Annotated in this window: 96 protein-coding genes, 2 pseudogenes and 1 riboswitch (2 of these 99 running past the window's edge); of the genes and pseudogenes, 52 read left to right on the top strand and 46 right to left on the bottom strand. The window is 64.4% G+C overall.

Annotation, left to right across the window (positions count from 1 at the left end; genetic code table 11):
- On the top strand, positions 1–1,073 hold the 3' portion of the coding sequence (gene argE, locus CAF70_RS06570; RefSeq protein ID WP_085623386.1) for an acetylornithine deacetylase. Its footprint begins 88 nt before the window's first position; only the last 1,073 of its 1,161 coding nucleotides appear in the window; its start codon lies off the left edge, out of view; the stop codon is at positions 1,071–1,073.
- Between the two features lie 105 nt (positions 1,074–1,178).
- Here argE and CAF70_RS06575 read toward each other — a convergent pair whose 3' ends face one another.
- The 3 genes from CAF70_RS06575 to CAF70_RS06585 all read right to left on the bottom strand — a co-directional run bounded on the left by CAF70_RS06575 (position 1,179) and on the right by CAF70_RS06585 (position 5,549).
- Positions 1,179–2,447: a carbohydrate porin gene (locus CAF70_RS06575; RefSeq protein ID WP_085623384.1), complete on the bottom strand. Its 1,269-nt coding sequence runs from the start codon at positions 2,445–2,447 to the stop codon at positions 1,179–1,181.
- Positions 2,448–2,574: 127 nt separating this feature from the next.
- Entirely contained in the window at positions 2,575–4,992 is a 2,418-nt protein-coding gene (locus CAF70_RS06580; RefSeq protein WP_085623382.1) for a glucose/quinate/shikimate family membrane-bound PQQ-dependent dehydrogenase, read from the bottom strand.
- Positions 4,993–5,198: 206 nt separating this feature from the next.
- Positions 5,199–5,549: a cupin gene (locus CAF70_RS06585; protein ID WP_085623380.1), complete on the bottom strand. Its 351-nt coding sequence runs from the start codon at positions 5,547–5,549 to the stop codon at positions 5,199–5,201.
- 117 nt (positions 5,550–5,666) lie between these two features.
- Between CAF70_RS06585 and CAF70_RS06590 the strand changes: the two genes are divergently transcribed.
- Together CAF70_RS06590 and CAF70_RS06595 are read left to right on the top strand one after the other, a co-directional pair.
- The gene (locus tag CAF70_RS06590) at positions 5,667–6,572 is read left to right on the top strand and encodes a LysR family transcriptional regulator (protein WP_085623378.1); all 906 of its coding nucleotides are present in this window, start codon (positions 5,667–5,669) and stop codon (positions 6,570–6,572) included.
- A 105-nt stretch (positions 6,573–6,677) separates the two neighbouring features.
- A complete protein-coding gene (locus tag CAF70_RS06595; protein ID WP_085623377.1) occupies positions 6,678–7,877 on the top strand; it encodes an MFS transporter in 1,200 nt (399 codons plus the stop codon).
- Between the two features lie 170 nt (positions 7,878–8,047).
- Here CAF70_RS06595 and CAF70_RS06600 read toward each other — a convergent pair whose 3' ends face one another.
- Complete coding sequence (locus CAF70_RS06600) at positions 8,048–8,659, bottom strand: LysE family translocator (protein WP_085623375.1); 612 nt, start codon at positions 8,657–8,659, stop codon at positions 8,048–8,050.
- A 105-nt stretch (positions 8,660–8,764) separates the two neighbouring features.
- On the opposite strand from CAF70_RS06600, the gene CAF70_RS06605 reads away from it, so the two are divergent.
- Positions 8,765–9,736 (top strand): GlxA family transcriptional regulator, encoded by a 972-nt coding sequence (locus CAF70_RS06605; RefSeq protein WP_085623373.1) that lies wholly within the window; start codon positions 8,765–8,767, stop codon positions 9,734–9,736.
- 155 nt (positions 9,737–9,891) lie between these two features.
- On the opposite strand, the gene CAF70_RS06610 is transcribed toward CAF70_RS06605, so the two are convergent.
- From CAF70_RS06610 to CAF70_RS28090, 8 genes and pseudogenes are all read right to left on the bottom strand, one after another.
- A complete protein-coding gene (locus tag CAF70_RS06610) occupies positions 9,892–10,743 on the bottom strand; it encodes a CAP domain-containing protein (RefSeq protein WP_085623371.1) in 852 nt (283 codons plus the stop codon).
- A 220-nt stretch (positions 10,744–10,963) separates the two neighbouring features.
- Positions 10,964–11,575: a cell wall hydrolase gene (locus CAF70_RS06615; RefSeq protein WP_085623369.1), complete on the bottom strand. Its 612-nt coding sequence runs from the start codon at positions 11,573–11,575 to the stop codon at positions 10,964–10,966.
- 35 nt (positions 11,576–11,610) lie between these two features.
- The gene (locus CAF70_RS06620; RefSeq protein WP_085623367.1) at positions 11,611–12,528 is read right to left on the bottom strand and encodes an AEC family transporter; all 918 of its coding nucleotides are present in this window, start codon (positions 12,526–12,528) and stop codon (positions 11,611–11,613) included.
- 132 nt (positions 12,529–12,660) lie between these two features.
- Positions 12,661–13,524 (bottom strand): LysR family transcriptional regulator, encoded by an 864-nt coding sequence (locus CAF70_RS06625; RefSeq protein WP_085623365.1) that lies wholly within the window; start codon positions 13,522–13,524, stop codon positions 12,661–12,663.
- Positions 13,525–13,683: 159 nt separating this feature from the next.
- Positions 13,684–14,532 carry a proline/glycine betaine ABC transporter permease gene (locus CAF70_RS06630; protein WP_085623363.1) on the bottom strand — a complete coding sequence of 283 codons (849 nt, stop codon included), beginning with the start codon at positions 14,530–14,532 and terminating at the stop codon, positions 13,684–13,686.
- Positions 14,529–15,545 carry an ABC transporter substrate-binding protein gene (locus tag CAF70_RS06635; RefSeq protein ID WP_085623361.1) on the bottom strand — a complete coding sequence of 339 codons (1,017 nt, stop codon included), beginning with the start codon at positions 15,543–15,545 and terminating at the stop codon, positions 14,529–14,531. Before CAF70_RS06635 ends, CAF70_RS06630 begins: the two co-directional genes overlap by 4 nt.
- A gap of 105 nt (positions 15,546–15,650) precedes the next feature.
- Positions 15,651–16,406: a methyl-accepting chemotaxis protein gene (locus CAF70_RS28085; RefSeq protein WP_370290277.1), complete on the bottom strand. Its 756-nt coding sequence runs from the start codon at positions 16,404–16,406 to the stop codon at positions 15,651–15,653.
- A gap of 102 nt (positions 16,407–16,508) precedes the next feature.
- Positions 16,509–17,795, bottom strand: a pseudogene (locus CAF70_RS28090) (HAMP domain-containing protein); the annotation flags it as partial.
- A 197-nt stretch (positions 17,796–17,992) separates the two neighbouring features.
- Here CAF70_RS28090 and CAF70_RS06645 point away from each other — a divergent pair.
- Positions 17,993–19,312, top strand: a complete 1,320-nt coding sequence (locus tag CAF70_RS06645) for a Na+/H+ antiporter family protein (RefSeq protein WP_085623357.1) — start codon at positions 17,993–17,995, stop codon at positions 19,310–19,312.
- Positions 19,313–19,325: 13 nt separating this feature from the next.
- Here CAF70_RS06645 and CAF70_RS06650 read toward each other — a convergent pair whose 3' ends face one another.
- The 3 genes from CAF70_RS06650 to CAF70_RS06660 all read right to left on the bottom strand — a co-directional run bounded on the left by CAF70_RS06650 (position 19,326) and on the right by CAF70_RS06660 (position 24,140).
- A complete protein-coding gene (locus tag CAF70_RS06650; protein ID WP_085623355.1) occupies positions 19,326–20,333 on the bottom strand; it encodes a FecR family protein in 1,008 nt (335 codons plus the stop codon).
- A gap of 279 nt (positions 20,334–20,612) precedes the next feature.
- Complete coding sequence (locus tag CAF70_RS06655) at positions 20,613–22,382, bottom strand: acyl-CoA dehydrogenase C-terminal domain-containing protein (RefSeq protein ID WP_085623353.1); 1,770 nt, start codon at positions 22,380–22,382, stop codon at positions 20,613–20,615.
- A 135-nt stretch (positions 22,383–22,517) separates the two neighbouring features.
- Positions 22,518–24,140 carry an acyl-CoA synthetase gene (locus tag CAF70_RS06660; protein ID WP_085623351.1) on the bottom strand — a complete coding sequence of 541 codons (1,623 nt, stop codon included), beginning with the start codon at positions 24,138–24,140 and terminating at the stop codon, positions 22,518–22,520.
- Positions 24,141–24,335: 195 nt separating this feature from the next.
- On the opposite strand from CAF70_RS06660, the gene CAF70_RS06665 reads away from it, so the two are divergent.
- From CAF70_RS06665 to CAF70_RS06685, 5 genes are all read left to right on the top strand, one after another.
- Positions 24,336–25,742: a sensor histidine kinase gene (locus tag CAF70_RS06665; RefSeq protein WP_085623349.1), complete on the top strand. Its 1,407-nt coding sequence runs from the start codon at positions 24,336–24,338 to the stop codon at positions 25,740–25,742.
- Positions 25,743–25,751: 9 nt separating this feature from the next.
- Entirely contained in the window at positions 25,752–26,387 is a 636-nt protein-coding gene (locus CAF70_RS06670) for a response regulator transcription factor (protein ID WP_085623348.1), read from the top strand.
- 203 nt (positions 26,388–26,590) lie between these two features.
- On the top strand, positions 26,591–27,064 hold the full coding sequence (locus CAF70_RS06675; protein WP_085623346.1) for a MarR family winged helix-turn-helix transcriptional regulator: 474 nt from the start codon (positions 26,591–26,593) through the stop codon (positions 27,062–27,064).
- A 30-nt stretch (positions 27,065–27,094) separates the two neighbouring features.
- Positions 27,095–28,288, top strand: coding sequence for an HlyD family efflux transporter periplasmic adaptor subunit (locus CAF70_RS06680; RefSeq protein WP_085623344.1), 1,194 nt, complete (start codon positions 27,095–27,097; stop codon positions 28,286–28,288).
- Positions 28,285–29,820, top strand: coding sequence for a DHA2 family efflux MFS transporter permease subunit (locus CAF70_RS06685; protein ID WP_085623342.1), 1,536 nt, complete (start codon positions 28,285–28,287; stop codon positions 29,818–29,820). Before CAF70_RS06680 ends, CAF70_RS06685 begins: the two co-directional genes overlap by 4 nt.
- A gap of 49 nt (positions 29,821–29,869) precedes the next feature.
- Here the strand turns inward: CAF70_RS06685 and CAF70_RS06690 are convergent, their stop codons facing one another.
- Together CAF70_RS06690 and rsxC are read right to left on the bottom strand one after the other, a co-directional pair.
- Positions 29,870–30,817 carry an RnfABCDGE type electron transport complex subunit D gene (locus tag CAF70_RS06690; RefSeq protein ID WP_085623340.1) on the bottom strand — a complete coding sequence of 316 codons (948 nt, stop codon included), beginning with the start codon at positions 30,815–30,817 and terminating at the stop codon, positions 29,870–29,872.
- Positions 30,814–32,214 carry an electron transport complex subunit RsxC gene (gene rsxC / locus CAF70_RS06695; RefSeq protein WP_085623338.1) on the bottom strand — a complete coding sequence of 467 codons (1,401 nt, stop codon included), beginning with the start codon at positions 32,212–32,214 and terminating at the stop codon, positions 30,814–30,816. The genes CAF70_RS06690 and rsxC overlap by 4 nt, the downstream gene beginning before the upstream one ends.
- Positions 32,215–32,465: 251 nt before the next feature.
- On the opposite strand from rsxC, the gene CAF70_RS06700 reads away from it, so the two are divergent.
- Together CAF70_RS06700 and CAF70_RS06705 are read left to right on the top strand one after the other, a co-directional pair.
- Positions 32,466–33,482 (top strand): FAD:protein FMN transferase, encoded by a 1,017-nt coding sequence (locus CAF70_RS06700; protein ID WP_085623336.1) that lies wholly within the window; start codon positions 32,466–32,468, stop codon positions 33,480–33,482.
- 75 nt (positions 33,483–33,557) lie between these two features.
- Positions 33,558–34,304 carry an SDR family oxidoreductase gene (locus tag CAF70_RS06705; protein ID WP_085623334.1) on the top strand — a complete coding sequence of 249 codons (747 nt, stop codon included), beginning with the start codon at positions 33,558–33,560 and terminating at the stop codon, positions 34,302–34,304.
- Between the two features lie 9 nt (positions 34,305–34,313).
- Here the strand turns inward: CAF70_RS06705 and CAF70_RS06710 are convergent, their stop codons facing one another.
- The 5 genes from CAF70_RS06710 to CAF70_RS06730 all read right to left on the bottom strand — a co-directional run bounded on the left by CAF70_RS06710 (position 34,314) and on the right by CAF70_RS06730 (position 41,009).
- Positions 34,314–36,008: a response regulator gene (locus CAF70_RS06710; protein WP_085623332.1), complete on the bottom strand. Its 1,695-nt coding sequence runs from the start codon at positions 36,006–36,008 to the stop codon at positions 34,314–34,316.
- A 63-nt stretch (positions 36,009–36,071) separates the two neighbouring features.
- On the bottom strand, positions 36,072–37,727 hold the full coding sequence (locus CAF70_RS06715; RefSeq protein ID WP_085623330.1) for a PAS domain-containing sensor histidine kinase: 1,656 nt from the start codon (positions 37,725–37,727) through the stop codon (positions 36,072–36,074).
- A 57-nt stretch (positions 37,728–37,784) separates the two neighbouring features.
- On the bottom strand, positions 37,785–39,194 hold the full coding sequence (mapR, locus tag CAF70_RS06720) for a GntR family transcriptional regulator MpaR (protein WP_085623328.1): 1,410 nt from the start codon (positions 39,192–39,194) through the stop codon (positions 37,785–37,787).
- Positions 39,195–39,244: 50 nt separating this feature from the next.
- On the bottom strand, positions 39,245–40,648 hold the full coding sequence (ccoG, locus tag CAF70_RS06725; protein ID WP_085623326.1) for a cytochrome c oxidase accessory protein CcoG: 1,404 nt from the start codon (positions 40,646–40,648) through the stop codon (positions 39,245–39,247).
- A gap of 121 nt (positions 40,649–40,769) precedes the next feature.
- The gene (locus CAF70_RS06730) at positions 40,770–41,009 is read right to left on the bottom strand and encodes a DUF3203 family protein (protein ID WP_085623324.1); all 240 of its coding nucleotides are present in this window, start codon (positions 41,007–41,009) and stop codon (positions 40,770–40,772) included.
- Positions 41,010–41,260: 251 nt separating this feature from the next.
- Here CAF70_RS06730 and CAF70_RS06735 point away from each other — a divergent pair, with 251 nt between their 5' ends.
- On the top strand, positions 41,261–41,779 hold the full coding sequence (locus CAF70_RS06735) for an MgtC/SapB family protein (protein ID WP_085623322.1): 519 nt from the start codon (positions 41,261–41,263) through the stop codon (positions 41,777–41,779).
- Positions 41,780–42,308: 529 nt separating this feature from the next.
- Here the strand turns inward: CAF70_RS06735 and CAF70_RS06740 are convergent.
- The 3 genes from CAF70_RS06740 to CAF70_RS06750 all read right to left on the bottom strand — a co-directional run bounded on the left by CAF70_RS06740 (position 42,309) and on the right by CAF70_RS06750 (position 44,689).
- Entirely contained in the window at positions 42,309–43,208 is a 900-nt protein-coding gene (locus tag CAF70_RS06740) for a hydroxymethylglutaryl-CoA lyase (protein ID WP_085623320.1), read from the bottom strand.
- Between the two features lie 19 nt (positions 43,209–43,227).
- Positions 43,228–43,626, bottom strand: a complete 399-nt coding sequence (locus tag CAF70_RS06745) for a MerR family DNA-binding transcriptional regulator (protein ID WP_013972930.1) — start codon at positions 43,624–43,626, stop codon at positions 43,228–43,230.
- Between the two features lie 184 nt (positions 43,627–43,810).
- Positions 43,811–44,689, bottom strand: coding sequence for a helix-turn-helix domain-containing protein (locus CAF70_RS06750; protein ID WP_085623318.1), 879 nt, complete (start codon positions 44,687–44,689; stop codon positions 43,811–43,813).
- Positions 44,690–44,861: 172 nt separating this feature from the next.
- On the opposite strand from CAF70_RS06750, the gene pobA reads away from it, so the two are divergent.
- Entirely contained in the window at positions 44,862–46,049 is a 1,188-nt protein-coding gene (pobA, locus tag CAF70_RS06755; RefSeq protein ID WP_085623316.1) for a 4-hydroxybenzoate 3-monooxygenase, read from the top strand.
- Between the two features lie 135 nt (positions 46,050–46,184).
- On the opposite strand, the gene CAF70_RS06760 is transcribed toward pobA, so the two are convergent.
- The gene (locus tag CAF70_RS06760) at positions 46,185–46,370 is read right to left on the bottom strand and encodes a hypothetical protein (protein WP_256573276.1); all 186 of its coding nucleotides are present in this window, start codon (positions 46,368–46,370) and stop codon (positions 46,185–46,187) included.
- 118 nt (positions 46,371–46,488) lie between these two features.
- Between CAF70_RS06760 and ggt the strand changes: the two genes are divergently transcribed.
- From ggt to CAF70_RS26405, 3 genes are all read left to right on the top strand, one after another.
- Complete coding sequence (gene ggt / locus CAF70_RS06765; RefSeq protein WP_085623314.1) at positions 46,489–48,279, top strand: gamma-glutamyltransferase; 1,791 nt, start codon at positions 46,489–46,491, stop codon at positions 48,277–48,279.
- Positions 48,280–48,349: 70 nt separating this feature from the next.
- A complete protein-coding gene (locus CAF70_RS06770) occupies positions 48,350–49,231 on the top strand; it encodes a LysR substrate-binding domain-containing protein (RefSeq protein WP_085623312.1) in 882 nt (293 codons plus the stop codon).
- 272 nt (positions 49,232–49,503) lie between these two features.
- Positions 49,504–49,701 carry a hypothetical protein gene (locus CAF70_RS26405; protein WP_143491559.1) on the top strand — a complete coding sequence of 66 codons (198 nt, stop codon included), beginning with the start codon at positions 49,504–49,506 and terminating at the stop codon, positions 49,699–49,701.
- 30 nt (positions 49,702–49,731) lie between these two features.
- Here CAF70_RS26405 and CAF70_RS06775 read toward each other — a convergent pair whose 3' ends face one another.
- The 4 genes from CAF70_RS06775 to CAF70_RS06790 form a co-directional block, all read right to left on the bottom strand.
- Positions 49,732–50,331 carry an START domain-containing protein gene (locus CAF70_RS06775; protein ID WP_085623310.1) on the bottom strand — a complete coding sequence of 200 codons (600 nt, stop codon included), beginning with the start codon at positions 50,329–50,331 and terminating at the stop codon, positions 49,732–49,734.
- Positions 50,332–50,419: 88 nt separating this feature from the next.
- Positions 50,420–51,256 carry a bifunctional allantoicase/(S)-ureidoglycine aminohydrolase gene (locus CAF70_RS06780; RefSeq protein WP_013972924.1) on the bottom strand — a complete coding sequence of 279 codons (837 nt, stop codon included), beginning with the start codon at positions 51,254–51,256 and terminating at the stop codon, positions 50,420–50,422.
- Between the two features lie 106 nt (positions 51,257–51,362).
- Complete coding sequence (locus tag CAF70_RS06785; protein WP_085623308.1) at positions 51,363–52,754, bottom strand: LLM class flavin-dependent oxidoreductase; 1,392 nt, start codon at positions 52,752–52,754, stop codon at positions 51,363–51,365.
- A gap of 13 nt (positions 52,755–52,767) precedes the next feature.
- Positions 52,768–53,748 (bottom strand): aliphatic sulfonate ABC transporter substrate-binding protein, encoded by a 981-nt coding sequence (locus CAF70_RS06790; protein WP_085623306.1) that lies wholly within the window; start codon positions 53,746–53,748, stop codon positions 52,768–52,770.
- Between the two features lie 237 nt (positions 53,749–53,985).
- Here CAF70_RS06790 and CAF70_RS06795 point away from each other — a divergent pair, with 237 nt between their 5' ends.
- Positions 53,986–54,669 carry a TetR/AcrR family transcriptional regulator gene (locus CAF70_RS06795; RefSeq protein WP_085623304.1) on the top strand — a complete coding sequence of 228 codons (684 nt, stop codon included), beginning with the start codon at positions 53,986–53,988 and terminating at the stop codon, positions 54,667–54,669.
- A gap of 148 nt (positions 54,670–54,817) precedes the next feature.
- Here CAF70_RS06795 and CAF70_RS06800 read toward each other — a convergent pair whose 3' ends face one another.
- Positions 54,818–55,825 (bottom strand): GlxA family transcriptional regulator, encoded by a 1,008-nt coding sequence (locus tag CAF70_RS06800; protein ID WP_085623685.1) that lies wholly within the window; start codon positions 55,823–55,825, stop codon positions 54,818–54,820.
- A 161-nt stretch (positions 55,826–55,986) separates the two neighbouring features.
- On the opposite strand from CAF70_RS06800, the gene CAF70_RS06805 reads away from it, so the two are divergent.
- Together CAF70_RS06805 and CAF70_RS06810 are read left to right on the top strand one after the other, a co-directional pair.
- Positions 55,987–56,457: an FAD/FMN-containing dehydrogenase gene (locus CAF70_RS06805; protein ID WP_085623302.1), complete on the top strand. Its 471-nt coding sequence runs from the start codon at positions 55,987–55,989 to the stop codon at positions 56,455–56,457.
- 107 nt (positions 56,458–56,564) lie between these two features.
- On the top strand, positions 56,565–56,777 hold the full coding sequence (locus CAF70_RS06810; RefSeq protein WP_085623300.1) for a PLDc N-terminal domain-containing protein: 213 nt from the start codon (positions 56,565–56,567) through the stop codon (positions 56,775–56,777).
- Positions 56,778–56,819: 42 nt separating this feature from the next.
- On the opposite strand, the gene CAF70_RS06815 is transcribed toward CAF70_RS06810, so the two are convergent.
- Positions 56,820–57,140 (bottom strand): hypothetical protein, encoded by a 321-nt coding sequence (locus CAF70_RS06815; RefSeq protein WP_085623298.1) that lies wholly within the window; start codon positions 57,138–57,140, stop codon positions 56,820–56,822.
- Between the two features lie 221 nt (positions 57,141–57,361).
- Between CAF70_RS06815 and CAF70_RS06820 the strand changes: the two genes are divergently transcribed.
- Together CAF70_RS06820 and CAF70_RS06825 are read left to right on the top strand one after the other, a co-directional pair.
- Entirely contained in the window at positions 57,362–57,772 is a 411-nt protein-coding gene (locus tag CAF70_RS06820) for a RidA family protein (RefSeq protein WP_085623296.1), read from the top strand.
- Positions 57,773–57,878: 106 nt separating this feature from the next.
- Entirely contained in the window at positions 57,879–58,751 is an 873-nt protein-coding gene (locus CAF70_RS06825; protein WP_085623294.1) for a DMT family transporter, read from the top strand.
- A 99-nt stretch (positions 58,752–58,850) separates the two neighbouring features.
- Here the strand turns inward: CAF70_RS06825 and CAF70_RS06830 are convergent, their stop codons facing one another.
- The gene (locus CAF70_RS06830) at positions 58,851–59,102 is read right to left on the bottom strand and encodes a hypothetical protein (protein WP_085623292.1); all 252 of its coding nucleotides are present in this window, start codon (positions 59,100–59,102) and stop codon (positions 58,851–58,853) included.
- Between the two features lie 130 nt (positions 59,103–59,232).
- Between CAF70_RS06830 and CAF70_RS06835 the strand changes: the two genes are divergently transcribed.
- Positions 59,233–59,892 carry a VIT1/CCC1 transporter family protein gene (locus tag CAF70_RS06835; RefSeq protein ID WP_085623290.1) on the top strand — a complete coding sequence of 220 codons (660 nt, stop codon included), beginning with the start codon at positions 59,233–59,235 and terminating at the stop codon, positions 59,890–59,892.
- Positions 59,893–59,903: 11 nt separating this feature from the next.
- Here the strand turns inward: CAF70_RS06835 and CAF70_RS06840 are convergent, their stop codons facing one another.
- The gene (locus tag CAF70_RS06840) at positions 59,904–60,149 is read right to left on the bottom strand and encodes a hypothetical protein (protein WP_085623288.1); all 246 of its coding nucleotides are present in this window, start codon (positions 60,147–60,149) and stop codon (positions 59,904–59,906) included.
- A 291-nt stretch (positions 60,150–60,440) separates the two neighbouring features.
- Between CAF70_RS06840 and CAF70_RS06845 the strand changes: the two genes are divergently transcribed.
- Positions 60,441–61,904 carry a DUF3300 domain-containing protein gene (locus CAF70_RS06845; RefSeq protein ID WP_085623286.1) on the top strand — a complete coding sequence of 488 codons (1,464 nt, stop codon included), beginning with the start codon at positions 60,441–60,443 and terminating at the stop codon, positions 61,902–61,904.
- Positions 61,901–62,788 (top strand): DUF2950 domain-containing protein, encoded by an 888-nt coding sequence (locus tag CAF70_RS06850; RefSeq protein ID WP_085623284.1) that lies wholly within the window; start codon positions 61,901–61,903, stop codon positions 62,786–62,788. The genes CAF70_RS06845 and CAF70_RS06850 overlap by 4 nt, the downstream gene beginning before the upstream one ends.
- A gap of 29 nt (positions 62,789–62,817) precedes the next feature.
- Here the strand turns inward: CAF70_RS06850 and CAF70_RS06855 are convergent, their stop codons facing one another.
- A complete protein-coding gene (locus tag CAF70_RS06855) occupies positions 62,818–63,672 on the bottom strand; it encodes a LysR family transcriptional regulator (RefSeq protein ID WP_085623282.1) in 855 nt (284 codons plus the stop codon).
- 92 nt (positions 63,673–63,764) lie between these two features.
- On the opposite strand from CAF70_RS06855, the gene CAF70_RS06860 reads away from it, so the two are divergent.
- A complete protein-coding gene (locus CAF70_RS06860) occupies positions 63,765–64,199 on the top strand; it encodes a multidrug/biocide efflux PACE transporter (protein WP_085623280.1) in 435 nt (144 codons plus the stop codon).
- A 231-nt stretch (positions 64,200–64,430) separates the two neighbouring features.
- On the opposite strand, the gene CAF70_RS06870 is transcribed toward CAF70_RS06860, so the two are convergent.
- The 3 genes from CAF70_RS06870 to CAF70_RS06880 all read right to left on the bottom strand — a co-directional run bounded on the left by CAF70_RS06870 (position 64,431) and on the right by CAF70_RS06880 (position 67,729).
- Positions 64,431–65,450, bottom strand: a complete 1,020-nt coding sequence (locus CAF70_RS06870) for a branched-chain amino acid aminotransferase (RefSeq protein WP_013972500.1) — start codon at positions 65,448–65,450, stop codon at positions 64,431–64,433.
- Between the two features lie 136 nt (positions 65,451–65,586).
- On the bottom strand, positions 65,587–67,164 hold the full coding sequence (locus CAF70_RS06875) for an ATP-binding cassette domain-containing protein (protein ID WP_085623278.1): 1,578 nt from the start codon (positions 67,162–67,164) through the stop codon (positions 65,587–65,589).
- Between the two features lie 205 nt (positions 67,165–67,369).
- Entirely contained in the window at positions 67,370–67,729 is a 360-nt protein-coding gene (locus tag CAF70_RS06880; RefSeq protein ID WP_085623276.1) for a hypothetical protein, read from the bottom strand.
- A 98-nt stretch (positions 67,730–67,827) separates the two neighbouring features.
- A riboswitch (cobalamin riboswitch) is annotated at positions 67,828–68,041 on the top strand.
- 99 nt (positions 68,042–68,140) lie between these two features.
- Between CAF70_RS06880 and cobW the strand changes: the two genes are divergently transcribed.
- The 4 genes from cobW to CAF70_RS06900 all read left to right on the top strand — a co-directional run bounded on the left by cobW (position 68,141) and on the right by CAF70_RS06900 (position 74,656).
- Entirely contained in the window at positions 68,141–69,208 is a 1,068-nt protein-coding gene (gene cobW / locus CAF70_RS06885) for a cobalamin biosynthesis protein CobW (protein ID WP_085623274.1), read from the top strand.
- A gap of 3 nt (positions 69,209–69,211) precedes the next feature.
- A complete protein-coding gene (cobN, locus tag CAF70_RS06890) occupies positions 69,212–72,973 on the top strand; it encodes a cobaltochelatase subunit CobN (RefSeq protein WP_085623272.1) in 3,762 nt (1,253 codons plus the stop codon).
- A gap of 1 nt (position 72,974) precedes the next feature.
- Entirely contained in the window at positions 72,975–73,988 is a 1,014-nt protein-coding gene (locus tag CAF70_RS06895; protein ID WP_085623270.1) for an ATP-binding protein, read from the top strand.
- Positions 73,989–74,089: 101 nt separating this feature from the next.
- Entirely contained in the window at positions 74,090–74,656 is a 567-nt protein-coding gene (locus tag CAF70_RS06900; RefSeq protein WP_085623683.1) for a VWA domain-containing protein, read from the top strand.
- A 107-nt stretch (positions 74,657–74,763) separates the two neighbouring features.
- On the opposite strand, the gene CAF70_RS06905 is transcribed toward CAF70_RS06900, so the two are convergent.
- Positions 74,764–75,030 (bottom strand): hypothetical protein, encoded by a 267-nt coding sequence (locus CAF70_RS06905; RefSeq protein WP_013972506.1) that lies wholly within the window; start codon positions 75,028–75,030, stop codon positions 74,764–74,766.
- A 342-nt stretch (positions 75,031–75,372) separates the two neighbouring features.
- Between CAF70_RS06905 and CAF70_RS06910 the strand changes: the two genes are divergently transcribed.
- Positions 75,373–76,698, top strand: coding sequence for a sigma-54 dependent transcriptional regulator (locus CAF70_RS06910; protein WP_085623268.1), 1,326 nt, complete (start codon positions 75,373–75,375; stop codon positions 76,696–76,698).
- 109 nt (positions 76,699–76,807) lie between these two features.
- On the opposite strand, the gene CAF70_RS06915 is transcribed toward CAF70_RS06910, so the two are convergent.
- Together CAF70_RS06915 and CAF70_RS06920 are read right to left on the bottom strand one after the other, a co-directional pair.
- Positions 76,808–78,808, bottom strand: coding sequence for a U32 family peptidase (locus CAF70_RS06915; protein WP_085623266.1), 2,001 nt, complete (start codon positions 78,806–78,808; stop codon positions 76,808–76,810).
- Positions 78,809–79,206: 398 nt separating this feature from the next.
- Entirely contained in the window at positions 79,207–79,587 is a 381-nt protein-coding gene (locus CAF70_RS06920; RefSeq protein ID WP_085623264.1) for a RidA family protein, read from the bottom strand.
- A gap of 137 nt (positions 79,588–79,724) precedes the next feature.
- Between CAF70_RS06920 and CAF70_RS06925 the strand changes: the two genes are divergently transcribed.
- Positions 79,725–80,417 carry a tRNA (adenine(22)-N(1))-methyltransferase TrmK gene (locus tag CAF70_RS06925; protein WP_085623262.1) on the top strand — a complete coding sequence of 231 codons (693 nt, stop codon included), beginning with the start codon at positions 79,725–79,727 and terminating at the stop codon, positions 80,415–80,417.
- Between the two features lies 1 nt (position 80,418).
- Here the strand turns inward: CAF70_RS06925 and CAF70_RS06930 are convergent, their stop codons facing one another.
- Complete coding sequence (locus CAF70_RS06930; RefSeq protein ID WP_085623260.1) at positions 80,419–80,682, bottom strand: DUF2790 domain-containing protein; 264 nt, start codon at positions 80,680–80,682, stop codon at positions 80,419–80,421.
- Between the two features lie 125 nt (positions 80,683–80,807).
- Here CAF70_RS06930 and CAF70_RS06935 point away from each other — a divergent pair, with 125 nt between their 5' ends.
- Positions 80,808–81,740 (top strand): LysR family transcriptional regulator, encoded by a 933-nt coding sequence (locus CAF70_RS06935; protein ID WP_085623258.1) that lies wholly within the window; start codon positions 80,808–80,810, stop codon positions 81,738–81,740.
- Positions 81,741–81,905: 165 nt separating this feature from the next.
- Here CAF70_RS06935 and CAF70_RS06940 read toward each other — a convergent pair whose 3' ends face one another.
- Both CAF70_RS06940 and CAF70_RS06945 read right to left on the bottom strand, forming a co-directional pair.
- On the bottom strand, positions 81,906–83,057 hold the full coding sequence (locus CAF70_RS06940; RefSeq protein WP_085623256.1) for an acyl-CoA dehydrogenase family protein: 1,152 nt from the start codon (positions 83,055–83,057) through the stop codon (positions 81,906–81,908).
- A 16-nt stretch (positions 83,058–83,073) separates the two neighbouring features.
- Positions 83,074–84,144, bottom strand: coding sequence for an enoyl-CoA hydratase/isomerase family protein (locus CAF70_RS06945; protein WP_085623254.1), 1,071 nt, complete (start codon positions 84,142–84,144; stop codon positions 83,074–83,076).
- Between the two features lie 364 nt (positions 84,145–84,508).
- Between CAF70_RS06945 and mdcA the strand changes: the two genes are divergently transcribed.
- The 9 genes from mdcA (at position 84,509) to madM (ending at position 91,972) form a co-directional block, all read left to right on the top strand.
- Positions 84,509–86,170, top strand: coding sequence for a malonate decarboxylase subunit alpha (gene mdcA, locus CAF70_RS06950; RefSeq protein WP_085623252.1), 1,662 nt, complete (start codon positions 84,509–84,511; stop codon positions 86,168–86,170).
- A gap of 104 nt (positions 86,171–86,274) precedes the next feature.
- Entirely contained in the window at positions 86,275–87,126 is an 852-nt protein-coding gene (locus CAF70_RS06955) for a triphosphoribosyl-dephospho-CoA synthase (RefSeq protein WP_256573275.1), read from the top strand.
- A 1-nt stretch (position 87,127) separates the two neighbouring features.
- Entirely contained in the window at positions 87,128–87,427 is a 300-nt protein-coding gene (locus CAF70_RS06960) for a malonate decarboxylase subunit delta (protein WP_085623248.1), read from the top strand.
- A complete protein-coding gene (locus tag CAF70_RS06965; protein ID WP_085623246.1) occupies positions 87,420–88,268 on the top strand; it encodes a biotin-independent malonate decarboxylase subunit beta in 849 nt (282 codons plus the stop codon). The genes CAF70_RS06960 and CAF70_RS06965 overlap by 8 nt, the downstream gene beginning before the upstream one ends.
- Complete coding sequence (gene mdcE, locus CAF70_RS06970; protein WP_085623244.1) at positions 88,265–89,056, top strand: biotin-independent malonate decarboxylase subunit gamma; 792 nt, start codon at positions 88,265–88,267, stop codon at positions 89,054–89,056. Before CAF70_RS06965 ends, mdcE begins: the two co-directional genes overlap by 4 nt.
- A gap of 1 nt (position 89,057) precedes the next feature.
- Positions 89,058–89,672, top strand: coding sequence for a malonate decarboxylase holo-ACP synthase (locus tag CAF70_RS06975; protein WP_085623242.1), 615 nt, complete (start codon positions 89,058–89,060; stop codon positions 89,670–89,672).
- Positions 89,669–90,589: a malonate decarboxylase subunit epsilon gene (gene mdcH, locus CAF70_RS06980; RefSeq protein ID WP_085623240.1), complete on the top strand. Its 921-nt coding sequence runs from the start codon at positions 89,669–89,671 to the stop codon at positions 90,587–90,589. The genes CAF70_RS06975 and mdcH overlap by 4 nt, the downstream gene beginning before the upstream one ends.
- Before the next feature lie 193 nt (positions 90,590–90,782).
- Positions 90,783–91,205 (top strand): malonate transporter subunit MadL, encoded by a 423-nt coding sequence (gene madL, locus CAF70_RS06985; protein WP_085623238.1) that lies wholly within the window; start codon positions 90,783–90,785, stop codon positions 91,203–91,205.
- Between the two features lie 2 nt (positions 91,206–91,207).
- The gene (madM, locus tag CAF70_RS06990) at positions 91,208–91,972 is read left to right on the top strand and encodes a malonate transporter subunit MadM (RefSeq protein WP_085623237.1); all 765 of its coding nucleotides are present in this window, start codon (positions 91,208–91,210) and stop codon (positions 91,970–91,972) included.
- Between the two features lie 227 nt (positions 91,973–92,199).
- On the opposite strand, the pseudogene CAF70_RS06995 reads toward madM, so the two are convergent.
- Together CAF70_RS06995 and CAF70_RS07005 are read right to left on the bottom strand one after the other, a co-directional pair.
- A pseudogene (locus CAF70_RS06995) lies at positions 92,200–92,470 on the bottom strand (DUF3077 domain-containing protein).
- A gap of 788 nt (positions 92,471–93,258) precedes the next feature.
- Positions 93,259–97,839: an RHS repeat-associated core domain-containing protein gene (locus CAF70_RS07005; RefSeq protein ID WP_085623233.1), complete on the bottom strand. Its 4,581-nt coding sequence runs from the start codon at positions 97,837–97,839 to the stop codon at positions 93,259–93,261.
- A gap of 737 nt (positions 97,840–98,576) precedes the next feature.
- Here CAF70_RS07005 and mnxG point away from each other — a divergent pair.
- The 10 genes from mnxG to CAF70_RS07055 all read left to right on the top strand — a co-directional run.
- Complete coding sequence (mnxG, locus tag CAF70_RS07010; RefSeq protein WP_085623231.1) at positions 98,577–104,423, top strand: manganese-oxidizing multicopper oxidase MnxG; 5,847 nt, start codon at positions 98,577–98,579, stop codon at positions 104,421–104,423.
- 20 nt (positions 104,424–104,443) lie between these two features.
- Positions 104,444–106,420: a YncE family protein gene (locus CAF70_RS07015; RefSeq protein ID WP_085623229.1), complete on the top strand. Its 1,977-nt coding sequence runs from the start codon at positions 104,444–104,446 to the stop codon at positions 106,418–106,420.
- Positions 106,417–107,073 (top strand): SCO family protein, encoded by a 657-nt coding sequence (locus CAF70_RS07020; protein ID WP_085623227.1) that lies wholly within the window; start codon positions 106,417–106,419, stop codon positions 107,071–107,073. Before CAF70_RS07015 ends, CAF70_RS07020 begins: the two co-directional genes overlap by 4 nt.
- Complete coding sequence (locus CAF70_RS07025) at positions 107,070–107,735, top strand: SCO family protein (protein WP_085623225.1); 666 nt, start codon at positions 107,070–107,072, stop codon at positions 107,733–107,735. Before CAF70_RS07020 ends, CAF70_RS07025 begins: the two co-directional genes overlap by 4 nt.
- A 152-nt stretch (positions 107,736–107,887) precedes the next feature.
- Positions 107,888–109,408 carry an ABC transporter substrate-binding protein gene (locus tag CAF70_RS07030; RefSeq protein WP_143491558.1) on the top strand — a complete coding sequence of 507 codons (1,521 nt, stop codon included), beginning with the start codon at positions 107,888–107,890 and terminating at the stop codon, positions 109,406–109,408.
- 12 nt (positions 109,409–109,420) lie between these two features.
- Complete coding sequence (locus CAF70_RS07035) at positions 109,421–110,059, top strand: SurA N-terminal domain-containing protein (protein ID WP_085623223.1); 639 nt, start codon at positions 109,421–109,423, stop codon at positions 110,057–110,059.
- Positions 110,060–110,307: 248 nt separating this feature from the next.
- Positions 110,308–110,841, top strand: coding sequence for a response regulator (locus CAF70_RS07040; protein WP_178076362.1), 534 nt, complete (start codon positions 110,308–110,310; stop codon positions 110,839–110,841).
- 60 nt (positions 110,842–110,901) lie between these two features.
- Positions 110,902–112,698: a GspE/PulE family protein gene (locus CAF70_RS07045; protein WP_256573274.1), complete on the top strand. Its 1,797-nt coding sequence runs from the start codon at positions 110,902–110,904 to the stop codon at positions 112,696–112,698.
- Positions 112,652–113,473, top strand: coding sequence for a hypothetical protein (locus tag CAF70_RS07050; RefSeq protein WP_371915942.1), 822 nt, complete (start codon positions 112,652–112,654; stop codon positions 113,471–113,473). Before CAF70_RS07045 ends, CAF70_RS07050 begins: the two co-directional genes overlap by 47 nt.
- A gap of 1 nt (position 113,474) precedes the next feature.
- Positions 113,475–113,834: the 5' portion of a PilN domain-containing protein gene (locus CAF70_RS07055; protein ID WP_085623218.1), read on the top strand. The gene runs 183 nt beyond the window's last position; 360 of the gene's 543 nt are visible here — the first part of the coding sequence; its start codon is at positions 113,475–113,477; its stop codon lies off the right edge, out of view.

Raw genomic sequence — 113,834 nt, forward strand, 5'->3', positions numbered from 1 at the left:
TCATCCGCGACTACCTGGCCGAGCTGGGGGTGCAAAGCGAACTGTTCCATAACCCGGAAGGCACCAAGGCCAATCTGTTCGCCACCATCGGCCCTCGGGACGTTGGCGGCGTGGTGCTGTCCGGGCATACCGATGTGGTGCCGGTGGACGGCCAGGCCTGGACAGTCGAGCCGTTTGCCCTGAGTGAACACGACGGGCGCCTGTATGGCCGTGGCACGGCCGACATGAAGGGCTTCATCGCTTCGGTACTGGCGGCTGTGCCCGCGTTTCTTGCCCAGCCGTTGCGCCTGCCGGTGCACCTGGCGTTCTCCTATGACGAAGAAGTCGGCTGCCTGGGGGTGCGCTCGATGCTGGCCGCACTGGAGCTGCGTGCGCACAAGCCACGGCTGTGCCTGATTGGCGAACCCACCGAACTCAAGCCGGTGCTGGGGCACAAGGGCAAGCTGGCGATGCGTTGCCAGGTGCAAGGCGCGGCCTGCCACTCGGCGTATGCGCCGTACGGGGTGAATGCCATCGAATATGCGGCGAAGCTGATCGGCAAGCTGGGTCATATCGGTGATGCCCTGGCATTGCCGGCGCATCACGACGAGCGCTTCGACCCGCCGTTCTCCACTGTGCAGACCGGTGTGATCAAAGGGGGCAGGGCGCTGAACATCGTGCCGGCGGAGTGCGAATTCGATTTCGAAGTACGGGCCTTGCCGGGGTTCGAGGCGCAGGCAGTGGCCGATCAGTTGCAGACCTACGCCGAGGCCGAATTGCTGCCGCGGATGCGTAAGGTCAATGCGGCCAGCGCCATTCGCCTGCAGCCGTTGAGCGCTTACCCGGGGCTGGCCACGCCAGCGGATAGCGAGGCGGCTGGCCTGGTGGCGTTGCTCAGTGGCTCGGATCAGTTCGGTACGGTGGCGTTTGGTACCGAAGGCGGGCTATTCGACCAGGCGGGGATCCCGACTGTGGTATGTGGGCCAGGGAGCATGGACCAGGGGCACAAGCCGGATGAGTTTGTCAGTGTCGAGCAATTGCGGGGGTGTGATGCCATGTTGCTGAGGCTGGTGGATTACCTCAGGCAGGATTGATTGCGCTGGCCTCTTCGCGGGCACGCCCGCTCCCACAGGTATATCACCGGCTTTGTGGGAGCGGGCATGCCCGCGAAGGGCTGCAAGGCAGCCCCAATCAAGGTTTCAGAAGGTAGCCTTGACCTGCAGGCCCACCACCAACGCGTTATCGATGTCTTTCCCGGAGAACGCACCCGGTTCGATGATGTACTGCACATCCGGGCGCAGGTTCAGCCACGGCGTGGCCTGGTAGCCATAGCTCAGCTCGATCAACTGCTCGGCGCTGTCGATGTCGGGGAACGGCTGCCCGGCGTTGAGCGCGGCATCTTCCTGCACGTCGCGGCTGCGTGGGTTGGGCACGGCACGGCCATAGCCCAGCGCCACGGTATCCTTCGGGCGGTTTGCGAACGGCTTGTACAGCACCATGCCCGCGCCATACCACCTGGTGAACGGCGAAGCGGCCTTGCTCGACGCCGAATACTGGCCGAAGGCATGCAGGCTGCGGCCCGGCGAACCTTGGTCGTTCCACACGGCCTGGTCGACCAGCAGGTAGTGGCCGCCACGGCCGGAAACTTCCTCGTCGCTGCCGATGCGTTTCACGTCGGAGCTGTCGTAGTAGTAACCCAGTTTGTACTCGCCCGGCAGCTCGCCCTGCAGCTTGTACACCAGCTCCACGGGTACCACGGTGCCGGTGGTGTGCTTGGGGCCCAGGTGCCAGGCGCGGCTGGAGTTGCCATTGCTCTGCGGGTCGACGTTGAACGCCGCCACTCGTAGTTGCCAGGACGGAGACAGGTCGTATTTCACCCGCACGCCAAGGTGGGCATTGGGGTAATTGGTCCAGCCACTGCCGCCAGACATGTTCAGCGGGTGACCGCAGAAGCCGGCGTTCATGAAGTTGCACAGGATGCCACTGTCCAGGCCGCCGAGGTCGTTGCCCATGGCCATGTAGCCGAGCTTGACGTTGAGTGCCGGGGTGAACAGGGTACGCTCGTAGCTCAGCTCGGTCAGGCGGGTATACAGGCCGCCGAAGTTTTCCTGGATCGGCAGGCGGTTGCCCACCAGGTCTTCCGAGGCGCTGTTGCCGCGGCGGTCGTTGATGGTCAGCTGGACCTTGCCACCATTGTCCAGGCCATACAGTTTCGACAGGTCGAACTGCACGCCCAGTTTCAGGTTTTGCGAGTAGCGCGCCGAGCGGTGCAGGCCACCGTGGGCGTTGTAGGCGGTTTCGCCGCTGTAGTCGCCGGTGAACCTGACGCCGTCTTCTTCCAGTTGGTGACGCAGGCCGCCCCAGTCACCGGTCAGGGTGCTGCGGGTCATCAAGCTGTCGTCGGCCAGGGCGGTGCTGCTGGCCAGGGCCAGCAGCAGGGTGGGGGTGATGCGAATTGCGGATGGCATTGCTGAATCTCGTATTCTTTTCGGGGCCTGTTCGCGGGCACGCCCGCTCCCACAGGATTGTCACTGCCCTTGAGAAGGGTGCGATCCATGTGGGAGCGGGCGTGCCCGCGAAGCAGGCGACGCGGTATTACGGCAGAGCGTAAGAAATCACGTAGTCGCCACGGTCAGTCGACTGGCGCGCGCCGCCAGCCGTGATCACCACGTATTGCTTGCCGGTCTTCGGCGAGACGTAGGTCATCGGGCCACCCTGGCTGCCCACTGGCAGGCGAGCCTTCCAGATTTCGTTGCCGTTGCTGCTGTCGTAGGCGCGCAGGTAGAAGTCCTGGGTGCCGGCGATGAACACCAGGCCACCCTGGGTCGACAGGGTGCCGCCGAGGGTCGGCAGGCCGATCTTGATCGGCAGGTGCATGCGGATGCCGAGCGGGCCTGTGTCCTCTACGGTACCCACCGGTACCTGCCATGCCACCTGGCGGGTCTTCATGTCGATGGCGGTCAGGGTGCCGAATGGCGGTGCCTGGCACGGAATGCCGGCTACCGACAGGAAGCGGTTCTTGTTCACCGCATAAGGGGTGCCCTTGAGCGGTACTGCGCCCATGCCGGTGTTCAGCGCTTCGCCACCGGAAGCGGCATTACCCTTGTTCTGCGACGGGATCATCTGGATCCAAAGGCCCAGGCGCATGTCGTTGACGAAGATGAAACCATGTACCGGGTCGGTGGAAATGCTGCCCCAGTTCATGCCACCCAGCGAACCCGGGAAGCTCAGCGACAGGTCGGTGCCCGGCGCGGTGTACAGGCCGTCGTAGCGCATTTTCTTGAAGTCGATGCGGCACAGCAGCTGGTCGTAAGGGGTTGCGCCCCACATGTCCGATTCGGTCAGGGTCTGCGCGCCGATCTGCGGCATGCCCACTGACTTCGGCTGGGTTGGCGAGTACGGCTCGTTAGGGATGTTGCTTGGCTTGACCGGTACTTCGTCGACCTGGGTCAGCGGCTTGCCGGTGGCGCGGTCGAGCACGTAGATCTGCCCGGCCTTGGTGCCGATTACCACTGCAGGTACCGACTGGCCGTCGTCCTTGGTGAAATCGATCAGGCTCGGCTGCATCGGCAGGTCGAAGTCCCACAGGTCGTTGTGCACGGTCTGGAACACCCACTTCTGGTTGCCGGTGGTGGCGTCCAGGGCCAGCACCGAAGCGCCGTAGGTATGGTCCAGCTTGCTGCGTTCGACACCGTAGATGTCGGTGGACGACGAGCCCATCGGCAGGAACACGGTGTTCATTGCCGGGTCGTAGGACATCGGGGCCCAGCTGTTGGGGGTGCTGCGTACATAGGTGCGGTCACCCTGCGGCGCCTGGCGATCTTCCGGGTTGCCGGGGTCGAAGGCCCAGCGCATTTCACCCGTGATCACGTCGAAACCACGGATCACGCCGCCTGGCATGTCGGTCTGGACGTTGTCGGCGACGCGGCCGCCGACCACCACGGTGGTACCGGCCATCAGGGGGGCCGATGACAGCTGGTAGTAGGAGTCCGGCACATCGCCCAGGCCGGCCTTGAGGTCGACCTGGCCGTTGTTGCCGAAGCCCTGGCAGAACTCGCCGGTGTCGGCGTCGACGGCAATCAGGCGGCCATCGATAGTGTTGGTCAGCAGGCGACGCTGGCAGTTGGCACCGGCCGGTACGCTGGCGACGGTGATTGGCGAGCTGTTCGGCTGGGTTGGCTGGGCGATGGCGGCAGTGGCGTCGAAGTAGGCCATGCCACGGCAACGCTGCCAGACCTTGGACTGAGCGTTGATCGCGTTCTTCCACAGTTCCTTGCCGGTGTCGGCATCGAGGGCGATCAGGTTGTTGTGCGGGGTGCAGATGAACACCTTGTTGCCGACTTGCAGCGGGGTCAGCTGGTCTTCGGCACCGTTGCCGTCGCTGAGTGCCACGTCACCGGTGCGGTAGGTCCAGGCCACTTTCAGCTTGCTGACGTTGTCGCGGTTGATCTGGTCCAGCGCAGCGAAGCGGCTGCCACCTTCGGTGTTGCCGTAGTGGGCCCAGTCCTTCTGCGCCTTGTCGGCCTCGACCGGGGTCATGCCCGGGCCTTTGCCGGTAGGGGCGACGCTGGGGTGGGCGACGAACATGTTGCCGGCGGCGATCACCAGCAGCACGGCCATCACCCCGGCAACGCCATAGGCGCCGCGGCCGGCACTGGCACCATTGGCACGGGCCAGCAGCGGGTAGACCAGTGCCACCACCATACCGATTGCGCCGAACATGAACAGGCGCGAGAACAGCGGCCAGAACACCAGGCCTGCGTCGGCTAGCGCCCAGATGCCAGTGCCGACCAGGAACGCCGCGTACAGCCAGGCGCCGGCCGGTTTGCGGCGAGCGATAAGGGCGCCGGCGATTGCCATGGCCAGGCCGCCGATCAGGAAGTACCAGGAACCGCCCAGGCCGGCCAGCTTGACGCCGCCCGCAGCCAGGAGGAGGCCGAGCAGGGCGATGATCACGCCCAGGCCGACCAGGATGATGTTTGAGGCGCCAGAGGCGCGCGGTGTTTCTTTCATGCCAGGGATCTCAGCAGGTGGAATGCGCGCAGTGTAATCTCTTAGCTTGCTAATTAACAAGTTGGTACATAATTTTGTGGGGCGGATTGTCGCAGGGCTGAACGCTGCAAGGTGTGGCTAAAATTCTAGATCATGCGTTTAAAATTGCAGTAATGAGGAGGTTAATGTTGGTTGAATAGACCACGGCGGATCTTGAATGACCGGATTCAAACCGGCCACGGAGTGCCGCTGCTGTAGAACACCGCGAGCCAGACGGTAGCGGTGCCGGGGGCGGTCCATTCCACGCGGTGGCGGTAATGCGGCGGGATGTCCAGGCAATCGCCCGGCGCCAGCAGCCGGGTGTGGCTCTCGTGCTCGAAGCGCAGGCCGGCGGCACCACTGAGCAGCACGATCCATTCGCCTTCGGCCTGGTCGTACCAGAAGCCGGGCGGGCTGGCCTGGCCACTGGAGACGATACGTTCCACGCGCACGCCCGGGCGGCTGAGCAATTGGTCGACCCGTTCGGCGCTGGTGGGGTCGCAAGGGGGCAGGGCGGTCAGCAGGTTGGTCGGTGTCATGGAAAGCCTCGTTTACAAGGGAGTGGTTCCACTATGGACGCAATTGCCGTGCACCGCGCTTCTTGACCCGCCCGGCTGTTTGTAAGAACTTTCCGGGATTTGGAAGACGGGCAGCAAATGGACAAACTCCTGGCGATGAAGATGTTCGTGGCTACCGTCGACGCCCAAGGCTTTTCTGCCGCTGCACGCCGGCTTGGGCTGGCGACATCGTCGGTAACGCGCCTGGTCGATGGCCTGGAAACTGCGTTGGGCGCCACTTTGCTCAACCGCTCCACCCGCCAGGTCAGCCTGACCGAGGCCGGCGCCCGCTATTACGAGCGTGCGCGGGGTATTTTCGAGGCGCTGGACGAGGCTGATGCCAGTGTCGCCGACCGGGGCGAAGCGCCTGTCGGCGTACTGCGTCTGTGCTTGCCGGTGGAGTTCGGCAGACGCGTCATTGCCCCGCACCTTGGGCGGTTGTTGGCGCAGCACCCGGCACTGGAACTGGACATCGACCTCAGTGACCGCGTGGATGACCTGCTCGACGGCCGCTATGACCTGTCGATACGCCTGGGCGACCCCTCGCCCAATGACGAGCTGGTATGCCGCCCGCTCGGCCGCTTCCAGCGTTGGCTGGTGGCCAGCCCGGCCTACCTGGCCGGGCGTGACGCGCTGGAGCACCCGCGGCAGCTGCTCGAGCACGCCTGCCTGCGCTTTCGTTACGGGCAGAAAGGGCGCCCCTGGCGACTGGTACGTTGGCAGGAGAGCCTGGAGCTGGATGTGAGCGGACCGTTGCGCAGCGCCAATGCCGACATGTTGCGTGAAACCGCGCTGGCCGGGAGCGGCATCGCGCTGCTGGCCGACTGGCTGGTGCACGAGGATGTCGCTGCCGGGCGGCTGCAGCGGCTGTTCCCCGATTGGCAGGCCAGCCCCGGCGCGGCCAATGACAGCATCAACGCCCTGTACCTGCCCAACCATCGTGGTTCGCGGCGGGTGAACGCATTCATCGACTTTTGCGAAAACCTGTTGCAGCGCGGCAGTTAGTGTTGCGCAGTGCGCAAAGCCCTGTTGCGCCTGCGCTGGATTCTCGCCTGGAGCGCGTCTGGGTAAGGTGGCCGGCATATTCCAACCATTGCCGAGGACACTCGCATGAATCCCTCCCTTGCCGCCGCGCAGCCTGCAGCCACCGGCCTCAGCCGGGCCCTGGTCGCCTTGCTGGCGTTCTGTTGCGGCGCGATCGTCGCCAATATCTACTATGCCCAGCCCATCGTCGGGCTGATCGCCCCGGACCTGGGGCTGTCCACCGAGCATGCCAGCCTGATCGTTTCGCTCACGCAGCTGGGCTATGCCCTGGGCCTGCTGTTGCTGGTACCGCTGGCCGATCTGCTGGAAAACCGCCGCTTGATGGTGGCCACCGCCGTGCTCGCTTGCATCAGCCTGCTGCTGGCTGGCACCAGCAGCACTGGCCAAGGCCAGTTGTTCCTCGGCTATGCGCTGTTGATCGGGTTCAGTTCCGTGGCGGTGCAGATGCTCATCCCGCTGGCGGCACACCTGGCGCCGGAGCAGCAGCGTGGGCGGGTGGTCGGCAATATCATGGGCGGCCTGCTGCTGGGTATCCTGCTGGCGCGGCCGTTGTCCAGCCTGGTGGCCGACTACTTCGGCTGGCGTGCGGTGTTCATTGGCGCTGCCGGGGTGATGCTGGCGATCATCCTGTTGCTGGCCCTGACCTTGCCGCGGCGGGTGCCCGAGCACAAGGCCAGCTATGCCGGGCTGATGCTGTCGCTGCTCACGCTGCTGCGCCGGTATCCCTTGCTGCGCCAGCGTGCGCTGTACCAGGCGTTGATGTTCGCGGCGTTCAGCCTCTACTGGACGGCGGTGCCGATGGCCCTGGCCACCCAGCATGGCTTGTCGCAGAGCCAGATTGCAGTGTTCGCCCTGGTGGGCGCGGTGGGCGCCGTTGCCGCACCGCTGGCCGGCCGCCTGGCCGATGCCGGGCATGCCCGCGCCGGGTCACTGCTGGCGTTGCTGCTGGCACCGGCGGCACTGTTGCTCGGGCTGACGGTACCGGGCTACAGCGTGATCGGCCTGGGCCTGACCGGTGTGCTGCTGGATTTTGCAGTGCAGATGAACATGGTCATCGGCCAGCGTGAGGTGTACGCGCTGGACCCGGCCAGCCGCGGGCGGCTGAATGCGGTGTACATGACCAGCATCTTCCTGGGTGGGGCGCTGGGTTCGGCGGTGGCCAGTGCGGTGTTCAGCCAGTTCGGCTGGCAGGGTGTGGCACTGGTTGGTGCGGGGTTGCCGGGGGTGGCCTTGCTCATCTTCGTTGCCAAAGCGCGCCGGGGTTGAATGCGAGCCCACGGGTTGTCGCGATCCTTGTAAGAACGGCCTTGTGTCGCGAAAGGGCTGCAAAGCAGCCCCGGCGATATCCGCAGCGAAGCCGATATCACGGGGCCGCTGCGCGCCCCATCGCGACACAAGGCCGCTCCTACAGGCATCGCGACAGTCTCTACGTAGTGCTACCGCCCAAGCGGCAACGCCACACCAATCAAGGCAAACAGGCTGCCGCAGCAGCGGTTGAAGCCTTTGCCGCCCTTCGCCAGCCATGGCCGGATGCGAAACGCCAGGCGCGCCAGCAGGTATTCCACCAGGAACTCGACGCTGGCAAAGGTTGCCGCCATCACTACGAACTGCAGCAGCAACCCACGCTGTGGATCGATGAACTGCGGCAGGAAAGCGCCATAGAACAGCAGCACCTTGGGGTTGGCCATGGCCGACAGCAGGCCTTGGCGGAACAAGCCGGCATTGCCCGGTCGCGCGCTTTGCGCGGTCATTTCCAGGTGCAGGCCCGGGCTGCGCCATAGCTGGATGCCCAGCCAGATCAGATAGGCGCCGCCCACCCACTTGAGCACGCTCAGCACCGAGGCCGAGGCCTGCAGCAATGCACTGAGGCCGAACATGGCCAGGGCGATCAGGGCGCTGAAACCAAACACGCCGCCGACGATAGTGAACAACGCCCGGCGTGCGCCATACAGGGCCCCGTGGGTCAGGGCCAGCAAGCTGTTGGGGCCCGGGGTCAGCGACAGGCCGATGCTCGCCAGCAGGTAAATGAGCCAGGTGTCGAGTGCCATGGGGGTAAATGCCTTGTTGATGTGGAGGGCGCCAGTCTATGGCGTCGGCATTGGCCAGCAAGGGTATGATCCAGACATTGAATGGTCATTTCTGGACGCTAGCCAATGCTGCCCGATATACGCTTGCTGATCTTGCCGTTACCGGATTTCGCCCTGCTGCCGTTCGGTGCCTTTCTCGACAAGTTACGTTTCAGCGCTGACGACGAGGATTACAGCCAGCAGCGCTACTGCAGCTGGACCTTGGCAGGGCTGACCCTCGACCCTGTACCGTCGAGCAGTGGCGCAGTGGTGCAGGTCGAGGCTGTCGCGGGCCAGCTCGAGCTGGCCGGTTTCGATTACCTGGTGGTGTTCGGCGGGCGCAACGCCATGGCCACTGCCGCGCTGGCGCCTCGCTACCGGGCCTTGCTCAGGCAGGCCGGCAAGGCGGGCGTCAAGCTGGTGGGGGTCGACAACGGCGCGTTCCTGTTGGCCGCGTGCGGATTGTTGCAGGGGCACAAGGTAGTGGTGCACTGGCGCCACGAAGCCGAATTTCGTGCGGCCTTCCCGCATCTGCAGGTGCTGACCGAGCAACTGTATTGCATCGACGGAAGCCGCATAACTTGCGCCGGCGGCACCGCCGCCATCGACTTGGCCGTCTCGCTGTTGTCACGTGCCTGCGGGCGAGCCCGTGCGCTCAAGGGCCTGGCCGACATGCTGGTGGATGAAACACGCGATAGCCGCCATGCCTTGCGCTCGCTGGAGCTGGGGGCCGGGCAGGGCAGCCAGGTGCAGCGCGCGCAGGCGTTGATGCGTCATCACCTGGGTACGCGGTTGACCGCGGAGCAGTTGGCGGCAGAGCTGGGCATCAGCCGGCGCCAGCTGGACCGGCAGTTTCACGCCAGCCATGGCATGAGCACCAAGGCCTGGTGGCTGGAGCTGCGCTTGCAACAGGCGCGCTGGCGTTTGCTCAACTCCAGCCACAGCCTGGCGCAGATTGCCGATGAAGTGGGCCTGGGCGATGCCAGTTACCTGGGCAAGTGCGTGCGGCGGCGGTTTGGTTGTACGGCCCTGGAACTGCGCTGTCACGTAGAGAACTGAATTCACCAGCGGTTCACGTACCCTGTGGGAGCGGGTTTACCCGCGAAGAAGCCACCGCGGTGCATGGCACCGGCGGCGCCGGTGTTCGCGGCTAAAGCCGCTCCCACAGGGCCCCTGCTGATTCAATGAGTCATGTGAAACCCTATGAGAGCGGGCTACTGCGGCGTCCCGAACAACCCCGTCCAGTAAATCCCCGCGTCACTCTTCGGGTCCACTGCATACGCAGCGCCCAGCTCACGAAAGTCCGGGTTCATCAGCGTCGCGCAATGCCCCGGGCTATCCAGCCAGCCATCGACCACCTTGCGCGCGGTGTCACGCCCGGCGGCGATGTTTTCGCCAATTTGCTGGTACAGGTAACCGGCCAGTTCTGCCCGGTCACCGGGGGTGCGGCCATCCTTGTCGATATGGTCGAAGAAGTTCTGGTTGGCCATGGCCCGGGTGTGGTTGGCGGCAACCCCGGCCAGCACCGTGCTCCAGCTCAGCGCGGGGGCGGCGGCGAAGGGCTGGCCACCGCATTGGCGCGGCACCTTGCGCGCGGCATTGATCTCCTGCAGCACCTTCTGCCCCTCGGCCTGCCAGTCGCCCAGGCGGCCACTGAGCAGCGGCCGGGCCAGCACGATGCGCCAGTCGCGGCCTTCCTGGCTCACGCCGATATCGACGAACTGCGGGTCGAGCACCACCTGGCAAAAGCTCTCTTCGATGGCATGCATGGCGGCACGCGCATCACGCGGCCCCGACAGGCTGATGGCCTGCACGTTGACCATCGGGTAGGCGGCGCGAGTCATGGCCTGCTGCAGGTCGCGGGTACCTTCCGGCGACAGCGCCAAGCGGGTATCACTGTTGAGCGGCGGCAGCTCCAGCGACGCTTCGCCACCGCAGGGCTGGGCCTTGCTGCGGTAGACATTGATCGAATCGATCAGTTGCGCCTCTTCGCCGGTGGCAGCCAATGCCCCGGTCGAGACGACCAGGCCCAGCGACAAGGCGGCAACAGATGACAGGACGCGCATGTGGATCTCCCTATGACTGGCAGCGTCTTGGTTTGCGCTGCTCATCCTACACAAGCCCGGGGCTTTTGGCCCGGGATCGTGCAAAGCAATGAAATCGCCAACAATCGTTACTGGCGACAAAAGAGGGAGTAGACCACTGGCCAGCGCAAAAGTGCGGACAGGTGCCAGGCATTTCTATCGAACCCCCGCAGTCAGCCTGCTCGTAAATGCACGGCGGGTATCAGCGTGCTAGCGCCTGGTTCGGTTTGTAGAACAGAAAATGCCTGGTCTGCGCTGTCCGGCGGTAGGCTTTGACCCAGGCCGGGCGCACATTGCGGTCATGGAAGTACAAGGCACCCCCGGTGCGGTCTTTCAACTGCTGGTTGAGTGCCTTGCGCGCGATCTCCTTGGCGATGGCGTAGCGTTGCGCTTCTTCGACCTGGTCCGGGCGCCCGTCGCACCACCAGGAGAACTGGCAGGCCTTGCTTTCCACACCCTGCTTGACCACGCCGCAGATTGTATCCGGGAAGCCATCATGGCCCAGGCGGTTGAGCACAACGCTGGCCACGGCGGCCATGTCTTCAGCGTCGGCACCCTTGGCCTCCCAGTAGAGGGTGCGGGCCAGGCAGGTAATGCTGTCATCCAGGGGGGCCTGACCGGCCGGGTCTACTGCCTGTGCTTCGCCCGGTGTGAGCGTCTCGGCCTTTTTCGGGGGCGGTGTGTCATGCACCACCTTTTCCTCGAGCACCTCGGCCTTGTCCTCGGCGACGACAGCCTTGGCTGGGTCGGCCGCGTGCAAATGGCCTGCGAGCAAAGCCGACGCCAGGCCGATCACCATCCACGAAAAGCGCATGAGGCAGGCTCCAGAACTGTGGTCTGGTTCACAGTCTAGCCAAGCGCAAGTATTAGCACCAAAGGCAGGGTGGCGGCGGCCATCACGGTCTGCAGGGCGATGATGGTGGCCATCAGCGGTGCGTTACCGCCCATTTGCCGGGCCATCACATAGGAAGACGACGCAGTCGGCAGCGCCTGGAAAAGCACCGCCACTACCGCGGCCTGGCCACCCAGGCCAAGCAGGCGGCATAGCCCCCATGTGGTCAGCGGCATGACCAGAAACTTGAAGGCCGAAGCCGCCACCAGCGGGCGCACTTGTTGGCCCAGGCGGGCGCCGCCCAGGGCTGCGCCGACGCACAGCAGGCCGAGCGGCAGGGCGGCCTGGCCCAAGGCCTTGACCGTGGGCTCGATACCTGCTGGCAAACCCAGCCCGCTGGCGCGCAGCAGCAACCCGCTGGCGCAACCGACGATCAAGGGGTTGGCGAAGATGGCCCGCAGCACCGTGGCTGGTGAGCTATGGCGGGCGCTGAAGCGGGCAAATACCAGCACGCAAAGCAGGTTGACCAGTGGCACGATGGCGGCGTTGGCCACCGCCGCCAGGGCGATGCCGGCGCTGCCGTAGATGCCTGCTGCAAGGGTAGCGCCGATATAGTTGTTGAAGCGGATGCCGCCCTGGAATACCGAAGTGAAGTCGGCACCGTCGTGGTTCATTGCGCCCTGGTACAGCACCAGCAGCACGGCCCCGGCCAAGGTCGAGAGCATCAGCACCCCGACCATGCCCAGCACCGGCACGCCATCGAGATTGGCGGTGGCCAGACCATGGAGGAATAGCGACGGCAGCAGTACGTAATAGCTCAGGCGCTCGGCGCCGGGCCAAAAGTTGTCGGCGAGCAAGCCGCGCAGGCGCAGGAAAGTGCCCAGGGCAATCAGCAGGATGATCGGCAGCAGGGTAGTCAGCAACAAGTGGAGCATGGTCGACGTTCCGTGGGCGGGTACGGGGCACAGACTACGGGTGCGGACCAATTTGTAAAAACGTTGTTTTCTTTACTGACTGTTGAGAAAAAATGCATGATTGCTCTGGGCCGCGCAGCGGCCCCGGCAGTTTCACGCCTCCAGCGCAGTCTTCAATACCGCACTCAAATGCCGCCGCTGGCTCTTCTCGTGCTCCAGCAACACCACCCGCCGAGTCAGCTGCGGTTCGCCAAAAGGCAGGCAGGTGGCTGGTGGCAAGCGTTGCAGGTCGTCATCGGCCATGGGGATGATCGCCACACCCAGGCCCATCACCGCCATGCGCGCCAGCGCTTCCTGGCTGTCCAGCTCCATCTGCTCGCTCACCTGCAAATGCTGCCGGCGCAGTTCCTGCTCGATCTGTCGCCCGGCCCAGGCACGCTTGTCGAAGCGCAGGAACGGCTGGCTGGCCAGCAGCTGTGGCACGCTTTGTCCGGCGAGGTCATGGCTGGCGATGGCCCAGAAGCGGTCTTCAAACAATGGCGTGAAGTCCAGGCTCTGCGGATAGGGGCTGACCGGCTCGGTGGTGATCGCCGCATCGAGCTCGCCGTCTTCCACGCGCCGTGCCAGCTCTGCCGACATGCCGGAGGCCACGCTGATGTGCAACTGTGGGTGGTGCGCCTTGATCCACACCAGCGCCTTGGGCAGGCGCCGCGCCAGCACTGTGTGGATGGCCCCCAGGCGCAGGCGGCCGCGCAGGCTCGGCCCGCTGGCCAGTGCATCGGCCAATTCGTCATAGGCCGCCAGAATGCTCTCTGCGCGGGCCACCGCCAGCTGGCCGGCTTCGGTCAGCGTCACCTGCCGGCGGCTGCGGTCGAACAGGGTGACCTGCAGCTCGTCTTCGAGGGTCTTGATGTGCAGGCTCACCGCCGAAGGGGTGAGGCTGAGCAGGTCGGCGGCCCGGGCGAAGGTGCCGTGCCGGGCAATGGTCACCAAGGTGCGCAGGGCTTTGAGGGACATGCGGGTGGGTCCGGTTTCAGGCTGACAGGGCTGCATTGTCAGGCCCGGCCCTTTCGCAGCACAAGGCTGCTCCTACAGGTATTGCGCATGGCCGAACCATGGCGCTATCCCTGTCGGAGCAGCCTTGTGCTGGGAAAGGGTCGGTACAGACAACACTCCTCAGCGCTGGTTACGCCCGTAGGCCTGGCTGATCCGGTCGATCACCATCGCAAGGGCGACAATCGCCAGCCCGGCCTCGACGCCTTGGCCGACATTCAGGGTCTGGATCCCCGACAGCACATCTTCGCCCAGCCCGCGGGCGCCGATCATCGAAGCCACCACCACCATCGACAGGGCCATCATCACCGACTGGTTGAGCCCGGCCATGATGCTCGGCAGCGCCAGCGGCAGCGCGATACGCCGCAACCGCTGCCAGCGGCTCGCCCCCAGACCATGCGCGGCTTGCAGCAGCGAAGGGTCGATCTGGCTCAACCCCAGTTCGGTCAGCCGCACCAGTGGTGGCAGGGCATAGATCAGCGTGGCGAACACGGCGGGCACCTTGCCCAGACCGAACAGCATCAGCACCGGGATCAGGTAAACGAAGGCCGGCAGTGTCTGCATCACATCCAGTACCGGCAACAGCAACCGCTTCGCCAATGGCCGGGCAGCCAGCAGGATGCCCAGCGGCACGCCCACCAGCACGCAGAGGCCGGTACTGACCAGCACCAAAGCCGTGGTCTGCAGCAGTTTGTCCCATAGCCCGAGCATGCCGATCAGGGCCAGCAGCGCCACCAGTACCGCGCTGCGCAGCAAGCTGCGGCTGGCATGCCAGGCGAGCAGGCCTACCAGCAATAGCAGCAGCCACCAGGGCAGCAGGCGCAGCAGGGTTTCCAGGCCGACCAGCAGTTGCAGCAACTGGTCAGAGAAGCCGCGCAGGTGATCGCCGTAATTCAGCACCAACCAGTCGACCAGCCGGTTGACGCTGTCGGCAAAGGAGAATTGCAGGGCTTGGGGGAAGCCGCCGCTCACAGGCTGCCCTCGACCTTGGTGGCAATGTCCGCAGGCAACCAGGCTTTCCACACTTCGCGGTTATTGCGCAGGAAGGTAAGGGCTGCGTCGCGGGGCGGGGTGCGCTGTTCGCTCATGTCGGCCAGCGCCTTGTTCAGTCGGTCGATGGGCAGGTCGACCCGCTCGAACACGCTCACCAGTTCCGGGTAGCCCTCGCGAAAGGCCTTGGACACGCCAATCGACAATTTGGCTGGCAGCGAGCTGCTACCCTTGGGCTCGGGGTTGCCGGCATCGGTGAGGGTGGCCCAGGCTTGGGCATCGAAAGGGGGCTCTTGCAGGCGTATGAGCTTGTAACGCCCCATCAAGGGGGTCGGGTTCCAGTAGTAGAACAGCACCGGCTGGCCACGGCGGATGGCCGAGCCGATTTCGGCATCCATTGCAGCCCCGGAGCCACTGCGGAAGTTGGTATACAGATCATTCAGCCCGTAGGCCTTGAGTTTCTGGCTGTTGACGGTCTCGGATGTCCAGCCGCTGGGGCTGTTGAGAAAACGCCCTTTGTCGGGCGACTCGGGGTCGCGGAACACCTGCGGGTAATGCTTGAGGTCGTCGACGCTGCGCAGGTCGGGCGCCATGGGCCTGAGCTTGCGTGCGGTATCGCCCTCGATCACGTAGGCCGGTACCCACCAGCCTTCTTCGGCGTTCTTGACCGTGTCGCCCAACGCGAACACCTGGCCGGCCTGTTCTGCCTTGACCCAGGCAGGGCTGCGCCCGGCCCATTCCTCGGCTATTACCTGCAGATCGTTGCGCGCCAGTGCCACCTCCATGCTGACGGTACTGCCGGGCAGGGTGTCAGTGGGGTAGCCATACCCGCGCTCCACGATCAGCCGCAAGATCTCGGTGGTGAGCGCGCCGCTTTCCCAACCGATGGCGCCAAAGCGGATGGGCGTGGAGCGTTGCGCCGAAGCGGCGCTATCGGTGCTGGCCAAGCCGACTGCGAGCAGCAGGCCGGCCAGCAGCGTCGGAATCTTTTTCATGGGGCCTCTTGGAGTGGCGCTACTGAGTTGCCGCAAGTGTAGACGACCGGCTCCGGGCCCGGCAGGAAGGCCGCTGCAAGCGACTGGCAGCGGCCTGCAGGCGCCTCAGACGCGGAACTGGTCCATCAGCGCCTGTTGCTGGTTGGCCAGGCTGTTCAGCGACTGGCTCACCCGCGCCGACTCGTTGGCTTGCCCCGACAGCGACTCGGTGACATCACGGATGGTTGCCACGTTGCTGTTGATTTCCTCCGCCACTGCGCTTTGTTCCTCGGCGGCCGAGGCGATTTGCAGGTTCATGTCGGTGATCACCGTCACCGCCTGGCCGATGCGCTGCAGCGCGGTGACGGCCTGGCCAACCTGCTGCACGCCGCCCTGGGCCTGGCGGTGGCTGTTGTCCATGGCCCCGACCACTTCGCGGGTGCCGTTCTGCAACGCTTCGATCACCTGGCGGGTTTCCTCCACCGACTCCTGAGTGCGCTGGGCCAGGTTGCGCACCTCGTCCGCGACCACGGCAAAGCCACGGCCGGCTTCACCGGCGCGGGCCGCCTCGATGGCGGCGTTGAGCGCCAGCAGGTTGGTCTGTTCGGCGATCGAACGGATCACCTCCAGCACCGAACCGATCTTCTCGCTGTTCTGCGCCAGGCCCTCGACTTCGGCCATGGCGTTGCTCATGTCGGCGGCCAGGGCATCGATGCTGTGGGTGGTGCGGTCTATCACCGCCAGGCCTTCGCGAGTGGCCTGGTCGGCGTCGCGGGCGGCCTGCGCGGCCTGGGCGGCGCTGCGGGCGACGTCCTGCGCGGTGGCACTCATCTCGTGCGAGGCAGTGGCCACCTGATCGACCTGGCGGTACTGCTGCTCCATGCCGGCGCTGGTCTGCGCGGCAATTGCCGAAGACTGGTCGGCGGTGCCACGCGCGGCCTGCACCGAGCGTTTGACCTCGGCGATGGTCGGCTGCAGCTTGTCGAGGAAGCGGTTGAACCAGCCGGCCAGTTCGCCCAGTTCGTCCTGCTTCTGGTAAGTCAGGCGGCGGGTCAGGTCACCTTCGCCGCTGGCGATGTCCTTGAGCATGCTTGCCACGCCGAGGATCGGCCGGGTAACGCCGCGGGCCATCAGCCACACCATCAGCAGGCCGGCAATCGCCGCCGCCAGGCCCAGGCCAAGTTCCAGCAGGGTGCCGCTGGTGTTCAGCGCGTCCAGTTCCTGTTTCAGCGCTTCGGCCGGCCCGGTCAGGGCGTTTTCCGGTACGTCCAGCAGCACGCCCCAGGGCTGGGCGTCCGGTATCGGCCGGAACGCGGCCAGCACTTTCAGGCGCTGCTGGTCGTGCACGATGGTCATCTTGCCGTCGGCCAGCTTGCGCACCAGTTCGGCACCCTTGGCGCTGTCGACCTGGTCGAAGCGCTGGGCCAGCTTGCTGGCGTCGGCGCTGTAGCCGGCCAGCAGGCCGACCGGGCTGAGGATGCCGACGGTGGTACGGCCTTCGTACAGGCTGCGGCTGGCCTCCTGGCTCAGGGCCTGCAGGCTGTTGAGGTTGATGTCGATGGACAGGGTGGCGATCACCTTGCCGTTTACCGCCAGCGGGAAGACGATGCTGGTCATCAGCACCTGCTGGCCATCGATGTCGTAGAAGTAGGGTTCCACCACGCACACCTTGCCGGACGTGCGTGGGCACACCCACCAGGTATTGGCAGGCTGGCCGCTGGGGCCGATCTCGGTGTTGGCCATGTCATGCTCGGGCAAGGCCATGGCCGTCAGCTGGCCGACACGCGGTTGCGACCAGTACAGGGCGAAGCGCCCGGTCTCGTTGCTGCCCAGTTCCGCCTTGCCGGCGAACAGGCTGTCCTTGTTGTCCAGGGCATTGGGCTCGAACACCAGCGACAGGCCGAGCAGGTCAGGGTTGGCCTGCAACGCAGCGCGCACCTGGCGGGTCATGTCCTCGCGCAGGTCGAAGGCATCGAGAAAGCGCTTTTCAGCCTGCTCGCGCAGGAACAGCACCTGGCGGGCGAACCCGGCGCCGTACTGGTAAGCGTCCATGAACTGGCGGCGGATGTTCAGCGCCTGCACCTCGCCCTGCGACTCGATGCGCGACTGCGCCGACTCGGTCAGCATCTGCATGCTGCTGGCCTTGACCAGGTCCGAGCTGTGGTCCATGCGGTACAGCGACAGGCCGACGAGCAAGGTGACGATGCCGGCCAGGCAGAGACCGGCGAGCAGGGTGATCTTCCACTGGATGGAAAGTTGTCGCAAAGGCATGGGGGTGGATCCCTTGTAATAAGAGTGTGGCTGACGATTGTTTCGGCCATCGCGGGCTTTTCTTTATTCGAACGTTCAATTTAACCGCCGGGCCGCACGAGGCATTGGTAATGCGCCGTAACATGGCGTTTTTGACATCGGCAGCCCACTGCGGCACAGTGCGCGCTTTTTTTCTGTCGCAATGAGGTAAGCCAACCATGAATGCTGTGATCGCCGCGGTCGGCATCATGCTGATACTCAGCCTGTCCCGCGTGCACGTGGTCATCGCCCTGATCATCGGGGCCCTGGCCGGCGGGCTGGTGGGCGGCCTGGGTATCGAGGGTACGCTCAAGGCCTTCAACGGCGGCCTCGGCGGCGGGGCCACGGTCGCCCTGTCGTATGCACTGCTGGGCGCATTTGCCGTGGCCATCGCCAAGTCCGGCCTGGCTCACGCCCTGGCCGACCGCGCCCTGGTCATGATCGAGCGCCAGGGCCATGCCGATGGCGGCAAGTTCAAATGGCTGCTGGTTGGCCTGATGCTGGTGGTGGCGGTGTCGTCGCAGAACATCCTGCCTATCCACATCGCCTTCATCCCGTTGCTGGTGCCGCCGCTGTTGTACGTGCTGACCCGCCTGCGCATCGACCGTCGGCTGATCGCCTGCGTCATCACCTTCGGCCTGATCACCCCCTACATGTTCCTGCCCGTGGGCTTTGGCAAAATCTTCCTCAACGAAATCCTGCTGGCCAACGTGGCCCGCGCGGGTGTCGACGTGAGTGGCGTGAATGTGACCCACGCCATGGCCATCCCGGCCGCCGGCATGTTGGCCGGCCTGTTGCTGGCGGTGTTCATCAGCTACCGCAAGAAGCGTGACTACGACCTGGCGCGCATCGAGCAGGTGGAGCAGGTGAGCGTGCAGTACAACCCGCTGACCCTGCTGGTGGCAGGGCTGGCGATTGCTTCGGCGTTCATCGTGCAGTTGTGGCTGGACTCGATGATCATCGGCGCCATGGTCGGCTTCCTGATCTTCTCGCTGTCGGGCATCGTGCGCTGGAAAGACACTGACGACCTGTTCACCGAAGGCATGAAGATGATGGCCATGATCGGCTTCATCATGATTGCCGCCTCGGGCTTTGCCGACGTGATGAAGGCGACCGGTGACGTGAAGAGCCTGGTGGAAGCCTCGGCGCAGTGGATCGACCACAGCAAGGGCATCGGTGCCTTGCTGATGCTGTTGGTGGGCCTGCTGGTGACCATGGGCATCGGTTCGTCGTTCTCCACCGTGCCGATCCTGGCCGCGATCTTCGTGCCGCTGTGCGTGCAGCTGGGCTTCGACCCGCTGGCCACAGTGTGCATCGTGGGTACTGCCGGTGCCCTGGGTGATGCGGGCTCGCCTGCCTCGGACTCGACCTTGGGCCCGACCTCGGGGTTGAACGTGGACGGCCAGCACCACCATATCTGGGACACCGTGGTGCCTACCTTCATCCACTACAACCTGCCACTGCTGGCGTTCGGCTGGTTGGCGGCGATGACGCTGTAAGGCGGGAAGGGCATCAGCCCTTGTCGGGCGGCGGCGAGATGCGGTTGAGCACGGTGCTGCCGTCCTTGCTGCGGGTCAGGTAGACCGGCAGCACCTTGGGCAGGTTGTTGACCAGCCGCCCCACCTCGCGGGTGTTGTAGATGCCGCTGATGCGGATGCGGCCGGTGCTGGCATCGGCCAGCAGCAAGGGCGCATCGAGGTAGCGGTTGATCATTGGCAGCGCCTGTTCCAGGCTCAGGTTGTCGAGCACCAGTTTGCCGTCACGCCAGGCCAGGCTGTTGCCGTAGTCGTCGCTCTGCTCCAGTTGCGGCTCGAAGTCGCCCTTGTGGTAGCTGGCCTGCATTCCCGGGCCCAGGCGGTAGCCACCGGCGCTGCCGTCGCTGGACACCAGTACCGAACCTTCCACCAGCGTGACCTTGACCTGGTCCTGGTACTTCCACACGTTGAACTGGGTGCCGGTGACGCGGGTCTGGCCACGACCGGCATGCACGACGAACGGGTGGTTGCTGTCGTGCTTTACCTTGAAGAACGCCTCGCCACGCTCTAGCGTGACCTGGCGTTGGTCCTTGTAGTTCAGGTAGGTGAGCTCGGTGTTGAGGTTGAGCTGTACCGTGCTCCCGTCACTCAGTTGCACGGTCTGCATGCGCGTGCCGGCTTCGAAGTGCTGGTAGTGGTTGGGCAGCCAGCCTTGTTCCCAGCCCACCCAGCCGGCCAGCGGCAGCACTGCCAGGGCGATCGCGGCAGCGGATGCCAGCCGTCGCCAGTTGCGCGGGCGCGCGGCCTTTTGCACAGGCGGGTTGAAGTCGATGACGGTGGCATTGCGCGGCAGCAGGTCGGCGGTTTGCCAGATTTCCAGCATCGCCTGGTATTCCTCGGCATGCCGCGGGTCGGCCGCCAGCCAGCGGGCGAAGGCCTCGCGCTCGGCCGCCGTGCAATCTTCGGCGTGCAGGCGCATGCACCAGTGCGCGGCGGCGTCGGTGATGGCATCGTCTGGGCTGGGATTGAGGCGGTCGTGGTTCATTGCGGCTCCGGATTTTGCGCATTCTACCCTTGCAGGAGGGCTCCCGAGAACCGAGGTAATGGCGAATGACTATCAGTTGTGCCGGTTTTTCGTCGGATTGGCAATGGTTTTCCAGCGTTTGAGAACCCTTCGCGCAGGCAAACAATGGCTGAAATCGTTGGGGCTGCCTTGCAGCCCATCGCCGGCAAGCCGGGCTCCCACAAGGACTGCACAAGGTCTTGGGCCTGCGCGATCCCTGTGGGAGCCCGGCTTGCCGGCGATGAGGCCGGAGCAGGAAGATCAGAATTGTTCGGCTGTCATCCCATAAAGACTTGCACTTCCCGCCCGAATACTCGCCTCCAGCCCCAACCCCCGCGGCAACACCCGCTGGAAGAAAAACTCCGCACAGGCAAGCTTGGCCCCATGAAACGCGTCATCTTCGTCACGCCTGGCCAACGCCACCGCCGCCATCCGCGCCCACATATAGGCATACGCAGTCAGCCCGAACAGCTGCAGGTATTCCACTGCCACCGCGCTGACCAGGTTGGCGTCCTCGCCGGCACGTGCCCGCAGCCAGGCGCTGGTAGCTTCCAGCCGCGTCAGGCTGGTTTGCAGGGCCTCACGGTGCAACGGTGCATCCACGCTGAAGGCCCGCACCTCGGCGGCGAAGCTTGCCAGCGCCTGGCCACCGTCGGCCAGCACTTTGCGCCCGAGCAGGTCGAGGGCCTGGATGCCGTTGGTGCCTTCGTAGATCTGCGCGATGCGTACGTCGCGCACGCGCTGCTCCTGGCCCCATTCACGGATGTAGCCATGGCCGCCGTACACCTGCTGGCCGAGCACGCAGCTTTCCAGGCCGTTGTCGGTGAAGAACGCCTTGGCCACCGGCGTCAGCAGCGCCACCAGGCGCTGCGCATGCTCGCGTTCGCCGGCGTCTTCGGCGTAGCGCGCCAGGTCCAGCTGCTGGCCGACGTAGGCGGCAAACGCCCGGCCACCTTCGGTGAGGGTACGCATGGTCAGCAGCATGCGCCGCACGTCGCCGTGGTGGATGATCGGGTCGGCCGCCTTGTCCTGTGCCTGCGGGCCGCTGGCGGCACGGCTTTGCAGGCGTTCGTTGGCGTAGCGGGCGGCGCTCTGGTAGGACGCCTCGGCACAGCCGATGCCCTGGATGCCGATGGACAGGCGCTCGTAGTTCATCATGGTGAACATCGCCGCCAGGCCCTTGTTCGGCTCACCCACCAGGTAACCGACGGCACCGTCGAAGTTCATCACGCAGGTGGCCGAGGCCTTGATGCCCATCTTGTGTTCGACCGAGCCGCAATGGGCGGCGTTGCGCGTTCCCAGGCGGCCGTCGGCCTCGACCAGGTACTTGGGCACCAGGAACAGCGAGATGCCCTTGGCGCCCGTGGGCGCATCCGGCAGCTTGGCCAGCACCAGGTGGACGATGTTCTCGGTCAGGTCCTGTTCGCCGCCGGTGATGAAGATCTTGCTGCCGCTGATGCGATAGCTGCCATCGGCCTGGGGTTCGGCGCGGCTGCGGATCAGCCCCAGGTCGGTGCCGGCATGGGGTTCGGTGAGGCACATGGTGCCCGCCCAGCGGCCTTCGTACAGGGGCGGCAGGTAGGTGGCCTTGAGCGTTTCGCTGGCGTGGGCATCGATTGCCAGGCAGCTGCCGGCGCTCAATGCCGAATACAGGCTGAAGCTGCAATCGGCGGCGTAGAGCATTTCTTCGAACAGTACACCGAGCATTTTCGGCATGCCCATGCCGCCATGTTCGGGGTTGCCACCCAGGCCGACCCAACCGCCTTCGCGGTAGGTGTGCCAGGCCTCGCGGAAGCCATCGGGGGTGGTGACAACGCCTGCGTCGAAGCGCACGCCTTGCTCGTCACCGTTGCGGCTGAGCGGGGCAATCAGCTGGCCGGTGACTTTGGCTGCTTCCTCGAGGATGGCGTCGGCCGTGTCGGCGTCGATGCGTTCGGCCAGGGCGGGCAGGCGGGCCCACAGTGCCGGGGCGTTGAATACATCATGCAGGACGAAGCGCATGTCGCGCAGGGGGGCGGTGTAGGTGGTCATCGGGAGCTCTTGGAATAATGGAAATATGGGCTGGCCTCTTCGCGGGCACGCCCGCTCCCACAGGTAAAGCACAGGGTTCGAGGCCGGTGCCGTCCCTGTGGGAGCGGGCATGCCCGCGATGAGGCCACCACTGGATCAGAGGGCTTTGGCCCGGTCGCGCAGCACGTACTTCTGGATCTTGCCGGTAGAGGTCTTTGGCAATTCGCCAAACACCACGGTCTTCGGCACCTTGAACCCGGCCAGGTGCTCGCGGCACCAACTGGTGATGTCGGCTTCGCGGGTGTCTTCGCGGCCCGGCTTGAGGGCAACGAAGGCGCACGGGGTTTCCCCCCATTTTTCATCCGGGCGCGCCACCACCGCGGCTTCCAGTACCGCCGGGTGCTTGTACAGGGCGTCCTCGACCTCGATGGTGGAGATGTTCTCGCCACCGGAAATGATGATGTCCTTGAGCCGGTCCTTGATCTCGACATAGCCGTCGCTGTGCCACACGGCCAGGTCACCGGTGTGGAACCAGCCGCCACGGAAGGCTTCGGCGGTGGCCTCGGGGTTCTTCAGGTAGCCCTTCATCACCGTGTTGCCACGCATGAAGATCTCGCCCAGGGTGTTGCCGTCGCGCGGTACCGGCTCGAGGGTTTGCGGGTCGGCGACCATCAGGCCGTCGAGAGTCGGGTAGCGCACGCCCTGGCGGGACTTGATCCGTGCGCGATCCTCCAACGACAGTTCATCCCATTCGTCATGCCAGGCACATACGGTTACCGGGCCGTAGACTTCGGTCAGGCCGTAGGTGTGAGTGACCCGGATGCCCATCTCTTCCACGGCGCCGATGACCTTGGCAGGTGGCGCGGCGCCGGCGACCATGGCCTGCACCGGGTGCTCGATGGCTGCCTTGGCCGCCTCGGGCATGTTGACCAGGGCGTTGAGCACGATCGGCGCGCCGCACAGGTGGCTGACCCGGTGCTCGCGGATCAGGTTCAGGATCTTCTGCGGGTCTACCCGACGCAGGAACACATGGGTGCCGGCCAGTGCGGTAATGGTCCACGGGTAGCACCAGCCGTTGCAGTGGAACATCGGCAAAGTCCACAGGTACACCGGGCGGTGGCCCATGGCCCAGACCATCTGGTTGCCCAGGGCGTTCAGGTAAGCGCCACGGTGGTGGTAGACCACGCCCTTGGGGTTGCCGGTAGTGCCAGAGGTGTAGTTGAGCGAGATTGCCTGCCACTCGTCATCGGGCCATTGCCAGGCAAAGTCCGGGTCGCCTTCGGCGAGAAACGCTTCATAATCCAGTTCGCTGACGGCACGGCCTTCGCCGTACTCCGGGTCATCCACGTCCACCACCAAAGGCGGGTGTTCGAGCAGGGCCAGGGCCGCCTCGATGACGGTATGGAATTCGCGGTCGGTGATCAGCACCTTGGCCTCCCCGTGCTGCAGCATGAAGGCGATGGCCTCGGCGTCCAGGCGGACGTTCAGGGTGTTGAGCACGGCGCCGGTCATGGGTACGCCAAAATGGGCTTCGAGCATGGCCGGAATGTTCGGCAACATCACCGCCACGGTGTCGCCTCGGCCGATACCCCGGCCCACCAGGGCGCTGGCCAGGCGCCGGCAGCGCTGGTAGGTCTGTTGCCAGTTGCGGCGGATGGCACCGTGGATCACCGCCGGGTAATTGCCGTATACGGCAGCGGTGCGTTCGATGAAGCTCAGCGGGGTGAGGGCGACATGATTGACGGCAGCGGGCATCAGGCCCTGGGCATAGATCGACATGCGGTAATCCTGTAGGGGAGGCAGGCACAACCTGTGCGCTTGGCCCCCGGTGGCTGATTGTTAGCTCTGTTCAGGGTGCAGGGAGGCGGACGGTGAGCCGCTCCCCCTTGTCGCAGTTTTACGCGAGTCGCTATGGTATTAGGAATATCGACCATAGCAATATAGTAGAACTACTATAACAACGAGCCGCCTACCGTGGACAACACTGCCTACCCCCTGCTCTCCAAGGACCCACAACCCAGCCTGATGCTGGCCGGCGACGCCAGGCCGCTGGCACTCAACCCGGCGCTGCAAGCCTGGGTCGATGAAGGCCCGGCACTGGCCAGCTGGCTGCCGGGCAACTGCGCCGCCCTGGTGCGCGCCTGCCTGCGCCAGCGCCGGGCGATCGCCGAGGTCGAAGTGCAAGTCGGCGAACGCATCGTGTTGTGGAGCTTTATCCCAGACGACCAGGGCCAGCAGGTGCTGGCGCGTTGCCGCGACGCCAGTGACGAGCGCCACGGCGCACGCGAGGCCAGTCGCGCACGGCGGCTGTACCGGCTGATCATCGAGAACACCACTGACCTGATCTCCCGGCATAGCCCCGATGGCCGTTTCCTCGATGCTTCGCCGGCGGCATTCCGCCTGCTTGGCCTGTGGCCCGAACAACTGCGCGGCATGGCCGTGCATTCCCTGCTGCACCCCCGTGAGCGCCGCCAGGTGCTGCGACAGGCCGCCGCCGCCCTGGACCAGGATGGCTACCACACCATGACCTGCCGGGTACGCCAGGCCGCAGGCGGCTACCGCTGGTTCGAAATCGCCAGCCGGGCTATCCGCGAAACATACACCGGCGCGGTGGTGGAGGTGGTCAGCGTGTCACGTGACATCACCCTGCGCATCGAGGCCCAGGAAAGCCTGGCGCACAGTGCCCGGTTGGCCACCTTGGGCGAGCTGGCTTCGGGCATAGCCCACGAGATCAACCAGCCGTTGGCGGCAGTGGTCAACTACGCCAATGCCAGCCAGCGCTACCTGCAGGGCCTGGAGCGCGACCCGCAAGCCCGCGAGCGGGTGGGGCAGGGCCTGCAGCGCATCAGCGAACAGGCCACCCATGCCGCCGACGTGATACGCCGCCTGCGCGCCTTTCTGCGCAAGGGGCCGCGCCGCCTGCAGGCGCTGGACGTGGCCGAGGTGGCGGGCGAAGCCATGCGCCTGTGCGCCTGGGAGGCCGCGCGTGATCAGGTGGTGGTCGAGCTGCGCATGAGCGCGCAGCTGCCGTTGGTATATGCCGACCGGGTACTGCTGGAGCAGGTACTGGTGAACCTGCTGCGCAACGCCATCGATGCCAACCGCGAGCAGCATGGCGAGCGGCCGTCACGTATCCTGCTCGGCGCCGCGCGCGATGGCGATGGCGTGCTGGTCGAGGTGGCCGACCAGGGCCCGGGCGTGGCACCCGAGCGCCTGGATGAAATCTTCACGCCGTTCACCACCAGCAAGGCTGATGGCCTGGGCCTGGGCCTGAGCATGAGCCGCAGCCTGATCGAAGGCTTTGGCGGCAGCCTGTGGGCGCGAACCGGTGACAATGGCGGTCTGGTACTGTGCTGCCGCCTGACGGTCAGCAGGGGATAAGGGGAGAGGGTGGTGCAAGCGAAAGTGTATGTGGTCGATGACGACCAGGGTATGCGGGACTCGACAGTGTGGTTGCTGCAGTCGGTGGGCTTGCAGGCCTTGCCGTTCGCCGACGGGCAGGCGTTTCTCGATGCCTGCGTCGACGATGGGCCGGCCTGTGTACTGCTGGACGTGCGCATGCCGGGGTTGGGCGGGTTGGCGGTGCAGCAGGCGATGCGCGAGCGTGGCCTGGGTTTGCCGGTGATCTTCGTCAGTGGCCATGCCGATGTGCCGATCGTGGTGCGGGCATTCAAGGCCGGCGCCTGCGACTTCATCGAAAAACCCTACAACGACCAGTTGCTGCTCGATAGTGTACAGGCCGCGCTGGAAAGCGCCGGGCGGGCACACCAGGGCGACCAGGTGCTGGCTCGGGTGCAGGCGCGTATCGATGGCCTGACCCCGCGCGAGCGTGACGTGTTCGTGCCACTGGCCCAGGGGCTGAGCAACCGCGAGATTGCCGAGCGGCTGGGCGTCAGCGTGAAGACGGTGGACCTTTACCGGGGGCGGGTGATGAAGCGGTTGCAGGCGGACAGCCTGGCGGAACTGGTGGGTATGGCCATTGCCTGCGGGGCGGTTGAGGCGTTGGGCCTGCGAGCGCTGTCGTAACAGCAGTCATCGATCCCTGTGGGAGCGGGCGTGCCCGCGAAGCAGGCACCGCAGTGGATGGCACGGGCGTCGCCCGTGTTCGCGGGCATGCCCGCTCCCACAGAGGAGCCAAATCATGAAATTTTCCATAGCAGCCTAATCAAAGCTTTGACATTCACTGCCTAGGCAGTAATATTTTCACACAATTACCCGAGCAGCTTCCGATGGCCCATTTCTCCCCCGAAAACTTCCAGACCTGCGCCATTGGCATGCTGCTTGGCCGTGCGGCGATCCTCAAGGACCGCATTCTCGACTGGCACCTCGAATCCGAAGGTGTCACCGCCGCGCAGTTCAAGGTGCTGATCATCGTCACCCAGTACCAGGTAGACACCCCGGCCGAGCTGTGCCGCTACCTGGGCCTGGATAGCGGGTCGATGACCCGCATGCTCGACCGCCTCGAGCAGAAGGAACTGATCGTGCGCAACCGCTGCGCCGACGACCGTCGCCAGGTGCGCCTGGCCCTTACTACCGATGGCCAGCGCCTGGCTGACCGCCTGCCGGAAATCGGCGCGGCGGCCATGAACGAGTTGTGCGGAGCGCTGGCACCCGAAGAGCTCGAGGCCCTGGAAGGCTTGCTGGCCAAGGTTCTGCTCGCTGCCGGCGACCCGTTGACGATCCGCCGCTTCGGCGATCGTTGATCCCTGTCACGAATTATCCAAGGTATTGTCATGGCCACTCCTGCAGACACCCCGACTCCCTCCGCTGCGCCCGAGCCGTCGCGCAAACGCAAAGCCTGGTTGCTTGGCCTGCTGTTGCTGCTGATCCTGGCCGGTGTCGGCGCCTGGGCCTGGTACAGCCTGGTCGGGCGCTGGCACGAAAGCACCGACGATGCTTACGTCAACGGCAACGTGGTGGAGATCACCCCGCTGATTACCGGCACCGTCACCAGCATCGGTGCCGATGACGGCGACCTGGTCCATGCCGGCCAGGTATTGCTGCAATTCGACCCGGCTGACAGCGAGGTGGCCTTGCAGTCCGCCGAAGCCAGGCTGGCGCGCAGCGTGCGTCAGGTGCGCGGGCTGTACAGCAACGTCGACTCGCTCAAGGCCCAGCTGGAGACGCGCCAGGCCGAACTGCGCAAGGCCCGGCAGGACTTCAACCGGCGCAAGGTGCTGGCCGACAGCGGTGCAATTGCTGCGGAAGAATTGTCCCATGCCCGCGATGACCTGAGCGTGGCCGAGGCTGCCGTCAACAGTGCGCGCCAGCAACTCAGCACCAGCAGCGCGCTGGTCGACGACACCGTGGTGTCCTCGCACCCCGAGGTGATGGCTGCCGCCGCCGACGTGCGCCAGGCCTACCTCGACCACGCGCGTACTACCCTGGTGGCGCCGGTCACCGGCTACGTCGCCAAGCGTACCGTGCAACTGGGCCAGCGCCTGCAGCCGGGCACTGCAACCATGGCAGTGATCCCGCTGGACCAGGTGTGGATCGACGCCAACTTCAAGGAAACCCAGCTGCGCAACATGCGTATCGGCCAACCGGTGCAGATCAGCGCCGACCTGTACGGCAGCGAGGTCAGGTACAGCGGCACGGTCGACAGCCTCGGCGCCGGCACCGGCAGCGCCTTTGCACTGTTGCCGGCGCAGAATGCCACCGGTAACTGGATCAAGATCGTCCAGCGCGTACCGGTGCGCATCCACCTCAGCCCCGACCAGCTCAAGGATCACCCGCTGCGTATCGGCCTGTCCACGGTGGTCGAGGTCGACTTGCACGACCAGAGTGGCCCGGCCTTGGCTGAGCAACCACCGCAGCAGGCCAGCTACACCACCCAGGTGTATGACCGCCAGCTGGTCGAAGCCGACAACCTGATCGCCCGGCTGATCCACGAAAACAGCGCAACCGGCAAGACGGCCCAGCGATGAGCAACAACGCTGCTGCCCAGTTCACGCCGCCGAGCTTGCTGCTGACCACCATCGGCCTGTCACTGGCGACGTTCATGCAGGTGCTCGACACCACCATCGCCAACGTGGCCTTGCCAACCATTTCCGGCAACCTGGGGGTGAGCTACGAGCAGGGCACCTGGGTCATCACCTCATTCGCGGTGAGCAACGCCATTGCCCTGCCGCTGACCGGCTGGCTCAGCCGGCGGTTTGGCGAGGTGAAACTGTTCATCTGGGCGACGCTGCTGTTCGTGCTGGCGTCGTTCCTGTGCGGTATAGCTCGGTCGATGCCGGAGCTGGTCGGTTTTCGCGTGTTGCAGGGCGTGGTGGCCGGGCCGTTGTACCCGATGACCCAGACCTTGCTGATCGCCGTCTACCCGCCGGCCAAGCGCGGCATGGCCCTGGCGCTGCTGGCAATGGTCACTGTGGTGGCGCCGATTGCCGGGCCGATTCTCGGGGGCTGGATCACCGACAGTTACAGCTGGCCGTGGATCTTCTTCATCAACGTGCCCATCGGCCTGTTCGCCGCTGCCGTGGTGCGCCAGCAGATGCGCAGCCGGCCGGTGGTCACCAGTCGCCAGCCGATGGACTACATCGGCCTGCTGACGCTGGTCATCGGCGTCGGCGCCTTGCAGGTGGTGCTGGACAAGGGCAATGACCTGGATTGGTTCGAGTCGTCGTTCATCATGCTCGGCAGCCTGATCTCGGTGGTGTTCCTGGCGGTGTTCGTGATCTGGGAACTGACCGACCGTCACCCGGTGGTCAACCTGCGCCTGTTCGCGTACCGCAACTTCCGTGTCGGTACCATCGTGCTGGTCGGGGGGTATGCGGGGTTCTTCGGCATCAACCTGATCCTGCCGCAGTGGTTGCAGACGCAGATGGGCTATACCGCGACGTGGGCAGGCCTGGCGGTGGCACCGATCGGCCTGTTGCCGGTGCTCATGTCGCCGTTCGTGGGCAAGTACGCGCACCGCTTCGACTTGCGCGTGCTGGCCGGGCTGGCGTTCCTGGCGATCGGCAGCAGCTGCTACATGCGTGCCGGGTTCACCAGCGAGGTGGACTTCCAGCATGTGGCGCTAGTGCAGCTGTTCATGGGTATTGGCGTGGCGCTGTTCTTCATGCCGACGTTGAGCATCCTGCTGTCCGACCTGCCACCGCAGCAGATTGCCGATGGCTCCGGGCTGGCGACCTTCCTGCGCACCTTGGGCGGCAGTTTTGCGGCGTCGCTGACGACCTGGATCTGGATTCGTCGGGCGGATCAGCACCATGCCTACCTGAGCGAGCACATCAGCCAGTTCGACCCGGCCACGCGACATACCCTGGAACAGCTGGGCGGGGCCAACCCGCAGAGCTATGCGCAACTGGAGCAGATACTCAACGGGCAGGCGTACATGATGTCGACGGTGGATTATTTCACCTTGATGACCTGGGTATTTGCCGGGTTGATCCTGCTGGTATGGTTCGCCAAACCACCCTTTACCGCCAAGGCGGGACCGGCGTCGGCAGGGCATTGAGCCGGGCCAGGGCAAGGCTCAACGCTGTTGCGCTTGTCAACTGTCCTGATCAAGTACTCGCGGCGTACCAGGGGCGTTGTGCACGTAGCACCAACCGGTCGATTTGCGGCACCAGCAGGTTGCCGGCCAGCACGGCGAAGCAGAGACCGTCGGCATATAGCCCGAATTCGCGAATCAGTTCGGTGAGCGTGCCAACGGTCACGCCGAAGAGAATGCGACCGGTGCGTGTATCGGGGCTGGTGACCGGATCGGTGGCGATGAAGAAGGCGGTGAAGAGGTAGCCACCGAGGCTGAGGTTGTACACGGCTTCCTGCAGGCTATGGCCGGCGGCCATGCACAGCAATACGGTGCTGGCGAGCATCGCCAGTGGAATCTCGATTCGGATCACCCGCAACAAAGCCAGCAGCAAACCGCCGGCAATGTAGCCGTACCCCGACAGATTGTGGGTGATATGGGTGAATTCGTTCTGCGCCAGTTGCGTGGCGCCGGCAAACGCATCGAGATCCAGACGCGGCACCAACTGTAGCTGTTGCAGCAGAACCGTCTTCAGGCCCAGGGTTGCGGTCCAAGGGGTATGGTTCGAGGGTGCGGGGTACAGCTGCTGGTAGAAGCAGATGGCAACGACCCCCAAGCCCACCATGGCAGGGTTGAGACGGTTGCGACCAAGGCCTCCACTGGCGTGCTTGCAGAGCGCGAGCGCGGCAAAACTGGCCACGGCGATCATCCACAGAGGCACCAGCAGCGGCAGTGCCCGAGCCAGAATCAGGCCTAGCACCAGCCAGCTGAGATCGCTTAAACCCTCGCGTACATGGCACCCGCGCAGGCGCAGCAGGGCTGCTTCGAAGCCCAGGGCGAACAGCACGCACCAAAAGGTTTGCAACCAGACCACAACGCCGAATTGCCAGGCGTACAGGACCGTGCCCGGCAGGAGGCACAACACCACCAGCAGCATCACCGTGCGCAGCCGTTGTGGAACGGGATGGCGTATCAGGCTCATGCGCGGACCTCGGCCTTGCTCTGGCGAAAGCGTTCGCGCAGCGGGATATTGCTTGGGCAGACGCTGCTGCAGCTGCCGCATTCGATACAGGCATCCAGGCGCAATTGCTGCAGGCTGGCCTTGTCCAGGCGTTCGGCTGCAGCGTAGAGATCCAGCGGCCTGAGCGACATCGGGCAGACATCCACGCAGCGTGTACAGCGAATGCAACTGCCTGCGGGGCGGGTTGCCGGCAGGTACCGTTCAGCGCCGAATATCAGGCAACTGCTGGTCTTGCTGACGAAGGCGTTTGCGGCCGGTAGCGGCAGCCCCATCATCGGGCCGCCGACCTGGGTCATCTGTCCTGTGGGCGACGCGCCCGCCATCGCACGCAGTTCGCTGACCGGGTAACCCACCGGCACCCGGACATTTCCGGGGTGCTCGCAGTCACCGGTCAGCGTCAGCACGCGGCTGATCAATGGTTCACCCTGGAAGACGGCCCGGCCCAGTGCGTAGAGCGTTGCAACATTCAGCGCCAGCACGCCGATATCGGCAGGCCGACTCCCTGGCGCCAGGTTGCGGCCGCTCAGGCTCTTGATCATCAACGGCTGCCCACCTGCCGGGTAACGCTCCGGTAGCGGACATATCTCGACCCGGGTGCGTGCCTGGCGAGCGGCGGCACGTAACGTGGCCATCGCCTCTGGTTTGTTGGTTTCGATGCCAAAACGGGTTGCCGTTATTCCCAGCAGCGCGGCAACATAGTCGGCGGCCTCGATCAACGCTTCGGCATTCTCGCGCATGAGGCGATCATCGCAGGTAAGGAAGGGCTCGCATTCGGCACCGTTGATCAGCAGCAGGTCGGGCTGCTGGGCACCGGCCAGCTTGAGGGCAGTCGGGAAACCCGCCCCGCCAAGGCCGACGATTCCCATCTGCAATGCGCGTTCTACCAGTGCCTCGGGCGTATGCGGCAGGCCCGGCAGCGGGCGTTCGACCCACTCATCCAGGCCATCTGCGTTCAGCATGACGGCCATGACGGGCTCGGCCGAATCGGCGGCGAAGGCGAGATCAATCCGATCCACGATGCCGGAGGTACTGGCATGTACCCAAGCGGAGGTGTCATCGCCAATACCGATCACTTCACCCTTGCGCACATGCTGGCCCGGCTGCACGCAAGGCTGGACAAACCGGCGACCCCGACCGAGCGGAATCGCCAGCTGGATCTGGCCGACCGTGACCGGTGCAACCGGCGTGGCGTTGGACAATTCCTTGTATCCCTTGAGCTCGATCCCTCCATGCCAACTACGCTGAGAAGATGAGGCGATGGCCAGCAGGCGCCGCCAGAAAGGCTTCTGTTGCGGCTGACGTTGAGCGCGGATGCGGCTCTGCAGGCGTTCGACGCTCTGCAACGAATGGCTAGACATATTCTGTCCTCCAGATTTTGGGCAAAGAGCGCCCGTGTGCGCTTGTGCGCACAATGGTTTTTATTGCGTCCGGGACGTTTGGCGGAAAGGGAGCGGGAGGTTGAACATCCGCGCACTTCTGAGTGTAAAACGAGGAATTTGTTCGGTTTTTAACCAGACTTGCTGATGAACGGTAGGCCAATTGCCATCTTGCAATTTCTGGTGAAATAGCCTGCGCCGCGCAACGGCGGCCAGTGTCTGCGAGGTGTCGAATGATGCGCGCAAGCCTGCTGGTGATGCTGGTCACGTTGCTGTATGGCTGCGGCGAAAGGATCGAACGCTTCGGTGGGCCGACCATGGGGAGCACGTATTCGATCCAGTACGTAGCCACCGCGCAGACGCCTGATTCGCGGCAAGTAAAAGCCGAAGTCGAGCTGATTCTGGAGGCGCTCGACAGGCAGTTTTCCAACTGGCGCGGCGATTCCGTGGTTTCCCGCTTCAACGCTCTGCCGGCCGGGGCCTGTCAGGCGGTGACGGAAGAGATGCGGCAATTGCTGGTGTACGGTGAGTCGCTGTTCCGCGAGAGTGGCGGGGCTTTCGACCTGACGGTGTTGCCATTGATGAACCTCTGGGGCTTTGGCCCGCAGTCCCGCGGGAAGCAGGTGCCGGACACCAGCGCGCTGGCACGGGCGCAGGCACGAGTCGGCCACCAGCACTTGCACCTGGATGGCGAAACGCTGTGCAAGGATGTGGCGGCGCAGCTGGACTTCGACAGCATGCTCGCCGGTTATGCCGTGGATCGGGTCGGCGCCAGGCTTGCGGCCCTGGGTATCCAGGCCTATCTGGTCGAGATCACCGGCGAACTCAAGGGTATCGGCCGCAAGCCGGATGGCTCGCCCTGGCGCATCGCCCTCGAGGTACCGAGTGGCGGGGGTGAGCAGCAAGTGGAGCGCGCCATCGCCCTGGATGGCTACGGCGTCGCCACGGCCGGTGATTACCGCAACTATTTCGAGGAAGGCGGCCAGCGCTATTCGCACACCTTCGATCCACGCGTCGGCCGGCCGGTCAGGCACGCGCTGGCGGCAGTATCGGTGGTCGACCCTTCGGTGCTGCGTGCCGATGCTCTGGATACACTGTTGATGGTGCTTGGACCGGAGGAAGGCTATGCCTTCGCCGAGCGGCATGAAATCGCCGCCTATTTCATCATGCACCAGGGGCTGGGTTTCGCCGCGCGGGCGACGCCGCGATTCGAGGTGTTGTTTCCCAGGCCGGGCACGCCCAGGCCGTAGCTGAAGGGAGGTGATTCCCACGCGCAGCCTTTTCACCTATTGTCGAGGCTCCCTTTTCAAATGATTGGCAGACCCATGGAGAAAGTCATCGTCATCACCGGTGCCAGCCGCGGCATTGGCGCAGCCACGGCACTGCTGGCCGCCCGCCAGGGTTACCGCATCTGCATCAACTACCACAGCGACGAGCAGGCCGCCGAGCACATCCTCGACCAGGTCCGCCAGCTGGGCGCCAAGGCCATCACCGTACGCGCCGACGCCAGCGTCGAAGACGAGATCATCCAGCTGTTCCAGCGTGTGGACGAAGCGCTCGGCCCGGTCACCGCACTGGTCAACAATGCCGGCACTATCGGTCAGCAAAGCCGGGTCGACGACATGTCCGAATTTCGCCTGCTAAAGGTCATGAAAACCAACATCGTCGGCCCCATGCTCTGTGCCAAGCACGCGCTGCTGCGCATGGCGCGCCGGCACGGCGGGCAAGGCGGGGCGATCGTCAACGTGTCGTCGGTGGCCGCACGCCTGGGGTCGCCCAACGAATACGTGGACTACGCCGCGTCCAAGGGCGCCCTCGACACTTTCACCCTCGGCCTGGCAAAGGAAGTGGCAGGCGAGGGCGTGCGGGTCAATGGCGTACGCCCAGGTTACATCCATACCGGCTTCCATGCGCTGTCCGGCGACCCCGACCGGGTCAGCAAGCTCGAGCCCGGCTTGCCCATGGGCCGCGGCGGGCGCCCCGAGGAAGTGGCCGAGGCCATCCTCTGGCTGCTCTCGGACAAAGCCTCGTACTCCACCGGCAGCTTCGTCGACCTGGGCGGCGGGCGCTGAGCGCGCCGGTCAATCCTCCAGCAGCGTGCGTACCCGTTCGGCCAGCACTTCCAGCTCGAACGGCTTGGTCAGCACCTGAGTGCCTTGCAACAACTGGCCGTCACTGTGCGCCGCGCTTTCGTCGTAGCCGGTGATGAACAACACCTTGAGGTCGGGGTAGCGCTGGCGGCAACGTTCCGCCAGCTGGCGGCCGTTCAGGCCGCCGGGCAGGCCGATATCGCTTAGCAGCAGGTCCGGGCGCTGGGCCGTCTGCAGGTGGGCAAGGGCGGTCGGGCCATTCTCGAATGCGTCGACCAGGTAGCCCAGCTCTTCCAGCACCTCGCAGACCACCACGCGCAAGGCAATCTGGTCTTCGACCAGCAGGATACGCTGTGTGGCCGTGCTGTTTTTTTCCTGCCGCAGGCGCTGTGGCCTGGGTGGCGGGGCTTCGGGGGCCTGGTGGTGGCGGGGGAGCAGAAGTTCGATGCGGGTGCCTTCGCCAAGGGTCGACAGCACCCGTAGCTGCCCGCCTGACTGGCGCACGAAACCGTAGGTCATCGACAAGCCCAGGCCCGTGCCCTGGCCCATCGGTTTGGTGGTGAAGAACGGGTCGACTGCACGCTCGGCCACCTCTGCCGACATGCCATTGCCGTTGTCGATGATACTCAGCCGTACGTATCCGCCAGCTGGCAGTTCCAGTGCGCGGGCTTGCTCGTCGTCGAGCAGCAGGTTGTCACCGAGGATATCGATCACACCGCCGGCAGGCATGGCATCGCGGGCATTGATGCACACATTGAGCAGGGCGCTTTCCAGTTGCGGCGGGTCGATGAAGGTCGGCCACAGCGGGTAGGGGAACTGGCTGGTCAGGGTGATGGAAGGGCCGATGGTACGGCGCAGCAACTCTTCCATGCCGCCCACCAGCGTGGCCACCTGCGTGGAGCAGGGCTGCAAGGTCTGCTGACGGGAGAATGCCAGCAGCCGGTGTACCAGCGAAGAGGCCCGCCGTGCGGAATCGCTGGACAGCTTCAGCAACGGCTCCAGGGCGTCGAAACGGGATTGCTCCAGGCGTTGTTGCATCAGCTCCTGGGCACTCAGGATGCCACCCAGCAGGTTGTTGAAGTCGTGGGCGATGCCGCCACTGAGCTGGCCGACCGCTTCCATCTTCTGTGCCTGGCGCAGGGCCTCCTCGGCCTTGGCCCGTTCTGCCAACGCCGCATTCACCCGTTGTTCCAGCTCCTCGTTCAGGCGCTGCAGGGCAAGCTCGGCCCGCCGTCGTTCAGTAACATCCTTGAACAGTACCGCCACCTGACGCTTTTCGGCAGGCTCTACCCGGAAGGTGGTCACCGACAACACATGCCCGGTGGCGATCAGTTCCTGCTCGAAATGCAGGGGCTCGCCCGTGCGCAGCACCGCGCCATAACGGGCGACCCAGTCATCGGCCTCGTCAGGCACCATCTCGCGCAGTTTCTGCCCGACCACGTTGGGGATACCGGCGTGCTTGGCGTAAGCCGCATTGGCCAGCACATGCACATAGTCACTCAGCGGGCCGTGCGGGCCGTCGAAAAACTCGATGATGCAGAAGCCTTCGTCCATGGTGTCGAACAGCGAGCGATAGAAGTCCTGATCGTGTTGCTGATGACTTGCCAGGCGGGCTTCCAGCAACGCGTTCTGCCGCTGCAGGGCTTCGACTTGTTGGTGCAGTGAATGCAGGTCGCGGAAGGGCATGCCGAAGTCCGACAGTAAATGAAGCCAGGACTTTAGCGTGTTCGGCAACTGGCGAATAGCCAGTTAACGCGGGAGTGGTGCAATGCCCAGCAGCCGCTCGACCCGTTCGCCGAGGGTCTTCAGGTCAAAGGGTTTGTGCAGCAGTTCGGTGCGCCTGTCCGGCCGGCCAACGTGCACCGTATCGGCGGTGTCATAGCCGGTAATCAGTAAAACCGGGGTATGCCCCACGAGGTCCTGGTAGGCCTCTGCGAGCTGGTAGCCGTCGATTTGCCCGGGCAGGCCGACATCGGTGATCAGCAAGTCCGGTGGTGGCCCTTTCTGCAACGATTCGAGCGCCCGGGGGCCAGCCTCGAAAGCCTCCACCTGGTGGCCCAGTTCGGTCAGCACTTCGACCAGCACCAGGCGCAAGGCAGGTTGGTCCTCCACCAGCATTATCCGGCGCCCGCGCGGCTGCACGGGGGCGGCGGTGGTTGCGGCCGGCGCCTCGTGGCAGGTTGCGGGGGCGTTCTTGTCCCGAGGCAGGTACAGGTGAATGCAAGTGCCTCGCCCGATGACGCTATCGATCAGCAACTGCCCCCCAGACTGGCGGACAAAGCCATAGACCATGGACAACCCCAGGCCGGTGCCCTGGCCCAAAGGTTTGGTGGTGAAAAAGGGTTCGAGGGCGTGCTCCTGCACCGCACTGGACATGCCCACGCCGGTGTCCTCGACACGAATGTGCAAATAGTGGCCCGTCGGCAGGTCCAGGCGCTTGGCCTCGGATGGGACTAAATCGGCGTTTTCGCAGCCGATGCGCAAGGTACCGCCCAGCGGCATGGCGTCACGGGCATTGATGCACAGGTTGAGCAGGGCGTTTTCCAGCTGTAGCGGGTCGATGCAAATCGACCATTGCGCGGCCTGCGTCTGGTCCTGGAAGTCAATGTGCGGGCCGGTCGAGCTGCGGATCAAATCATGCATGTCGGCAACCAGGCGCTGCACATCCACCGCTTGTGGCATCAGCGTCTGCTGGCGCGAAAAGGCCTGCAATCGTTGCACCAGGGCTGCGGCGCGCAGTGCGTTGCTGCGGCCGAGCTCGAGCATGCGGGCTGTGTCGGCAAAGCGTTGCTGGCCCAGGCGTTGCTCTGCCAGCTCCAGTATGCCCAGCAGGCTGCCCAGCAAGTTGTTGAAGTCGTGGGCGATACCGCCGGTCAACTGGCCGACCGCCTCCATTTTCTGCGACTGGCGTAGCGCCTCTTCGGCGTGGCGCAGGCGTTCCTGCTCGGCCATGCGTTCGGTGATGTCGTAGGCAAACAGGTACCCGCCCTGGATCTGCTGCTGCGCATCGCGCAACGGGTGGTAGCGGATTTCGTAATGACGGGGAGCGTCAGGCGGGCCCAGGGTGATGGTATCGATGAAGGCTTCGCCGGCCAGCACGCGTGGCCACACCGGTGCCAGGCGGCCCATGATGTCCGGTTGGTTGGCCAAAAACTGCGGCACATAATCGCCGATCTGCGGCACGAAGCCACGGTAATGCTCGAAGGTTTCCCGGGCCATGCGGTTGATGGCTATCAGGCGCAGCCTGCGGTCGGCAGCAAACACGTTGGCCAGGCTGTTGTCGAGCAGTTCGCCCAGTAGCTGGATGTGCGCCTGTGCAGTGTTGTCGCGCTCGGCCAGGCGGGCTTCCAGCTCTGCGACGCGCGCTTGCAGCTGTGCCAATGACGGGAGCGAATCTGCTTGCATGACGATGGCCCGGTGAGCGGATCGGGCAACTATAGTCGCTCACCGGATCATCAGCCATCAGAACGAGCGGATGATCCGCCCCAGGGTTTCCATGGCCCGTTCGGCATCCTCATGCCAGGGGCTGCCGTAATTCAGGCGGATGCAGTTGTCGAAGCGCCGGGTGGGCGAGAAGATCGGCCCGGGGGCAATGCTGATGCCTTGGGCCAGTGCCATGTGGAACAACTTGAGGGCGTCCATCTGTTCGGGCAGCTCCAGCCACAGGAAGTAGCCGCCGGACGGTTGGCTGACCCGCGTCTGCGCCGGAAAGTGCCGGGCGATGGCCGCCAGCATGTTGGCCTGCTGGCCTTCCAGGGCATAGCGCAGCTTGCGCAGGTGGCGGTCGTAGCCGCCATGCTGCAAGTAGTCGGCGATAGCCGCCTGGGCCGGCATCGAAGCACACAGCGAGGTCATCAGTTTGAGCCGCTCGATCTTTTGCGCAAAGCGCCCGGCCGCCACCCAGCCGATGCGGTAGCCCGGCGCCAGGCTCTTGGCGAACGAGCCGCAGTGCATCACCAGCCCCTGGGTGTCGAACGCCTTGGCCGGTTTGGGTGCCTGTTGCGCGTAGTACAGTTCGGCGTACACGTCGTCTTCGATCAATGGCACCTGATAACGCGCCAGCAGCTCCACCAGTGCCTGCTTTTTCGCCTCCGGCATGCTGGCACCCACCGGGTTCTGGAAGTTGGTCATGCACCACACGGCCTTGACCGGGTGCTTTTCCAGCGTCTGCGTCAGCACGGCCAGGTCCATGCCTTCGCGCGGGTGCACAGGAATTTCCACTGCCTTGAGCTTGAGCCGCTCCAGTACCTGCAGGCAGGCATAGAAGGCGGGGGCTTCGATGGCCACCAGGTCACCAGGCTGGGTGACGGCCTGAAGGCACAGGTTCAGGGCTTCCAGCGCGCCGTTGGTGATCAGCAGTTCCTCCATCGGCAGCATCAGCCCACCGACCATGTAGCGCAGGGCAATCTGCCGGCGCAGCTGCGGGTTGCCGGGCGACAGGTCGGTCACCACCATGCGCGGGTCCATGCTGCGGCTGGCGCTGGCCAGCGAACGCGACAGGCGTTGCAGCGGGAACAGTTCGGGGCTGGGGAAGGCCGAGCCGAACGGCACGGTGCTGGGGTCCTTGATCGAGTCGAGGATCGAGAACACCAGCGCGCTGACGTCGACATCGGTGGACTCGCTGACCGGCTGCAATGCCTGCGGCTCGCTGAACTGGCGCGGGGCGTGGGCGTTGACGAAGTAGCCCGAGCGCGGCCTGGCACGGATCAGCCCGCGCCGCTCCAGCAGGTAGTAGGCCTGAAACACGGTGGACGGGCTGACCCCGTGAGTCTGGCTGGCATAGCGCACCGAGGGCACGCGCTGGCCGGGGCCCAGCACCCCGGAGCGGATCAGTTCGGCGATATCGTCGGCAAAGCGTTCGTAGCGTTTCATTCTGGCCTTCTGTCGAAGCCTGGCAGGCAAGGTTGGGTCAGTGTAAGGGATCACCGGTTCATCGGTGCGACGAAGCGGCTGTGGGCCACGCTGCGGATGGCGGGGTCGTCGCGCTCGCTGACCTCGAAGCTCAGTGTCTGCGAGCTGCTGGCCGGGCGCTCGGCGAGCATCGCCACCGACACCGGCAGTTCACTCATTTCACCGGCCGGGATCATGAATGAAGTCTTGCCCTGCAGGCTGAAGCCGTCGGCGTCGAGCAGGCGCAACTCGTAGTGCCGGGTGCTTTCGGTCTTGTTGATGACCTTGAGCAGGTAGATGTTCTCGATCTGGCCCTGCGCGTTCTCGCGGAACAGGCCGCGGTCCTTGATCACGTCCAGCGACACCATCGGCCGCAGCTGCAAGGCCACCACCAGCGCCGCGATCATCACCACCAGCGCGGCAGCGTAGCCCAGCAGGCGCGGGCGCAGCCAATGGGTGGTGCCTCCTTGCAGGCTGCGTTCGGACTTGTAGCCGATCAGGCCACGTGCATAGCCCATCTTGTCCATTACCCCGTCGCAGGCATCGATGCACGCCGCACAACCGATGCAGGCCATTTGCAGGCCATCGCGGATATCGATGCCGGTCGGGCATACCTGCACGCACAAGGTGCAGTCGATGCAGTCGCCCAGGCCCTGGGCTTGGCGGTCGCTGCCTTTCTTGCGCGGGCCACGGGCTTCGCCGCGACGCGGGTCATAGGCGACCGCCAGGGTGTCTTTGTCGAACATCACGCTCTGGAAGCGGGCATAGGGGCACATGTGCAGGCACACCGCTTCGCGCAGCAAGCCGGCATTGATGTAAGTGGCGGCGGTAAAGAACAGCACCCAGAACAGCGCCACGCCGCCCAGTTGCAGGGTGAGCAGTTCCGCGGCCAGCGGGCGGATCGGGGTGAAGTAGCCGACGAAAGTCAGCCCGGTGAGCACGCCAATGGCCAACCACAGGCTGTGCTTCAGCGTGCGCCGGGCCAGTTTGTTCAGGCTCCAGGGCGCAGCGGAAAGCTTGATGCGCTGGTTGCGGTCGCCCTCGGTGACCTTTTCGCACCACATGAACAGCCAGGTCCAGGTGCTCTGCGGGCAGCTGTAGCCGCACCACACGCGGCCGGCATACACGGTGACGGCGAACAGGCCGAAGGCGCAGATGATCAGCAGCGCCGACAGCAGGATAAAGTCCTGCGGCCAGAAGGTGGCGCCGAAGATGTGGAATTTGCTGTTGCCCAGGTCCCATAGCACGGCCTGGCGGCCGTTCCAGTTCAGCCAGGCGGTGCCAAAGAACAGCACGAACAGGGCGCCGGCAAAGCCGATGCGCAAGTTGCGGTACAGCCCGGTGAAGCTGCGGGTGTGGATGCCATTGTCGGCGCGGTGCAGTTTGGGGCTGGCTGGGGCGCTGGCGATCTCGGTGAAAGGGATTCTATCGTTCATGGCTCGGTGCTCTTCAGGCCTCGATCAGGCATGAGCACTATGACCCTGAGGCTGTTATCAGCACAGACTCAGATTTTGCGATAAAAACCGTATCAGGTTTTCGGGTACGCCCCGCCAGGCCTCAGATTACCGAGCCTGGCGTGCTGGCCTTCAGATGCCTGCGGCTATCCACCGCACCCGCCACGGTCAGCGCATCGGCCTCGGCTTCGGTGATGGGCACACGCTGGCCGGCGAGCAGTGCCACTGACATGCGCAGTTGTTCGTCGGTGACGATTTCGATGTCCGCGCCATCACCCTCGATGCGCAGGTCTTCGCCGATCAGGGTGCAGCGGCGGGTGGATTCGTCGATTTCAATGGGCATGGGGTGGTCCTCCGCATTGGGTTACTGGTGTGGACCACAGGGCTGGGGCAGTTGCTGCATCCGCATGCCGAGCGGCACTTTATCGCTTGTCCGGAGGTCAACCTTGCAGATGCCAGGCCCGGCCTCTTCGCGGGCGCGCCCGCTCCCACAGGTACTGCACAGTTCTTGAGCCTGTGACGATCCTGTGGGAGCGGGCATGCCCGCGAATAGGCCGGCCCTGACAACACAAGGCTCCGCATGAGAAGAAAGCAATGGACCTCATCTGGCAAGCGATCCAGGCTGAATTCGCCGATATCACCGACGCTCGCGAAGTCACGCAAATCCTCGTCCGCCTGCTGATGGCAGCCCTGCTCGGTGCTGTGCTGGGCTTCGAGCGCGAGCACAAGGGCAAGGCCGCGGGGGTGCGCACGCACATGCTGGTTTCGCTGGGCGCTGCGCTGTTCGTGTTGGCACCGAGCATGGCTGGCGCAGAGGAGGACGCGCTGAGCCGGGTGATCCAGGGCATTGTCGCCGGTATCGGTTTTCTCGGCGCAGGTACCATTTTGAAGGGTAACGGCCAGGACGCCAGCCATGTGAAAGGCCTGACCACTGCGGCCGGGTTATGGATGACCGCCGCCATTGGTACGGCAGCCGGCATGGGCCGCGAAGCCACGGCGTTGATAAGCACGATCCTGGCCCTGCTGGTGCTGGGCACGATGCCGTTGCTGGTGGACAAGCTCGAAGGGCAGGAGGAGGGGAAGCAGAAGGAGGAAGAGGGCAGGAAGCACTGAGGGGAGCCGAAGCTCCCCTCAAAGCGTTGTTGCCTGCTCTTTTTTTATTATTGGGACGGCCTGTTGTTGTTTTTGTCAGCCTGTCCTGGTGTTGCGGGCGACCCCCATGCGGGGTCAAGAGCAAACGTATTTTTTTGAGCGCTGACCTGCCTTCATCATTGCTGATCCGAACCTGGCTGCCGCTACCTTGAGGTAGTTTTATTGTTCTGTGCCAGACCGCGGGGCGTACCCCTGAAAAGCGTGTCGACTCCAAAAAAATCTGCTTGCTACGCCTCTGCCGTGTTGTTCTTGTTATGTCAGAGCCGTTATCTGTTGTTTTTATTGGGTGTCACGTTTTTTTTTGTTGTACCAGAGATATAGCAGGGTGCGTGCCAACTTTTTGAAACCCTTTAAAATCAAGCAGTTGGCGTTTTCCTGCAAAATCGTCAGGCCTGAAATTCTGCCGATTTGTTTCCCTGTTACCCGATTTTTTGCTGTGAAACGTGGTGGCGGTAACACTTCACCCACACGTTTGTGACACCCGTATGACTTATTGCGCGCTGCGCGCCCGCGCTACCCGCGACCCGTTGTCGCGGCCCAGCACGCTGCTGATGCGGCGGCCAGCGGCGATCAGCCGGTCCAGGTCGATGCCGGTTTCAATGCCCAGCCCCTGCAACATGTACACCACGTCTTCACTGGCGATATTGCCGGTAGCCCCTTTGGCGTAGGGGCAGCCGCCCAGCCCGGCCACCGAGCTGTCGAACACGCTGATGCCTTCGAGCAGGCTGGCATACACGTTCGCCAGGGCCTGGCCATAGGTATCGTGGAAGTGCCCGGCCAGCTGCCCGCGCGGTACCTGTGCCGAGACCACCTCGAACAGGCGCCGGGTTTCGCCGGCGGTACCGGTGCCGATGGTGTCGCCCAGCGAGACCTCGTAGCAGCCCATGTCGTGCAGGGCGCGAGCCACTGGTGCCACTTGCTCGGCGCTGACCTTGCCTTCGTAAGGGCAGCCGAGCACGCACGACACGTAGCCGCGCACGCGCACGCCGTGGTTGCGGGCGGCTTCCATGATCGGTTCGAAGCGCTTGAGGCTGTCGCTGATCGAGCAGTTGATGTTGCGTTGCGAGAAGGCCTCGGAGGCAGCCGCGAACACCGCCACTTCCTTCACACCAGCGGCCAGGGCGTCCTCGAAACCGCGCAGGTTGGGTGCCAGCGCCGCATAGGTAACGCCCGGGCGCTGATGAATGCCGGCGAATACTTCGGCGGAGCCGGCCATCTGCGGCACCCACTTGGGCGAGACGAAACTGCCGACTTCGATATAGGCCAGGCCCGCGTCGGTGAGGTCGTCCACCAGGCGTACCTTGTCGGCGACGCTGATGGGCTGGGCTTCGTTCTGCAGGCCGTCGCGGGGGCCTACTTCGACCAGGCGGACGTGTTTGGGCAAGGACATGGCGGTTTTCCTGTGGCGTTCAGCGGTTGTCTTTGTTGTTCAGGGTGGCGGCCAGGGCTTGTTCGCAGCGCTCCTGGGCGGTGTCCAGCTCCAGCTGCATCTGGTGGATGTCGAGCATCTGCTGTTCCAGCTGGGCGCGGCGCTCGGCGATTTTCGCCAGCATGCTGTTGAGCTGCTTGAGGTTGCCGCTGGAGGGGTCGTACAGCTCGATCAGCTCGCGGCATTCGGCCAGCGAAAAGCCGATGCGCTTGCCGCGCAGGATGAGCTTCAGGCTGACCTTGTCACGTGCCGAGTAGATACGCTCCAGGCCTCGGCGCTCGGGGCTCAGCAGACCCTGCTCCTCATAGAAGCGGATGGCGCGGGTGGTGATGTCCAGCTCGCGGGACAGGTCGGAGATGCTGTAGGTCTGGGTGCTCATGCTGGGGCTCGGCGTGGGGTATGCGGGTATCCTGAGGGCAGGTTGACGTTTACGTCAAGCAGGGCGCTGGATGTGTATTGCCTGTGCCGGCCTCTTCGCGGGCTTGCCCGCTCCCACAGGTAATGCATTGCGCCGCCCTTGTGGGAGCGGGCAAGCCCGCGAAGAGGCCGGCACAGGAGAAAAGTTACTCAGACAACCCCGACCTGCGATACCCGTTCGGTGTCTGCCCACTCAACCGCTTGAACCACCGCGCAAAGTAGGTGGGGTCGGTAAACCCCAGGCTATCCGACAACTGCCCGATGCTCATCCGCGTATAGATCAGGTTGCGTCGCGCCTCCAGCAGCAACCGCTGGTGCACCACCTGCAGCGCGGTCTGCCCACTCAGCGCCCGGCACAGCTGGTTCAACTGCAAACTCGGAACGTTCAGCCGCGCGGCAAATTCCTCCACCGACAGGTGCTCACGGTAATGTGCCTCGACCAGGCGCAAGTATTGCCCCAGCAGCTGGCGGTCGCGTTCATCGCGGTTGCGCGGCGCCTGCCCCAGCTGCTGGCGGCGGCTTATCCACACCATCAGCGCCGTCACCAGCGCTTCGAGCAGGGCCGCCCGCGCCGGGGCGTTGCCCTGGTATTCCTGCTGCAGGGTATCAATCAGGCTGCGCAGGCGCACCCGGTCCCGGCCCAGCGGGTAACACGCCGCCTTTGCCAGCACCGCCAGCGGCACGCCCAGGCGCTGCTCCAGGTTTGCCACCAGTGCCGTGCCAAAGGTCAGCACATGCCCCTGGATATCGGCGCTGAAGCGAAAGCCGTGCACGGTCATCGGCGGCACCACCTGGATTGCCGCTTCGCCGATGGCGCTACGCACCCCCTCGATCTCCACCTCGGCCCGGCCGCGCTGCACATACAGCAGCTGGAACAGCTCGGCATGCTGGTGCGGCTTGATCTCCCAGTGGTGCAAACGGCTACGCGCCGGGATCGACTCGCAGTGCAGCAGATCGGTGCCGGGCCAGGCCTGGTTTTCGCCATAGAGCTTGAACAATGGGACGCCGGGAAGGGTGGGCTTCATCGGGGTAGACCTGTCCGTTAATCGAACGATTTTTGTAAAAGTGCAGTTTTTATATCGAATAGCACAGTTCAGTGGCGGTTTTTGCCAGTAAAAATGCAAGGGCAAACCCTAACAGCAGATGCCGTCCCACTGCCAGTCCAGGGCCGGCATCGTCCGCACAGAGACAATAAAAATGAAAACTCAGGTCGCAATCATTGGTGCAGGTCCGTCTGGCCTGCTGCTGGGCCAACTGCTGCACAAGGCCGGTATCGATACGGTCATCGTCGAACGCCAGACGCCCGAGTACGTGCTCGGCCGCATCCGTGCCGGGGTGCTGGAGCAAGGCACGGTCGACCTGCTGCGTGAAGCCGGTGTGGCCCAGCGCATGGACCGTGAAGGCCTGGTACACGAGGGCGTCGAACTGCTGGTCGGCGGGCGCCGCCAACGCCTGGACCTCAAGGCCCTGACCGGTGGCAAGACGGTGATGGTTTACGGCCAGACCGAAGTCACCCGTGACCTGATGCAGGCACGTGACACCAGCGGCGCGCCGATCATCTATTCGGCCAGCAATGTCCAGCCGCACGAACTCAAGGGCGAGCGGCCCTACCTGACTTATGAAAAAGACGGTCAGGTACACCGGGTGGACTGCGACTACATCGCTGGCTGTGACGGCTTCCACGGTGTGTCGCGGCAGAGCATTCCCGAAGGTATCCTCAAGCAGTACGAGCGAGTCTACCCTTTTGGCTGGCTGGGCATGCTGTCAGACACGCCACCGGTCAACCACGAACTGATCTACGCCCACCACGAGCGCGGTTTCGCGCTGTGCAGCCAACGCTCGCAAACCCGCAGCCGTTACTACCTGCAGGTGCCGTTGCAGGACCGCGTCGAGGAGTGGTCAGACGAGCGCTTCTGGGATGAACTGAAAAACCGCCTGCCCGCCGACGTGGCGGCCGACCTGGTGACTGGCCCGGCCCTGGAGAAAAGCATCGCGCCGCTGCGCAGCCTGGTGGTCGAGCCGATGCAGTATGGCCACCTGTTCCTGGTTGGTGACGCCGCGCACATCGTTCCGCCTACCGGCGCCAAGGGGTTGAACCTGGCAGCATCGGACGTCAACTACCTGTACCGGATCCTGGTCAAGGTATACCGCGACGGGCGCACCGACCTGCTGCAGCAGTACTCGCCACTGGCATTGCGCCGGGTGTGGAAGGGCGAGCGTTTCAGCTGGTTCATGACTCAACTACTGCATGACTTTGGCAGCCACAAGGATGCCTGGGACCAGAAAATGCAGGAGGCCGACCGAGAGTATTTCCTGACCTCGCCAGCGGGGTTGGTGAACATTGCCGAAAACTACGTAGGCCTGCCGTACGAAGAAGTGGCGTGAGGTCTGCTTCTGCCTGTCCTGGCCTCATCGCCGGCAAGCCCCACAAGGATAGCGCTGACCTGAAGGCTTGCGCATTACCTGTGGGAGCTGGCTTGCCGGCGATCACGGGCGGAGCCCGTGCCATACAAGCCCTGTTTAGCGGACCAGCAGCGCTTCGTCACGGCTTTCCAGCTCGGCACCTTGCCCCAGCAACCGTTGCAGGGAGCGCACGTCATCCTGGCGGGCGGCATTGTGCAGGCGGTTGTCCATGGTGTTGGTCTCGGCGTGGGCGGCAAGGCTGCTGCACAGGGCAAATACCATTGCAGCAAGTGATAAACGCATGGGGCGGGCTCCTCGATGACTTGCCTGCATCCTAGAAAAATCGCGCCAAGGCTTGAAGTTAAGTTTGCGCATGACCCACAGTGCCCCGCTGAATAGATAAAAGGCAGGAAGCAAGCCGATGAAATTCTCCACGCCGCTGATAAGTGCCTTGTGCCTGCTGGCTGCCAGTGGCTCGGCCTGGGGCGATCAGGTGCTACCGGCACCACCGGAACTGGCCTCTGGTTATCGCAGCGGCCTGCAGCCGGTGCATGCCAGCCGGCACATGGCCGCCGCCGCCAACCCGCTGGCCAGCGAAGCGGGGCGGGCAATGCTGCGTGCCGGTGGCAGTGCCATCGATGCCGCCATTGCCATGCAGATGGTGCTGACGCTGGTCGAGCCGCAGTCCAGTGGCATTGGTGGCGGGGCGTTCATCCTGTATTGGGATGGCAAGCGCGTCCAGGCATTCGATGGCCGTGAGGCAGCCCCGGCGGCGGTGACGGAACAATTGTTCCTGCAAGCCGATGGCTCAACCATGCCGTTCCGCTCGGCGCAAATAGGCGGGCGTTCGGTCGGTGTGCCGGGCGTGCTGCGTGCCTTGAAGCTGGTCCACGAACAGCATGGCAAGCTACCCTGGCGAGACCTGTTTGCCCCGGCCATCGCGCTGGCACGTGACGGTTTCCCGGTTTCCGCGCGGCTGCACACCTTGATCGAAGGCGATCCCTTTATTGCCCGGTCACCGGCCATGGCCCGTTATTTTCTCGATGAGCAGAGCAGGCCCTTGGCGGTGGGTACGATGCTGCGCAACCCGGAGCTTGCACAAACCTTCGAGCGGATCGCCGCGCAAGGCCCTGACGTGTTCTACAGCGGCGAGATTGCCGAAGCCATCGTGGCCAAGGTGCGCAGCCACGCTAATGCCGGTTACCTGTCGCTGCAGGACCTGCAGCAGTACCAGGCCAAGCAGCGCGAGCCGGTGTGCAGCCCTTACAAGGCCTGGCAGATCTGCGGCATGCCACCGCCGTCGTCGGGTGGGGTGACGGTGTTGCAGACCTTGGGCATTCTCGAAGCAGTGCAGCGCGTCGCGCCACAACGCGATCTGGCAGCGCTGCGGCCGCTTGCCAGCTCGTCTGTGGCAGGCCTGGAGGCGCCGCCGCTGGCCGTGCACCTGATCGCCGAGGCCGAGCGGCTGGCCTTTGCCGACCGTGCCCAGTACCTGGCTGACAGCGATTATGTGCCGGTCCCGGTCAAGGCTCTGACCGACACCACGTACCTGGCCAGCCGTGCCGTGCAGATAAGCGACCACAGCATGAAGCGCGCCCGCCCAGGCCAGCCGCAGGGTGCCGACCTGGCACTGGCGCCTGACCGTTCGCCACTGCGCATTTCCACCTCGCACCTCAGCGCAGTGGATGACAGCGGCCAGGCCCTGGCCATGACCACATCGGTGGAGGCCGCGTTCGGTTCGCACTTGATGGTCAAGGGCTTTCTGCTCAACAACACCTTGACCGACTTCTCGTTTATCCCCCGGGAGCAAGGCAAGCCCGTGGCCAACCGGGTGCAGCCGGGCAAGCGGCCGTTGTCGGCCATGGCGCCGACCCTGGTGTTCTCGCGATCATCGGGTGAGTTGTTGGCCAGCCTTGGCTCGCCGGGTGGCTCGCAGATTATCGGTTACGTGAACAAGGCACTGGTCGGCCTGCTGGATTGGCAACTCAACCCGCAACAGGCCGCTGGCCTGCCCAACTTCGGCAGCCGCAATGCCAGCACCGAAGTGGAGGCGGGGCTGGCCAGCCCGGCATTGATCCGGCAACTGGCGGCCTGGGGCCACGAGGTAACGCCCATGACCATGACCAGCGGCATGCAGATTATCCAGCGTGCTGGCGAAGGCTGGTCGGGCGGTGCCGACCCTCGGCGCGAAGGCGTGGTTCTCGGCGACTAGCCCTGTGCGTTGCGGTGCAGGAGGGGGCGTGTTAGAAGTCAGTCTTGTCATTCAATAGTTGAATACCAAGATGTCTATCAACGTGAAATCGAATAGAGCACTGTTCGATCTCGACCTGCTGCGCGCTATTGTCGTGGTGGCCGATTGCGGCAGCTTCACCACGGCGGCCGCACGCCTGCATTCCACCCAGTCGACCATCAGCCAGAAGGTGCGCCGCCTTGAAGACATGGTCGGCCACCGCTTGCTGGTACGCGGCAACCGCGACGTATTGCCGACCGATGCCGGGCAGACCTTGCTTGGCTATGCCCGGCACATGCTGGCGCTGAACGATCAGATGCTCGAAGCCCTGGCCGGGGCGATGGTGGGCACTACCGTGCGCCTTGGTGTGCCCGAAGACTTTGTTGGCGGTCGTACCACCAACGCGCTGTCGGCATTCAGCCGGCAGCACCCGCAGGTGAAGCTGGAAGTGACCAGCGGCCTGTGCCGTGACCTCAGCCAAGCCTACGACAACGGCGAACTCGACCTGGTGCTGCTCAAGCAGCGGCGCAATACCCGTGAAGGCGTGGCCTGCTGGCCAGAACGCTTGCAGTGGATCGACAGTGCGCGCACGCCGGCCTTCGAGCTGGACCCGATCCCGCTGGTCACCTTCCCGCCGCGCGGCCTGTACCGCGAAGACATGATCAACGCTATCGAAGGCATGGGCCGGCGCTGGCGCATCAGCTTTACCAGTTCCAGCCTCAGCGGCATCCAGGCGGCGGTCGCCGATGGCATGGGTATCAGCCTGCTGCCGCCACGGGCGGCGACTGGCGAGCACCGGGTACTGGGGGCAGAACAGGGGCTACCGGAGGTGGACAGCTATGAAATCGTCATCGTCCACCGACCGACGGCGGATGTGATGGTCAAGGCGCTGGCCGAGGTGATGACGCAGCTGCTGGCGGGTGGTGGTATCTGACACGGCTGGGGTCGCTTAGCGGCCCATCGCAGCAACCCCAAAATTGCAGCATCAACGCTAGCTGCTGGGCGACAAATGATAGCGCACCAGCAGGTCGACATCCCACCCCGACCGCATCGCGTTCAAACCATGTGCCGTCTGCTGCATTGACGCTTCCCTCAAGGCGGAAGTGGATTTCCGAATGCTCTTGAAGCTATTGGCTAGAGCCCCAGGGCTGGGCGGAGCATAGGATCTGCCGGGCAAGTCCCTTAACGTCCTTACAGGAAACCAATATGAAAAAAATTGCATTTATTACACTGCTGGCCGCCGCAGGTCTGGTTCAGGTCGCCCATGCCAACGATGCCGATTCCAGCGAGCAGCCTCAAGCTGGTCGCACGATTATCCAGAGTATAGGAGTGCCAGCACCGGAATGCCCTGAAGGTACCTACCCGACTCCAATCGGTCATTGCCAACCGGATTTTGAACCTTGAGTGATACCGAGGCGCTCTGGTGGAGTCACCTCAGGGCTGACGCTCGGCTACAGCCCGTAGGGTTCTGAGGGTCACCACCGGAGCATCAACCACGAAACGATTGGCAAGCCAGCCCGGCACATCTCCGGCCGGGTCGGCTTGCAACTGATACGTCACCTCGGTCTTGCGTTCACCCAATGGTCTCATCCGCCACTCACCGCTCAGGTGCTGCACGCGGATCAGCCCGTCAACCTTGGGGATTCTGCCGGGCTCGGCGCTCAAGCGCCGCACCAGCGTGCCGTCGTCCAGCCGCTCGCTGGTCACCTTCACCACGATGTCCCGCGGCATCGTCGGCCATGGCAGGTTGGTGGTCAGGTACACCCAGGTGTTTTCGCCTTGCACATCCAGCAAGCGCATCTCGGCGCAGGCGTACAGCCACTTGCAGGCCACCCGCAGGTTTTCCTGCAGGTCGGTGAGCGTACGAACGCTGGCTTTCATGGTGCTGACACCACGGAATTGCTGGTAGGGCGAGTCGGGGGCGGCGCTCAGGTAAACGCGGATGCCTTCGCGGTTGTAGGCCAGGTTCCAGTCATCGTCGGCTGGGGCGGGTGTGCACAGCAGCAGGGCGGTGAGCAGCAGGCAGCGGTTCATGGCTGGTACCGCAGGGGATGGGTGTTTCAGTATGCGCGGCAAACAGAAAGCCCGCCAGGTTGGCGGGCTTGCGGGCATCAGCCAGGGCTTAACGCTTAGGGTTCAGCGTCAAATGCACGTGACGGTTCACGTCCTTGTACAGCAGGTAGCTGAACTTGCCTGGGCCGCCGGCATAGCAGGCTTGCGGGCAGAAGGCGCGCAGCCACATGAAGTCGCCGGCTTCCACTTCGACCCAGTCCTGGTTCAGGCGGTACACCGCCTTGCCTTCCAGTACGTACAGGCCGTGTTCCATCACGTGGGTCTCGGCGAACGGGATCACGCCGCCCGGCTGGAAGGTGACGATGTTCACGTGCATGTCGTGGCGCATGTCGGCCATGTCGACGAAGCGGGTGGTGACCCAGCGGCCTTCGGTGCCCGGCATTTCGATAACGGTAGCGTTGTCGCGGTGGGTAACGAAGGACTCAGGTACGTCCAGGCCTTCAACCTTCTGGTAGTGCTTGCGCAGCCAGTGGAAGGTGACGTTGGACTTGCTGTTGTTGCGCAGGCTCCACTCGGCGCCCGGGGCCAGGAAGGCATAGCCGCCAGGTACCAGGGTGTGGTGCTTGCCTTCGACGGTGATGTCCAGTTCGCCTTCGACGATGAACACCACGGCTTCGGCGTTAGGGTCCAGCTCAGGGCGCTCGCTGCCGCCTTCAGGGGCTACTTCGACGATGTACTGGGAGAAGGTTTCGGCAAAGCCGGTCAGCGGGCGGGCGATGACCCACATGCGCATCTTGTCCCAGAACGGCAGGTGGCTGGTGACGATGTCGCGCATCACGCCTTTAGGGATGACAGCATAGGCTTCGGTGAACATGGCACGGTCAGTCAGCAGCTCGGTCTGAGCCGGGTGCCCACCGTGGGGGGCGAAGTACGAATGGTTCGACATGGACGATCTCGACTTGTTGTTCTCTCCCCATGCCGTGAACCGCACCGGCCGGTGCGGCGCAGGGGATGTGGCGACAGAATAGGGTCGAGTGTGTGCCATCCACAAATTAAATGTTGGAATACCCGGTATTTACTGGCTGAATGCGAACCTGCTGGCCAGCATGCCCTTCCGGCAAGCGGTCACCCTGGCCGAACAGCTTGTGGCGCAAGGTGCCCTCCGCATAGCTCAGCGGGTAGCGGCCACGACGCTGCAGCTCGGGCACCAGCAGCTCGACCACATGGGTCAGGTCGTCCGGTTGCACTGCGTAGGTCAGGTTGAAGCCATCGATGCCGGTCTGGTCCAGCCAGCTTTCCAGCTGGTCGGCCACCTCGCTGGCAGTACCCACCAACACCGGGCCACGGCCACCCAGGCCAACGAACTCGGCAGCCTCGCGCACGGTCCATCGGCGGGTCGGGTCGGCGGCGGTGAAGGCGGCCAGTGCCGCGCGGCCGGCATCGTTCTCGACGTATTCGATGGGCGCGTCGGCGTCGAGGCCGGCAAAGTCGATGCCGGTCCAGCCTGACAACAGCGCCAGGGCGGCGTCCAGGTCGACATGGTTGCGGTACTCGGCGAAGCGCGCCTCGGCTTCTTCCCGGGTGGGGGCGACGATCAACAGCGCCTGGGCATAGATCAGTACTTCGTCACGGCCACGCCCGGCTGCCTCGCTGGCCTGGCGGATACCCTCGGCGTAGCGGCGCAGTACCGCGGGCGTCGGCCCGCTGATGAACACGCATTCGGCGTGCCGCGCCGCGAACTGCTGGCCGCGTGCCGAAGCACCGGCCTGGAACAGCACCGGCGTGCGTTGCGGCGAAGGTTGGCACAGGTGCATGCCTGGCACCTGGAAGTGCTCGCCCACATGGTTGATGGGGTGCACTCGGGAGGGTTCGATATAGCGCCCGCTGTCACGCTCCAGCAGCACGGCGTCGTCGTCCCAGCTTTTCTCCCATAACTTGTACAGCACCTGCAGGTATTCCTCGGCCAGGTCATAGCGCTGGTCGTGGCCCAGCTGGTGCGCCAGGCCCAAGTTGCGCGCGGCGCTGTCGAGGTAGCCGGTGACAATGTTCCAGCCGACCCGGCCATTGCTCAGGTGGTCCAGCGTGGACATGCGCCGGGCGAACGGGTAGGGATGTTCGTAGGTGAGCGAGAACGTGACACCGAAGCCCAGATGCTCGGTCACCCCGGCCATCGCCGGCACCAGTAGCAGCGGGTCGTTGACCGGCACCTGCACGCCACCGCGCAGGGCGGCTTCGGGGCTGCCCTGGTAGACGTCGTAGATGCCCAGCACGTCGGCGATGAACAGGGCATCGAACAGGCCGCGCTCGAGCAGGCGGGCCAGGTCGGTCCAGTAGCCCAGGCGGTTGAAGGCCACGCTGGTGTTGCGCGGGTGACGCCACAGCCCGGGGGACTGGTGGCTGGCGGCATTCATGCTGAAGGCGTTGAAGCGGATCGGGCGAGGCATGGGGGCGCTCCGCTCAAGGCAACACGGAAGCCGGGTAGACCGCGTCGGCCACCTGCAGCTTGCGTGGAATCAGGCCCAGGCCCTGGAAGGTATCGGCCAGCTTCTGTTGCTCTGCAACGATCTGCGGGGTAATGGCCACGGCATTGTAGTTGCGCCGCTCGCTGGCCACTTGCAGCACACTGGCGTCTATCCCCAGTTGCGGAGCCAGCAGCGTGGCGACTTCCGCAGGCTTGGCATTGGCCCATTGGCTGACCTTGCCCAGTTCGGTGAAGAAGGTCTTCAGCAACGCGCGGTGCTGGTCGGCGAAGGTCGCGGTGGACAGGTAGAAGGTGCGGTTGTTGGACAGGCCGCTGCCGTCGCGCAGGTTCTTCAGGCCCGGCTGGCTTTCTGCGGCGGCGAGGAACGGGTCCCACAGGGTAACGGCCTGGACGCTGCCCGATTGCAGGGCGGCCACGGCATCGGCGGCGTTGTTGACGTAGGCCGGGGTGATGTCCTGGTAGCTGAGGCCGGCCTGTTCCAGGGCCACGGCCAGCAGGTATTGGGCGTTCCAGCCGCGGCCGGTGGCCACGCGCTTGCCCTTGAGGTCCTGCACGCTGGCCAGGTGGTCCTGCTCGCGCACCACCAGGCCGATGCCGCGTGGGTAGGGCTGCTCGGCGGCCAGGTACACCACCGGTTTGCCTGCAGCCTGGGCGAATACCGAGGGTGCGTCGGCAGCATGGCCGAGGTCGATGGCGCCGGTGCTCAGGGCTTCGAGGAGTTGCGGGCCGGCGGCGAACTCGTGCCAGCTGACTTTCACGCCTTGCGGCGCCAGTGCCTTCTCCAGGGCACCGCTGCCTTTGAGGATGTTGATGCTGTTGAATTTCTGATAGCCGATACGCAGGGTCTTGGCTTCGTCGGCCAGGGCTTGTGACCAGGGCAGCAGGGTACTGGCGACACTGGCCAGCAAGCCGCCGATCAACAGGCGGCGCAGCGGGGAGAAGGCACGGGCGGGCATGGGCATTGCTCCTTGAGTCGGGTAAGAAACGATGTGCCCAGACTAAGGAGGTGGCGTTTGGCTTTCAATTTTTTATATGCATGTTTGTTAGATTATTTTGTTATTTTTATATCCATTTGTTTTATCACGGGCTCGCGGGCTTCTTCGAGGAACCAGGCGCCGACCAACTGCGAGCTTCCCTGCATCGCCATGCTCGCGGATAATCCCGTCATTCCAATAAACAGCCTGTGAGTGGGTATGAGTGATTCCGTAATCGGCCTTGGTCAGCCTGAAACCGAAGGGGTGCGTAGAACGCGCAAGAACAACCCCGAGAAAACCCGCGAGGACATCCTCCAGGCCGCCATCAACGAGTTCGTCCAGCAAGGGCTGGCCGGTGCTCGCGTCGACGCCATCGCCGAGCGCACCGCCACCTCCAAGCGCATGATCTACTACTACTTCGGCAGCAAGGAGCAGCTGTACTGCGAGTGCCTGGTCAAGCTGTACGGCGATATCCGCAAGACCGAGCAAAGCCTGGACCTGGAGTCGCTGCCGGCTGAGCAGGCAATCCGCCGCCTGGTGGAATTCACCTTCGACCACCATGACCGCAACGTCGATTTCGTGCGGATCATCTGCACCGAAAACATTCACTATGGCGAGTACGTCAAGCAGTCGCCGGCCATTCGCGAAATGAGCAGCCTGGTGCTCGAGGCCTTGGGCAATACCTTGCGCCGTGGGGTGCAGGAAGGTGTGTTCCGCGCCGGCATCGAGGTCATCGACCTGCACATGCTGATGAGCTCGTTCTGCTTCTACCGGGTGTCGAACCGCCACACCTTTGGCGAGATCTTCCAGATCGACCTGTCCGATGAGCAGGTCAAGTTGCGGCACAAAGCGATGATTTGTGATGCGGTGTTGCGGTATATCCAGATCGAGCGCCGCCCCTGAACGTTTTCTATTGCCTGGGCCGGCCCCTTCGCGGGTAAACCCGCTCCCACAGGATCACCGCTGTCCCAAAGATTTGCACAGTACCTGTGGGAGCGGGTTTACCCGCGAAAGGGCCGGCCCAGGCGACACATGAATGAAGCCTTGATGCTCACTCGCCCAACCGCTGCTCACGCGACGGCGGGTAGCCAAAGTAGGCCGCATAGCACTTGCTGAAGTGCGAAACCGAAACAAACCCGCAGGCCACTGCCACCTCCATCACCGACAGGTCGGAATACTGCAACAGCCGGCGGCTCTTGGTGATGCGCAGCTCCATGTAGTAACGCCGTGGCGAGGTGCCCAGCTGGGCCTGGAACAGGCGGTCGATCTGCCGGCGCGAACGCCCGCTGTAGGCGGCCAGCTGGTCGAGGCTGAGGGTTTCCTCGAGGTTGTTCTCCATCAGTTCGACGATGGTGCGCAAGTGCAGGCTCATGGACTTCTTCGCGCCCGGGCCGACCTGGCGGTAGCGGGCACCAGAGAACGACAGGATTTCCTCGACGCCCTCGGCCAGGCCGTCGCCATACAACCGGCGCACCAGGCCAAGCATCAGCTCCATGGCGCCATTGGGGCTGGCAGCGCTGAGGCGGTCGCGATCGAGGGTGAAGCTGGCCGGGGTAATCCGCGTTTGCGGGCTGCGCTCGGACAGGCTGGCACGCTGCTCGGGGTGGATACTGCAGCCATAGTCGTCCAGTACCCCGGCGCGGCCGAGGAACCACGCGCCATTCCACAACCCGCCCAGGGCCATGCCGTGGCCCGCGCAATCGTCCAGCAGCCGGTCAAGCTCCGGGTACTTCAATGGCGTGCGCAAGCCGCCGCAGATCACCAGCAGGTCCAGGTCCTTCAGTGCTTCGGCGGACAAGTCGGTGGCCACCAGCTCCAGCCCCAGGTCACTGAGCACACGGTCGCCTTCGAGCGACAGCGGCGTGAACCGGAAGCTGTCGGCGCGCAGCAGGTTGGCCGTGACCAGGACGTCCATGGCCACGGTGAAACTGGCCATCGAAAAGTGTTCGAGCAATACGAAGTCGACCCGATAAGGGGCCTGGGCATTGGCGCTGGTGGACTTTAGCCGCAGCATGTTGCTGGTGCTGGTCTTCTTGCTGAACTGGCGTGGCGTGGGCACTCTGGACTCCGCTTCCTGGCTGGCCTGGAGAGTGTGGCGGGTGGCCGGGGGAAAGACAATCTCCCGGGTGGCCATGGCGTATTCCAGGTCGTGTTCAGGCAACCTGCCTGGTTTGGCACATTGCCGCTATGCTGATGCTCCCGTCACTGAGGATACCCTTGATGAAATACGCCGCTGCCCTGTTGCTTTGCCTGATGCCAGTACTGGCCAATGCCCTGGAACCGGGCGAAAAACTCGCCCCGTGGACGTTGCTGGACCAATACGACCAGGCTTACAGCCTCGACGCCGGTACGCACATTCTGCTGGTGGCACGCGACATGGACGGTGCCAAGCTGGTGAAGGCTGCGTTGGCCGAACAGCCCAAGGGGTACCTGGAAGCGCGCGATGCGGTGTTCGTTGCCGACATCCAGCGCATGCCGGCGCTGATCAGCAAGCTGTTCGCCATCCCCGCCATGCGCGATTACACCTACCGGGTGCTGCTCGATCGCGACGGGCGGGTGGCCAGCCGTTATCCCGGGCAGGATGGCCAGGTGCAGTGGTTGCAACTGGAGCAGGGCAAGCTGGTGAGCCAAAAGGCTTTTGCCGATGCGCCGGCGTTGAAGTCGGCGCTGGAGACAGCACCACGGCATTGAGAGCCGCTCCTGTAATGGGTCGCGTTGCCATGCCGCCAGCCAAATCAATCTGAACCCTGGGCCGCTTCTGCAACCCAACCCATTACATGCCAAATGGGAGAGCGCTCATGGAAATCGGAACGATCTGGATCATCGTCGCGGCCTTTGTGATTCTGCTGGAAATCTGGGCCATCTGGCACATCATCGGCAGTGACAGGCGCGCCGAGCGCAAGATGCTATGGATCGTCTTCGTGGTCTACGCGCCATTCCCCGGCTTGCTGTTCTGGGCCTGGCGCGGGCCTCGGGCGGTGAAGGGCAGGGCGGTGCTGCAGCAAAAATGACGGGGTGCGGCATCAGGCTGTTGGCCTGATGCCGCTCATTCGCTAGACAATGTCGAAGCGGATTGCTGACCCCAGGCCGTCGACCATCAGGCAACCGTAGAACTTCACTTTCGACAAAACCCGCAGGCCCTTGAGCTCTTCGTGGATGCGTTCACGGACAAGCCTCTCGGCTTCGAGGGCCTTGTCAGACGTTGAAATGCTGTCGAGTTGGACCAGCCCGAGCAGGGTGGTTTCGATGTGTTCCACGGTGTCCAGCCCGATGTTCTCGCGCAGGTGCTGGCGCGCCTGTGCCGCATCGTAGTCGTCCCGCTGCGGGTCACGTGGCTTGATCGTGTAGGCGAGTAGAAATTCGTGTTTGCTCATGGTGTTTTCCTTGTTGCATGCAGGCCTCCATGCCGGGCCTCGCAATCTAGCGCCTGATGGCCACTGCGCATACAGACGCGTGGTTCATGCAAGCGGGTGCGCTGTGCGAAACGTCCTACGCTGCGGTGCCGCGCTACGCGGGAGCCGTCTCTCTCTCGCTTGACCTAAAGTTAACTCAAGGTCCGATACTCCCTCGCTCTTCAACTTATCGAGGGTGTCCCATGAACCACTCAAGCGTGTTCCAGCTGAGCAATCCTGAAGGCCTGTACGACCCCAGCGGCAATGCCTATTCCCATGTCGCCGAGGTACATGCCGGCGGCCGTCTGCTGTTCATCGCCGGCCAGGGCGGGGAAGACCGCGACGGGCAGCTGTCGCCGCTGTTTGCCGAGCAGGCGCGCCAGGCGCTGGCCAACCTGGAGATTGCCCTGGCCTCGAAAGGCGCCAGCCTGGCCCAGGTGTTCAAATTGACCCTGCTGATCGTCGAGCATTCTGAAACGCGCCTGCGTGAGTGGGTAATCGAGGCTGACAAGGCCTGGGGCTCCTCCATGAAACCGACCTGCACGCTGATACCGGTACCCCGGCTGGCGCTGGACGGCATGCTGGTGGAGATAGAGGCGGTGGCAGCGGTATAGGTGAAGCCATTCGGTGGTGGCGCCAGACAATCACTCTGTTGTATATCGGTGCAGGCCTGGCAGCATGGCCGCCATGACAACAATTGATCTCAGAGGTGACCACACCATGAGCACCGGCACCACCGCGCTCGCCGACCGCAAGGCCCGGGCCTGGGTCTGGCCTGCACTTTTCAGCCTGGTGGCCTTCGCTGCCAACTCGGTGTTCTGCCGGCTGGCGCTGAAGGACGGGGCCATCGACCCGGCATCCTTCACTGTGGTGCGCCTGGCCAGTGGTGCACTGTTCCTGCTGCTGTTGCTCCGCCTGCGTAAACCCGCGGGCCCCATGGGGGGCAGCTGGCGCGGCGGCCTGGCCTTGTTCCTGTATGCGTTCCTGTTTTCTGCGGCATACCTGCAACTAGGTGCAGGCGCGGGTGCGTTGCTGCTGTTCGGCGCGGTGCAGATCACCATGTTCGGATTCGCCTGGTACAAGGGCGAACGCATCACCGCGCGGATGCTGCTGGGTATGTTGATCGCCTTTGCCGGCCTGCTGGTGCTGCTGTTGCCTGGTACCTCGGCGCCACCCTTTGCCAGTGCCTTGCTCATGGCCTTGTCCGGCGTAGCCTGGGGCGTATACACGCTGCTGGGCAAAGGTTCACCCAGACCGCTGGCCGATACTGCCGGCAATTTCGCCCGGAGCCTGCCTTGCCTGGTGCTGCTGGTACCGATGCTGTTACTGGGTGCCGGCTTGCACCTGACCCCGCCCGGTTTGCTGTATGCGTTGGGCTCCGGCGTGCTGGCCTCGGGGGCGGGCTATGCCGTGTGGTACGGCGTGGTCAGGCAAGTCAGCGCGCAGCAGGCAGCGACCATGCAGCTCAGCGTCCCGGTGATTGCGGCGTTGGGTGGGGTCGGCCTGATCGGCGAGCCATTGTCGTTGCGCTTGCTGGTGGCGTGCGTGGTGGTGCTCGGCGGTATCGCCCTGGCGCTGGCGCCGCGCCGTTAAACGGGTGAAGGGCGTTGCAGGGCGTGACTGTCGGGGCCTGCAACGTTTGCCTGACTATAATGTATCAACCTCAGCTGGTAGCCCGACTGGCGATTTCAGTCAGCTTTTGGTCGACCGGTCAGCGTCGGTGGTTTCGGTTACCACAGGCAGGTTGCCGGCCCGCTGGATTACTCGCCGTTGCTGCTCGTAGTCGTCCAGTGACAGGCCACGGCGCTGCAGCGCTTCCAGTTGCAGTTGCCGGGTTTCTTCAGCGGTGTAAGGGCGCAGTTCGGGGTGGCTGGCACAGCCGCTCATGATGGCGATGGCCAAAACGGCAAGGGTGGCGGACAGCAGGCGGGCCAGGTTGTTCATCAGGTAGCTCCAGGGGCCAGGGTCGTGGGCGGCGAGTCGATGGAGCTAGGTTATTCGGCCAGGTTGTTCGGCAGAAATTGCCATTCTCGATAGTGACTATCGATGGTTCCAGGGGAACCGGGAGGGTGCGATGGGGCAAGACGAGCAACCGCGCAAATGGGGCGTGCTGGAACCGATCGACCGGATCACCGAAGTCATCTTCGGCCTGTTGATGGCGATGACCTTCATCGGCTCGCTGAGCGTGGCCACGGCAGGGCGCGAAGAGGCCCGGCTGATGCTGATTGCCGCGTTCGGCTGCAACCTGGCCTGGGGCCTGGCCGATGCGGTCATCTATTTGCTGCGTACCTGGACCGAGCGTACCCGCAGCCGAACCTTGCTGGCCCGCCTGCAAGCCGCTGATGTCACCCAGGGGCGCAGGCTGATTGCCGATGCGCTGCCAGCGCGCATTGGCCTGGCACTGGATGAAGACGGCCTTGAGATGATGCGCGGGCGGATGCTGCGTGATGCTGGCCGCCCGCTGCCGGTGCGCCTGGGGGTGGATGATTTCAAGGCAGCCCTGGCCACTTTCCTGTTGGTGGTGGTGGCAACCTTCCCGATGGTAATTCCATTCCTGCTGATCGAGACCACAGGCACGGCCATCCGCGTGTCGAACCTGGTCGCCCTGGCCATGCTCTTCCTTGCGGGCTGGCTGCTGGCACGCTATTCCGGTGGCCGTACTTTGTTGACCGGCGTGGTCCTGGCCGCGGTCGGGGCAGCGCTGATCATGGCGATCATCGCCCTGGGCGGCTGAGCATCGCCCGTTCAGTATTTAATGTCGCGGGCGCGCTCACGGCCTTGCTGTTTGGTATGGCGTTTGTCCTGCCGGCAGCCGGCGTTGCTTTGCTGGTCGGCGTGGCGGCAGTCCTGTTTGGTCTGCCGTGCATCCTGGCGGGTTTCCTGCCGCACATCACGGGCCTCGCGGCGCCGTTCGGCGCGGTCGGTGGCTGCCCAGGCCGAGGTGCAGAGCACGGCTAGCATGATGGCGGCGATGAGGCGGGGCGTGTTCATCGGGGTGGGCTCCTTCTGGATGCGGTCTTGTGCATGCCGGCCTCTTCGCGGGCACGCCCGCTCCCACAGGATCACCACAGGCCTGAACATTGTGGAGTACCGGTGGGAGCGGGCGTGCCCGCGAAAGGGCCGGTACAGTCAATTACAGATCTCAGCCCAGCCCTGATATAGATTCAAAAGCAGCAACCACCCCCACCTTTAGAGCGCGAAAAGTTTGCGCCCGCGCATCTGGCCAAAAGCAGCGCCATTGCTACCCTTAACCCACGCGGTCAGGTCTCATGGAGAGAAGCGATGCGCATCCCGTTGTCAGCGGTCCTGTCGGTCATCCTGTATCTTGGCGCCACGCCCGGCTTGGTGCTGGCAGAAGACGTTCCTGCCCCCGACCCGGCACCACAAGCCGACACGGTCGCGGCCAAGGACCCTGTGTTCACCCAGGAGCAACTGGACCAGATGCTCGCGCCCATCGCGCTGTACCCCGATGCGCTGCTGGCACAGGTATTGATGGCTTCCACTTATCCGGGGCAAGTGAGCGAAGCGGTGACCTGGTCCAAGGCCAACCCCAAGGCCACTGGTGACGATGCCGTCAAGAAGGTGGCGAACCAGCCTTGGGACCCTAGCGTACAAGCGCTGGTGGCCTTCCCGCAGGTGTTGGCAACCCTGGGTCAGGACCCGGTCTGGGTGCAGCGCCTGGGCGACGCCTTCCTCGCGCAGCCCGACGATGTCATGGGCGGGGTGCAGCGCCTGCGTCACCAGGCCCAGGCCGCCGGCAACCTGAAGAGCAACCAGTACCAGAACGTGACCGTGCAAACAGCGCCAGCACCAGCACCACCAGCCAAAGGCAGCAGCACCCAGGTGGTCACTGCCAGTAGCCCGCCCACCACCATCATCATCGAGCCGGCTGACCCGCAAGTGGTTTACGTGCCCAGCTACAACCCGACCACCACCTACGGCACCTGGGCGTACCCGGCCTCGCCGCCGGCATATTACCCGCCACCGCCCATGTACTACCCTGGTTCCGCGCTGGTGGCGGGCCTCGCCTTCGGTACTGGCGTGGCGATCGTCGCCTCGCTGTGGGGCGACTGTGACTGGGGCAACAACGACATCGACATCGACGTCAACCGCTACAACAACATCAACGCCAACAACCGCATCACCAACAACCAGAACAAATGGCAGCACAACGCCGCCAACCGCGACGGCGTGCCGTACCGCGACTCCCGCAGCCGCCAGCAATACGGTCGCCAGCTGGATGGCGCCACCCAGCGAACTGCCTTCCGTGGTGACGACGCCCAGCGCGCCCAGGCGCGGGACAAGGCCCGGGCGTCGATGGACCGGGCCGGCATCGAACGGCCGGCCACCAGCAACCGCCAGGCACGCCAGCAGATGCGCGAGGCGCAGGCGGGCAATACGGTCGGCAACCGCATGCAGCCCCGCAGCGACAACCCGAGGGCAACCGACCGCCGCCAGGACACCCGCACTACCCAGGCCAGGCAGCAGAACAACCAGGTGAACCAGCGCAGGCAGGGCGAAGGCCAGGGGCGGCAACTGGCGCAAAACCGGCCCGCCAACACCGCCGGCCGGGCGCGTAACAACGCCTTCGCCGGCGTGCGTTCGCCCTCGCGCACCAGTGCGCAGGCCAGCCGTGGCCGTACCAGCCAGTCGTTCGCCCAGCGCCCGAGCGCATCGCGTGCTGCCGGGCACCAGATTTCCCGGCCCAGTGCGCCCGCACGCCGTGGCGGAGGTGGCCGTCGATGAACCGTCAATCGCTAGCAGCACTGCTTTTCACCGCCGGTATCGCCTGGTCAACCCTGGCCGCTGCGCAGGAGGCATTCCCGACGCCAGAGAAGGCCGTGGAAGCCTTTGTTGCGGCACTGGGCCAGGCGCAACCGGATGAAGCCCGCCTGGCTCAATTGCTGGGTGATGACTGGCGTACCTACATACCGCGTGGCGGCGTGCAACGCAGTGATGTGGACACATTCCTGGAGCAGTACCGCGCACAGCACAGCATCGACATGTCGGGGGCGAACAAGGCCATTCTCGCGGTAGGGAGTGATCACTGGACGCTGCCCATACCGTTGAGCAAAGGTAGCCAGGGCTGGCGTTTCGACCTCAAGGACGGCAGCGCCGAAATCCGCGCCCGGCGCATTGGTCGCAACGAACTGGGTGCCATGCAGTCGATGCTGGCCTATCACGATGCGCAGATGGAGTACGCCACCCAGGACCACAACGGCAACGGTGCGCTGGAGTACGCGCAGAAGATTTTCAGCGAGCCCGGCAAGCATGACGGGCTGTACTGGGATGACGATGGGCAGGTCAGCCCGCTGGGCCCGTTGTTCGGCCAGGACATGGTCGGCGACGCCTGGTATGGCTACCACTTCCGCATCCTTGACGCGCAAGGCCCATCTGCCCCCGGCGGTGCCTACAGCTACCTGATCGGCAACCAGATGAGTCGCGGCTTCGCCATGGTTGCCTGGCCGGCCAGGTACAATGACACCGGGGTGATGAGCTTCATGATCAGCCATGACGGTGAGGTGTTCGAAAAAGACCTCGGCCCCCACGGGGACAAGCTTGCCAAGGAGATGAAACGGTTCGACCCGGATGACAGCTGGAAGGTGGTGGATGTGCCTGCAGGGGATTGACCCTGTGCGATCCGGCAAGCAATGACGGTCTATTGCCCCAACATCCGCTCTACCAGCCACTGCCCAGCCGGCCCCAGTGCGCGCCGGCTGGACCAGACCACATCCATATCAACCAGTCGCGGGTACCCAGCCACCTGCAATTCCACCAAGCCACTGCCAAACCGTGCCACCAGTGCCCTGGGCAGTTCGGCCCAGCCGAACCCGCGCACGGCGAATTCCAGCAGGGTGAGGTAGTCCGGTGCCGACCAGGCCTGGCCACGACCCTGGTGCAAGCTTGGAGCATAGGTCTTTATATACAGCTGCCGGACGGTTTCCAGATGCTGCGCCTGCACCTTGGGCAAAGCCGCCAACGGGTGCCCGCTGGCCACATACACGCCAAACTCGGCCTGCTCGGGCAGGCGTGCCACGGCAACGTCTGCGGGGTAGCCGGGCTGCGTGGCAAGAATGCCGATGTGTGCCAGGCCCTGCTGGATCAGTTCGATCACATCGGCATCTTCGGACGGGCCGCAGCGCAGCTCGGTATGCGGGTAGTGCTGGGCGAAGCGGGCCATCACCGCGCCCTGGAAGGTCACGCTGTAACTGTCCGACATCACTACCGAGACCAGCGCCTCGACGTTTTCCGCCAGCCTGACGGCCAGGGCATCGAGCTGGGCGCTGGCATCGAGAATTGCCTCGACATGGCTCAGCACCTGCCGCCCAGCCTCGTTCAGCGCGGGGTGGCGGCCGCCACGGTCGAACAGTGGGCAACCCACATCGGCCTCGAAATTGGCGATGGCAATGCTGATGGTGGACTGGCTTTTGCGCAGCTTGCGCGCCGCAGCGGAAAACGAACCCAGCGATGCGGCTTCGACAAAGGCGACCAGGGCTTCGGGTGAGTAGCGCATTGTATTGATAAAACCGATGGGAGCTATTTGGCGAGTATCGGTTCTGTCAAAGAAAATAGGAAGCACGACTCACGCAATGGATGGAATGTGCAATGAAAAACGTGTCTTTCACCGAACGCCTGGTTCACGCCGTCGGTTATGAAGTGTTCGCCGTGCTGCTGTGCGCGCCGCTGTTGTCCTGGATCATGGGCAAATCGCTGGCGACGGCGGGGGCGCTGGCGGTGACCCTGTCGGTGATCGCCATGCTGTGGAACATGGTCTACAACGCGCTGGTCGATCGTTATGTGCAGACCGAGCGTATCCACTGGAAGGCCCGCGCGCGGTTTGTGCATGGTCTGGGCTTTGAAGCCGGATTGGTGGCTTGGTGCCTGCCGGTGGCGGCGTGGATGCTGGACATTTCGTTGCTGCAGGCGTTCATGGTGGAGTTGGGCTTCTTCGTGATCATCCTGCCCTACACCGTGCTGTACAACTGGGCCTTCGACAAAGCCCGGCACCTGCTGATGCAGCGTCGCGGTATTGCATTGTAGCGATGACCTCCAGCATTGCGCGGTCCCTGTGGGAGCGGGTTTACCCGCGAAACTGGCACTGCGGTGGATGGCACGGGCTTCGCCCGTGTTCGCGGGTAAACCCGCTCCCACAGGGACCGCGCAGGCATTCAGATCGCGGGCAAGCCATGGATATGATGCTTGAGCGTTTAACCAATGAAAACGGGGCATGCCATCGCTGGCATGCCCCGTTTTTCAAACCGTCAAAGCGCTTCAGGCAACTTTGACGATCCAGCCAGCCGGTGCTTCAACATCACCGCTCTGGATACCGGTCAGCTCGTTGTAGAGCTTCTGGGTAACCGGGCCGACCTTTTCCAGGTCATGGAACACGTGCAGCTTGCCGTTGTACTCGATGCCGCCGATCGGGGTGATCACCGCAGCGGTACCACAGGCGCCGGCTTCGATGAAGCGGTCCAGCTTGTTGATTTCCACATCGCCTTCGATCACGGTCAGGCCCAGGCGCGATTGCGCCAGTTCCATCAGCGACAGGCGGGTGATACCTGGCAGCACCGAGGCCGATTTCGGGGTGACGAACTCGTTGTTGGCGGTGATGCCGAAGAAGTTGGCCGAACCGACTTCCTCGATCTTGGTGTGAGTCAGCGGATCGAGGTAGATGGCGTCGGCGAAGTTGGCTTTCTTCGCTTCCGCGCCCGGCTGCAGGCTGGCGGCGTAGTTGCCACCGACCTTGGCCGCGCCGGTGCCTTGCGGGGCCGCGCGGTCGAAGCTGGAAATCTGGAAGTTGTGCGGCTTCATGCCGCCCTTGAAGTACGAGCCAACCGGGATGGCGAAGATCGAGAAGATGAACTCGGGGGCGGTGCGCACGCCAATGTTGTCACCGGTGCCGATCACGAACGGACGCAGGTAGAGGGCGCCTTTGCCATGCGGCGGCACGAACTTCTCGTTGGCCTTGACCACTTGCTTGCACGCCTCGATGAACACATCGGTCGGCACCTGCGGCATCAGCAGGCGGGCGCAGCTGCGCTGCATGCGGGCGGCGTTCTGGTCCGGGCGGAACAGGTTGATCGAACCGTCCTTGCAACGGTAGGCCTTCAGGCCCTCGAAGCACTGCTGGCCGTAGTGCAGGGCAGTGGAGCCTTCACTGATGTGCAGTACGTTGTCTTCGGTCAGGGTGCCTTTGTCCCACTCGCCATTGCGCCATACGGACAGGTAGCGTTTGTCGGTCTTGATGTAGTCGAAACCGAGCTTGTCCCAATTAATGCTTTCGTTGCTCATGACACCCTCATTGTCTTGCAGGTGCCCGATTGCTCGGGCTGCTGTTATATGCGCACCACGCCACCATAATACATCCGTGGCAGATCGGGAACGGCCAGTCACGAATTGATAGCCTGCAATGCATTTTTTTCGTTTGTTACAGCTGCAGGTATGCGTCAAGCGCCAGGTTTTGCAGCAATACCGCGTCGTGCGAGGCCACCACCAGCGCCCCGCGAAACTGCCCGAGCATGCGCTCCAGGGCTGCTAGTGATGGCAGGTCCAGGTGATTGCCGGGTTCGTCCAGCAGCAACAGGTCGAGCGGCCGCTCGCGGTACAGTACGGCGGCAAGCGCTGCCTTCATCCGCTCACCGCCGCTAAGCAGGCTGCTGGGCAGCTCGATACGGGCCGCATCCAGGCCCAGTTGCGCCAGGCGGCTGCGTAATTCGCCCTGGGCCAGCGACGGGTTGGCCTGGCGCAGGTGCTCAAGCACGCTGGTGTCGCCCGGCAATGAGTTGCAATGCTGGTCGAGCAGGGCGGTTTCGCCGCTGAGGCGCAGGTACTCGGCAGATGCCGTCAACTCGCCGTTCATCAGTTTGAGCAATGTGGACTTGCCACTGCCATTGTCACCGACCAGGCCAACCCGCTGGCCCAGGCACACGCGTAGGTCAAGCGGCTTGCGGGTGCCATGTGGCAGGCGCAGTGCCTGCAGGGCCAATACTTCGCGACCTGCATGGCGCTGCGGTGTAGGTGCATGCAGGGTAATAGCAATGTCCTGCTCCACTTCGCCGGCGGCGTCGCGCACTTTGCCCTGCAGCGCCTGCCGGGCGTCGCGATGATCGCGGCGTTGCTTGCCTGCCGTGGCCTGGCTGCGCTGCTGTTGGCGGTCGAGCAGTATCCTGGCCTGATTGGCGCACCTGGCCTGGCGCCCGGCCCGCGCTTGATGACGCTCCAGGTCTTCGCGCTGACGCTGCCGTTCACGGGCCTGGCGTTGTTGCTCCTGTTTCAGCCGGGCAAGTTGCTGTTGGGCCTGTTCGGTCTGGCTGGTCTTCTGTGCTGAATAGAAGCTGTAGTCGCCGCCGAAGGCCTGCAAACCCAGGCTGGACAACTCGACGATGCGCTGCATGTGCGCCAGCAGGCTGCGGTCGTGGCTGATCACCAGCAGGCCTCGGTCCCAGGCCTGGATCATGCCCAGCAACTGGGCGCGGGCGTTGCTGTCCAGGTGATTGCTCGGTTCGTCGAGGATCAGGTAGTCCGCTTCGCTGAGCCAGGCGCCGACCAGCGCCACGCGCATGGCCTGACCGCCGCTCATGCTGTGGGCGGGCTGGTGCCAGTCAAGCTGCCCCAGGCCGTGCCGTTGCAGCTGCCCCTGCAATTGCTCGCGGATATCCCAGCGTTCGCCAACGGTGTCGAAGTCACTGGCTGCGACGCTGCCTTGCTCGATGCGCTCCAGCGCAGCGAGCACCGAGCCCACCTGGGCCAGGTCGGCAACCGTGGTGCTGTGCTCGATCACCTGCTGGTCCAGAAGATGGATGCGCCCAAGGCGCCGACACTGGCCCCTGCTGGGCTCGCGCTGGCCGGCAAGTATCTGCCCGAGCAGGCTCTTGCCCACGCCGTTGCGCCCGACCAGGCCGGTGCGGCGTTGGTCGAAGGTTTCGCTGAGGTCGGTAAACAACAGCCTGCCGTCAGGCAAGGCCAAGGAGACGCTGTCCAGCGTCAGGATCGACGTGTTCGTCATGCACAACTCCACAAATGCCGCGACATCTCCGGGGCGAACCGGAGGCTGAAGACTGGCCGTCGAAGGGACGGCGGCATCAATGGCGCATTGGACGAACACCTCGTGAAAGTGGAATGCGTAGCCTAACGGAAAGAGGCATCGTTGTCGCGCGAAAACAGATTCCGCGAATGCACTGCGGCCCTTGTAGGAGCGCGCATGCCCTGGTTCAGCGCCCCATCAAGCGCTTGCTCCAGTCGCCCCCGTGGTTCTGCTGGCAGGCCTCTTCACTGTCAAACCGAACATGCCAGGCCGGATGGTCCAGCTGAATGCCGGCCTGCTCCAGCGCAAGGCCCGTCAGCGCCAGCATGCGCACCTTCGCGTCGCCCGCCAAAGCGGTGGCCTTGTCGGCCTCTCGCTCGAACACCCAGGTAATGCGCAGGCTGGCCGGAAAATCTTCGGGAGCCAGACGGTGGGTAAGCCAGCTGAAACCAACGATTTCCGCCTTTGCTGTTTCGCAGGCTTCGGTCAGGCAAACCACCAGTTCACGCTCCAGGCGTGCAATATCGCGCTTGTTCAGGGGTTTCACCGGTGGGCCTCGCTGCTCAAAGCCACCACTGTAACGCAGTCGCGTCAATTGTTGTCGGCCGGCCCGACAGCAATGGTTGACCACCCGCCAGCCACTGCGTAGCCTTGCCACTTCGAGGTTCTTCGGCCAGGCCGAAGCTAAGACGGGAACGCGGTACAAGCCGCGGCTGCCCCCGCAACTGTAAGCACCGACAACGGATCGACACAGCCACTGCGCCCGCGCGCGGGAAGGCGTCATCCCGCCAGCCTGCTGCTCCAGCGGGCACATGGAACGGTGCGAGCCAGGAGACCTGCCTCGTCACGTTTTCGACTTTCAACCGGGCGGGGTGATCCGGTGGCGAACAAGCCCGGCCGACCTGGCCCGCGGCTGTCGTCCTGCATGCCCGCGCCACACTGCCAAGGGCAATGCGACATGAAAACACTGGCCAAGCTCCCCGTCACCATCGTCACCGGCTTCCTCGGCTCGGGCAAGACTACCTTGCTGCGCCACATGCTCGACAACGCCCAGGGCCGCCGCATCGCGGTGATCGTCAACGAGTTCGGCGAGCTGGGCATCGATGGCGAAATCCTCAAACAGTGCAGCATCGGTTGCACCGAGGAAGAAGCCAGCGGCCGCGTCTACGAGCTGGCCAACGGCTGCCTGTGCTGCACCGTGCAGGAAGAATTCTTCCCGGTAATGCGGGAGCTGGTGGCACGCCGTGGCGACCTGGACCATATTCTCATCGAAACCAGCGGCCTGGCCCTGCCCAAACCTCTGGTGCAAGCCTTCCAGTGGCCGGAAATCCGCAATGCCTGCACCGTCGACGCGGTAATCACCGTGGTCGATAGCCCGGCTGTGGCTGCCGGCACCTTCGCCGCCTACCCGGACCAGGTCGATGCCCAGCGCAAGCTCGACCCTAACCTGGACCACGAATCGCCGCTGCACGAGCTGTTCGCCGACCAGCTGGCCAGCGCCGACCTGGTGGTGCTGAACAAAGCCGACCTGATCGACGCCGAAGGCCTGGCCAAGGTCCGCGCCGAAGTCGCCGAAGAACTGCCGCCAGCGGTGAAAGTGGTCGAAGCCAGCAGCGGCAAGCTGCCACTGGAAGTACTGCTGGGCGTGGGTGCCGAGTCCGAGGCGCACATCGATGGCCGCCGTACTCACCACGACTCGCACCACGACGGCGACGACCATGACGATCATGACCACGACGCCTTTGATTCCATCTCCATTGACCTGCCGGAAGCCGACGAAAGCCTGCTGCTCGACGCCCTGACCCAATTGGTTGTGGAGTTCGGCATCCTGCGTGCCAAAGGCTTCGCTGCCATCCCGGGCAAACCGATGCGCCTGCTGGTGCAAGGCGTGGGGACCCGTTTCGACAAGCACTTCGACCGCGCCTGGCGCGCCGACGAGCCGCGCATCACCCGCCTGGTGCTGATCGGCCAGGACCTCGATGCCGCCCAGCTTGAAGCGCGCCTGCGCCAGGCCCTGGGCGCCTGACCCATGCACCTGCTGCGGACCCAGCCCGGCGGCTTCGTGCCGGATGACAGCATTGCCGACCTCGGCCAGACGCCCGCCGAGCTGGTGATTCTCTGCAGCGGCGATTCGCACCTGGCATTGCTCGCCGATACCGCCGAGCAATTGCCCGAGGATTTCCCCAGCCTGCGCCTGGCCAACCCGATGCAGGTGCAGAACCACGCCTCGGTCGATCTATACTTTGACGAAGTGCTGCGCCATGCCAAGGTCATTCTGGTGTCGCTGCACGGTGGCGTTGGCTACTGGCGCTATGGTGTCGAGCAACTGGTCGAGCTGGCTGCCCGTGGCGTGCAGCTGATTTTGGTGCCGGGCGACGACCGCCCGGACCCGGAGCTGACCAGCCTGGGCACTGTCAGCGGCGCGCAGGCCGAGCGCCTCTGGCACTACCTGCGCCAGGGCGGCAAGGCCAACGCCATCAACCTGTTCAACTGCCTGGCCAACCAATGGCTGGGCCGCGACTATACCTGGGACGAGCCGCAGCCGTTGCCGCGCACGGCGGTGTACCACCCGCAGAAGGGTAGCGCGGCGCTGGAGGACTGGTACCCGCAGTGGCACCCCGAGCAGCCGGTGGCGCCGCTGCTGTTCTATCGCTCGCACCTGCAGGCGGCCAACACCGCGTTCATCGACGTGTTCTGCCAGCGCCTGCAGGCCGCCGGGCTCAACCCGTTGCCGATCGCCGTGGCCAGCCTCAAGGAAAGCACCTGCCTGGAGCAGGTCGAAGCCTGGCTGGACGAGGTCGGCGCCGAGGTGCTGGTCAACACCACCGGTTTTGCCCTGTCCAGCCCGGAACGCCCCAACCTGCGCCCGTTCCGTCGCGACATTCCGGTGCTGCAGGCCATCTGCGCGCAAGACAACCAGCCCGGCTGGGAAGCCAGCGAGCAGGGCCTGGGCGCGCGCGACCTGGCCATGCACATTGCCTTGCCCGAGCTGGACGGGCGCATCATCACCCGCCCGGTCAGCTTCAAGGACATGGCCTGGCGCAGCGAACGCAGCCAGTCCGATGTGGTGTGCTACCGCGCCCACCCCGAGCGCATGGACTTCGTCGCCGAACTGGCGCGCCGCTGGGTCGAGCTTGCACGCCTGCCGAACACCCAGAAGCGCGTGGCCCTGGTGCTGGCCAACTACCCGACCCGGGATGGCCGCATTGGCAATGGTGTCGGCCTGGATACCCCCGCAGCCGCGCTGAACATCCTCAAGGCCCTGCAAGCCGAAGGCTACCCGCTGGCCGATTTGCCGGGCAGCGGCACGCAACTGATCCACCAGCTGCTTGGCGGCGTGACCAACGACCTCGACCACCTCGATCAGCGCCCCTGCGCCCAGAGCCTGAGCCTGGCCGATTACCAGGCCGCATTCGAGCGCCTGCCCGAGGGCAACCGCCAGGCGGTACTGGAGCGCTGGGGGCCGCCCGAGCAAGACCCGATGCACCGCAGTGGCCGGTTGATGGTCGCCGGCCTGCGCTTCGGCCTGACCTTCGTCGGCATCCAGCCGGCACGCGGCTACCAGGTGGACCCCAGTGCGGTGTACCACGACCCCGACCTGGTGCCGCCGCACGGCTACCTGGCGTTCCACTTCTGGCTGCGCCATGCCTTTGCAGCTGATGCGGTGATCCATGTTGGCAAGCACGGCAACCTCGAATGGCTACCCGGCAAAGGCGTAGGGCTGTCGGCCCAGTGCTGGCCGGACGCCTTGCTCGGCCCGCTGCCGAACATCTACCCGTTCATCGTCAATGACCCGGGCGAGGGCGCACAGGCCAAGCGCCGCACCCAGGCGGTGATCATCGACCACCTGATGCCGCCGCTGACCCGCGCCGAAACCTATGGGCCGCTGCGCCACCTGGAACAACTGGCCGACGAGTTCTACGAAGCACAGCTGCTCGACCCGCGGCGCGCGCGCGAGTTGCAGCGCGATATCCTCGAACTGGTCAAGGCCAACCACATCGACCGCGAGCTGCAACTGGAAGGGCAACTGGACGATGCCGCCGTGTGGCTGCCACGGCTGGACACCTACCTGTGCGACCTGAAGGAATCGCAGATTCGCGATGGCCTGCATGTGTTCGGAGAATCGCCTGAAGGGCGGCTGCGCCTGGATACCCTGCTGGCGCTGTTGCGGGTCGAGCGTGGCGACGGCCGTGGCGGCAATGCCAGCCTGTTGCGGGCCCTGGCCAAGGCGCTGGTGCCGGGCTTCGACCCGCTCGATTGCGAACTTGGCCAGCCGTGGCAGGGCGCACGCCCTGACCAGCTGCAGGCCATGAGCAGTGAACCTTGGCGCACCTGTGGCGACACCCGCGAGCGCCTGGAGCTTTTGGCGCTGCAGGTGATCGAACAGGCGTTAAGCAGCGCAGCGCAGTTGCCCGACCAGAGCGAATGGCAGCCGGTGCAGGACGTTGTACAGGCCCTGCGCGATGCGGTGGCACCAAGCCTGGACGCCTGTGGCACCGCCGAAATGAATGGCCTGCTGGCAGCGCTGGCCGGGCGTTTCGTGCCCGCCGGCCCCAGCGGCGCGCCTAGTCGTGGGCGCCTCGACGTGCTGCCCACCGGCCGCAACTTCTATACCGTGGACGTGCGCAACTTGCCCACCACCACGGCCTGGCGCCTTGGCTTCGCCTCGGCCAACCTGATTCTTGAACGCCACTTGCAGGACCATGGTGACCACCTGCGCCAGCTGGGCCTGTCGGTGTGGGGTACGGCAACCATGCGCACCGGCGGTGACGACATCGCCCAGGCCATGGCGCTGATGGGCGTGCGGCCGGTGTGGGCCACCGGCAGTCAGCGCGTCGACGACTTCGAAATACTGCCGCTGAGCTTACTCGACCGCCCACGGGTGGACGTGACTTTGCGCGTTTCCGGGTTTTTCCGCGATGCCTTCGGCAACCTGATCCGCCTGTTCGACGCCGCTGTGCAGGCAGTGGCCGCGCTGGACGAACCCGACGACCTCAACCCCCTGGCCGCCCGCGTGCGCAGCGAGCGGGCCGCACTGCTGGAGCAGGGCATGGACGCCGAACAGGCCGCGCGCCAGGCCGGCTGGCGGGTGTTTGGTGCCAAGCCCGGTGCCTACGGTGCCGGGGTGCAGAACGCTATCGATGGTCGCCTGTGGCATAGCCGCCACGACCTGGCCGAGGTCTACCTCAACCATGGCGGTTACGCCTATGGCGCCAGCGACGACGGTACCCCGGCCCGCGCCCAGTTCGCCTTGCGCCTGGCCAAGGTGCAGGCGGTGCTGCAGAACCAGGACAACCACGAGCATGACCTGCTCGATTCCAACGACTACTACCAGTTCCAGGGCGGTATGCTGGCGGCGTCGGAAACCTTGAGCGGGGCTGACGTTGCCAGCTATCACGGCGACCACAGCCAGGCTGACCGGCCGCGCATCCGCACCCTTAAGGAAGAGCTGAACCGGGTCATCCGCGCCCGGGCGTTGAATCCGAAGTGGCTCGACGGGGTCAAGCGCCACGGCTACAAGGGCGCCTTCGAGATGGCAGCGACGGTCGACAACCTGTTCGCCTTCGACGCCACCACGCACCTGATCGACGACCATCATTACCAGGGGTTGGCCGATGCCTACGTGCTCGACCCGGCAACCCGCGATTTCATGCGTGAGCACAACCCCGAGGCCCTGCGCGACCTCACCGAACGCCTTCTGGAGGCCCAGCAGCGCGGCCTGTGGCAGGCGCCAGGCGACTACCGCGAAGCCCTTGAGGAGCAGCTGCTCGACGGCGAGGAACAGGCTTGAAATGAGTGAACCCGTACAATTTCCGCTGGCCGCCGTGGTCGGCGCCGACGACCTGAAGCTGGCGCTGTGCCTGACCGCCATCGACCCGAAAATCGGCGGTGTGCTAATCGAAGGCCCACGCGGCATGGCCAAGAGCACCTTGGCCCGCGGCTTGGCCGACCTGCTCGGTGAGGGCCCGTTCGTCACCCTGCCGCTGGGCGCCAGTGAAGAACGGCTGGTCGGCACCCTCGACCTGGATGCCGCGCTGGGGCAGGGCAAGGCACAGTTTTCCCCGGGCGTGCTGGCCCAGGCCGACGGTGGCGTGCTGTATGTCGATGAAGTCAACTTGCTGCCCGATACCTTGGTCGATCTGTTGCTCGACGTGGCAGCCAGCGGCACCAACCGCATCGAGCGCGATGGTATTTCGCACCGGCACAATGCCCGTTTCGTACTGATCGGCACCATGAACCCGGAAGAAGGCGAGCTGCGCCCGCAGTTGCTCGACCGCTTTGGTTTGAATGTGGCACTGGAGGGTTTGCCCGAGCCGCAGGCGCGGCAGCAGATCATCCGCCGTCGCCTGGCCTTCGACAGTGACCCGCAAGCGTTCTGCGCGCAATGGGCGCAAGCCCAGGCGCAATTGCGCGAGCGCTGCCAGGCGGCGCGCCACGCCCTGGCCGCCATTGCCCTGGATGACCAGGCGCTGGCTTGGATCACCGAGCGCTGTTACGCCGCAGGGGTCGATGGCCTGCGCGCCGACCTGGTCTGGCTACGCGCCGCCCGCGCCCACTGCGCCTGGCGCGGTGGTGTGGCGATCGAAGAAGCCGATGTCGATACAGTGGCCGAGTTCGCCTTGCGCCATCGTCGCCGCGTTACGCCCCAGGCCAACCCGCCGTCGCAGCCTGAGCAGCCGCCCAGTCCGCAAGGCGCTGGCAACCCTGGCGAACAAGGCGGGCAGGGTGACTGGGGTGCAATGCCGGCGCAGCCCGTGGCCAGCGGCGCCCGCCGCGAGGTGCCGAATTGGGCAAAAAAGCCCTGAGCATCCCCCAGCCACCTGCCAAAGGGGCGGATGCCAAAACCGGCGCGGGCAAGCAGTACGGGGCCAGCCGTGGGCGGGCGCACAGTGCTGCGGCCGGTCGTGTGGCCTGGCTGCCGACCCTGTTCAAGGGCCGGCCACGCCAGCGCCAGGACCTGTGCTGGCAGCAACGCCAGGCCAGGCCCGCAGAATTGTGGTTGGTGATCGTCGATGCCTCGGCCTCGACCCGCCGCCATCAGGCGCTGGCACAAACCAAAGGGCTGCTGGCGGCGCTGTTCGACCAGGCCTACCGCCAGCGTGCCCGGCTGGCCCTGCTTACTGCCAGCGGGCGCACGCCGCAATGGCAGCGCCACGGCCTGAAGGCCTCGGCCGCTTTGCAACCGTGGCTGCATGCCTTGGGGGCCGGTGGTGGCACGCCATTGATCGCGGCACTGGAGCAGGCTCGGCACTGGCTACAGGGGCGGCAACGGGCCCACCCTGAAGAAGCGTTACGTTGCCTGGTGTTTACCGACGGTCGCCTGCAGCACTGGAATACCGTGCAGCCGATGCCGTGTGCCACTCTGCTGGTGGATATGGAACTGGCGCCGGTGCGCCTGGGGCGTGCGCAACGTCTGGCTCAACAACTTCAGGCTGATTACCAACACTTGCAACAGTTCAGGTTGATGGATTGATGAAGTATCGGTGCGTCACTCTGCCGCAATAAGAAAAGTTGCCAGAACAGCAACCCGGAAGTTGTACAAGTGCGTGGCAATGCACGCACTTGTTTTGCCAGCCGAGATTACTTCGGCATCGACCACGGTTGCAGGTCGTAACCTTTTTCGCACAGTTCGGCACGCACTTCCTCGATCAGGCTGGCCCACTGGGCCGGGTCGGAGTAGATGCGCGAAGACACTTGCTTGCTGCCGATGCGGGTGCTGGTCCGGTCGATCACTGCCAGGCTCAGTTCACCAGTACCGTTGGGTGCATCCCAGGCTACGCACTGGAAGGGTTCGAAGGCGTGGTCGGCAATCAGCAGTGCTTCGTTGACACGGAGCGGGGCATTCATGGTTCGGTCTCTCTATGGTCCCAAACATCCAGGTTAAGTCCGCGTTGCTTCAGGGTCGCCTCGGTTATCGCGATGTGCAGCGCGGGGTTATGTGTACTGATGCTCGTTGTCCGGGGGCGAGTCACACATTGGTTGTAAAAATTTTTGCCAAGGTCGAATCCGTTCTTGCCCATGCCGCCATGTGATGTCGATAAAGTGCGAAAATTCCCGTCACGTATTGTAAAAAAATGATTCGGCAGACAGACGGTACTGGGAACCGTCAACTTCGTTGCTACTGTTAATCGGGCGCCACAACTTGCTGTTTTATTTCAGAAAACCAAAAACTGGCGCCAAGGATCGGTCATGCAACAGCCTGCCGCCCAACGCCGTTTGCTCATCGTCGACCCCTGCGACGACTGCCACCGTTTGTTGCCTGGCTTGCGCAGCGCAGGCTGGGATGTGGACAGCTGCATGCTCGGTGCGGCACTGGAGCATCGTTGCGATGTGGGCCTGTTGCGCTTGCAGGCGTCGCACCTGAGGCGCCCGGACGGGGTCAAGGACTTGATCACGCGCAGCAACACGGAATGGATTGCCGTGCTCAGCGCCGAACAGTTGCGCATGCCGGCCGTCGGCGATTTCGTTTGTGAATGGTTCTTCGACTTCCACACCTTGCCGTTCGACGTTTCCCGGGTTCAGGTTACCCTCGGCCGCGCCTTTGGCATGGCGCGCCTGCGTGGCAAAGGGGCGGTCAGGGTCGATGAGGCGAGCCACGAATTGCTCGGCGAAAGCCGGCCGATTCGTGAATTGCGCAAGCTGCTCGGCAAGCTGGCGCCGACCGAATCGCCGGTGCTGATCCGCGGCGAAAGCGGCACCGGCAAGGAACTGGTGGCGCGCATCCTGCACCGCCAGTCGCAACGCAGCGAGAAGCCGTTCATTGCCATCAACTGCGGGGCAATCCCCGAGCACCTGATTCAGTCTGAGCTGTTCGGCCATGAGAAGGGTGCGTTCACCGGTGCCCACCAGCGCAAAGCCGGGCGCATCGAAGCGGCCCATGGCGGTACGCTGTTCCTCGATGAAATCGGCGACCTGCCGCTGGAACTGCAGGCCAACCTGCTGCGCTTTCTGCAGGAGAAGCACATCGAGCGGGTTGGCGGCAGCCAGCCGATCCCGGTGGATGTGCGGGTACTGGCGGCTACCCATGTGGACCTGGAAAGGGCCATCGAGCAAGGGCGCTTTCGCGAAGACCTGTATTACCGCCTGAACGTGTTGCAGGTAGTGACCGCGCCGTTGCGCGACCGACATGGTGACTTGTCGATGCTGGCCAGCCACTTTGCCCAATTCTACAGCCTGGAAACCGGGCGCCGACCGCGCTCGTTCAGTGACCATGCCCTGGCGGCCATGGGCCGCCATGACTGGCCGGGCAATGTCCGCGAGTTGGCCAACCGGGTACGACGCGGGCTGGTGCTGGCCGAAGGCCGGCAAATCGAGGCGCAGGACCTGGGGTTGCAGCCCCTGGATCAGGTGCAGCATCCGCTGGGCACGCTGGAGGAGTACAAGCACCGGGCCGAACGCCAGGCGCTGTGTGATGTGCTCAGCCGGCACAGTGACAACCTGAGCGTGGCGGCCAAGGTGCTAGGTATTTCGCGGCCGACCTTCTACCGGCTGCTGCACAAGCATCAGATTCGCTGAGCAGCAGCGGAAAAGACAGGCGCTCCTATAGATACTGTACCGACCGTGAGGATGGCGCAGTTCCTGTGGGAGCGGGCGCGCCCGCGAAGAGGCCCTTACAGGCTCCCGATCAATGCGGCCCGCGCGGAATGGTCTTCAGCAGGTCTTCCGGGCTGATATGCCCAACTACCTGTGCCACCGCGCTGCCCGGGGTCGGCAGGTCGATGATGTGGCTTTTCATCTTGCCGATCACATGCATTTCACACGGCTTGCAGTCGAACTTCAGTGTCAGCACCTCATCACCCTGAATCAGCTGCATCGGTGCCACCTTGGTGCGCACGCCGGTCACGCCCTTGGCCTGCTTGGGGCACAGGTTGAAGGAGAAGCGCAAACAGTGCTTGGTGATCATCACCGGTACTTCGCCGTGCTCTTCATGGGCCTCGTAGGCTGCGTCGATCAGCTGCACGCCATGGCGGTGGTAGAAGTCGCGGGCCTTCTGGTTGTACACGTTGGCCAGGAACGACAGGTGTGACTCCGGGTACACCGGTGGTGGCGTAGTCTCGGCCTTGCGCCCGCCACGCGGGTGGGCCTGCACCCGTGCGGCAGTCAGCGCCTCGATGGCTTCGCGGCGCAGGGCCTTGAGCTGCGAGTTGGGGATGAAGTACGCCTGCGGTGCATCCAGTTGGATGCTGTCCGCGTGGTACATGGTGGTGCCCAACTGGCCGAGCAGGTCGTGCAACTGCTCCAGTGCCTGCTGCGGCTTGTTGGCCGTGCCGAACGGGCCGTCCAGGGCCACTTGCACGCTCACGCCTTCTTCACTGCTAAGGGTCAGCATCAGGCGCTGCTCGCGCAGCACCGCGTGCCATTCCACGCCAACCCGGCGCTCGGACGAAGTGCGTTGCAGGGCCTGCTGCCAGTTGTGGTCGAGGTTGCGCGACAGCGGGTGGTTGGGCCGCAGCTTGTACAGGCCCTCAGGCATTTCGTTGGGCTCGACGCGGTAGCGGTAGCGCTTGTTGCCGTCTTCTTCGAACTCGCCTCGCGGCTCGGCGATGTTGGCGCGGAAGCCAACCACCTCGCGCTTGACCAGCACATTGAGGCCGTCGCCGTTGGTCAGCGGTACGTCGGTGACCACTTGCATGTCGCGCTTGCCGACCTTTTCCACCACGCCCACCGGCAGGCCGGTGAAGGTTGGCGAATCAAAGGCGCCGATATCTACCTTGCGGTCGGTGACGAAGTAGTCGGTGCTGCCGCGGTGGAAGGTTTTATCCGGGTCAGGCAGGAAGAAGTGCTCGGTACGGCCACTGGACGCGCGGGCATACTGTGGGCGGCCTTCAAGGATGGCATCGAGCTCTTTGCGGTAGTGGGCGGTGATGTTCTTCACATAGCCCATGTCCTTGTAACGGCCCTCGATCTTGAACGAACGCACGCCGGCATCCACCAGGTCAGCCAGGTTGGCGGTCTGGTTGTTGTCCTTCATCGACAGCAGGTGCTTCTCGAACGCCACCACGCGGCCCTGGTCGTCTTTCAGGGTGTAGGGCAGGCGGCAGGCCTGCGAGCAGTCGCCACGGTTGGCGCTGCGGCCGGTCTGCGCGTGGGAGATGTTGCACTGGCCGGAGAAGGCCACGCACAGCGCACCATGGATGAAGAACTCGATGGCAGCATCGGTTTCGGCGGCGATGGCGCGGATTTGCTGCAGGTTCAGCTCACGGGCCAGGACCAGTTGCGAGAAGCCGGCCTGGTCGAGGAACCTGGCCCGCTCCAGGGTACGGATGTCGGTCTGGGTACTGGCGTGCAGCTCGATCGGCGGGATGTCCAGCTCCATTACCCCCAGGTCCTGCACGATCAGCGCATCGACACCGGCGTCGTACAGCTGGTGGATCAGCTTGCGTGCCGGCTCCAGCTCGTTGTCGTGGAGGATGGTGTTGATGGTGGTGAACACGCGTGCGTGGTAGCGATGGGCGAACTCGACCAGTTCGGCGATATCGCTGACTTCGTTGCAGGCGTTATGGCGTGCGCCGAAGCTCGGGCCGCCGATGTAGATGGCGTCAGCGCCGTGCAGGATCGCCTCACGGGCAATGGCCACATCACGGGCAGGGCTGAGCAGTTCCAGGTGATTCTTTGGAAGGGACATGTCGTTATATTTTCGGGCTGTCACAGTTTAGGCGGGCATTGTAGCGGCGAAACGGGCTGGCGGCATCATTGGGGTGCCGAGAGGTGTATCGCTTGTACCGGCCCTGTCCCCGGCAAGTCAGCTCCCACAGGTACAGCGCAGCTTTCAAGGCATACGCTGTTCCTGTGGGAGATCACCCCAGCCCTTTGGGCTGCGCTGTCGCGCAGAGAACCGAGTTCGCAAGCGGTCTGCGTACCTGTAGGAGCGGCTTCAGCCGCGAAGAATCCAACGCGGTGCATGGCACCGGCTTCGCCGGTGTTCGCGGCTAAAGCCGCTCCCACAGTGTCCCTGCTAATTCAATGAGTTATGTGTAGTTCTATGGGAGCTGGCTTGCCGGCGATAGGGCCCTTGCAGGTAAATCAGCGCTTGGCAGCCATTGCGGTCACTTCCACGCGCATGCCTTCGAACGCCAGTGCAGCGACACCCACGGCGGCGCGTACCGGCCAGGGCTTGCTGAAGAAGCGCTGGTACACCTCGTTGAACGCCGCGCGGTCGGCCATGTCGGTGAGGTAGATGGTCAGGTGCAGCACCCGGTCCATGCCGCTACCGGCCTTCTCCAGCGCCACTTTCAGTGCTTGCAGGGTGCATTCGCTCTGCTCGACGATGCCGCCCAGCTCCAGGCTGCCATCGGCGTGAGTCGGGATCTGCGTGGTAACCAGCATGCCGTTGTACTCGGCGACGTCGGAGGAAATCGACTCGGCGTCCGGGTCCGGGGTGTAGATGATGTCTGCATTTGCCATGGTGTGTATTGCCTTGCAACGGAAGGAAAGCGGCAAGCCTACGCGAGCACACTGGTCGGGTCGAGGGTGCCCCGGTGTTTGAAATGCGCGGCGTTCGCCGTCAGAATCGCGGCCGATTGCAAAACCAGGGGTTTACGTTGAACGAAAAGACTTTGTCCAGGCGCCTGGAGCGCGTGGCTGCCCATGTGCCGCAGGGCGCACGCCTGGCTGACATCGGCTCGGATCATGGCTTCCTGCCGGTGGCCTTGATTCTACGCGGGGTGATCGAGGCAGGGGTGGCGGGTGAGGTGGCGCAGACGCCGTACGCTTCGGCTCAGCGCACTGTCCGCAGGAACGGGCTGGAGGACCGCGTCACCGTGCGCCTGGCCGACGGCCTGGCTGCGGTCGAGCCACAAGACCGTATCTCGGTGGTCAGCATTTGCGGCATGGGTGGCGACACCATGTGCCAGATTCTGGAGGCCGGTAAACAGCGCCTTGGCGGCGTCGCGCGCTTGGTGCTGCAGCCCAACGGTGCTGAGCGCGAATTGCGCCAGTGGCTGGCAGGCAATGGCTACCAGATCGTCGGCGAAGAACTGCTGCGGGAAAACCGCTTCGACTACGAGATCATCGTCGCCGAGCCGGGCGGGGCTGCGTACACCGCTGAACAGCTGTACTTCGGCCCGGTGCTGTTACAAGAGAAAAGCGAGGCGTTCCTGGTCAAGTGGCGGCGCATGCTGCGACAGAAGCAGCAGACCCTGGCCAACTTCGAGCGGGCCCGCGATGCGGTGCCTCAGGCGAAAGTCGACGATTTCCGGCAACAGGTTGGCTGGATCACCGAGGCGCTGGCCTGACTTACTGCTGCGAGCAGTTGCCCATTTCCCGGTAATCGACTTCGCGTTTCTGGCCCTGATGGTCGACATACACCATGTGTGCGGTGCCAACCTGGCAGTCGGCGGCGTTGCTGGCTGGCGTGATGGAGATGACTTTGGCAATGTCCAGTGGCATGCCGTATTCGTAGTTGCTGCTGCTGACCGGCTGGTTGTTGCCAGCGTCGGCCAAGGCACCGAACGAGGCGAGGGTAGCGGCAACGGCAAGGACAGCGATCGAACGTTTCATGGCAGGCTCCTTTTTTCAATGTATGGCTAATGATGTATTCATTGGTCACACACAATAAATGGGCTAAGCCGTGATAGATTCCTGCCTGTAACGTAAGAATAAGGCCGAACAAGGAGCACACCTACATGGACATGCTGCATGCCATGCGTACCTTCGCCCGCGTGGTGGAATGCGGCAGCTTTGCTGCGGCCGCCAATGCCCTGGATATTTCGGCGGCGCAGGTGTCGCGCATCGTCGCCGAACTGGAAAACCAGCTGCAGACGCGCTTGCTGCATCGCACCACCCGGCGCCTGCGCATGAGCGAGGCGGGCGAGCGGTTTCTGGAGCGGGCGCGGCAGATCATGCTGCTGACCGAAGAGGCGGTTGGCGAAGCCCGAGGCGCGCACCTCACGCCGCGCGGGCGCCTGCGCTTGCATTGCCCGCACGGCATGGGCCTGTTGCTGATGCCGCTGGTGGCCGGCTACAACGCGCTGTGCCCGGAAGTGGTGATCGAGCTGACCTTGTCCCAGCGCAACCCCGACCCGTTGGCCGAAGGACATGATGTGGTGATTACCGTTGATGGGGCATTGCCGGATTCACAGCTGATCGCTGTGCCGCTGGGCAACATTTTCAGCATCCCCTGCGCGGCCCCAGGGTACCTGGAGGCCTATGGTGTGCCGGAACGCCCCGAAGATTTGCACAGCCATCGCTGCCTGCGCATGGCTTACCCGATGTATGAAGGTGACTGGGTGTTCCCGCAAGGGGTTGACCAGTGCGTGATCGCGCCGAACGACAGTTTCTCCACCAACGTCGCCGACGCCATGCTGGTGGCCAGCGAACTGGGCATGGGTATTGGCCTGCTGCCGTTCTATACCGCCAGCCAGGCGATCGAGCAGGGGCGCTTGTGCCGGCTGCTGGCGCCGTATCGGCTGAGGGAGAGCGCGCTGTATGCGATGTACCCGTCACGGCATTACCTGGATGCCAAGGTGCGCACCTGGATCGACTACCTCAAGGAGCAACTGCCGGCGTTGTTCGAGGGGCATGCCAGGGTGGTGGATGATTCGCGCTATTGGCGTTGAAGCACTGATCTGTTTTTTGAGGCAACTTCTTGCACTGCCTTCACTGGCCCTATCGCTGGCAAGCCAGCTCCCACAGGTTCATCACAGGTCCTGAGAGCGGTGCAGTACCTGTGGGAGCTGGCTTGCCGGCGATGGGCCGCACAGCGGCCCCGCTATTCCAGCCAGTTACAGCGGATAGTGCTTCAGCTCCCGCGCAATCAGCATGCGCTGGATCTCGCTCGACCCTTCATAAATCTGGGTAATCCGCGCATCGCGGTAGTAACGCTCCACCGGGTAGTCCTCAAGATAGCCATACCCGCCATGCACCTGGATCGCCATCGAGCACACCCGCTCGGCCATTTCCGAGGCGAACAGCTTGGCCTGCGAGGCCTCCGACAGGCACGGCTTGCCGGCGCTGCGCAGGCGTGCGGCATGCAGGATCAGCAAGCGCGCGGCATTGACCTGCACTTGCATGTCGGCCAGCAGGTTGGCGATGCTCTGGTGCTCGTTGATCGGCTTGCCGAACTGCACGCGGTCGCGCGAATAAAGCAGCGCTGCCTCGAACGCGGCGCGGGCAATGCCCAGGGCCTGGGCAGCAATGCCGATACGGCCGCCTTCGAGGTTGGACAAGGCAATGGCCAGGCCCTTGCCACGCTCACCGAGCATATTGGCCGCAGGGATACGGCAGTTGTCGAAGGTGACCGCGCAAGTGTCGGAGGCGCGGATGCCCATCTTGTGCTCGCTGCGGTCAACCTTGAAGCCCGGGTTGTCGGTAGGCACCAGAAACGCCGACAGGCCCTTTTTGCCCAGCTCCGGGTCGGTCACGGCAAAGACGATCGCCAAGCCGGCACGGCGGGCATTGCTGACGAACTGCTTGGCGCCGTTGATCACCCACTGGCCATCCACCAGCTCGGCACGGGTGCGCAGGTTATGCGCCTCGGAGCCGGCTTGCGGCTCGGTCAGGCAGAAGCAGCCAATCACCTCGCCGGTGGCCAGGCGCGGCAACCACTGCTGTTGCTGTTCGGCTGTGCCATAGGCCAGCAGCGGGCCGCAGCCGACCGAGTTGTGAATGCTCATCATCGCCCCGGTGGCGCCGCAACCGGCGGCGATTTCTTCCACCGCCAGGGCATAGGCAACGTAGTCGGTGTAGCTGCCGCCGAAGTCTTCTGGCACCACCATGCCCAGCAGGCCCAGTTCGCCCATCTTGCGCACCACGCCATCATCGATCCAGCCGGCCTTTTCCCAGGCCTGGGCATGCGGGGCGATTTCGCCACGGGCAAAGTCCCGGGCCATGTCGCGGATCATGATCTGTTCTTCGCTCAGTTCCAGGTCTTGCATCTGTGTACTCCCGGGCTCACAGGCCTTCGAAGAATTGGTCGACCCGCTGGCGTTGCAGCGCGGCCAGGGTCGGCGGGTTCCAGCGGGGCTGCTTGTCCTTGTCGATGATCAGGGCGCGTACGCCTTCGATGATATCGCCGTGCTGGAACCACTGGCGGTCCAGGTGCAGCTCCATGGCAAAGCAGTCGTCCAGACTCAGGTGGCGACCGCGGCGCAGCATCTCCAGCGTAACCGCCATGGCCAATGGCGAGCGGCTTTCCAGCTGATCGGCGGTGGCCACCGCCCAGGCGTGGCTGTCGCCGATGCTGACCGCACGCAGTTGCTCGACGATGGCGGGCAGGTCGGGCAGGGCGAAGAAGTGGTCGACGACCGGGCGCAGTTTTTCCAGTGGTGCATCGCCCAGCACCTGGGTGCCGAGCTTGGCCAGCAAGTTCTGCAGGTCTTTGAGCGGGTGGTCGCCGAAGCTCAGCTGGTCCAGGCCTTGGTCGAGGGCGGCGAGCTGGTCGCTAGCCAGGTACCAATCGGCCAGGCCGCAGTACAGGGCATCAGCCGCCTGGATCTGCGCGCCGCTGACGCCCAGGTAAATGCCCAGCTCGCCGGGGATACGCGACAGGAAGTAGCTGCCGCCAACATCCGGGAAGTAGCCAATGCCAACTTCGGGCATGCCCAGCCGGCTGCGCTCGGTCACTACGCGCAGGTCGCAACCCTGGGCCAAGCCCATGCCGCCACCGAGGGTGAAGCCGTCCATCAGCACCAGCGCCGGTTTGCGGTAACGATGGATGACCAGGTCGAGGGCGTATTCCTCGACGAAGAAGGTTTCGTGCAGCGTGTCGCCGGCTTTGAAGCTGTCATGCAGCGAGCGGATGTCGCCACCGGCACAGAAGCCCTTGGGGCCTTCGCCGCGAAGCACCACGGCCAGCACTTGCGGGTCTTCGGCCCACTGGTCCAGGTGCTGGCGCAGGCTGCGGACCATGTCCAGGGTCAGGGCATTGAGGCCGGCGGGGCGGTTCAGGGTCAGGTGGCCGACCTGGTTGCGGACCTCGGCCAGCACATGGTCGGTAGCCGAGGTATGAGCGTGCGCAGTCATTGCGTTCTCCCTGCTTTGTTATTGATTTTCCAAGTGAAGTCTGGAGTTCGCTGGAGGATCGCAGGATCCTGTCATGCGAATTTGCCTTGCACAATCGACAAATCTGCAGGGGGATTCTGCATTTTTGCGATGTGCAGCGATATCGCCACTCCTGTAGAAGCAGCCTCGTGCTGCGAAAGGGCCGTAGGGCTGATGACATTCTATGGCGGTAAGGGCCCTCTTCGCAGCACAAGGCTGCTCCAACAAAAACCAAAGCGCCCTTGAATCATTAACCTGACAGTAACGGAAGTGCCAGTAGCTTGATTGATCCCCCAGCCACCCCGGCCCTAAGGTGACCCCACGACAGCGAACCCGTGGAGTCATCATGACAACAACCAGGAACCCACCGCCGCAATGGTCGCGGCGGCGCGCCGAAAAGCAGCGCCGCCTTGACCGGGTCCGCCACCTCGCCGACGGCGTGGTGCTGCCCACCGAGCGTATCGTCGAAGCCCTGGAGTTGCTGCTCGCTCCTGGCGACCGGGTAGTGCTCGAAGGTAACAACCAGAAGCAGGCCGACTTCCTCTCGCGCGCGCTGGCCAAGGTCGACCCGGGGCGCCTGCACGACTTGCACATGATCATGCCCAGCGTCAGCCGCGCCGAGCATCTGGACCTGTTCGAACGGGGCATCGCCCGTAAGCTCGACTTCTCCTTCGCCGGCCCGCAGAGCCTGCGCATTGGCCAGCTGCTGGAAGACGGCCTGCTCGAAGTCGGTGCCATCCACACCTATATCGAGCTGTACTCGCGGTTGCTGGTCGACCTGATCCCCAACGTCACCCTGGTGGCCGGCTTCATGGCCGACCGCGACGGCAACCTGTACACCGGCCCCAGTACCGAAGACACACCGGCACTGGTGGAGCCGGCCGCCTTCAGCGACGGCATCGTCATCGCCCAGGTCAACCAGCTGGTGGAGCACGTGGATGACCTGCCACGGGTCGATATCCCGGCGTCGTGGGTCGATTTCGTGGTGGTCGCCGACCAGCCCTTCTATATAGAACCGCTGTTCACCCGCGACCCGCGCCATATCAAGCCGGTGCACGTGCTGATGGCGATGATGGCCATTCGCGGAATCTACGAAAAGCACCAGGTGCAGTCGTTGAATCATGGGATTGGTTTCAACACCGCTGCCATCGAGTTGATCCTGCCTACCTATGGCGAGTCGCTGGGCCTGAAGGGCAAGATCTGCCGCAACTGGGCACTCAACCCGCACCCGACCCTGATCCCGGCCATCGAGACCGGCTGGGTGCAAAGCGTGCACTGCTTCGGTACCGAACTGGGCATGGAGGACTACATCGCCCAGCGCCCGGATGTGTTCTTCACCGGCCGTGATGGTTCGCTGCGCTCCAACCGCATGATGTGCCAGCTGGCCGGGCAGTACGCCGTTGACTTGTTCATTGGCGCTACCTTGCAGGTGGATGGCGATGGCCATTCCTCGACCGTGACCCGCGGCCGCCTGGCCGGCTTCGGCGGTGCCCCGAACATGGGCCACGACCCACGAGGCCGGCGCCATGCCACCCCGGCCTGGCTCGACATGACCGTGCCGGAAACCATGCTCGAACGCGGCCGCAAGCTGGTGGTGCAGATGGTCGAGACCTACCAGGAAGGCGGCAAGCCCACCTTCGTGGAAACCCTTGATGCCATCGAAGTGGCCAAAAAGGCCGGCATGCCGCTGGCGCCGGTGATGATCTACGGCGACGACGTTACCCACCTGTTGACCGAGGAGGGCATTGCCTACCTGTACAAGGCCCGCAGCCTGGAAGAACGCCAGCAGATGATCGCCGCCGTGGCTGGGGTTACCGCCATCGGCCTGCGGCACGATCCCAAGGATACCGTGCGCCTGCGCCAGCAGGGCCTGGTCGCCTTGCCCGAAGACCTTGGCATCCGCCGCACCGACGCCAGCCGCGGACTGCTGGCTGCGCGCAGCATCGCTGACCTGGTCGAATGGTCCGGCGGCCTCTACAACCCGCCTGCACGGTTCAGGAGCTGGTGATGAAAGCACTCGACTTGCAACCGCATGAGCTTCTTCGCGGGCACGCCCGCTCCCACAGGAAAAGTGACGCACTTGAAATTTGCACCATCCCCGTGGGAGCGGGCATGCCCGCGAAGAGGCCAGCACAGGCAACCGAAATACACCTGGCCGACCACCTGGCCGACCTGGCCGTGGAAGCCCTGATCGACGAAGCCGACCTGTCCCCCAAACCCGGCCTGGTCGACCGCCGCGGCAACGGCGCCCACCGCGACATGACCCTGGCCCTGATGCACGCCTCGGCCCTGGCCCTGTGGCCATGCCTGCGCAACATGGCCGCAGCCGCCCAGGCCATCGGCACCATTGGCCAGCCCTTGCGCGCCACCCTGGGCCAGCTCGGCCGCAAAGGCGAAGCCGCAATGCTGGCCGCCACCCACGGGGTAAACACCCACCGCGGCGCAATCTGGGCCCTGGGCCTGCTGGTAGCGTCCAGGGCTCTTGGCCCCGATACCGACGCCACCACCCTGGCCGCCCGCGCCGGGCGTATCGCCCTGGTCGACGACCCTGCCATGACCCCGCAAGACAGCCACGGCCAGCAGGTAAGCCTCCGCTACGGCACCAGCGGCGCCCGCGAACAGGCACAACAAGGCTTCCCCGCCGTCGTCGGCCACGGCCTGCCACAACTGCAGCGCAGCCGCGCCGCTGGTGCCAGCGAGGCGCACGCGCGGCTCGACGCCTTGCTGGCGATCATGGCCGTGCTCAGCGATACCTGCGTGCTCTGGCGCAGCGGCCCGGCCGGGCTGGCTGCTGTCCAGCGCGGTGCACAGGCCGTACTCGCCGAAGGCGGTAGTGCCACGCTGGCAGGGCGCCGCCAACTACGTGACCTCGACCAGCACCTGCTGCACCTGAATGCCTCACCAGGCGGCGCCGCCGATCTGCTGGCCGCCTGCCTGTTCATCGACAAAGCCGGGAGCCTGTGACATGGAAACCCTGACCTTCAGTTTCCCCGCCGCCGAACCTGGGCGTGGCCGCACGCTGGTGGGCTGTGTCAGCTCCGGCGACCTCGAAGTGCTGATCGAGCCCGGCACTGCCGGCAACCTGCAGATTCAGGTAGTGACTTCGGTAAACGGCAGTGGCGCCCGCTGGGCACAATTGTTCCAGCGCCTGTTCCAAGGCCGCGCCTGGCCGGCCGTGAACATCGACATTCATGACTTCGGCGCCACCCCAGGCGTGGTGCGCCTGCGCCTGGAGCAAGGCTTCGAGGAGATTGCCCATGACTGACACCGCACGATTGCTGCGCAGCCGCAGCTTTGTCGAACTGGGCGCCCGTCAGCGCGCCCGCGCCATGCTCGACCCGGGTAGTTTCCGCGAGCTGCTGGGCCCGTTCGACCGGCTGATATCGCCGTGGCTGCCGCGCCAGGGCATCGTGCCGCAGGCCGACGATGGCGTGGTCATCGCCAAGGGACGGCTGAACGGGCGCAACGCTGTGGTAGCGGCCATCGAAGGCGCCTTCCAGGGCGGCAGCATGGGCGAGGTGGGCGGTGCCAAGATTGCTGGCGCCCTGGAACTGGCCATCGACGACAACCGCAACGGCATACCCACCTGCGCGGTGTTGCTGCTGGAAACGGGCGGTGTGCGCCTGCAGGAGGCCAACCTCGGCCTGGCGGCAATTGCCGAAATCCAGGCAGCGATTGTCGAACTGCGTACCTGGCAGCCGGTAATCGGCCTGATTGCAGGCTCGGTGGGTTGCTTCGGCGGCATGTCGATCGCTGCCGGGCTATGCAGCCACTTGCTGGTCACCCGTGAAGCCCGCCTGGGCCTCAACGGCCCGCAAGTGATCGAGCAGGAGGCCGGCATCGGCGAATACGACGCCAAGGACCGCCCCTTCATCTGGAGCCTGAGCGGTGGCGAGCAGCGCCATGCCAGCGGGCTGGTCGATGGCTATGTCGCTGACGACATTGAAGCCTTGCGCGACCGCTTGCTGCAACTGCTCGACGCACCTTCCACAGACCGCGCCAGCCAGCACGCCTGGTTCCTCGAGCGTCTGGCCCGGCTGGGCAGTGACTGCCCGCAACTGGACGCCGCTGCGGTGCGTGACCTTTATCAAGGAGAAGCCAAATGAACCGTGCCTTGAACTGGCTGCCGGGCCTGGCCGGCGGGCAAGCCTTGCCGGGCTACCCCGCGTCGTTGCGGGTTATAGACGGCGAACTGGACAACCGCCTGGCGCGCTTCATCGCCGTGGTGCCGGATGGCGACAACCCGTTCCCTCGCGCCCGCTCGGGCGAGGTCGGCCTGCTGGAGGGCTGGGGCCTGGCCAAGGCCGTGAGCGAGGCGGTGAAGGCTGACCGCAACGGCCAGAAGCGCGCCATCGTTGCGCTGATCGATGTACCCAGCCAGGCCTATGGCCGCCGCGAGGAGGCTTTGGGCATTCACCAGGCGCTGGCCGCTGCCGTGCAAGCCTATGCCCAGGCGCGGCTGGCCGGGCACCCGGTGATCGGGTTGTTGGTCGGCAAGGCCATGTCGGGTGCCTTTCTGGCCCACGGCTACCAGGCCCAGCGCCTGATCGCTCTGGACGATGCCGGGGTAATGGTGCACGCCATGGGCAAAGCGGCAGCGGCGCGGATCACCCTGCGCAGCGTCGAGCAGCTGGAAGCCCTGGCCGCCGAGGTACCACCCATGGCCTATGACCTGGCCAGCTACGCCTCGCTGGGCCTGCTGTGGCGCCGCTTGACGGTGGACAACGCCGAGGCGCCGAGCAGCGCCGACATCGCCCAGGTGCGCGCCTGCCTGGCCGACGCGGTGCGCGACATTGGCAGCTCTACCGATCTGTCGTCGCGGCTGGCAGGGGAAAACCGCAGCGCCTCGCGCCAGGTACGTGAGCAACTGCGCCGCCAGTGGCAGGGCGCTTGAGATGAACGCGCCAAGGCCGCACGATTTGCTCTGGGGGATGCCTGCCTCGGGCTTGCCCGCTGATGCGCCGCTATGGGCGCGGGAAGTGCTGGCAAGCGGCCGGCCGGTGGTGGTGCGCCGTGCCACCTGTGAGGAAGGTTGGGTGGCGGTCGGGCTGCGTGGTCAGGGCCGGGCGCAGCGCCTGGGGGCGTTGATGCGGCTGGCAGATATCCAGCGTCAGCAAGGCCCCGAAGCGCTGCGCTGGCAAACGCAAAGCCCCTGGCCTGCGCTGCGGGCTTTGGCCTCGGTTGCCCCGGTGTTGAATGCCAGCGGCCTGGCTTGGGGGCCAACAGGCGGGGTTGGGTACCAGATTGCTACCGGTATCGACGTGATACATGCCGACAGCGACCTCGACCTGCTGCTGCATACGCCACAACCGCTGGCCCGCGCGCAGGCACGAGAACTGCTGGATATCCTCGACTGCGCGCCGTGCCGTATCGACGTTCAGCTGGAAACCCCGGCGGGTGCTGTCGCCTTGCGTGAATGGGCTGGCTTCGCCCGCCGCGTGCTACTCAAGTCGCGACATGGCCCGCTTTTGGTCAGCGACCCATGGTCAGCGCTGGAGCGTGCCGCATGAGTAGCCTGTTTGCCTTTCCCGGCCAGGGCGCCCAGCAGGTAGGCATGCTGCAGTACCTGCCTGAAGGTGCCGGGCAAATTCTGGAGGAGGCCAGCGACACTCTCGGCCAATCAGCACTCGCGCTGGACAGCCAGCAAGCCTTGCAATCTACCCGCGCCGTGCAGCTGTGCCTGCTGCTGAGCGGCGTGGCCTGGGCGCGCTGGCTAATGCAGCGCAGCCCTGCGCCGGACTATGTGGCGGGCTTGTCGATCGGGGCTTACCCGGCTGCTGTCGTGGCGGATGCCCTGGAGTTTGCCGATGCCGTGCGCCTGGTTGCCCTGCGTGGCGAACTGATGCAGCGCGCCTATCCGCAAGGGTACGGCATGACGGCACTCAGCGGGCTGGACCTGGCCAGTATCGAACGCTTGTTGAACGATACGGACGGCGAGGTGTATGTCGCCAACCTCAACAGCGAGAACCAGATCGTCATCGCCGGCAGCGATACCGCGATGGCCGCGCTCGCCGCCAGGGCACGCCGCCTTGGCCAGGGCGTTGCCCGGCGCCTGGCGGTCAGCGTGCCGTCGCATTGCCCGCTGCTGGATGGCCCGGCGGCCGAACTGGCCAGTGCTTTCGCCACGGTCGAGTTGCGGCGACCGCGTATCACCTACCTCAGCGGCAGCAGCGCGCGGCCGATATTCGACCCACAGCGCCTGCGCGACGACCTGGCCGGCAACATGGCGCGGGTGGTCGACTGGCGTGCCACGTTGCGCAACGCCTATGAGCGTGGCGTGCGCCTGCACCTTGAACTGCCGCCCGGCAATGTGCTCAGCGGGCTGGCCCGGCCGGTGTTCGAACAGGGCAGGGTGGTTGCTGTTGAAGGCACCCGTTGGGACACCCTGGATGCGCTGCTGCGCCAGGAGGTGGCCGACGAACGATGATGGCAACACCGCGGCGGATGGTGATCCCTGTGGGAGCGGGCGTGCCCGCGAAGCAGGCACCTCGGTGAGTGGCACGGGCTTTGCCCGTGTTCGCGGGCCCGCCCGCTCCCACATTGACCGCGAAAGCTGCAAGAAAAGTGTGTTTACGAAGAACAACAACAAGCAACTTCGACACTACCCGAGGAAAACAATAATGATCATCTATGGTGTGGCACTGCTGGCCGTCTGCACGCTTGCCGGCGTCATCGTCGGCGACTTCCTGGGCGTGCTGCTGGGCGTCAAATCCAATGTGGGCGGGGTCGGCATCGCCATGATCCTGCTGATCTGCGCACGCCTGTACATGCACCGCAACGGCGGCATGAGCAAGGAGTGCGAATTTGGTGTGGGCTTCTGGGGCGCCATGTATATCCCGGTGGTGGTGGCCATGGCCGCCCAGCAGAACGTGGTTACCGCCCTGCACGGCGGGCCGGTGGCGCTGTTGGCGGCGATAGGCGCGGTGCTGGTGTGCGGCGCAACCATCGCCCTGATCAGCCGCAGCCACCGCGGCGAGCCTCTGCCAGCGGTTGAGGCGGGCCGCGAAACCAATGTGCAGGCTGCCCCTGCAGGAGGACGCTGAACATGTGGCCGATCATTGATAATGCCCTGGAACACAACGGCCTGATCACTGCCTTTGCGGTGGTCGGCGGGATCATGTGGCTGTCGGTGCTGTTGTCGAAGTACCTGACCTTTGGCCGCGTGCACGGCTCGGCCATCGCCATCGTCATCGGCCTGGTGCTGGCCTGGGTCGGCGGTACCATCACCGGGGGCCAGAAAGGCCTGGCTGACATGGCGCTGTTTTCCGGCATCGGCCTGATGGGCGGGGCCATGCTGCGTGACTTCGCCATTGTTGCCACGGCATTCGAGGTGCAGGCCACCGAAGCTCGCAAGGCCGGCATGATCGGCGCGGTGGCGTTGCTGCTGGGCACGGTGCTGCCGTTCATTGTCGGCGCGGCGGTGGCTTATACCTTCGGTTACCGCGACGCGGTGAGCATGACCACCATTGGCGCGGGCGCGGTCACCTATATCGTCGGGCCGGTTACCGGAGCGGCGTTGGGTGCCAGCTCGGACGTGATGGCCTTGTCGATTGCCACCGGGTTGATCAAGGCGATCCTGGTGATGGTGTTCACCCCGGTGTCGGCGCGCCTGCTGGCGCTGGACAACCCGCGTTCGGCGATGGTGTTTGGCGGGTTGGCGGGGACGGTGTCGGGGGTGACGGCCGGGCTGGCGGCGACTGACCGGCGCCTGGTGCCGTATGGGGCGCTGACGGCTACCTTCCATACCGGGTTGGGCTGCCTGATGGGGCCATCGATCCTGTACTTCTGCGTACGCGCCTTGGTCGGTTGACATCAATCCCCTGGACTGCGCAGCCCCCTTGTAGGAGCGGCCTTGTGTCGCGATCGGGCCGCAACGCGGCCCCAGCGATATCCGCATCGCAGCCAAGATCCTGGGGCCGCTGCGCGCCCCATCGCGACACAAGGCCGCTCAAGTACAGCGACAACCTCGAGAGCAACGCTGTACCTGTGGACGCTGGCTTGCCGGCGATGAGGCCAGCACAGGCAGAACCCTGAGCTTTAGCGCAAGGTATTTTTGGTCAGCTCAACTTCGTTCATCAAGGCCTTGGCCAAGGCCGTGAGGTAATCGGCGGCGCCCAGGAACTTGTGGTCGTCCTCCATATCGCCTTCGCGCAGCAGGTGCTTGATATAGCTCAGCAGGATCGACACTTGCTCGTAGGCATCATCAATAGGAATGCCGGGCTGGACCCGCAGCAGATTGATCGGCGGGTTGCCGACCTCGAGGAAGCTCTGCGCCGATGGTGAGGATGACTTTGGGTTCGTCTGTCATGTTTTCAGGGTTCCAGTTCTCTAGTAAGGGAACTGCCACCAGAATCTTTCTCACGGATTGAAGGTGGCAGCCATACGTGGGGTGAGAAACCGAGGAGAATTGGCAAAGACTCGGCCAGGCAAAAGCCTGCCCACGTACGGCCACCATGACGGTGTTACCAAATCTACCCGTCGGGTTCTCACACCCGGTCGCCGGAGCGACCCGAAAACGTTATCCGTGAGGTGTTTCCCCGACAACAGCGATAGTTCGGCAGCGCGCGCAGGATAATTCCTAAGCGGGTTCATTCTGAAGCATTTGGTTTCATGTTCAGAAATGTCCTACGGAGGCTGCGCGGTCCTCTTGAAGCGGGCTTGTGTCGCGATCGGGCCACTACGCGGGTCCAGCAAGTTGCCGCGCTCATCGTCGCGGCCCTGAATGCCGCAATAACTGCGGAGAACGTTGTTGCTCAACCGGCGTGGTGAAGTTGATGTTACACATAGCCGAGCAATTCGCCGGAATAAGCATGTGCTCCGCCGTTAGGGTTCTAGCTGGATTCGTTATTTTTTATATATCCGTTTAATATTTCTAGGATTTCCTCTTTGGAGTATTCAAATTCCTCCCCTGCGTCCATGCTTCGCAATTTTTCCATTATCTCCACTAGCTGGGTGTCGTCTGATTGATAAAGTTTGTAGTCTAGCCAGATGGAGTACGCATACATTGCAAATTTTACTGCGTCGTATTTGCGAGTTGATAGGTGCTCCACTAGGTCTTTAGCAATAGTCAATCCTGCTGTTTCAAAGGGCATTTGCTTAATCTCCGCACTTGCAGTTTTTAGATGGCTCAGCCAAGCCTTGCTCAATGTCAGCCAATGTTGGAGGGTAATGAGGGAGCCTCATTTCTCTTCCGTTTTTTGACTTTGGATGAATGCGGTTGACATTCCCGGAGTGATCATAGCTTTCCTCCCAGCTTCTGACTTCACCTGTTTTTGGATTCCACTCGGTGGCGTGTGATCGCCCTCTAGTGGGTCCTTGGGTTCTAGCAGGAGATTCTCGCTCATAGTATCTGATTCTACCGTCCAATAAATGCCTCTCTCTGACCGCTCTGGATTGAGCACCTTCCAATGCGGATAGTTTTTTGTCGAGAGTTGCAGTCGGCCTAAAGTCTCTGTTGGATATAAGCCCTAAGGGATCAAGCCATTCAATGGGGTTCGCTGCATAGGTGTAAACATTTAGTCCGCCTGAGAAGCCAATTGGATCCTTACCTATAAATCGTCCAATACTCGGGTCATAGTATCGATGCCGGTTATAATGCAGCCCTGTCTCGATATCAAAATACTGTCCTTGAAAGCGCAGCGGATTGCGAATATCCGCCCACTTCGCATGCTCACTGCGCTTCTCCTCCGCTACCCCCCAAGCCTTGTATACACCACTCCAAGCCACTTGACCGATTTCATCGGTCAGCTCCATCGGGGTCCCAAGGTGATCACACTGGTACCAGGCAAAGGCGTCAAGCGGGTTCGGCGTGGGTTTGTGCTGCCAAACTGGATCCCGATTGATGTTGTAGGGCGCTTGGTAAACGGGTCGAGATATCAACTCCAAGCTAGCCTTCGACACCGCTTGTGCAATCGGCACGAAGGTTCCGGGTTCGAAGATGTAATGGGTCATCGGCCCGGTACCATCGGGATCTCGGCATTCGAAGGCCAGGGTGTTGCCGTCCCAGCCATAGTAGGTAAAGCCGCATCCCAGCCTCCCATCCAACTCCCGTCGCGCGTTTTCGTTCCAGACAGGCCCCGCCTGCGGCCGGTCGCGGTACTTGGAACGGGAGTTCTTGTACAGGCGCCGACCCAACGCGTCGTAGGCAAAAGTGACTACCAGCCGGTTATCTTCGTAGCGCCGTAGCCGGTTGTAGAGGTCCCAGACAAACTCGACTTTCTTGCCATTCTCGATCCGTTCCAGCAGGTTGCCGCGCTCGTCATAGCTGTATTGGATGCCGCAGTAGTTGCGCAGGACGTTGTCGTTCACTCGGCGCGGGGAATGAGGATTGGGCCCGGGTGGCGCTTGCGGGTCGAGCAGGTTGCTTGCCGGGTCGAAGGCGAAAATTTCCTTCTTGTGATAGTCGCCTGCCTCCAGCAGTCGGCCCACAGGGTCGTAGCGGTAGTAGGTGTCACCGCGTTGAAGGTCGCGAATGTGGCCTAGACGGCCCGACTCGTCGTATTGGTAATCGCGCATAGCCAAGCGTTTCGACTGGCCCCTGGGCGTTACGGTCTGTTCCAGCAACTGGCCATTCGGGCTCCAGGTCTGGTGCTGGATCAGGCCGTTGCGTTGCTCACGACCGATTTCGCGGTGCAGGTCATCACGCTGATAGCTAAGCAGCTCGCGGTCATCGAACTTGAGGCTAAGCAGGTGGCCGCTGCCATAGGTCAGCCAGCTGACCCGGTGTCCATCAGGTCGTACGGTGGCGATACGTTGGTTAAGAGCGTCGTACTCGTGCTTGAAGACGGCGACCTTCTGTTCCTTCATGTATCGGAAGTGCTGGTGCTCGCGGATGTTGTTGCCTGCCTTATCGTAGAACCACTGCAGTTTGCAGGCGTTATTAACAGCGAGCAGCAGGTTGCCATTGCCGTCATAGCTGAACTTCTCGGTTTCCCATGCTTTGCCACCGCGCCGCCCGGCATTGCTCTCCAGCAACCTTCCCATGGGGTCATATTCGAAATGGGTGATGCGATCACCGTCAATGCGGCGGGTGGGCAACTGGCTGTCGTTGTCGTAGAGCCAATCGGTGGTTTCCCGGTCAAAACCGGTTTCACGCGTCAGTCGGCCGACCGCGTCATACTTGAATGTGGCCTCGGCGTTGTTTTCGTTGCGCAGACGCACCAGTTGGCCGAGCTTGTTCCAGTGGTAAGTGAGCGTGGAATCGTCGTCGTTGCGACGCTGTTTGAGCCGACCGGCTTCGTTATAGGTCCAGATTGTCCGCCGGTGCAGGGCATCGGTGTGCTTGAGCAGACGACCTTCGGCATCATGCTCGAAGCGCTCGGAGGTTTTGTCGGGCAGGACCACGCGGGTCAGTTGGCCGGCTTGGTATTGATATTCGGTGGCTTCACCGGCTGCATTGATGAGCTTGGCCAATTGGCCTTGCGCGCTGTATTTCCATTGCGTGGTCTTTCCTGAGCAGTCGGTGTAGCTGGTCAGCCGGCCATCACGATCATAGCCCAGCTTCCTGTCACTCCCATTGGCATCTTTGATGCCTACGAGCATGTTTTCGCTGTTGTATGTGTACTCGGTCTTGTTCTCCAGCGGGTCGACCGTTTCGATGATATTGCCGCGCTGGTCATAGTCGTACTTCCACAATCCGCCCTCGGCATCGCGGGTCTTGAAACGCTGGTCCAGGTCGTCATAGGCGTGGTGGACGGTCGTGTAGTCCGGGCGAGTGTGCTGCAGCAGGTTGCCGCGGTTGTCGTAGATGTAGTGGTCAGCGGTGCCATCAGTATGCACATGCTGGGTAACGTTCTTGTCCCTGGCACGGTACAGCCATTCTTCGTCACCATTCGGGTGGATGATGCGGTAGGTGTAACCCAAGCTGTCGTAGAAGTGCTGGGTCTGGTTGCCGTTGGCATCGGTCACGCGGGTCAGGCGAATATCTGGGTTCCAGTTCAATCGGGTATCCAGGCTGCCGTCGTCGGCCCACTCGCGGATGGCCTTGGCGTCGGAGCCTTCGCCGACCCATTCAAGGTTCATGCCCCGGCCCGTACGGTCGGTGTAGCGGGTGATCAGGTGATGGGCGTACTGGTAGGTCCATTGCGCACCATGTTCGTCACGCGCACTGCACAGGTCGCCCTGGGCATCGAATTCATAGCCAGCGACTTGACGCTCTGGCTGGCCATCACGCATCAACCACAGGGCGACGATCCGGCCGTGAGCGTCCAGTTGCGTGTGGATGTGCTGATGGGCGGTTTCGTACTGGTAGGTCACCAGGTCGGACAGCACAGAACGGTCGGCATGGCGGTGCTCATAGAACAGTGCCATGCATGCACCGCCCTGCTGCGAGATCAGCTCCAGCCGGAACTGGTCACCGTCGCGCACGTACACCTCATGCATCACATGCCCGCGCGCCAGCACCAGCTTGTCAGCCTCTGGTCGTCCGACCCACAGGTTTTCGATCGGATCGTGGTGATGCTTGCTGACATCAGGCAAGGGGTAGTGCTGGCTACGGCCATCGATGCCGTGATAGACAAGCGTGTTTCCGGCCAGGTCGAAGCGGCTGGAGAACGGCGTGATCCAGCGGGCGCCGAACGGGCTATGGTCGTAGGCGCCTAGAGTCGAGCGATAGGTTCTGTTCCAGTTGATGGGAAACACGCCGGGTAGCGCGAAGTCCGTGTGGCTGATCGTTTCGCTGCCCAGGGCAAAACTGATGCTGCATCCTGTGCCGCCGGCGACCCCGACTTTGCGGCAGTTGGGGTCGGCACGGGCAGGGCGTTGCCGCGGGGCTGCTTCGGTGCCGTTCTGTGGGTGAACGCGCCGCACTTGGGTGACCCTGCCGTCGGCATTCACGTTGGCCCGCATCACCACAGGCTTGCGCTTGCTCAGGGCCAGCTTCAGCGCATCCAGGATCGCCGCCAGGCTGCCTGGGGTGGCCTTGTTGCCGATCTGGGCGATCTTGTTGCCTGCCATTCGCCCGAGGCTTTCCAGGCTGAGCGCAATGGGTTCGAGCAATGCCAGCAGTTTTGGGTCCGGCCCCAGGCCAAGCTGGTCTCTGCTCAAGCCATAGCCGGTTTTGCGTTTGGCGTAATCGGAGGCTTCGGCAACCAGGCGTAACCCCGGGAAGATAACGGTCAGGGCAGTGCTTTTGACGGTGCCGTCTGCGGCCGAGCGGATAAGGTCTGTGAAGAACTGGCAGATATCCACGACCTTCTGCGCAAAGCTGGCCAGGATGGTTTGTAACTGCCGGTCGATTTCCTTGACGAAGTTTTCCAGGTCGCCCCGGCAGACGTCGGCGAGGGCGTTTTCCATCGCGATCAGCAGGGCTTGGGCCATGCCGTCCTTGGAGGCAGCCCTCGCGGACTTCAACACCGGCCGCATCACTTTGCGAGCGGGACTCATGCCGGGTATCGGTGCAATGGCGAACAGGTTGATGCCAAGGCCAACCCAGTTGAACAGGTCGGCCCGGTATTCCGGGGTGCCCTGGACAAGGCTGATGATGTCCCCGATGGCGTCGGTGGCGGCGAATACCGAACCGGCGACGGGCAATACCTCCGCGACGGTGATGACGGTGCGCCAGTTGACCAGATGGCCGGTGAGGTCAGTCAGCCATTGCGCCAGCAGTTCGGTGCTGGCGCCGACATCGTCCTGGTCGAAGGTCTCGGTGGGGGCGACGACGCCGGAGCATTTATCCATGGTGGGTACCCCAGGTGACGGGATGAGTCATCCAGGCTGGAGTGAGGTTATTTGGGGTAACGCTTAGAGTGTGTTGTGCGCTCATTAGTGTTCCTGCTGTTCATTCCATCGGGCAGGTGAACGCCGGCATGCAGCAGCCTCCTGGCGCATGCGGGCACGTGTGGTGAATTGCACGGGGTGTAAGCACTCGACACTAACGAGGCAAGGGTTCCGGGTCGCTGGTCCGGCTTCCGAAAAATGTGTAGGAAAGTTCGACTCGTGGCGTTACATGGTGTTGGGGATGTAATAAGTGGTCACAGGCCGGTCTTTGAACCAAGCGACGTGATGGATGGCACCGGCTGCACCGGTGTTCGCGGGTGAGCCCACATCGACCACATCGGCTTCAAGCCATGTGCGGTAACTGTGTGTGGCTTGCCTGCGATGAGGCCAGTACGGGTAGCGACTTGTTGATTGTGAGGTGCAGGGCGGGGGATTGGGTTAGGGCCACCACGGGCTCGCCACCACATTGTCGGTGCCAGTGAGATCGAGCGCCGCGCCGGCGGCGCTCGATCTCACAGGCGCTGAAAATCTCGTGACAAGCACCTGCAACCCACCCCCCGTTTCGGGGAAAACCGCTGGGGAATCCTCCCCAACCTGTTTCGTTTGCCGCTGCAACCAACTGAAAACAAAAGCAATCCGCTCCTGGCATACACCTTGCTCCAGCTCCCCGCAGAGATCCTGTGTCCCGGAGGTGCGGCATGTCTACACCACTCAAAGGCCCCATCCTGTCATCACTCGTTCTGGCCCTGCTCGGCTGGGCGTCGACCAGCGAGGCGGCCGTTCAGTGCCAGCGCACCCTGGTCGCCAACGTGGTGGCGCTGGACCAGCCACTGATGTTCAACCGCCTTGGCGCGCAAAACGCCAATGGCATGATGTTCGCCCTGCGCGAGGACGTGGTGGACGACAAAAACGTCCCTCTCAGCATGGGCGGGGCGGCAGTACCGGGCAAGGTCACCCTGCGCCCGGACAAGCGCCCACGGCCCATCGTGCTGCGCGTGGCCGCCGGTGACTGCCTTACGGTCAACCTGACCAACCTGCTCGACTACCAGGCCAACCCCAACAAGCACGGCATCGAAGCTGAAGAACCCGAGGGCGCAGAAGAGGGGCCGGAGCTCGAAAATGAAGCCGCTGAAGGCTTCGTCGCCGACGAACAGGTGGCCGAACGCATGGTCGGCTTCCAGGTCAACGGCATGCAGGCGGTCAACAGCATCGCCGACATTTCTGCCTATACCGGGCGTAACGGCAACTTCTTCGTCAGCCCCGGCAGCACCCGCAGCTATACCTTGTACGCTGAACGCGAAGGCGCTTTTGCCGCTACCAGCAAAGCCGCCACCTTCGGCGGCGAGGGCACTGCGGGCAACGTTGCCAACGGCCTGTTCGGCCAGGTCGTGGTGGTGCCCAAGCTTGGCCGCACCTACCGCAATACCCTCACCGAAGAAGAAATGCGCCTGGCCACCACCGGCCGTACCGCCACCGGCCAGCCGGTGATCGACTACGAAGCCCGCTACCCGCAAATGCAGCCCTGGATCGCCGAAGGCAAGGCCGGCAAGCCGATCATTGCCATGGTCGACGGCAACCAGATCATCAACAGCGAAACCGATGCCATCGTCATGGGCCCCAACCCCGATGGCAGCTTCCCCAAATCCACCTACCCGCTGGAAAGCCTGGGCAAGCGCAACCCGGCGCTGCCCAACCGCCTGGAGGCGTTCCGTGACTTCGCCTCGCAGTTCGCCGACGAGGTCGCCGGCACCCAGGCATTCCCTGGCTACTGGGCCGACCCGGTGATGGGCCATGTACTGGAACCCACCCGCGACTCGTTCATGATCAACTACGGTTCCGGTGGCATGGGCGCGGAAGTAGTGGCCAACCGCCTGGGCGTGGGCCCGATGCATGACTGCCTTTCCTGCGCCTATGAAGAGTTCTTCCTCAGTGCGCACACTGTCGGTGACGTCGGTACCCTGGTGGATGTGCCGGCCAACGTCGGCCTGGAGCATATCCGCCCGGGTGAAGTGCCACCGGCCAGCGCCGTCGGGGTCAAGGCCAGCATGGCCCTGTTCCCGGCGGAACCGGCCAACGTGCACCACAGCTACATCGGTGACTTCACCAAGTTCCGCAACACCCACAACGGCCATGAGCAGCACATCTTCCACTTGCATGGCCACCAGTGGCTGTTCAACCCCAATGACGACAACTCCGACTACATCGATGCCCAGGGCATTGGCGCTGGGGTCGGCTACACCTACGAAATCGCCAACGGCGGTTCGGGCAACCGCAACCGGGTGGCGGGTGATGCGATTTATCACTGCCACTTCTACCCGCACTTTGCCCAGGGTATGTGGGCCATGTGGCGGGTACACGATGTGTTCGAGGAAGGCACCCGCCTGGAGGTGAGCGGGCAGGGCGAGAATGGCTTCCACAGCACCCCGTTCGCCCTGCGCAGCGGCAAACCGGCGGTTGGCGCCCGGGCTCTGCCCGATGGCGAGATCGTTGCCGGCACGCCGATCCCGGCTATCGTGCCGCTGCCTGGCAAAGCCATGGCGCCGATGCCAGGCAAGGTGGTGGTGGTACCGAAGCTGTCCGAAGCGCTGGTTGCCGCCAACGATGACGGCGAGCCCGAAGAAGACGAGGATGACGAGCCAGCCAACCAGGCGCCGGTACGCAAGGCCATCGGCTCGCTGGCGCTGGTCGACCGCAGCGACGCCAACCGCAACGCCGACGGCACCTTGAAGAACCCTGGCTATCCGTTCTGGATTGGCGGCATGGAAAGCAGCGTGGGTAACCGCCCACCCACCCCGCCACTGGACATGCTCGACCCGGCCATGGCACGCCAGCTCAAGGAAAGCGGCAAGGCACTTTGGGCCAACCTCGACCCGAACCAGGTCGATGGCTGGGACGGCGGCCTGGGGCGCCACGCGCTGGACGGCGTATCTGCTGGCGGGGAAGCGGAAACCACCACCACCAAGCTCGATTTCACCAAGGTGGTACACAAGGCCAAGCCGATCTACCTGCCGGAAGAGGGTACCGATGTCGAGCAGGCGGCCATGCAGTTTCATGCGCTGGCCGAACACTCAAGCTTTGCCCTGATCCCCGGCAGCGCGCCGGTGGCCAAGGCGTTCCGCACCAACGGCGCCTTGCCGACTGCCGGCGCGCCGTTCTACGAACCGTGCATGGATGACCGGGGCAAGCGCCTGACCCAGTCTTCCGGGGCTGGTGAGTACTTCAGCGGCGACAACCTGTCGGGCCTGAACTTCCGTGGCGCCTCGGCCTTCACCGCCGACCGCCCCCGCATCTACAAGGGCGCCAACATCCAGTTCGACGCGGTGTACAACAAGGTCGGCTACCACTTCCCGCAAGCCCGCATCATCGCCCTGTGGGAAGACGCCTGGCCGGTGATCACCAAGCAGCGCCCGCCAGAGCCGCTGGTGATGCGCATGAACACCTTCGACTGCACCATGTACCAGCACACCAACCTGATCCCGAACATCTACGAGATGGACGACTACCAGGTGCGCACCCCGACCGATGTGATCGGCCAGCATATCCACCTGCCCAAGTGGGACCTGACCGCTGCCGACGGCTCGGCCAACGGCTGGAACTACGAAGACGGCATTCTTTCGCCCGGCAGCGTGGTCGAGCGGGTGCAAGCCATTCGTGCCTACAACGGCTGCACCCAGGGCGATAGCCGCGACGGCACCGCCGCCTGCCCGCAAGCCCGGCAGCACCCATACTTCGGCCGCTTCGGCCGGGCCGACTGGCTGGGCGCACGCACGGCCATGCAGCGCTGGTTCGCCGACCCGCTGGTGAACGTGTACAACGTCGACCGTGGCCTGGGCACCATCTTCACCCACGACCACCTTGGCCCATCGACCCACCAGCAACTGGGCCTGTATGCCACCGTGCTGGCCGAACCTGCCGGCTCCACCTGGTACCACGCCGAAACCGGCGAAAAACTGTACAACCCGGCCACGCGCCAGGACGGTGGCCCGACCTCGTGGCAGGCGGTGATCCAGACCGGTGACCACGATGGCGACGGCAAGAACGACAGCTACCGCGAGTTCTTCCTGGAATACAGCGACTTCCAGCATGCCTACGAGGCCGGTGTGTACGTCGGCGCCGGGCCGGACGGCATCCCTGATGCCCAGTCGTACCCGGCGACTGCCGACAGCTTCCGCTACGCCATCAACCCGCCGGTGCGCGGCAAGGCGTCGAACCTGCTGGAAGCCATCGTCGAGGAACGCGGCGGCATCAACCCGGGCTGCCCAAGCCGGCCCTGCCCGCAGGCAATCTCGGTGGATGACCCGGGCATGTTCGTCGTCAACTACCGCAACGAGCCGCTGGCCCTGCGCGTGTACGACCCGAACAAGGTCGGCCCGGACGGCAAGCGTGGCATGCAGGCCGACGGCCTGGCCGGCGACCTCAGCTACGCCCTGCAAACCCGTACCGACCGCGCCATCCCGGCGCTCAACCTGGCACCGTCGGCGATCACCTCGGCGGTCGGCCCCACCGGCGGCACCACGCTGTTCCCGCCGCACATCAACACGGCCGGCAGCGAACCGGGCGACCCGTTCACTCCGATGCTGCGCACCTACTCCGGTGACAATGTACGCCTGCGCATGCACGCCGGCGGCCATGAAGAGGAGCACAACGTCACATTGCATGGCGTGAAGTGGCTGCAGAACGGCACCGGCTACGGCAACAGCTCCAACTCCGGCTGGAAGTCATCGCAGATGATCGGTATTTCCGAACAACTGGGTTTCATGGCGCCGGTGTCGCTGATTTCCAGCTCGGCGGCCAGCAACGGTGACTACCTGTATTCGCTGGATGCTGCCCTGGAGGGCTACTGGAACGGCATCTGGGGCATCATGCGCAACTACACCGCGCAGCGTGCCGACCTGTTCCCGCTGCCCAACAACCCGCAGCCGGTGTCCATGCGCAACACCGTCAACTTCGACGGCATCTGCCCGAAAACCACGGCCAACCCCAACGGCATCGGCAGCCGTCCCACCGTCAAGCGCAGCTACGAGATCGTCGCGGCACTGGCCAACGACATTCTCGAGAACCGCAACGGGGTCAGCATCAACGACCCGGCCGGTGTCGGCCAGCATGTCGGCGGCCCGCTCAAGGCCAATGGCGGCACTCTGGTGTTCAACAGCCGCAAGACCACCATCCCGCTGGTCAGTGGGGTAGACCCCGAAGATGGGGAACCCTTCACCATCGGTGGCCACAGCGCGCCGCTGCACGACCCGACCGCGATCCTGTACGTGCGCAAGGCCGACCTGGACGCCAACACCGGCAAGCTGAAGGCGGGCGTGCCCGTGGAGCCGCTGGTGCTGCGCGCCAACGCCGGCGAGTGCATCAGCATCACCCTGGAAAACCGCCTGCCGCTGGTGATGCCGGACCTGCCCAGCACAGCGGTGATGCACAACGTGGTCAAGCGTGACCGCTTCGACAGCGAGGGCTCCACCGCCTTTGCCAACAACCTGATGCGGCCGTCCAGCCACGTTGGCCTGCATGCGCAACTGCTGGCCTACGACATCACCAAGTCCGACGGCGCCAACGTAGGCCTGAACCCGGTGCAGACCGTGGCCCCCCGTGCTGGTGCCAGTGGTGCCTACCCGACCCGCACCTACCAGTACTACGCCGGCCACCTGGAGCGTGAAGGCAAGCCAGTGTCGCAACTGGGCCGTACGGTGGACAACATCAACACCACCGCCATCGAGTTCGGCGGCCTCAACCTGACCCCGTCGGACTTCATCAAGCAGCCGCAGAAAGGCCTGGTAGGTGCCATGAGCATCCTGCCGCAAACCGCCACCTGGACCGAGGACACGGCTACCCGTGCCCAGGCCACGGTGAAGGTTACCGGCCAGCCAGACTACCGCGACTTCGTCACGGTGTGGCAGCGCGCACTGAACATGCGTTGGGCCGATGGCCGCCCGGTAGAAGGCATCAACACCGAAGGCAACGGCGCTGCCGGTGACCCGCAGGACAACGGCAACATGGCAGTCAACTACAAGACCGAGCCGCTGTGGCTGCGCTTTGGCATGGCCCCCGACTCGCCGTTCGGCCGCGCCAATGGCCTGGGCTTTGGTGATGTTCCCAACGCCCACATGGCCTACGCCAACGCACTGGTCGGTGGCGACCCGCAAACCCCGGTGCTGTACGCCAAGCCTGGCCAGCCAGTGCGTAACCATATCGTGATGCCCAGTGGTGGCAGCCGCGGCATGGTCTACCAGCTGGACGGCCACATCTGGCCACTGCACAACTACCAGGCCGAAAAGAACGACGTCGACGGCTACCCGCTGAGCCTGCCCGGCATCGGCTCGGTGCGCTTCGGCTACAACCCGATGGCCATGTACATCGGGGCCCAGGAGAGTGTGCTGCCGGCCGCGCACTTCAGCTTCATGCTGCCCAGTGCTGGCGGCGCCAACGCGGTGGCGGGTGACTACCTGTTCCGCGACTACGCCGCCTACGGCAACCTCTCGGGGCTGTGGGGGATCTTGCGGGTGACCAATGAAGCGCCGCCGGCAACGGCACCGGCGCAGTGAAGGCAAATGGGGGCGCGAAAATGAACAAGAAGACCCGCCTTGCGTACATGGGGGTAGCACTGGGGGCTGTGCTGATCGGCCTGGGCGTGGCCTATGAAAGCCTCTGGTGCGATCCGCGCGAGTATTTGCAGGGTTCTGCCGACCCGCAGGCCCTGCACCGGCTCAGCCGCGACGGTGTGACCGTGGAGTTCGAGGCTCGGCCGCTGGCGGGGGATGAGTTGCAGGAGGGCAGCTTCGCCAACATTCGTTTCAAGGTCAGCGACCAGGCCAGTGGCCAGCCGCTGTCGGGCATGGCCCCGGGCGCGTGGATCGACCCGACGCAGTCGGCCCCGGAGGGCGACCGCGACCAGAGCTGCAAGGCCCGTGTCGCGCTGTTCCTCAAAAGCAGCATCGGCGCCCGGCCGTTGCTCGACCTGAACAGTTACTTCCTGTTGATGATGAACAAGGACGCCAGCCTGACGGTGATCGACCCGACTGTATCGGTGGGCGGTGTGACCAGCACCCTGGCCCGTATCGACCTGCCTGGGCGGCCTATGGACTGGGTGGCCACCGGTGACGACAAGCAGGTGTTCGTATCCATTCCCGAGCGCGGCAAGGTCTCGGTGATCGACACCGAAACCTTCACTCGCGTGGCCGACCTGGACGCTGGCGACCAGCCGCTGCGCGTGGCCCTGCAGCCGGACCAGCACCGGCTGTGGGTAGGCAACAACAGCAGCGATCCGGCCAAGGGCGGGGTAACAGTGATCGATGTACCGGGGCGCGACACCCTGAAAACCTTCAACACCGGCAGCGGGCACCACGAGATCGCCTTCAGTGCCGATTCGCGCTACGCCTATGTCAGTAACCGCGACAGCGGCACCCTGAGCGTCATCGACATCCCGCAAATGCGCCTGGCCAAGACCATCAAGGTTGGCCCGCACCCGCTGGCGGTCAGCTATTCGGCGCTATCCCAGGCGGTGTATGTGGTCGATGGCGAGGAGGGCAGCGTGCGCGTGTTCGACGCCCACAACCACCAGCTGCGCCACACGGTCCAGGCCGAACAGGGCCTGGGGCCGATGCGTTTCAGCAGCGATGGCCGCTACGGCATCGTGCTCAATACCCTGGAGAATCAGGCACTGGTGATCGACGCCAGTACCGACAAGCTGATCCACCAGATCCCGGTGGCGGCCGAACCGTACCAGCTGACCTTCACCAAGGGCTATGCCTACGTACGCGGCCTGGCTTCGCCGAAGGTGAGCATGATCAACCTGGCCAGCCTGGGCGAAGGGCGCTCGCCGATCATCCAGGGCTTCGAGGCCGGCCCGGCAGCGCCACGCCAGGCTGGGGAGCTGCCGCTGGCGCAGGGGCTGTCGGTGTCCCGCGACGACAATTCGGTGTTCGTGGTCAACCCGGTGGACAACACCACCTACTTCTATGCCGAAGGCATGAACGCACCGATGTCCGGCTACAACAACCGTGGCCACCAGGCCCGCGCCGCCATCGTCGTCGACCGCAGCCTGCGGGAGCTGGCGCCGGGGGTGTACGGTTCGACAGTGAAGATGCCCGCTGCCGGCAAGTTCGACGTGGCCTTCCTGCTTAACCAGCCACAGATCATCCACTGCTTCAGCACCGACGTGGCCGTAGCGCCGAATGCCGGCAAGCGCAAGGGCGCGCATGCCGAGTTCATCGGCCTGGACCGGCCGTTGTCGCAGCACAGCGCCATTACTGCACGGGTGCGCATCGTCGGTGACGACGGCGAGCCGCGCCTGGGCCTGAGCGACCTGAGCCTGCGCTACTTCCTGGCGCCTTCGTCGATGCCGCGCAACCTGCAGCTGGAGGAGGTGGGCGAGGGCATCTATCAGGCGGCCCTGAACCTGCCCGAAGCCGGCGCCTGGTACCTGCATGTGCAATCGCCGTCGCTGGGGCGCAGGTTTGCCGAAGAAAACTACACCAGCCTGCGCGTCCTGCCGGCCGCAACGTCCAACGCTTCCGAAATTGAGGTGAGGAACCTGCGATGAACGCCAAGCATGTTTGCAAACTGTTGGCCCTGAGCCTGGCTTTTGCCGGCAACCTGGCCCTGGCCCATGGCGGCCACGATCATGATGGCCACGGCGCAAAGCCGCCGGCGGCGCGCCAGGAAAAGGCCAGCGTGCGCTTTGCCGATGTCTCGCTGCTGAACCAGGACGGCATGCCGGTACGCCTGGAAAAAGACCTGGTCGGCGACCACCTGGTGGTCATGGGCTTCATCTACACCAGCTGCACCACGGTGTGCCCGGTGGTGTCGTCGATCATGGGCAAGGTCCAGCAGCAGCTGGGTGGTCGGGTAGGGCAGGACATTCATCTGGTATCGATCAGCGTCGACCCGCAACGTGATGACGCCAAGCGCCTGCAGGACTACGCCAAGGCTTTCCAGAAGGGGCCGGGCTGGAGTTGGCTGACCGGCACGCCGTATGCGATCAGCGAAACCCTCAAGGGCCTGGGCAGCTTCAGCGCCGACCTCACCCAGCACCCGCCGCTGATCCTGGTAGGTGACGGTCGCAGCGGGCACTGGACGCGTTACTACGGCTTCACCGACCCGGCAGTGCTGATCGACGAAATCAACCGCCTCGGCGCCCGCCGGGTGCATGCCAAGAGCACGGCGATTGCCGACCATCACGAGGTGCAACCATGAGCCAGACAAGCTCCCGCCGCGCAAGCATGCGCGGTTTTGACTGGCTGGTGCTGGGCGGCTGCCTGTGGATCCTCGCCTCGGTGGCCTTGGCCCATCAAGGCCATGCCCCGCAGGCGCCAGAACCGCAGCCGGCCCAGCAGGCGATGACCAGTGGCGGTGGCACCCGTGATGCCCAGACCTGGTTCACCGACACTGTGCTCAAGGACCAGAACGGCCGCGAGCTGCGCTTCTATAGCGATGTGCTCAAGGACAAGGTAGTGATGCTCAACGTGATCTTCACCCACTGCACCGACGCCTGCCCGCTGATTACCCGCAAGTTGCGCGAAGTGCGCGAGACCATGGGGCCGCAGTTGGCCAGCCAGGTGACCTTCGTGTCGATCAGCAGCGACCCGCTGAACGACAGCCCGCAGGTGCTCAAGGCGTTTGCCGAAAAGCAGGGCGTGGACGGGCCCAACTGGTTGTTCCTGACTGGTGAAAAGGCCAATGTCGACCTGGTGCTCGGCCGCATCGGCCAGTTCCTGCCCAGCCCTGAGCAGCATTCGACACAGCTGATTGCCGGCGATGTGGCTGGCAAGCGCTGGAGCAAGATCCGCCCGGATGCACCGCCTGCGGCGATTGCCCAGCGCATGCAGTTGCTGGCCCTGCCTTTGGCGGGGCGGTGAGCATCATGAATGCCTTGGCGGCCTTGTGCTGTTGCTGCCGGCCTCATCGCCGGCAAGCCAGCTCCCACAGGGACCGTAGTGCCCCTGAAGGTAATGTTGTCCCTGTGGGAGCCGGCTTGCCGGCGATGAGGCCAGAACAGGCTGGAAGAGTCTTGAACACAATCCTGGCGCTGCTTGTTGGTCTGGTGGTCGGTACTCCAGCTTTTGCCCTCGATCTCACCGCCACTGAACAAGCCGGGAAACGCCTCTACCGCGAGGGCGTCTCCAGCAGCGACGCACAGTTGCAAGCCCGGGTCGGCGCCAGCGACATGACGGTCCCCGCCAGCGTGCTGCCCTGCGCCAGCTGCCACGGCAACGATGGCCGCGGCCGTGCCGAAGGTGGTGTGCGCCCGCCCAGCCTCGACTGGCAACGCCTGGCACAAGGCCAGGGCGAACGCGAGGTCAACGGCCGCCGCTACCCGGCCTACACCGACAGCAGCCTGGCCCGGGCCATTCAACGCGGTGTCGACCCGGCCGGCAATCGCCTGGACCCGGCCATGCCACGCTTCGAACTGACCCTGGCCGACCAGCGCAACCTCACGGCCTACCTCAAGCGCCTGGCCCAGGAGCGCGACCCCGGTGTGGAGGAAGACGTGTTGCGCCTGGGCACCTTGCTGCCGGGATCCGGCCCGCTGGCCGAGGCCGGGCAAGTGGTGCGTGCGGTGCTGGAAGACGGCCTGGCCCAGCTCAACCAGCAAGGCGGCATCCACGGGCGACGCCTGGAACTGGTTGCCCTTGACCCGGGCGCCGACCCGGCCAGTGGCGAACGGGCACTGCAGCAGTTGCTGGAGCAGGAGCGGGTGTTTGCGCTGATCGCGCCATTGGCACCTATGCTCGATCAGCACCTGGCCACCTTGCTGGCGCCACACAATGTCCCGCTGATCGGCAGCACCCCGCGCAGCGGCGGCAGCGTACAGATTTTCGACCCCTTGCCCGGCTTGCCAGCGCAATTGCTGAGCCTGGCAGGCCACGCCCGCTCGGGGTTGCGCCTGGCAGCGGGCGACCTGCGTGTGGTGTATGCCGGCAACGAGCAAGCGGCGTTGGCCGGGCAAGTGCGCGAACGCCTGCTTCAGCAGGGCTGGGCACCACCTGCTGTCCAGGCCTTTGCTGGCCAGGCTGTGGACGGGCAGGGCATTGTCTTTCTGGGCCGCGCCCAGGCCTTTGCCGAATTGGCCTCGGCGTTGCAGGCCGCCGGCCGCCGGCCCTACCTGTTTGCCGCCTCGAGCCAAGTGGCTGGCGCCGTGGCGCGCTTGCCCGAGACGTGGTCGCAACGGGTGTTCCTGGCCTATCCCTATGTGCCCGAGGACTGGACCGAGCAGGGCTTGGCGACGCTTGCCGGCCTGCAGCAGCGCCAGGGCCTCGATGCTCGCCAGGCGTCGTTGCAGGTCGACACTCTGTGCGCCCTGCGCCTGTTGAGCGAAGCGTTGAAGCAGACTGGCCGTGACACCAGCCGCGAGCAGCTGATTGCCGCGCTGGAAGGCCTGCATGATGTGTCTACCGGCTTGACCCCGGCCCTGGGCTTCGGCCCCGGTCGCCGCCAGGGCATGGCCGGTGCCCATGTGGTGGCGGTGGCCCTGCCCGGGCCGCGCTTCACCGCGGTTACCCCGTACCGGCCACTGCCGGACAGCCCTTGAGCGGAGGTTGCCATGCGTGTTCTGTTGTTGTGCCTTTTGCAGGTGTTGGCCAAGGCAAGCTGGGCCGATATGGCGGTGGCGCGGGTCAATGGCGTGGAGATCGAAATGGCGCGCCTGGAGCGCTATTTCAGCGAGTACCTGGACGCCCAGGGCCGCGCGGTTGCCAGCATCCGCAACCCGACCCTGTACCAGCGCCTGCGCGACCAGGCGCTGGGTGAGCTGATCGACAAGGAGCTGTTGTGGCAGGAGGCCCAGCGCCGCGGCATAGCCATCAGCGACGAGCAGGTGTCGGCGCATGTGGGCGAGGTCGAGGCCGCGCTTGGCAGCCCGGCAATCTTTGAACGGCGGCTGGCGGAAGCGGGCTTCGATAGGGCACAGTACAATGAGTACACCCGGCGCGAGCTGGCCGCGCAGCAGGTGTATGCCCAGCTCAGTGCGGTCGCTGCGCCCAGCCAGGCCGAAGTCGAGGCATTCTATGATGCCAACCGGGAAACCTTGCAGGGAGCGCAACAAAGTGACAAGCCTTCGGTCATACGCGAACAGGGCCTGGTCCTGGCCAGGACCACGCTCATCGGGCAGCGAGAGGCGCAGGCGCGTCAGTCCGTGCGCCAACGTTTGCGCGCGTCCGCTAATGTGGAGATTGCCGACTGAGGTCGCTGATGGCGTTTCCCCAATACTGGGGAATAACGAAATGGCATGGTGCCAGCAGTTTCCCCGCATATGGGGAACGCCGCGGGTGCGCCTGCCTGCCGCGGTCCAAGTGTTGCTTTATACCTTTGGCAAATCAATGATTTACAGTGGTGCAGCATGACTATTCACGCCTGGCACGAAGCCTGCTCAAGCCTGTACAGGGGCGCACTTCGCAGACCGGGTTACCGGGCAGTTCTTGGGAGTCGACCTTGGTGAACAGAGTATTGGTAGTCGATGACGAACAGACCCTTGCGCAGAACCTGCAAGCGTACCTGCAGGCGCAAGGCCTGGAAGTTCATGTTGCCCACGACGGTGCCAGTGGTATCGAGCAGGCTGCAAGCCTGGCACCGCAAGTGATCGTGCTGGATTACCGCTTGCCCGACATGGAGGGTTTTCAGGTTCTGGAGAGCGTACGCAGGAACAGGCAGTGCCACTTCGTGCTGATTACCGCCCACCCCACCGTAGAAGTACGTGAGCGGGCCGCCGAACTGGGTGTGAGCCATGTCCTGTTCAAGCCGTTCCCGTTGGTGGAACTGGCCCGTGCGGTCTTCGACCTGATGGGCATCGAGCGCCGGCGCAGGGCCACGGACAACCCGGCTGAAGGGTTCGTCGAACGACGCCAGAACAGGAACGAATCGTTCCCCCTGCAGTTGTACGATGGAAGCTGGGTGTTGGCTGACCGCCGCCGTAATGGCGCCAAGCCCCCAGGGCCCGACGACGAACAACTGCTCACAGGGGAATAGCGGCGCCCGCACCCCTGGCCGAGCCAGCCTGCGACGCGCCCCTGAGCGGAGTCGCAGGCCATGCCAGAAGCATTCGATGCAACCCGGGACGCTCTACCGCCTGCACCGGCCTCTTCGCGGGCTTGCCCGCTCCCACAGGATTCGCGTGGTCTTCAGGTTCGCAGTGAACCTGTGGGAGCGGGCACGCCCGCGAAGCATCCAGCACCATTCTCAGCCTACCCCCGCGACCTGCTGGCCCAGGCCCGCCTGCAAACCAGCGATGAACGCCTGCTCACCCGCCTGGAACGCCTGGCCTGCGACACCCCCGATACCTTCACCCAGCGCCTGGGCCTGACCCTGCATTACCCGGTGCTGGACAGCCACACCCTGCTGGCAAGCAGCCCACGCTTCGACAAGGTCAGCCTGGCGATGTGCCTGAAGCGTGAGTGCGTGCTGATCGAGCAGGGCGGCCAACTGCTGGGCGTGTTCGCAGACCCCTTCGACCACGCCCGCCTGGCCTGGATCGACGATGTGCTGCAAGGCGCACCGCTGTACCTGGCCCACGCCGCAGACCTGGCCACCTTCCTGGCCCGCCACGAAGAAAGCTTCCACGCCGTGGACGCCCTCGACCACGATATCGAAGCCAGCAGCGAAAGCGACCCGCTGCAACGTCTGTCGCTGGCCAGCATCAGCGAAGACCAGAGCCGCGTGGTCAAGCTGGTCAACTCCACGCTGTACGACGCCCTCAAGCTGCACGCCAGCGACATCCACCTGGGCATGACCGGCCAGGGCCTGACTATCAAGTACCGTATCGACGGCGTGCTCAACGGCGCCGGCAAGGCCAGCGGCAGCGCCTTCGCCGACCAGGTGATCTCGCGCATCAAGGTAATGGCCGAGCTGGACATTGGCGAAAAACGGGTGCCCCAGGATGGCCGTTTCAAGGTTGCCGTGGGCGACCGGCAAATCGACTTCCGGGTATCGATCATGCCCAGCATCTTCGGCGAAGACGCGGTGCTGCGGGTGCTCGACAAACAGGACCTGTCCGACCGGGTCAGTGGCGTGCAGCTGCAGGCACTGGGCTTCGCCGAGGAAACCCTGCGCGCCCTGCGCCGGCTGGCCGCCGAACCCTACGGCATGATCCTGGTCACCGGCCCTACCGGTAGCGGCAAGACCACCACCCTGTACGCCATGATCAGCGAGATCAACCACGGCGTAGACAAGATCATCACGATCGAGGACCCGGTCGAATATCAGCTGCCCGGCGTGCTGCAGATCCCGGTCAACGAAAAGAAGGGCCTGACGTTCGCCCGCGGCCTGCGCTCGATCCTGCGCCACGACCCGGACAAGATCCTGGTCGGCGAAATCCGCGATCCGGACACCGCCCAGATCGCCGTGCAGTCGGCGCTCACCGGCCACCTGGTGTTCACCACCATCCACGCCAACAACGTGTTCGATGTGATCGGCCGCTTCAGCCAGATGCAGGTCGACCCCTACAGCTTTGTTTCTGCACTGAATGCAGTGCTGGCCCAGCGCCTGATCCGCCTGGCCTGCCCGCACTGCGCTACACCCTGCGAACACGATGACGACACCCTGTTTGGCTCGGGCCTGACCCGCGAGGGTGTGGCTGGCTGGAAGTTCGTCCGCGCCCAGGGTTGCGGCCAGTGCCGTGGCAGTGGCTACCGCGGCCGCAGCGCCATCGCCGAACTGCTGCACCTGGACGACGACCTGCGGCAGATGATCGTCGAGCGTCGCCCTCTGTCGCAGATCAAGACTCTCGCCTGCCAGCGCGGCCTGCGCCTGCTGCGGGCCTCGGCCCTGGACCTGGTCCGTGATGGCCGTACCACCCTCGAGGAGATCAACCGTGTCACATTCATCTGAACATGGTGCTTGCCGCTACAGCGCCGTACTCGGCGCCGAAGGGGTGGGCCTGGGCTGCTGGCACGCCAACCACCACCAATGGCTGGGCAGCCGCGACTTCACCTGCGACACCGCCCAACCGGCGTGGCAAGCCGCCGTCGACGCCCTGGCCACCTTGCTGGCCGAGCATGCCGCGCGCGGTGCCCAGTTGCGGGTGCTGCTGTCGGCCCGCTACAGCCGCTTCTGCCTGGTGCCCTGGAGTGATGCCATCAGCCACCCGCGCGAGCTGGACGCCTACGCCCGGGCCTGTTTCGAAAACCTCTACGGGCAGCCGCTGGACGACTGGCGCATCGTGCTCTCGCCCGAGCCGGCCGGTGCCGCACGCATCGCCACGGCGCTGCCCGAAGCCCTGCTGCAGCGGTTGCAGGCGCTGGGCCGGGAAAGCCACCTGAGCCTGCGTTCGGTGCAGCCGTACCTGATGGCTGCCTACAACCGCTGCGCGGCACAGCTGGAGCAGGGAGACTTCCTGTTCGTTCTGGCCGAACCGCGCCGCAGCGTGCTGCTGCTGGCTGCCGGCGGGGCCTGGCAGCAAGTGCTGGCGCAAGGTTGCGCCGATAGTGACCAGGCCCTGCAAGCGCTGATCGAGCGCACCTGTGAGCTGTATGGCGAACACCTGCCACGGGTCTACCTGCATGCCCCGGGCCGGGGCGACGTGCCGCAGCTGGCGGCGGTGCAGTTGTGCCAGCCGGCTACCGATGCCGACCCGCTGTGCGCCATGTGGCGGGCGGTGGCCTGAGATGCGCCGCCTCGACCTGGAATTCCAGCCCCGGCGCAGCAGCCCGTTGGCCTGGTCGCTGCTCGCCGTGGGCAGCGCCATGGTCGCTGGCCTGGTGTTGCTGCAACACAGTTTGCAGGCCGAGCAGGTCGAACGAGAGGCCAGCGTACACAGCCTGGAGCAGCAACTGGGCCGTCGTCCGGCTACCGTCGCACCGCTGGGCACCGCTGCCAGCCGCGAACAGGCCGAGCGCCTGGTGCAGATGCAAAGCGTCTCGCAGCAGCTGCAACGGCCCTGGCAGCAGCTGTTCGACATGCTCGAAGCGCAGCCGCAGGACGACGTGGCGCTGCTCAGCCTGGCCCCCGACGCACGCAAAGGCCAG

It is taken from the genome of Pseudomonas sp. B19(2017), from assembly GCF_002113165.1.
GTDB lineage: Bacteria > Pseudomonadota > Gammaproteobacteria > Pseudomonadales > Pseudomonadaceae > Aquipseudomonas.

Bases quoted from the DNA above. Each gene is read 5' to 3' on its own strand.
- CAF70_RS06850 (WP_085623284.1), top strand. From the start codon at position 61,901: ATGAACCGTCAATCGCTAGCAGCACTGCTTTTCACCGCCGGTATCGCC.
- CAF70_RS06625 (WP_085623365.1), bottom strand. From the start codon at position 13,524: ATGTCCCTCAAAGCCCTGCGCACCTTGGTGACCATTGCCCGGCACGGC.
- CAF70_RS07035 (WP_085623223.1), top strand. From the start codon at position 109,421: ATGCGTGTTCTGTTGTTGTGCCTTTTGCAGGTGTTGGCCAAGGCAAGC.
- CAF70_RS06620 (WP_085623367.1), bottom strand. From the start codon at position 12,528: ATGCTCCACTTGTTGCTGACTACCCTGCTGCCGATCATCCTGCTGATT.
- CAF70_RS06835 (WP_085623290.1), top strand. From the start codon at position 59,233: ATGGGGCAAGACGAGCAACCGCGCAAATGGGGCGTGCTGGAACCGATC.
- pobA (WP_085623316.1), top strand. From the start codon at position 44,862: ATGAAAACTCAGGTCGCAATCATTGGTGCAGGTCCGTCTGGCCTGCTG.
- ggt (WP_085623314.1), top strand. From the start codon at position 46,489: ATGAAATTCTCCACGCCGCTGATAAGTGCCTTGTGCCTGCTGGCTGCC.
- CAF70_RS07050 (WP_371915942.1), top strand. From the start codon at position 112,652: ATGGCCGTACCACCCTCGAGGAGATCAACCGTGTCACATTCATCTGAA.
- CAF70_RS06680 (WP_085623344.1), top strand. From the start codon at position 27,095: ATGGCCACTCCTGCAGACACCCCGACTCCCTCCGCTGCGCCCGAGCCG.
- CAF70_RS06965 (WP_085623246.1), top strand. From the start codon at position 87,420: ATGACTGACACCGCACGATTGCTGCGCAGCCGCAGCTTTGTCGAACTG.
- CAF70_RS06615 (WP_085623369.1), bottom strand. From the start codon at position 11,575: ATGCGCTTTTCGTGGATGGTGATCGGCCTGGCGTCGGCTTTGCTCGCA.
- CAF70_RS06870 (WP_013972500.1), bottom strand. From the start codon at position 65,450: ATGAGCAACGAAAGCATTAATTGGGACAAGCTCGGTTTCGACTACATC.
- CAF70_RS07020 (WP_085623227.1), top strand. From the start codon at position 106,417: ATGAACGCCAAGCATGTTTGCAAACTGTTGGCCCTGAGCCTGGCTTTT.
- CAF70_RS06940 (WP_085623256.1), bottom strand. From the start codon at position 83,057: ATGCAAGACCTGGAACTGAGCGAAGAACAGATCATGATCCGCGACATG.
- CAF70_RS06855 (WP_085623282.1), bottom strand. From the start codon at position 63,672: ATGCGCTACTCACCCGAAGCCCTGGTCGCCTTTGTCGAAGCCGCATCG.
- CAF70_RS06975 (WP_085623242.1), top strand. From the start codon at position 89,058: ATGAACGCGCCAAGGCCGCACGATTTGCTCTGGGGGATGCCTGCCTCG.
- CAF70_RS07015 (WP_085623229.1), top strand. From the start codon at position 104,444: ATGAACAAGAAGACCCGCCTTGCGTACATGGGGGTAGCACTGGGGGCT.
- CAF70_RS06820 (WP_085623296.1), top strand. From the start codon at position 57,362: ATGAACCACTCAAGCGTGTTCCAGCTGAGCAATCCTGAAGGCCTGTAC.
- CAF70_RS06685 (WP_085623342.1), top strand. From the start codon at position 28,285: ATGAGCAACAACGCTGCTGCCCAGTTCACGCCGCCGAGCTTGCTGCTG.
- CAF70_RS06700 (WP_085623336.1), top strand. From the start codon at position 32,466: ATGATGCGCGCAAGCCTGCTGGTGATGCTGGTCACGTTGCTGTATGGC.
- CAF70_RS07045 (WP_256573274.1), top strand. From the start codon at position 110,902: ATGCCAGAAGCATTCGATGCAACCCGGGACGCTCTACCGCCTGCACCG.
- madL (WP_085623238.1), top strand. From the start codon at position 90,783: ATGATCATCTATGGTGTGGCACTGCTGGCCGTCTGCACGCTTGCCGGC.
- CAF70_RS06910 (WP_085623268.1), top strand. From the start codon at position 75,373: ATGCAACAGCCTGCCGCCCAACGCCGTTTGCTCATCGTCGACCCCTGC.
- CAF70_RS06805 (WP_085623302.1), top strand. From the start codon at position 55,987: ATGAAATACGCCGCTGCCCTGTTGCTTTGCCTGATGCCAGTACTGGCC.
- CAF70_RS07025 (WP_085623225.1), top strand. From the start codon at position 107,070: ATGAGCCAGACAAGCTCCCGCCGCGCAAGCATGCGCGGTTTTGACTGG.
- CAF70_RS06830 (WP_085623292.1), bottom strand. From the start codon at position 59,102: ATGAACAACCTGGCCCGCCTGCTGTCCGCCACCCTTGCCGTTTTGGCC.
- mdcE (WP_085623244.1), top strand. From the start codon at position 88,265: ATGAACCGTGCCTTGAACTGGCTGCCGGGCCTGGCCGGCGGGCAAGCC.
- CAF70_RS06585 (WP_085623380.1), bottom strand. From the start codon at position 5,549: ATGACACCGACCAACCTGCTGACCGCCCTGCCCCCTTGCGACCCCACC.
- CAF70_RS06825 (WP_085623294.1), top strand. From the start codon at position 57,879: ATGAGCACCGGCACCACCGCGCTCGCCGACCGCAAGGCCCGGGCCTGG.
- CAF70_RS06760 (WP_256573276.1), bottom strand. From the start codon at position 46,370: ATGCGTTTATCACTTGCTGCAATGGTATTTGCCCTGTGCAGCAGCCTT.
- CAF70_RS06920 (WP_085623264.1), bottom strand. From the start codon at position 79,587: ATGGCAAATGCAGACATCATCTACACCCCGGACCCGGACGCCGAGTCG.
- cobN (WP_085623272.1), top strand. From the start codon at position 69,212: ATGCACCTGCTGCGGACCCAGCCCGGCGGCTTCGTGCCGGATGACAGC.
- CAF70_RS06655 (WP_085623353.1), bottom strand. From the start codon at position 22,382: ATGACCACCTACACCGCCCCCCTGCGCGACATGCGCTTCGTCCTGCAT.
- CAF70_RS06750 (WP_085623318.1), bottom strand. From the start codon at position 44,689: ATGAAGCCCACCCTTCCCGGCGTCCCATTGTTCAAGCTCTATGGCGAA.
- CAF70_RS06770 (WP_085623312.1), top strand. From the start codon at position 48,350: ATGTCTATCAACGTGAAATCGAATAGAGCACTGTTCGATCTCGACCTG.
- CAF70_RS06635 (WP_085623361.1), bottom strand. From the start codon at position 15,545: ATGAAAAAGATTCCGACGCTGCTGGCCGGCCTGCTGCTCGCAGTCGGC.
- mnxG (WP_085623231.1), top strand. From the start codon at position 98,577: ATGTCTACACCACTCAAAGGCCCCATCCTGTCATCACTCGTTCTGGCC.
- CAF70_RS06905 (WP_013972506.1), bottom strand. From the start codon at position 75,030: ATGAATGCCCCGCTCCGTGTCAACGAAGCACTGCTGATTGCCGACCAC.
- CAF70_RS06860 (WP_085623280.1), top strand. From the start codon at position 63,765: ATGAAAAACGTGTCTTTCACCGAACGCCTGGTTCACGCCGTCGGTTAT.
- CAF70_RS06590 (WP_085623378.1), top strand. From the start codon at position 5,667: ATGGACAAACTCCTGGCGATGAAGATGTTCGTGGCTACCGTCGACGCC.
- CAF70_RS06715 (WP_085623330.1), bottom strand. From the start codon at position 37,727: ATGCAAGCAGATTCGCTCCCGTCATTGGCACAGCTGCAAGCGCGCGTC.
- CAF70_RS06845 (WP_085623286.1), top strand. From the start codon at position 60,441: ATGCGCATCCCGTTGTCAGCGGTCCTGTCGGTCATCCTGTATCTTGGC.
- CAF70_RS06795 (WP_085623304.1), top strand. From the start codon at position 53,986: ATGAGTGATTCCGTAATCGGCCTTGGTCAGCCTGAAACCGAAGGGGTG.
- mapR (WP_085623328.1), bottom strand. From the start codon at position 39,194: ATGAAACGCTACGAACGCTTTGCCGACGATATCGCCGAACTGATCCGC.
- CAF70_RS06610 (WP_085623371.1), bottom strand. From the start codon at position 10,743: ATGCGCGTCCTGTCATCTGTTGCCGCCTTGTCGCTGGGCCTGGTCGTC.
- CAF70_RS06930 (WP_085623260.1), bottom strand. From the start codon at position 80,682: ATGAAACGTTCGATCGCTGTCCTTGCCGTTGCCGCTACCCTCGCCTCG.
- CAF70_RS06580 (WP_085623382.1), bottom strand. From the start codon at position 4,992: ATGAAAGAAACACCGCGCGCCTCTGGCGCCTCAAACATCATCCTGGTC.
- CAF70_RS06815 (WP_085623298.1), bottom strand. From the start codon at position 57,140: ATGAGCAAACACGAATTTCTACTCGCCTACACGATCAAGCCACGTGAC.
- CAF70_RS06600 (WP_085623375.1), bottom strand. From the start codon at position 8,659: ATGGCACTCGACACCTGGCTCATTTACCTGCTGGCGAGCATCGGCCTG.
- CAF70_RS06645 (WP_085623357.1), top strand. From the start codon at position 17,993: ATGAATGCTGTGATCGCCGCGGTCGGCATCATGCTGATACTCAGCCTG.
- CAF70_RS26405 (WP_143491559.1), top strand. From the start codon at position 49,504: ATGAAAAAAATTGCATTTATTACACTGCTGGCCGCCGCAGGTCTGGTT.
- CAF70_RS06790 (WP_085623306.1), bottom strand. From the start codon at position 53,748: ATGCCCGCCCGTGCCTTCTCCCCGCTGCGCCGCCTGTTGATCGGCGGC.
- CAF70_RS06895 (WP_085623270.1), top strand. From the start codon at position 72,975: ATGAGTGAACCCGTACAATTTCCGCTGGCCGCCGTGGTCGGCGCCGAC.
- CAF70_RS06605 (WP_085623373.1), top strand. From the start codon at position 8,765: ATGCTGCCCGATATACGCTTGCTGATCTTGCCGTTACCGGATTTCGCC.
- ccoG (WP_085623326.1), bottom strand. From the start codon at position 40,648: ATGAACGATAGAATCCCTTTCACCGAGATCGCCAGCGCCCCAGCCAGC.
- CAF70_RS07005 (WP_085623233.1), bottom strand. From the start codon at position 97,839: ATGGATAAATGCTCCGGCGTCGTCGCCCCCACCGAGACCTTCGACCAG.
- CAF70_RS06955 (WP_256573275.1), top strand. From the start codon at position 86,275: ATGCCCGCGAAGAGGCCAGCACAGGCAACCGAAATACACCTGGCCGAC.
- CAF70_RS06710 (WP_085623332.1), bottom strand. From the start codon at position 36,008: ATGCCCTTCCGCGACCTGCATTCACTGCACCAACAAGTCGAAGCCCTG.
- CAF70_RS06705 (WP_085623334.1), top strand. From the start codon at position 33,558: ATGGAGAAAGTCATCGTCATCACCGGTGCCAGCCGCGGCATTGGCGCA.
- CAF70_RS06785 (WP_085623308.1), bottom strand. From the start codon at position 52,754: ATGCCTCGCCCGATCCGCTTCAACGCCTTCAGCATGAATGCCGCCAGC.
- CAF70_RS06740 (WP_085623320.1), bottom strand. From the start codon at position 43,208: ATGTCCTTGCCCAAACACGTCCGCCTGGTCGAAGTAGGCCCCCGCGAC.
- CAF70_RS06735 (WP_085623322.1), top strand. From the start codon at position 41,261: ATGGACCTCATCTGGCAAGCGATCCAGGCTGAATTCGCCGATATCACC.
- CAF70_RS06960 (WP_085623248.1), top strand. From the start codon at position 87,128: ATGGAAACCCTGACCTTCAGTTTCCCCGCCGCCGAACCTGGGCGTGGC.
- CAF70_RS06595 (WP_085623377.1), top strand. From the start codon at position 6,678: ATGAATCCCTCCCTTGCCGCCGCGCAGCCTGCAGCCACCGGCCTCAGC.
- mdcH (WP_085623240.1), top strand. From the start codon at position 89,669: ATGAGTAGCCTGTTTGCCTTTCCCGGCCAGGGCGCCCAGCAGGTAGGC.
- CAF70_RS06675 (WP_085623346.1), top strand. From the start codon at position 26,591: ATGGCCCATTTCTCCCCCGAAAACTTCCAGACCTGCGCCATTGGCATG.
- madM (WP_085623237.1), top strand. From the start codon at position 91,208: ATGTGGCCGATCATTGATAATGCCCTGGAACACAACGGCCTGATCACT.
- cobW (WP_085623274.1), top strand. From the start codon at position 68,141: ATGAAAACACTGGCCAAGCTCCCCGTCACCATCGTCACCGGCTTCCTC.
- CAF70_RS06690 (WP_085623340.1), bottom strand. From the start codon at position 30,817: ATGAGCCTGATACGCCATCCCGTTCCACAACGGCTGCGCACGGTGATG.
- CAF70_RS28085 (WP_370290277.1), bottom strand. From the start codon at position 16,406: ATGGAGCAGCAGTACCGCCAGGTCGATCAGGTGGCCACTGCCTCGCAC.
- rsxC (WP_085623338.1), bottom strand. From the start codon at position 32,214: ATGTCTAGCCATTCGTTGCAGAGCGTCGAACGCCTGCAGAGCCGCATC.
- CAF70_RS06840 (WP_085623288.1), bottom strand. From the start codon at position 60,149: ATGAACACGCCCCGCCTCATCGCCGCCATCATGCTAGCCGTGCTCTGC.
- CAF70_RS06810 (WP_085623300.1), top strand. From the start codon at position 56,565: ATGGAAATCGGAACGATCTGGATCATCGTCGCGGCCTTTGTGATTCTG.
- CAF70_RS06575 (WP_085623384.1), bottom strand. From the start codon at position 2,447: ATGCCATCCGCAATTCGCATCACCCCCACCCTGCTGCTGGCCCTGGCC.
- CAF70_RS06780 (WP_013972924.1), bottom strand. From the start codon at position 51,256: ATGTCGAACCATTCGTACTTCGCCCCCCACGGTGGGCACCCGGCTCAG.
- CAF70_RS06775 (WP_085623310.1), bottom strand. From the start codon at position 50,331: ATGAACCGCTGCCTGCTGCTCACCGCCCTGCTGCTGTGCACACCCGCC.
- CAF70_RS06650 (WP_085623355.1), bottom strand. From the start codon at position 20,333: ATGAACCACGACCGCCTCAATCCCAGCCCAGACGATGCCATCACCGAC.
- CAF70_RS06945 (WP_085623254.1), bottom strand. From the start codon at position 84,144: ATGACTGCGCACGCTCATACCTCGGCTACCGACCATGTGCTGGCCGAG.
- CAF70_RS06875 (WP_085623278.1), bottom strand. From the start codon at position 67,164: ATGACGAACACGTCGATCCTGACGCTGGACAGCGTCTCCTTGGCCTTG.
- CAF70_RS06935 (WP_085623258.1), top strand. From the start codon at position 80,808: ATGGACATGCTGCATGCCATGCGTACCTTCGCCCGCGTGGTGGAATGC.
- CAF70_RS06745 (WP_013972930.1), bottom strand. From the start codon at position 43,626: ATGAGCACCCAGACCTACAGCATCTCCGACCTGTCCCGCGAGCTGGAC.
- CAF70_RS06730 (WP_085623324.1), bottom strand. From the start codon at position 41,009: ATGCCCATTGAAATCGACGAATCCACCCGCCGCTGCACCCTGATCGGC.
- CAF70_RS06660 (WP_085623351.1), bottom strand. From the start codon at position 24,140: ATGTCGATCTATGCCCAGGGCCTGATGCCCGCTGCCGTCAATCATGTC.
- mdcA (WP_085623252.1), top strand. From the start codon at position 84,509: ATGACAACAACCAGGAACCCACCGCCGCAATGGTCGCGGCGGCGCGCC.
- CAF70_RS06915 (WP_085623266.1), bottom strand. From the start codon at position 78,808: ATGTCCCTTCCAAAGAATCACCTGGAACTGCTCAGCCCTGCCCGTGAT.